This window comes from Streptomyces sp. NPDC059373, assembly GCF_042751495.1.
Taxonomy (GTDB): Bacteria; Actinomycetota; Actinomycetes; order Streptomycetales; family Streptomycetaceae; genus Actinacidiphila.
Window position 1 is genome coordinate 88,539 of record NZ_JBHYXC010000008.1, and the last position, 113,447, is coordinate 201,985.

Below are 113,447 nucleotides of genomic sequence, written 5' to 3' on the forward strand. Positions count from 1 at the left end.
GTCCTTCTCGTCGGGCGCCCAGTCCGCCAGCAGGTTCAGCAACTCACCGGTGTCCCGCTGCCCGTTGGGCAGATGCGGCCAGTCGGAGCCCCAGATGAGCCGGTCCGGCCGCGCCGCCACCAGTGCGCGCCCCAGCGGCGCGACGGAGAACAGCGGCTTGTCCTTCGCGATCCGGTAGGGGCCGGGGCGGATCGGCGTGTTCCCAGGTGATGCCCGCAGTGAGTCACAAGCTGGTGTGATAGTTTGTGAGCCGTGACCACTCACGTGAAGCGGGCGTTCAAGTACCGCTTCTATCCGACCGATGCACAGGCAGCCGAGCTGTCGCGCACGTTGGGCTGCGTGCGGAAGGTCTACAACATGGCCCTCGAAGCCCGTACCACCGCGTGGTACCAGCGGCAGGAGAGGGTCAACTACAACGCCACCTCGGCAATGCTCACCGCCTGGAAGAAGACCGGGGAACTCGCCTACCTGTCCGAGGTCTCCTCGGTCCCGTTGCAGCAATGCCTGCGGCACCTGCAAGGCGCGTTCACCAGCTTCTTCGAGGGACGGGCGAAGTACCCGCGGTTCAAGTCGCGGAAGAAGTCGCGGAAGTCGGCGGAGTACACCAGCTCGGCATTCCGCTACCGCGACGGCCAGTTGACGCTGGCCAAAATGCGCGAGCCTCTCGCCGTCGTGTGGTCTCGTCCACTCCCCGAAAACGCGGCACCGTCCACGGTGACCGTGTCCCAGGATGCGGCAGGGCGCTGGTTCGTGTCGCTGCTGTGCGACGACGCGATCGCTCCGGCCCCGGCCACCGACAGCGCGGTCGGCATCGACGCGGGCATCACCTCCCTGGTGACCCTGTCCACCGGAGAGAAGATCACCAACCCGAAGCACGAACGCCGCGACCGGGCGCGCCTGGCGAAGGCGCAGCGGGAGCTGTCCCGTAAGGAGAAGGGATCGGCCAACCGGGAGAAGGCCCGCCGGAAGGTCGCCAAGGTCCACGCGCGGATCGCTGACCGGCGCCGGGACTTCCTGCACAAGCTGACCACTCGACTCGTCCGTGAGAACCAAACGGTCGTGATCGAGGACCTGACCGTCCGCAACATGGTCAAGAACCGGAAGCTCGCCCGCGCGATCTCTGATGCGTCGTGGACCGAGATGCGGACGATGCTGGAGTACAAGGCCGCGTGGTACGGGCGCGACCTGGTGGTGATCGACCGGTGGTTCCCCAGCTCGAAGCTGTGCGGGGCGTGCGGAACGATCCGGGCGAAGCTGCCGCTGAACGTCCGTGAGTGGACGTGCGACTGCGGCGTGACCCATGACCGCGACGTGAACGCGGCGCGCAACATCAAGGCGGCCGGGCTGGCCGTCTCGGCCTGTGGAGACGGTGTAAGACCTCAACGGGAGTTCTCCCGGACGGGGCGGTCGTCGGTGAAGCAGGAAACCCAGCGGGCGACCGCTGGAATCCCCCGCCTTTAGGCGGGGGAGGAAGTCAAGTACCCCATGTGGTCGAAATAAAATAAATATGTGGTCGATCACGAAGGTGTCCTCCAGACCGGCGAGGAACGGCAGCAGGGCCCGCACGACCGTGCCCGGCGCGTAGAACTGGATGTGCCGGCCGCGTGGCCTCGCCCGGGCCGCCCCATGCTGCGGATGTACGCGATCAGGTCATCGAGCGGCCAGGAGGCGCGGGCGAAGAGGTCGAGCCGGATCGTCCGCACGCCCAACTCGTGGTAGCGGTCGAGCTCGGCGGTGAAGTCGTTCGCCCCGATGGCGATGATGTCGACGCCGTCGAGCCGGGCGATCCCGTCCGCGTTGGCGATCCCCGCGGGGGTCTCCAGCAGGATCTTCACGATCGTCGCGTCGTCCAGCGCCGGGTTGAGGACCGGTTTTTTCGAATCGCCCCTGACCAGGCAGTTCAGCCTGTTCGTGGCTCGCTGTACTTCTCGCTGGCCTCGTGGACATGCGCGGCCGCGGCCGCGGCGGCACGGTCCGGGTCCCCGGCGACGATCGCGTCGATGATCGCGTCGTGCTGCGGGGGTCGGAGGTCGGTGCGGCGGCTGATGTTGCTCAGGCTCACCAGGGCGAACCGGGCCCAGATCCGGTCCAGGGTGTCTTCCAGCAGCGGATTGCCCGACAGCTGTGCGAGCAGCAGGTGGAAGTCCAGGTTGGCGGTCCACGCCCCGGTGGTGTTGCCGGCCTCGCCGCGCTCCACCACCTGGTGGGCGGCCTCCTTCAGCTCCTCGACCTGAGAGGGCGCCAGCCGCCCCTCGCGCTGCCGGATGGCGGTGAGCCGGGCCGCCAGCGCGTCGAGGGCGCCGTGCAGCTCCATCGCGTGCAGCATCTCCTCCTGGGAGAGTGAACTGACCACGACGCCCCGGCCGGTGGCGGTGACCAGGCCGTCGCTCTGCAGGCGGCGCAGCGCCTCGCGCACGGGGGTGCGGCTCATGCCCAGTTCGTCGCAGATGGCGACCTCGGCGAGCCGGTCACCGGGCTGGTAGTGCCCGGACATCAGCCGTTCGCGCAGCCGCCGGTAGGCGAGTTCGGCGTTGTTGTGCACGCCGGGACGCTCCGCGGACTTGCTGCCGGAGGTATGCATAATCAATGTATACATTGCATTCGCGGGCTCCGCAACGAACCCGGCAACGAACCCGGCAACGGCCCCGGCAACGGTCCAGCGCTCAAGGCGAAGCGGGCTCCGGCCGCTCCGGCAGAATGCGGCCGGTGACCTCACCGAGGCCGATCCGGGAGCCGGCCGGCCCGGGGGCGGTGCCGGTCAGGGTGACCTCGTCGCCGTCCTCGAGAAAGGTACGCCAGGTCCCGTCGGGCAGTTCGAACGGCTGCGCGCCGGCCGCCGTCAGCTCGATGAGCGAACCGTACTGGTCCTCCCTCGGGCCGCTGACCGTGCCCGAGCCGTACAGGTCGCCGGTGCGGGTGGCGGCGCCGTTCGCCGACAGGTGGGCGAGCATCTGCGCGCCCGTCCAGTACATCGAGGCGTACGGGGGGTTGGAGATCCGGTGGCCGTTGAGGCGCACCTCCAGCGTCAGGTCCAGGCCCTGCTTCCCCGCGTCGGCCAGATACGGCAGCGGCTCCGGGTCGCGCGGCGGCGGCGCCACCCAGGCGTGCGCCAGCGCGTCGAGCGGCACGATCCAGGGGGACACCGACGTGGCGAAGGACTTGCCGAGGAACGGGCCCAGAGGGACGTACTCCCACGCCTGGAGGTCGCGCGCCGACCAGTCGTTCAGCAGGCACACGCCGAACACCCGCTCCGCGAAGTCCGCGACGGCCACCGACTCCCCGAGCGCCGAGCCGGTGCCCACCACGTAGGCGACCTCCGCCTCGATGTCGAGGCGCACCGAGGGACCGAAGACGGGCGCCTGCGCGTCGGCGGGCTTGCGCTGGCCCTTCGGGCGGACGACCGGAGTGCCGGAGACCACCACCGTGCCGGCCCGGCCGTGGTAACCGATCGGCAGATGCTTCCAGTTGGGGGTGAGCGGCGGCGTCCCCGGGCGGAACAGTCGGCCGAGGTTGGTCGCGTGGTGCTCGCTGGCGTAGAAGTCGACATAGTCGGCGACCTCGATCGGCAGCCGGAGGGTCACCTCGTCGAGCCGGTGCAGATGCGGCTCGGTGGCGGCCCGGTGCCGGTCCTGCGTGAGCAGTTCGGTGATCCGGGCGCGCACCTCGCGCCAACGCGCCACGCCCTGTGCCATGAAGGGGTTCAGCGAGTCGTGCGCGAAGACCGGGTCGTCGAGCGCGGCCGCCAGGTCGAGCACGAGGTCGCCCACGCGCACCCCGGCCCGTGGCGCTCCTTCGGCAGGCGAGAACACCCCGTACGGCAGGTTGTCGACGCCGAACAGGGAGTCGGCGGGCAGATCAAGCCACGTCATGGTCGGGCTCTCCTCCGGCGGGAACGGGTGCGGGAACACGTGCGGTCACGGGTGCGTGCAGCAGTCCGAGGTGGACCAGGTCCTCGACCGGCTCCTCGATACTGCACGAGCCGAACGAGGTGAAACGGGTCCGTGCGGCGGCGGCGCCGTCCGGCCCCAGGAAGGCGTAGTCGGCCACCAGCCGGTCCGGGTCCCGCTGCGCCAGCACGGCGGCGACGGCCTCGGGCTCGTCCCCGTCGAGCGCGGCGGCGGTCGCGAGCAGCACATTGAGGAACCCGTGGTGCTCGAAGCCGGTCTCCGGATCACGCCGCCGCACGGCCCGGTGCAGCCCGGCCGTGCACTTGAACGGGGTGCCCTGGCGCACGCAGGCCACGATCGCCCCGGCCAGCTCGCTCTCGTCCGGGAACGCCTCCGCGACGATCCCCCCGGTGCGCAGCTTGGCGTGGTACCGGGTACCCGCGAGCGCCCGCAGCACCTCGTCGCGGCGGGCCGACCTGGGCAGCTCGACGTACCCGCGCACCTCCGCGGGCAGGGCCACGTCGAGGGCGTCGACGAGGACCCGCGAGTCCAGGTCCTCCGGCACCACGACCTCCGCGGCCACCAGCCGCACCCGGCCGCCGCTGGCCAGGGTGGCCGCGGCCGGCCCGTACGTCGCCGGGCCGCCCGGCAGCGTCAGGCTGACGTCGAGCGTGCCGCGCGGCGCGGCGGCCGCCAGTTCCGAGGCCCGCGGCGCCGGGTGGACGAACGCCCCCACCAGCTCGGCGTACCAGGCGGCGCGATGGGCGGCGTGGGCCGGCAGGGCCTTCGGCAGCGGTGCGTCGCCCGGCGGGAAGAGCGCGGCGTCGTCCACCAGCCCCGCCCAGGCTGCCGGGGTGGCCGATGCCGGTCCCGGTCCTGCGTTCATCGTGCGCTCCCCTCGGCCCAGCTCCATGCGTACCCCGCGGCCTCGGACGCGCCCCCGGCCTCGCCGATCCGCAGCGGCCGGAAGGTGTCGACCATCACCGCCAGCTCGTCGAAGAACTCCGTCCCGATGCTGCGCTCGTACGCACCCGGCTGCGGCCCGTGTGCGTGCCCGCCCGGGTGCAGCGAGATCGAACCGGGCCCGATGCCGGAACCCTTGCGCGCCGCGTAGTCCCCGCCGCAGTAGAACATGACCTCGTCGCTGTCCACGTTGGAGTGGTAGTACGGCACGGGGATCGACAGCGGGTGATAGTCCACCTTGCGCGGGACGAAGTTGCAGATCACGAAGTTCTGCCCCTCGAAGACCTGATGTGCCGGCGGCGGCTGGTGGATCCGGCCGGTGATCGGCTCGAAGTCCGCGATGTTGAAGGTGTACGGGTACAGGCAGCCGTCCCAGCCCACCACGTCGAAGGGGTGGTGCGGACAGACGTACCGGGTGCCGCTGATCCCGTCCGGCCCACGGTGCTTGACCAGTACCTCTGCTTCTCCCCGGACGTCCTCGCCCGGCTCCGGCAGCTCCGGGCCGTGCAGGTCCCGCTCGCAGAACGGGGCGTGCTCCAGCAGCTGTCCGTACCGCGACAGATAACGGCGGGCCGGGGTGATGTGGGAGTTGGCCTCGATCACGTACGCCCGCAGCAGCTCGTCGCCGGTGGGCCGCCACTGGTGGGTGGTGGCCCGGGGCAGGATGACGTAGTCGCCCTGCCGTGCCGTGAGGGTGCCGAAGACCGTGCCGATCTCGGCGGACCCCGACTCGATGTACACGCACTCGTCGCCGACCGCGTTGCGGTACAGCGGCGACGGCTGCCCGGCGACGACGTAGGCGATCCGTACGTCCTCGTTGCCCAGCAGCAGCCGTCGCCCGGTGACCACGTCCTGCGCCTTGGCATCCGGTCCGGAGAACAGCTCGTGCGTGCGGAAGTGGCGGGGGACCAGCGGATGGTTGGGGGTCAGCGTCTGGTCGGAGAGCTGCCACGGCTCGGCGGCGGAGATGGCCGAGGGGATGAACCGGTGGTACAGCAGCGAGGAGTCGGAGGAGAAGCCCTCCTCGCCCATCAACTCCTCGTAGTACAGCCCGCCGTCGGGTGCGCGGTGCTGGGTATGGCGCTTGGGCGGGATCCGGCCCGCCTGCCGGTAGTACGCCATGGGACTCCCGATCCGTCGGATCCGTCAGAAGTTGCCGCGCTTGGCCTGCTCGCGCTCGATGGCCTCGAACAGGGCCTGGAAGTTGCCCTTGCCGAAGCCGAGCGAGCCGTGCCGCTCGATCAGCTCGAAGAAGACGGTCGGCCGGTCGCCCAGCGGTTTGGTGAAGATCTGCAGCAGATAGCCGTCCTCGTCGCGGTCGACCAGGATGCCGCGCTTCTGCAGCTCCTCCACGGGCACCCGGACCTTGCCGATGCGGGCCCGCAGCTCGGGGTCCTCGTAGTACGAGTCGGGGGTGGCCAGGAACTGCACGCCCTCCTCGACCAGCGCGTCGACGGAGGCGATGATGTCGTTCGTGGCCAGGGCGAGGTGCTGGGCGCCAGGGCCCTGGTAGAACTCCAGGAACTCGTCGATCTGCGACTTCTTCTTGCCCGGCGCCGGCTCGTTGAGCGGGAACTTCACCCGGTGGTTGCCGTTGGCGACCACCTTGCTCATCAGGGCCGAGTACTCCGTGGCGATGTCGTCCCCGACGAACTCGGCCATGTTGGTGAATCCCATGACCCGGTTGTAGAAGTCGACCCACTCGTCCATCCTGCCGAGCTCGACGTTCCCCACGACGTGGTCCAGCGCCTGGAAGACACGCCGAGGCGCGCCCGGCCGCTTGGCGTAGGAGGAGGAGCGCGTCACATAGCCGGGCAGGTACGGGCCCTCGTACTGGGAGCGGTCCACCAGCGTGTGCCGGGTGTCGCCGTACGCGGCGATGGCGGCGACGCGGACCGTGCCGTGCTCGTCGGTGATGTCGTGCGGCTCCTCCACGACGGTGGCGCCCTGCGCGCGGGCGTGGGCGATGCAACGGTCCACGTCAGGGACCTCGAGGGCGATGTCGACCACGCCGTCGCCGTGCCGCCGGTGCGCCTGGGTGAGGGGGCTCGCCGGGTCCACCGCACCCTTGAACACGAACCGGATCGCCCCGCTGCGCAGGACGTACGAGACGTGGTCGCGGTTGCCGGTCTCCGGCCCCGAGTAGGCGATGAGCTCCATGCCGAAGGCCGACTGGAAGTAGTGGGCGGTCTGGGTCGCGTTGCCGACAGCCCAGACCACCGCGTCCCACCCGGTGACGGGGAAGGGGTCCGTACCGCTGTCGTAGTCGACCAGACCGACGAGCTGCTGAAGCTGCGGGAGATCCAGTTCGGCCAGTCGCTCCTGGCTGGTGAGGGTGTCCTCGATGGTCATCGTTGCAACCTTCCCTCGTGCTGGGATACCGCTCGGAAGCATGCGGTTATGCAGATAGCTAAGGCGAGACGGGAGAGGGTGTGCAACAGTGAGTTCTTTTGCTGTGCAGCCTGCTCTGTTTGCGCAGCACCGGGCCCTGGATGCTGTACAAGATGTTTAGCCTTTTCGGGTGCGGCGCGCCGTATCAGGGACTGATACTCGGAGCAGGCCGTCAGTGGCTTTCTCTACACTTGGGAGGGTGATCTCCCGAATCGATCTGCGCGGCGATGCCTTCCCCACGGGCGGGATCGACCGCGACCTGCTGCCCCGTGCCGAACTCGACGTCGAGGCCGCGCTTGAGAAGGTGCGCCCGATCTGCGAGGACGTAAAGCATCGTGGCACGGCAGCGCTGATCGACTACGCGGCGAAGTTCGACGGAGTCGTCATCGACCGGGTCCGGGTGCCGGTGGACGCGATCAGGCGCGCCCTGGCCGAGCTGGACCCGAAGGTGCGCGCCGCCCTGGAGGAGTCCATCCGCCGCGCCCGCCTCGTGCACGGCGAGCAGCGCCGCACCGACCACACCACGCAGGTCGTGCCCGGCGGCACCGTCACCGAGCGCTGGGTCCCGGTCGAGCGCGTCGGCCTGTACGTGCCGGGCGGCCGGTCCGTCTACCCGTCGTCCGTGATCATGAACGTGGTGCCCGCGCAGGAGGCCGGCGTCGCCTCCATGGCCGTCGCCTCACCGCCGCAGAAGGAGTTCGGCGGCCTGCCGCACCCCACCATCCTCGCCGCGTGCGCCCTGCTCGGCGTCGACGAGGTGTACGCGGCCGGGGGCGCCCAGGCCATCGCGATGTTCGCCTACGGCACCGAGGACTGCCGCCCGGCGGCCCTGGTGACCGGCCCCGGCAACATCTGGGTGGCCGCCGCGAAGCGCCTGCTCAAGGGCCGGATCGGCATCGACGCCGAGGCCGGGCCGACCGAGATCGCGATCCTCGCCGACGCCACCGCCGACCCTGTGCACGTCGCCGCCGACCTGATCAGCCAGGCCGAGCACGACCCGCTGGCCGCCGCAGTCCTCGTCACCGACTCGCCCGACCTCGCCGAGGCGGTCGAGAAGGAGCTGGAGACCCAGGTCGCGGCCACCAAGCACGTCGAGGACCGGATCGTCCCGGCGCTCGCCGGCCGGCAGTCCGGCATCGTGCTGGTCGACGGCATCGACCAGGGCCTCGCGGTCGTCGACGCCTACGCCGCCGAGCACCTGGAGATCCAGACCGAGAACGCCGCCCTCGTCGCGGCCCGGGTCCGCAACGCCGGCGCGGTCTTCGTCGGCGCCTACGCCCCCGTCTCCCTCGGCGACTACGCGGCCGGGTCCAACCACGTGCTGCCCACCGGCGGCTGCGCCTGCCACTCCTCGGGGCTGTCCGTGCAGTCCTTCCTGCGCGGCATCCACGTCGTGGACTACACCCGCGAGGCGCTGGCCGAGGTCGCCGGGACCGTGGTCACCCTCGCCGACGCCGAAGACCTGCCCGCGCACGGCGCGGCCGTACGAGCACGATTCGATTGGACGGTACCGGGTTCGTGACCGGCATTGACGACCTCCCCATCCGGGACGAGCTGCGTGGCCAGTCCCCGTACGGCGCCCCCCAGCTCGACGTCCCGGTACGCCTGAACACCAACGAGAACCCGTACCCACTGCCCGAGGCCCTGGTCGAGCGCATCACCGAGCGGGTCCGCGAGGCGGCCAGGAACCTCAACCGCTACCCCGACCGGGAGGCGGTCGAGCTGCGCACCGGCCTGGCCGCGTACCTCACCCGCACCGCCGGGCACGAGGTCGGCGTGGCCAACGTCTGGGCCGCCAACGGCTCCAACGAGGTTATCCAGCAGCTGCTGCAGACCTTCGGCGGCCCCGGCCGCACCGCGATCGGCTTCGAGCCCTCGTACTCCATGCACGGGCTGATCTCACGCGGCACCGGCACGCAGTGGCTCTCCGGCCCGCGCAACGAGGACTTCACCATCGACGTCGCGGCGGCCACGGCGGCCATCGCCGAGCACCGCCCGCACGTGGTCTTCATCACCTCCCCCAACAACCCCACCGGCACGGCGGTCGACGCCGACACCGTCCTCGCCCTGTACGAGGCCGCCCAGGCCGCCCGCGCAGGGACTGCCGGGGCCCTCGTCGTCGTGGACGAGGCGTACGGCGAATTCAGCCACCGGCCGTCGCTGCTGCCGCTCATCCAGGGCCGCCCCAACATGGTGGTCAGCCGCACCATGTCCAAGGCCTTCGGCGCGGCCGGGCTCCGCCTCGGCTACCTCGCCGCCGACCCCGCGGTCGTGGACGCCGTGCAGCTCGTACGCCTGCCGTACCACCTGTCCGCCGTCACCCAGGCCACCGCCCTCGCCGCGCTGGAGCACACCGATACGCTGCTGGGGTACGTCGAACAGCTGAAGGCCGAGCGGGACCGCCTGGTCGACGAGCTGCGCGCGATCGGCTACGAGGTCACCGACTCGGACGCCAACTTCGTCCAGTTCGGCCGCTTCGAGGACAGCCACCAGACCTGGCAGGCGATCCTCGACCACGGTGTCCTGGTCCGCGACAACGGCGTACCGGGCTGGCTGCGGGTCACCGCGGGCACCCCGGCCGAGAACGACGCGTTCCTGGAAGCGGCGCGTGACCTCAAGAAGGAGAGCTGAGCACATGTCCCGCGTAGGCCGCGTGGAACGCACCACCAAGGAAACCTCGGTCCTGGTCGAGATCGATCTCGACGGCACCGGCCGGACCGACATCTCGACCGGCGTCGGTTTCTACGACCACATGCTCGACCAGCTCGGCCGCCACGGCCTCTTCGACCTCACCGTCAAGACCGAGGGCGACCTGCACATCGACTCCCACCACACCATCGAGGACTCCGCCCTCGCACTGGGCGCCGCCTTCAAGCAGGCCCTCGGTGACAAGGTGGGGATCTACCGCTTCGGCAACTGCACGGTCCCGCTGGACGAGTCCCTCGCCCAGGTCACCGTCGATCTGTCCGGCCGCCCCTACCTCGTGCACACCGAGCCCGAGAAGATGGCGCCGATGATCGGCGAGTACGACACGACGATGACCCGGCACATCCTGGAGTCCTTCGTCGCCCAGGCCCAGATCGCGCTGCACGTCCACGTCCCGTACGGGCGCAATGCCCACCACATCGTGGAGTGCCAGTTCAAGGCCCTGGCCCGGGCGCTTCGGTACGCCTCCGAGCGCGACCCGCGCGCGGCCGGCATCCTCCCCTCGACGAAGGGCGCCCTCTGATGAGCACGGCCGCAGCCGTCTACATCTTCCTCGGCATCTTCCTGGCCAGCGGGGTCTACTCCTTCTGGAAGCAGAAGCTGCCCAAGAGCGTCATCCTTCTGCTGGGCCTCAGTGCCGTCGCGTCGCTGACCGTCGGGTTCCTGAGCCTTTAGGGAGGCCGTCTTGAGCACGTCCGCCAAGAACGTCGTCGTCCTCGACTACGGCTTCGGCAACGTCCGCTCCGCCGAGCGCGCCCTCGCCCGCGCCGGGGCCGACGTCGAGATCACCGCCGACTTCGACAAGGCCATGAACGCCGACGGGCTCCTCGTCCCCGGCGTCGGCGCCTTCGCCGCCTGCATGGCCGGGCTGAAGTCCGTACGCGGTGAGTGGATCATCGGCCGCCGGCTCGCCGGGGGCCGCCCGGTCATGGGCATCTGCGTCGGCATGCAGATCCTCTTCGCCCGGGGCGTCGAGCACGGCGTCGAGACCGAGGGCTGCGACGAGTGGCCCGGCACGGTCGAGCCGCTGCGCGCCCCCGTCGTCCCGCACATGGGCTGGAACACGGTCAAGGCGCCCGAGGACACGAAGCTCTTCACCGGGCTGGACCCCGACGAGCGCTACTACTTCGTGCACTCCTACGCCGTACGGCAATGGGAGCTGGAAGTCGGCAACGCCCACATCCGCGCCCCCAAGGTCACCTGGGCCACCCACGGCGAGCCCTTCGTCGCCGCCGTGGAGAACGGCCCGCTGTGGGCCACCCAGTTCCACCCCGAGAAGTCCGGCGACGCCGGCGCGCAGCTGCTGACCAACTGGCTCGACACGCTATGACCTGCGGCGCCGACCGGTTGTCGTCTTCCGTCCCGTCCGGCGGAGGCCGACCGCGGGGCGCGCTGCCGGCCGGCCAGCACCCGATCCTCACCTAAGGCCAGGTTCCCTTTCCATGAGTACGCACCGCCTCGAACTCCTTCCCGCCGTCGACGTCCGCGACGGCCAGGCCGTCCGCCTCGTCCACGGCGAGTCCGGCTCCGAGACGTCCTACGGCGACCCGCTCGCCGCCGCCCTCGCCTGGCAGCAGTCCGGTGCGGAATGGCTGCACCTGGTCGACCTCGACGCCGCCTTCGGCACCGGCGACAACCGGGCGCAGATCGCCGAGGTCGCCCGCACCATGGACATCAAGGTCGAGCTGTCCGGCGGCATCCGCGACGACGACACGCTGGCCGCCGCCCTCGCCACCGGCTGCACCCGGGTCAACCTCGGCACCGCCGCCCTGGAGACCCCCGAATGGGTCGCCAAGGTCATCGCCGAGCACGGCGACCGCATCGCCGTAGGCCTGGACGTACGCGGCACCACCCTGCGCGGCCGGGGCTGGACCCGCGACGGCGGCGACCTGTACGAGACGCTGGCCCGCCTCGACAGCGAGGGCTGCGCCCGTTACGTCGTCACCGACATCGCCAAGGACGGCACCCTCCAGGGCCCCAACCTGGACCTGCTGAAGAACGTCTGCGCGGCCACCGACAAGCCGGTCGTCGCGTCCGGCGGCGTTTCCTCCCTTGACGACCTGCGCGCGATCGCGACTCTTGTCCCGGAAGGTGTCGAAGGCGCCATCGTGGGCAAGGCCCTTTACGCCAAGGCGTTCACCTTGGAAGAGGCGTTGGAGGCCGTATCACGATGACTGACACCCCTGCCGTGCAGCGCGTCCAGAGCGACAGCCACTGGGAAGAGACCATGGGCTTCGCCCGCGCCGTCGCGGCAGGGGACCGGGTCCTTGTCCCCGGCACCATGCCGCTGGTCGGCGGAGAGGTGAGCGGTGAGGGCAGTCCGTACGAGCAGGCCCTGCTGGCCTTCGGCAACGCGCTCGCCGCGCTGGAGAAGTTCGGTCTCGGGCCCGAAAGCGTCATCCGCACCCGCATGTACATCAGCCACGCCCGCGACGCGGAGGATGTCGGCCGCGCGCACAAGGAGCTTTTCGGCGCGGTGCGCCCGGCCGGGAGCATCGTCGTGGTCGCCGGCTTCGTCGACTCGCGCGTGCTTGTCGAAGTCGACGTGGAAGCATTCCGAGGAGCCCCTGAATGACCCTTGCGGTCCGAGTCATCCCCTGCCTCGACGTGGACAACGGCCGCGTCGTGAAGGGCGTCAACTTCCAGAACCTCCGCGATGCCGGTGACCCCGTGGAGATGGCCAAGCTGTACGACGCCGAAGGCGCCGACGAGCTGACCTTCCTGGACATCACGGCCTCCTCCGGCGACCGCGAGACCACGTACGACGTGGTGCGCCGGACGGCCGAGCAGGTCTTCATCCCGCTGACGGTGGGTGGCGGGGTGCGTTCTGCCGACGACGTCGACAAGCTGCTGCGGGCGGGGGCCGACAAGGTCGGTGTCAACACGGCTGCCATCGCCCGGCCCGAGCTCATTCGAGAAATTGCTGAGCGCTTCGGCAGTCAGGTGCTGGTGCTTTCGGTTGATGCCCGGCGGATGGCGGACGGTTCGTTCGAGGTCACCACGCATGGCGGTCGGCGTGGGACTGGTATCGACGCGGTGGAGTGGGCGCACCGGGCGGCGGAGTTGGGTGCCGGTGAGATTCTGCTCAACTCGATGGACGCCGACGGGACGAAGGACGGCTACGACGTGGAGATGATCGCGGCGGTCCGCAAGCACGTCACCGTTCCGGTGATCGCGAGCGGCGGGGCCGGCAAGCTCTCCGATTTCGCCCCGGCGGTTGCTGCGGGTGCGGACGCCGTGCTGGCCGCTTCTGTTTTCCACTTCGGTGACCTGCGCATCGGCGAGGTCAAGGGCGCCCTGCGGGGGGCCGGTCACCCGGTGAGGTGACGGTCCGGGGCCTCCGGGGCTGGGGGTCCTGGACCGACATATTTACGTGCGTGACGGGTCCGTCCGTTGCCTTGCCCGGCATGCCGCACACAAATATGCGGAGCGTCCAGAACCCCCACCCCTCCGACCCCGGCCCTCCCCGCCGTCGTTGCCTACCGGGTGGGTGGGTGGGTGGCTGCGACCCTGGTTCTCCTACCGTTCACTTCTGCTCCCCCCCCGGGTTGGGGGTAGGCCGTCCGCGTGAGGCGGATCGGGCTGGCCCAACCCGGCCACCGGCCGTTGGCCGCCCACGAGACCGCAACCAGGGACTCGTCCGAGGCGCAGGCGCAGGCGCTCAGCCCTGGCCCAGGGCCTTGGCGATGAGGTCGTGGACCAGGAACTCGGCGGGACTCCGGTTCTCCAGGAGGCGGGGGAGGTCGGCGGGGCCGAACCAGTCGTACGTGGAGTGCTTGGCCCATTCCAGGCGGGGGTTGGCGAGGTCGCCGTCGACCTCGATGACGTAGTCGGCCTCGTGGCGGAGGCCGAGGCCGTCGTCGCCGGTCCAGGTGGAGGTGCCGAGGGAGCGCATGATGCGGCGGACCCGCCAGCCGGTTTCCTCCTCGACCTCGCGGAGGAGGGCTTCGAGCAGGGTCTCGCCGGGGTCGACGTGGCCGCCCACGATGTCCCAGCAGTCCGGGAAGAGCCGGCGGTCGGGGCTGCGTTTCTGGGCGAAGGCCTTGCCGGTGGAGTTGAGGATGACCGCGCCTACGGTCCAGGTCTCGTTGGGGGAGGGGAAGCGACGGGTCCCTATGAGGACGGCCAGTTCGGGGGCCAGGGGGAGTTCGACGCTGTGCAGGGCGGGGTGGGTGAGCCAGTGCAGGCGGGCCTCGTCGGGGCGGCCGTCGTGCAGCGGGGGCCAGGTGTGGGACGGGGTGAAGTCGTCGACGACCAGGACGCCGCCGGGGCGCAGGAGCCGTTCGGGGTCGGCGGGGAGGCCGTCGCCCTTGCCCTGGCCGCCGCCGTCGAGGATCAGGAGGTCGTACGGGGCGTGGGCGGCGATTGCTGTCCAGTCGCCGCGTGTGACGGTCACGTCGTCGCGGGACGCGAAGACCTCGGCGGCCGCCGTCGCTCGTAGGGGGTCTCGTTCCACGCTCACCGCGGCCGCGCCCGGACGCATGCCCGAGGCCAGCCAGGCTAGGCCGACGCCGCAGCCGGTGCCGGTCTCGCCGATGCGGGTGGCGCCGGCGGCCAGGACCTGGAGGAGGCGGCCGTGCTCGGGGCGGCAGGAGTAGTCGAAGCCGAGCCGTTGGGCTGCTTTGACGGCGTCGGCGACGAGCGGGGGGAGGGCGCCGGAGGCGGTGGTGTGGGCGCGGGTTCCGTCGAGTGACATGGCGTCAATCCTCTCGCGCTGGTGTTGTGTTCGTCGCGGATAGCCTGAAGGGGAAGTTGCGCAAAATGTATTGCGCAATTTTTGTTGCACATTTACCGTGATGACATGGCAGACGACAAGACCCCCAGGGTCACCGACATCGACGCGCTGAAGGTGTTCACGCATCCGCTGCGCATCAAGCTCTACCGGGCCCTCACCGTCGCCCGTAAGGCCACTGCCTCGCAGCTGGGCGAGCAGGTCGACGAGGCCCCGTCGCTGGTCAGCTACCACCTTCGCAAGATGGCCGCGCACGGCTTCATCGTCGAGGCGCCCGGCGAGAGTTCGGACGGCCGGGAGCGGTGGTGGCAGGTCGCCTCGGAGCGCGGTTTCAGCTTCCGCAGCACGGACTTCGCCGACCGGCCGGAGGGGGCGGCGGTGATGAGCGCGGTCACCCGGCAGATCGTGACGTCCCGTTATGAGCGGTACATGGCACATCTGGACGAGTCGTCGGCCTGGCCCAAGGAGTGGATGGAGACGGAGTTCAGCTCCGAGTACGTGGCCGGTCTGACCGCCGCCGAACTGGGCCGACTGGGCGAGGAGATGGACGCGTTGGTCCGCCGCTGGATCGAGCACGGCCGCGCGGCCGAGGCCGCCGGCGACGGGGAGGGGCGCGAGCACGTCTCCCTGCACCTGTACGGATTCCCTTTCCGCGACTGACCTGTGAAGAAGGAGGCCGCCGACATGCAGGCGACCGGGATGACCACGACGTCCATCGCTGCCGGCAAGCCCGCCCACCGGGACGGCAACGTGCTGCGCTGGCTGGCGGCGTTCGCAGCGTCGCTCGTCGGCGACAGCGTCTATTTCCTCGCCCTGTCCTGGGCGGCCACCCGGACGGGGAGTGCCGCGCAGGCGGGGCTGGTGCTGGCGGTGAGCTCGGTGCCGAGAGCGGCGTTAATGCTCGGCGGGGGAGTGATCGCCGACCGGTTCGGGCCGCGCAGGGTGGTGATCGGCAGTGATGCGACACGGTGTGTCGTGATCCTGGCCATGGCTGGGTTGCTGGCGGTCGCGACGCCGGGGCTGTGGGCTCTGGTGGTGGTGGCGCTGGTCTTCGGTGCGGTGGACGCGCTGTTCATGCCGGCCGTGAGCGCGCTGCCGCCGCGCATCACGGGGCCGGACCAGCTGGCCCGGGTTCAGGGGATGAAGGGGCTGGCCACCCGGGTGGCCACGGTCGCCGGGGCGCCGTTGGGTGGGGTGGCGATGGCGTTCGGCGGTGCGGCGGCGGCCTTCGGGGTGGCGGGGGCGCTGTTCGCGGTGTCGTTGGTGCTGCTGGCGGCTGTACGGGTGGCCCCGTTGCCCGGCGATGACCGTGTCGGTGCCGAGAGGAAAGGAACCGCCTGGCGGGATCTGGCCGACGGGATCCGGCACATCAGGCGGAACCGGGTGCTGGCGGCGCTGGTGGTGGTCGGAGCCATCGGCGAGCTGGGCCTGGGCGGACCGCTGAACATCGGGGTGACGCTACTGGCGAGCGAGCGTGGCTGGGGCGCCGCCGGGCTCGGCTGGATTGTCTGCGGCTTCGGGGTCGGCGCGGGCGCGGCCTCGCTGCTGCTGACCGTACGGGGCAGGGTGCCGCGCGCCGGCCGCGTCCTGAGCTGCTCCATGGCCCTGGGCGCGGTCGCGGCGGCCGCCCTGGCGTACGTCCCGTCGCTGCCGGCGGCCGTCGGGGCGGGCGCGGTGATCGGGCTGTCGGCGGGGTTCTCCGGCGCGCTGGTCGGCGCCCTGCTCCAGACCACGGCGGAGGCCGCCTATCTGGGCAGGGTCGGCTCCGTACTGACCCTCTTCACGGTCGGCGTCGCACCGTTGACCTACCCGCTGATGGGTGCCGGCATCGCGGCCTGGGGCCTCGAGCCGGTGTTCACGGTCAGCGCGGCGGTGTCGGTGCTGGCCGCCGCGTACGGGATCGCCTCACCGGCGCTGCGGCGCGCGGAACTGCCGCGCTAGTGCCGGGAGGGGCACTAGATGCCGAGCTGCTTCGCCTCGTACAGCTTGGTGACCGCGTCCTTGTCGCCCTCGGTCTCGACCCGGGCGGACTCCGTACGCCCGAAGGCGAAGAGCACCAGCTCGGCCGGCTCGCCGGTGACCGTGACGACCGGGGTGCCACGGTGGAGGACGGCGGTCTGGCCGTCGGGGCGGCGCAGAACGACGCCGACCGGGGCCTTGCGGCCGAGGAGGCGGGCGCTGCGCTCCAGGCGGGACCAGAGGACGTCGGCGAACACGGGGTCGATCTCGCGGGGTGTCCAGTCGGGCTGGGCGCGGCGGACGTCCTCGGAGTGGACGAAGAACTCGACGGTGTTCGCGGCCTCGTCGATCTGCTTGAGGGCGAACGGGGACAGCCGTGGCGGGCCGCTGCGGATGAGCAGGATCAGCTCTTCGTACGGCTTGTCGGCGAACTCCTTGCGCACGCGCTCCAGCCGGGGCGCGAGCTGCGGGATCAGCTGCCCGGCGGAGGCGTCGGCGCGGCGCTCGCGGACGACGACGTGTGCGGCCAGATCGCGGGTGGTCCAGCCGTCACACAGGGTGGCGGCCTCGAGCCCGACGCTCTCCAGGAGGTCGGCGAGGAGTAGACGTTCACGCTGTGCATGAGTCGACATACCGTCAGCGTACGTCCACGCCCCGCCGACCGGGGGCCTAGGCGAGGGGTTTCGTGAGCTGCTTACCGTCGAGTGTGTTGCTGAGGGTGAGGGAGCAGGAGATGGTGTCCTTGTTCTGGACCGTGTACGTCGTGAGGGACGGGTAGATCGCGTAGTAGTAATACGTCTTCCCGTCGGCCGGGATCTTGGCGAGGCGGGCCTTGGCGTCCTTCTCGCAGAGACTGAGGACCTTCTTCTGCAGCTCGGCCTCGGTGGTGAAGCTGCCGGTCAGGGTCTCGTTGGCGATCACCTCGCCGTCGTGCGGGGAGCTGCACGAGCGGGTCGTGACGGCGGTGACGCTGCTGTTCAGGCCCGGGTGGTCGAAGCACTTGCCGGGCTTGAGCACGACGTAGGGGACCAGGCTGTCGGTGGGGTTCGAGTCGGCGGTGGCGGTGTCCGTGGCTCCGTCGGAGGCGGTGGCCGAGGCTGTCTCCGACGCGGTCGGGGTCGGGCTGCTGGAGCTCGCCGCCGTGTTGTCCTTGTTGCCGCCCAGGATCACCACGACTCCGCCGACGAGTACGGCGATGACGACCACCGCGCCGATCGCGATCGCGGCGATCTTCCCGCCGTTCCCGCCGCCACCGTTCGGCGGCGGGGGCGGGGGGTATCCGCCGGGGCCGCCCGGGCCCCCGGGGCCGTATCCGCCGCCTCCGCCGTAGCCGCCGCTTCCGTAACCGCCGCCGGCGTCTCCGTAGCCGCCTCCGCCCTGGGGCGGGTAGCCGCCCTGGTCGGGGTAGCCGTAACCGCCCCCCTGTGGCGGGGGCGGGGGTCCGTATCCCTGCGGCGGACCGTAGCCGCCGCCCTGGCCGGGCTGGGGCTGGTTGGGCGGGGGCGGCGGAGGAAAACTCATGCACGAAGCATGCCCCATACGGGTGACGTCGGCTTCACTCGGATACTAAGTCGTGACAGGGCCCGCCCTCCGCTGACGGCGGGTCAGTCGACTTGCGGGCTATGTTCTTTATGCGGCTTTTCCGGTCCGGGTGCGATCGGCGGCAGAATAGAGGCATGGACTCCCCGCTCGACCGCTCCCTCGACCCCGCCGTCGCCGCCCGCCTCAAGCGCAACCCCGACGGTCTCGTGCCCGCCATCGCCCAGCAGTACGACACCGGCGAGGTGCTCATGCTGGGGTGGATGGACGACGAGGCGCTGCGGCTCACCCTCACCACCGGCCGCTGCACCTACTGGAGCCGCAGCCGCCAGGAATACTGGGTCAAGGGCGACACCTCCGGCCACGTCCAGCACGTCAAGTCCGTCGCCCTCGACTGCGACGGTGACACCCTCCTCGTCAAGGTCGACCAAGTCGGCGCCGCCTGCCACACCGGCGACCGCACCTGCTTCGACGCGGACAGCTTGCCGCTGGGCTGAACCGGTCCCGGGTTGCGGGTCGGCCGCTCGCCGGAGGCGAAGCGGGCTGGCGCAACCCGGCCACCGGCCCGCGGCCGCTGAACAACCCCGGCCACCGCCGAACGTGGCGCGCCGCCGTCGCCGGGGGTGGGACCCCCCTCGCTTCGCTCGCCTTGCGGAACGTTCTCCCGCAACCCGGGCTGACCCGAACCGATGGCCTGCCCGGAGGGCACTAGGCTTCGGGCATGACCACGGGCACCGTCACCCCCGACCTTGATACGTTCCGGAAGCTCGCGCTGGACCGCCGGGTGATTCCGGTGAGCCGGAGGCTGCTGGCGGACGGTGATACGCCGGTGGGGCTGTACCGGAAGCTGGCGGGGGAGCGGACGGGGACGTTTCTGCTGGAGTCGGCGGAGAACGGGCGGTCGTGGTCGCGGTATTCGTTCGTGGGCGTACGGAGCGATGCGACGCTGACCGAGCGCGACGGGCAGGCGCACTGGCTGGGCACGCCGCCCGTGGGGGTGCCGGCGGAGGGGGACCCGCTGCAGGCGCTCCGCGCGACCGTGGAGACGCTGCACACGCCGCGCGACCTGCATGACGACGCGGGGCTGCCACCGTTCACGGGCGGCATGGTGGGGTACCTCGGGTACGACATCGTGCGGCGCCTGGAGCGGATCGGGGACCACGCGCAGGACGACCTGGAGCTGCCCGAGCTGACGATGCTGCTGACGTCGGACCTGGCGGTGCTGGACCACTGGGACGGCTCGGTGCTGCTGATCGCGAACGCGATCAACCACAACGACCTGGACACCGGCGTCGACGAGGCCTACGCGGACGCCGTCGCCCGCCTGGACGCGATGGCGGCCGACCTGGCCCGGCCGGCCGACTCGGCGCCGGTGGAGCTGCCGCCGTCCGCGCTGCCGGAGGAGATGACGGCGCGGTCGGGCGGAGCCACGTACCAGGCGGCGGTGGAGACGGCGAAGGAGTACATCAGGGCGGGGGACGCCTTCCAGATCGTGCCGTCGCAGCGTTTCGAGACGCCCTGCCCGGCGAGCGCGCTGGACGTCTACCGGGTGCTGCGGGCGACGAATCCGTCGCCGTACATGTATCTGTTCCGCTTCGACGGCTTCGACGTGGTCGGCTCCAGCCCGGAGGCGCTGGTCAAGGTCGAGGACGGCCGCGCGATGGTGCATCCGATCGCCGGAACGCGGCCCCGGGGGGCGACCCCGCAGGAGGACCAGGCCCTCGCGGACGAGCTGATGGCCGATCCGAAGGAGCGGGCGGAGCATCTGATGCTGGTCGACCTGGGCCGCAACGACCTGGGCCGGGTGTGCGAGCCGGGCAGCGTTGAGGTGGTCGACTTCATGTCGATCGAGCGCTACAGCCATGTGATGCACATCGTCTCGACGGTGACGGGGACGCTGGGCGCCGGGCGGACCGCCTTCGACGTGCTGACCGCCTGCTTCCCCGCCGGGACGCTGTCCGGCGCGCCCAAGCCGCGCGCGATGCAGATCATCGACGAGCTGGAGCCCACCCGGCGCGGCCTGTACGGGGGCTGCGTCGGCTATCTGGACTTCGCCGGGGACTCCGACACGGCCATCGCCATCCGCACCGCCCTGCTGCGCGGCGGCACGGCGTACGTGCAGGCCGGCGCGGGGGTCGTGGCGGACTCCGACCCGGTCGCGGAGGACACCGAGTGCCGCAACAAGGCGGCGGCGGTGCTGCGCGCGGTGGCCACGGCGAACGCGCTGCGGCGATAGGCGATAGTGGTGGGGTGACTGCCGTGACCGAGCCCAGTACCGCCGAAACCGAAGCCAAGGCCGAAGCCAAGGCCGAGGCCGAGGCCGCCGTAACGCCCGCCGCCAGGGGCGGTGGTGGCCGGGGGAGCCTGGCTGTGGGGCTGCTGCTCGGTGTCGTCGGCGCCTCGGTGCTGCTGCTCGCGGCAGGGAAGACCTGGATGCACGGCACCGCCGCCTTCGCGGGCGGCAGTGTGCGGGTCAGCGCCTCCGGGAGCGAGGTGGCGGCTCTGCCGGGCGCGCTGGCGCTGGTGGGGCTGGCCGCGCTGGTCGCGGTGTTCGCGGTGCGTGGCGCGGGCCGGGTGATCGTGGCGGGGCTGCTGGCGCTGAGCGGGGCGGGCGCGGTGGCCGCCGCACTGTCGGCCCTGGGCGACACCTCGGCGCTGGACGCGGCCGCCTCGACGGCCACCGCCGTGGCCCACAGTTCGGTGAGTACGAGCAGTACGACCGCCTGGCCGCTGGTCGCCGCCACGGGCGGGGCGCTGCTGCTGGCCGCCGGGGTCCTCGCGCTGGTACGCGGCCGTGCCTGGCCGGGGATGTCCAACCGGTACGACCGGGACGGGGCCGAGCCCCGGCCCCGTAAGCAGCGCGCGGCGATGGTCGACCCCGACCGGCCCGAGGACCTGTGGAAGGCCCTGGACCGGGGGGAGGACCCCACGGAGGCCGGTGACGCGGTCTGACCCGGTCTAGGGAACAATGGTGCCGACCTTCTGAACCCTCAGAGCCTCAGAACTCGTAGAACGACTTGGGAGCACTCATGGCGGGCAACAGCCACGGACACACCCCTGCCGCCTGGACCGGCGTGACCATCGCCTTCATCGGCTTCTGCATCGCGGGTGCTTTTGTGGTCCTGGCCAACCCGCTGGGCATGATCGCCGGCCTCGTCGTGGCCGCCCTCGGCGGCGTCGTCGGCATGGCCATGCGGGCGGCCGGCCTCGGCAAGGACACCAAGTCCTCGTCCTCCGGGCGTACGGCCGACCAGCACGGCTGAGCCGGCTCGGGAGCATGACGGATGGCGTGGCCCATGACGGGCTGCGCCATCCGCCGTTTCCGGGGGACAATCGCCCCGTGACCGACGCCCCCGCCACCCCGGCCCCGTCCCTGCGGCGCCTCGCCGCGCCCCTCGGCGTACTGGGCGGGGTCGTCGCGGCCTTCGCCTACGTAGGGACGGTCGACCCGAACACGCCCGGGCACTATCCGGTGTGCCCGCTGCTGAAGTACACCGGCATCTACTGCCCCGGCTGCGGGGGCCTGCGCAGCGCCTATGCCGTCGCGCACGGCGACTTCGGCGCGGCGCTGGGGTTCAACGCGCTGGCGGTCGCCGGCTACGTCGCCTTCGCCGTCTTCTGGGTGGTGTGGGCGTCGCGTACGGCCCGGGGGCGGCCGTTCGAGGTGCCGCTGAGACCGGCGTACGTGTGGGGTGTGGCGGCGGTAGTGATCGCTTTCACGATTGTCCGGAACCTGCCGGTGGGGGCGGCCCTGGCGCCGTAGATATGTCCACCTAGTGGGCATACGTCCGGCCGGATGCGAGTCCTCCGCGCCCCGCCGGTTACCATCGCAGTGCTGGTGGAACATCTCATTCGCTGGCTTGATCATTTCGCTCATGGAAGGGGACCGCTCGCGTGAGTGTGCTCGACGAGATCATCGACGGAGTCCGCGAAGACCTCGCCGAGCGGCAGGCACAGGTCTCCCTCGACGAGCTCAAGGAGCTCGCGGCCAAGGCCCCCGAGGCCAAGGACGGCGTCGCGGCCCTGCGTGGCGACAGCGTCAAGGTCATCTGCGAGGTGAAGCGCTCCAGCCCCTCCAAGGGTGCGCTCGCCGCGATCGCCGACCCGGCCGGACTCGCTGCGGACTACGAGGCCGGGGGTGCCGCTGTCATCAGCGTGCTCACCGAGCAGCGCAGGTTCGGCGGATCCCTGGCCGACCTCGACGCGGTCCGCGCCAAGGTCGACATCCCGGTGCTCCGCAAGGACTTCATCGTCACCGCCTACCAGCTCTGGGAGGCCCGGGCGCACGGCGCGGACCTCGCGCTGCTGATCGTCTCGGCGCTGGAGCAGGACGCGCTGGTCTCGCTGATCGAGCGGGCCGAGTCGATCGGACTCACCCCGCTGGTCGAGGTCCACGACGAGGAAGAGGTCGCCCGCGCGGTGGATGCCGGCGCGCGCATCATCGGCGTCAACGCGCGTAACCTCAAGACCCTCGAAGTCGACCGCGGGAACTTCGCGCGTGTCGCCCCCGAGATCCCCGACCACATCGTCAAGATCGCCGAGTCCGGTGTCCGCGGCCCGCACGACCTCATCGCGTACGCCAACGACGGCGCCGACGCCGTCCTGGTCGGCGAGTCGCTCGTCACCGGCCGCGACCCCAAGGCCTCCGTCGCCGACCTGGTCGCCGCGGGCGCCCACCCGGCATTGCGTCACGGCCGCGGCTGACCGACGCCCTTCCCGAAGAGCTCCGCCGCGTGCTGGATCCGCAGCTTCTCCAGCGTCTCGGCCTGTGCCCGTGCCCGGTGGAGGAGCTCGTCGAGACGGTCCCGGTCCAGGCCGAGGCCCGGGTCGGAGCCGGCCACGGTCCGGAGCGTCTGCCATCCCGCCGCCTTGCCCTCGACTCCCAGCCGCAGCATCTCCAGCTCTCCAGCAGGTCGCTGAGTGGCGAGCGGCGCAGCAGATGGCGGTTGGGCTTGAGCCGGCCGGTGTTCTCGGCGAACCATCCGGCCGCGACCTTGTAGTGCCGGATCGGCACACCCAGCTGCCTCATGATCTCCAGCAGCGCGGCCCGGTCCTCCGAGATCTCGGCCGCCAGCCCCTCCAGGCCGGGGCCCGGACCGGCCTGTGCGCTCGCCATTCGCCGGGCGAGCCTGGTGCCGGCGGTGGCTCCGGCCAGATGATCGTTGAGGTAGACGCCGAGCAGATCACGTCGCTCCACAGCTCCGCTCCCATGTCTCGTCGGACTCCTTGTCTCGTGGGACTCCTTGGACTCCTTGGACTCCTTGGACTCCTTCGGCTCGTCGCTCACGTCGGTCTCGCCGGATCAGCGCCTACCCGGCTCGGCGGCACGAAATCTCCGGGCCAACCGGTAGGATGACCGCCATGCCCCTGTCCCTCGCCGCCGGGCCCTCCAGCCCGGACGCGTACGCGCGACTGCGCCGCGGCTGCCGCCCGCGCGGTTGCCGCGCGCCGGCCAGGCGCGTGCTGGGCCGACGGGTGCGGTATGTGATCGGCTGCGAGCCGGGCCAGGTGAACGGTCGCCGATGGCGTCACGGCTCCGTGACGTCCACCCTTGTGCGCTGAGCCGCTGAAATCCTCCCGGTCCCGGAGAGGCTTCGGCGCTGTGCGCGCGGACAGGCGAGGACGTCGCGGACAAGCGATACGTACCGTTCATCCGTAAAAGGACGCGAGGAGCCAGAACCGTCATGTCCGATGACTTCTTCATTCCCGACCCCGAGGGCCTGATCCCCACCGCAGAGGGCTACTTCGGGGCGTTCGGCGGCAAGTTCATTCCGGAGGCGCTGGTCGCCGCCGTGGACGAGGTGGCAGCCGAGTACGAGAAGGCCAAGACCGACCCGGCGTTCTCAGCCGAGCTGAACGACCTGCTGGTCAACTACACGGGGCGGCCGAGCGCGCTCACCGAGGTGCCGCGGTTCGCGGAGCACGCGGGCGGGGCGCGGGTCTTCCTCAAGCGGGAGGACCTGAACCACACCGGCTCGCACAAGATCAACAATGTGCTGGGCCAGGCGCTGCTCACCAAGCGCATGGGCAAGACGCGGGTGATCGCCGAGACCGGCGCCGGGCAGCACGGCGTGGCCACGGCCACCGCCTGCGCGCTGTTCGGCCTGGAGTGCACGATCTACATGGGCGAGATCGACACCCAGCGCCAGGCCCTCAACGTGGCCCGGATGCGGATCCTCGGCGCCGAGGTCATCGCCGTGAAGTCCGGCAGCCGCACCCTCAAGGACGCGATCAACGAGGCGTTCCGCGACTGGGTCGCCAATGTCGACCGCACCCACTACCTCTTCGGCACCGTCGCAGGCCCGCACCCCTTCCCGGCGATGGTGCGGGACTTCCACCGCGTCATCGGCGTCGAGGCACGCCGCCAGATCCTGGAGCGGGTCGGCCGCCTCCCGGACGCGGTCGCCGCGTGCGTCGGCGGCGGATCGAACGCGATCGGCCTGTTCCACGCCTTCATCCCCGACGAGAAGGTCCGCCTGATCGGCCTGGAGGCGGCCGGCCACGGCGTGTCCTCCGGCGAGCACGCCGCGACCCTGACGGCCGGCGAGCCCGGCATCCTGCACGGCTCGCGTTCGTACGTCCTCCAGGACGACGAGGGCCAGATCACCGAGCCGTACTCGATCTCGGCGGGCCTGGACTACCCGGGCATCGGCCCCGAGCACGCGTACCTCAAGGACAGCGGCCGCGCCGAGTACCGCCCGGTCACCGACGACGAGGCGATGCAGGCGCTGCGGCTGCTGTCCATGACCGAGGGCATCATCCCGGCGATCGAGAGCGCGCACGCCCTCGCAGGAGCCCTCGAGGTCGGCCGCGAGCTGGGTCCTGAGGGCCTGCTGCTGGTCAACCTCTCCGGGCGCGGCGACAAGGACATGGACACGGCGGCCCGCTACTTCGGGCTGTACGACGACGCTGCGGACAAGGGGGCCGGCAAGTGACTGGCAACATCGAGCTGCTGAACAAGACCCTCTCCGACGCCAAGGCCGAGAACCGCGCCGCCCTGATCGCCTACCTGCCGGCCGGCTTCCCGACCGTCGACGGCGGCATCGCGGCCGTCAAGGCGGCCCTGGAGGGCGGCGCCGACATCGTCGAGGTCGGCCTGCCGCACAGCGACCCGGTGCTGGACGGCCCGGTCATCCAGACCGCCGACGACATCGCCCTGCGCGGCGGCGTACGGATCGCCGACGTGCTGCGTACGGTCCGCGAGGCGCACGACGCGACCGGGGCGCCGATCCTGGTCATGACGTACTGGAACCCGGTCGACCGCTACGGCGCCGAGCGCTTCGCCGCCGGGCTGGCCGAGGCGGGCGGCGCGGGCTGCATCCTGCCCGACCTGCCGGTCGAGGAGTCCGAGGTGTGGCGCAAGGCCGCCGAGCAGCACGGCTTGGCCACGGTCTTCGTGGTCGCGCCGAGCAGCAAGGACGAGCGCCTGGCCAAGATCACCGCGGCCGGGTCCGGCTTTGTCTACGCGGCGTCGCTGATGGGTGTCACCGGCACCCGTGAGAGCGTCGGCGCGCAGGCCTCCGACCTGGTCCGCCGCACCCGGGCCGCCACCGCCGACCTGCCGGTCTGCGTCGGCCTCGGCGTCTCGAACGCCGAGCAGGCCGCGGAGGTCGCCGCCTTCGCCGACGGCGTCATCGTCGGCTCGGCCTTCGTCAAGCGGATGCTGGACGCGCCGGACGAGGCCGCCGGGCTGGTGGGCGTGCGCGAGTTGGCGGCGGACCTGGCGAAGGGCGTACGCGGCCGCGGGTAGCTCACGCGTAGCTCATATGGGCGAAATACGGGCCGGGGGTACGCGGATGCGTGCCCCCGGTTCGTTGTGCACGGGCGTGAGCGAGAAGAACCGTGAAGGCAAGCGCACCGCCCGCGAGCGGCTGCAGGAACAGCGTGAGAAGGACAAGGCGCGCGAGAAGCGCAAGCGGGGGCTGATCGTCGGCGGCAGTGTCGTGGCCGTCCTGGCGATCGCCGCCGTGATCGGCGTGGTGGTCGCCAACAACAGCAACAGCGGTGGCGGCTCCGGGACGCCCGCCGCGGCCCCGGCAGGTGCCACCGGCACCAGCAAGCTCGTGATCCCCAGCGGCGCGACCGACGCGCCGTCCACCCTGACCGTCTACGAGGACTTCCGCTGCCCGGCGTGCGGCCAGTTCGAGAAGACGTACCGCGACACCGTCCACAGCCTGCAGGACTCGGGGCAGATGAAGGTCGACTACCACATCGTCCGCATCATCGACGGCAACCTGGGCGGCATCGGCTCCCTCAACGCGGGCAACGCGGCGGCGTGCGCGCAGGACCAGAACAAGTTCCTGGAATTCCACGACGTCCTGTACGCGAACCAGCCGCCGGAGACCAGCGACAAGTTCGCCCAGAAGCCCTATCTGCTACAGCTGGCCGGCAAGGTGCCCGGCCTGACCAACGCCGCCTTCACGGCCTGCGTGAACAACGGGATGTACGACGACTGGATCAAGGCGTCCAACACCGATTTCGGCAAGTCCGGCTTCAACTCCACGCCGACCGTGCTGCTGAACGGCAAGAGCATCTACGCGGACCCGAAGAACCCGCTGACCCCGGACAAGCTCAAGCAGATGGTCGCGGACGCCAACAAGGGGAAGAAGGCGGGCACGGCGACGCCCAGCATCACACCGAGCACATCGGTCCCGTCCGCCGCGTCCGCCTCTGCCTCCGCCTCCGGCTGAGGCGTTATCCAGCCGTTGCCGGGTGGGTGCCCGCGCGCCCGCCCGGCAGGGTAGCGTCGGACTTTGCCATGGAACTCGCATTCATCCCCAGTCCGTCGCGCGGAGTGCTCTATCTGGGCCCCATTCCGCTGCGCGGCTACGCGTTCTGCATCATCATCGGCGTCTTCGTCGCCGTCTGGATCGGCGGCAAGCGCTGGGCCGCCCGCGGCGGACAGAAGACCACGGTCGCGGACATCGCCGTATGGGCGGTGCCGTTCGGCCTGGTCGGCGGCCGTCTCTACCACGTGATCACGGATTACGAGCTCTACTTCGGCGCCGGGAAGGACTGGGTCAACGCCTTCAAGATCTGGGAGGGCGGCCTCGGCATCTGGGGCGCCATCACCCTGGGCGCCCTCGGCGCCTGGATCGGCTGCCGTCGCCGCGGCATCCCCCTCCCCGCGTGGGCGGACGCCCTGGCCCCCGGCATCGCCATCGCCCAGGCCATCGGCCGCTGGGGCAACTGGTTCAACCAGGAGCTCTACGGCCGGCCCACCACCCTGCCCTGGGCGCTCAAGATCGACCCCGCGCACCGGCCCGTCGACACCCCCGACATCGCCACGTACCACCCGACCTTCCTCTACGAGTCGCTGTGGTGCGTCGGCGTCGCCCTCGTGGTGATCTGGGCCGACCGGCGCTTCAAGCTCGGCCACGGGCGGGCCTTCGCGGTGTACGTCGCCACGTACACGGTCGGCCGGTTCTGGATCGAGTCGCTGCGGGTCGACGACGCCCATCACATCCTGGGCATGCGGCTCAACGACTGGACGTCGATCGTCGTCTTCCTCGGCGCCGTCGTGTACTTCGTCATCTCGGCGAAGCGGCACCCCGGCCGGGAGGAGGTCGTGGAGCCTGCCGCGGTCGCGGCCGACGCCACGCCTGACCCGGAGCCCGCCGACACCGACGCCGATCCCGACGCCGACGCCGACGCCGCTGCCGACGACGCGGAGCCCGCTGTCGCGGCGGACGACGAGGCGGAGGCGGACGACGAGGCCGAGCCGAAAGCCGAGGCCGGGGCCCCCGTCGAAGAGGCCAAGAACTCCTGACGCCCGACGCATCCCACGCCCGACGCATCCCACGGCCGCCGCACCCCCCGGTGCGGCGGCCGTTTCGTTCCGCGTTTTCGCAGGTAAGGCAGGCTTTCCTTGCTGGAAACGAAGGGAACGGCAGCGTACGGTCAGGGTGTTCGCGGGAAGGACCGAGGCCCGAGCCTCGGCCGGAGGGAGTGGGTGCGCCATGTCGTCCTTGGCAGTCGAGACGGACTCAGCCGCTGCTCCCCTGCACGTGAGCCACCACGAGCACCGGGACGTGAGCGGTGGCTGGCTGCGGCCCGCCGTGTTCGGGGCGATGGACGGCCTGGTGTCGAACCTGGCACTGATCACCGGTGTGGCCGGCGGTGAGGTGTCGCCGCACATGATCGTGATCACCGGCCTGGCCGGGCTGGCCGGCGGGGCGTTTTCGATGGCGGCGGGGGAGTACACCTCCGTGGCCTCCCAGCGGGAGCTGGTTGAGGCGGAAGTCGCTCTCGAGCGGCTGGAGTTGAGCCGTAACCCGCAGGACGAGCTGCTGGAGCTCGCGTCGCTCTACGTGTCGCGCGGCGTCGACCCGGACCTCGCGCACGAGGTGGCGCGGCAGATGTCCGTGGACCCGGAGCAGGCGCTGGAGATACACGCCCGGGAAGAGCTGGGCATCGACCCGACCGATCTGCCGTCGCCGCTGCTCGCCGCCGGTTCGTCCTTCGCGTCCTTCGCGATCGGCGCGCTGCTGCCGGTGCTGCCGTACCTCCTGGGCGCGACGGCCCTCTGGCCCGCGCTGATCGTCGCCTTCACCGGTCTGTTCGCGTGCGGCGCCGCGGTGTCGAAGGTCACCGCCCGCTCGTGGTCCTTCAGCGGGCTCCGGCAGCTGGTCTTGGGCGGAGCGGCCGCAGGGGTTACCTTCGTTCTGGGCGCTTTGTTCGGTAACGCCGTCCGCTAGCGGTTGACCAGGCCACAAGCCTCTTGTTACCCGCGCGTTTCAGCCCGGCCAACACAGGGCATCTCCCTGTGGCGCCGCGGGCAGAGCCGCCCGCGTCTCAACGGGAGCGACGCCGGCCGCATACTGCCTGCTCGTAGCGCCTTTCTGTCCACATGATGGAAGCGGACTATCCACTTTTCGGCCATCCGGCCATCATGTAACCTGCACGAAATCGCAGAGGGCCAACGTCGTCCCGGATGCGCATGACATATGCCAAATGACGACGACGGGAGAGCCGATGCGTTCCGCGTCCACGCAGCCCGAGCCCACCGGCTCCGGCTGGGCCCACATGGATGGGCGCCCCGCCCCGCAGGGGCTGTACGACCCGCGCAATGAGCACGACGCCTGTGGCGTCGGCTTCGTGGCCACCCTCACCGGCGAGGCTGACCACGCGCTGGTCGAGCAGGCGCTCACCGTACTGCGCAACCTGGAGCACCGCGGCGCCACCGGCGCCGAGCCCGATTCCGGCGACGGCGCCGGCATCCTGCTGCAGGTCCCGGACGCCTTCCTGCGCGAGGCCGCGGGATTCGAGCTTCCCGCCGCCGGCCACTACGCCGTCGGCATCGCCTTCCTCCCGGTCGAGGAAGAGGACCGTACGAAGGCCGTCGAGTCGATCGAGCGGATCGCCGCAGAAGAGAGCCTGACGGTCCTCGGCTGGCGCGAGGTGCCGGTCGCCCCCGAACTGCTGGGCGCCACCTCGCGCTCGACCATGCCCTACTTCTCCCAGCTCTTCGTCACCGACGCGAAGAGCTCGCAGAAGGCCGGCATCGATCTTGACAGGCCCGCCTTCGTGCTGCGCAAGCGCGCCGAGCGCGAGGCCGACGTGTACTTCCCGTCGCTCTCGGCTCGTACGATCGTCTACAAGGGCATGCTGACCACCGGGCAGCTGGAGCCGTTCTTCCCGGACCTGTCGGACCGCCGGATCGCGACCGCGATCGCGCTGGTCCACTCCCGGTTCTCCACCAACACCTTCCCGAGCTGGCCGCTGGCCCACCCGTACCGGTTCGTGGCGCACAACGGTGAGATCAACACCGTCAAGGGCAACCGCAACTGGATGCGGGCCCGCGAGTCCCAGCTCGCCTCGGACCTGTTCAGCTTTGCTGACCATGAGAGCAGTGGTGGGGACCTGGAGCGGGTCTTCCCGATCTGCACCCCGGGGGCCTCGGACACCGCGACCTTCGACGAGGTGCTGGAGCTGCTGCACCTCGGTGGCCGCTCGCTGCCGCACAGCGTGCTGATGATGATCCCCGAGGCGTGGGAGAACCACACCTCGATGGACCCGGCCCGCCGCTCCTTCTACCAGTACCACTCCACGCTGATGGAGCCCTGGGACGGCCCGGCCTGCGTCACCTTCACCGACGGCACCCAGGTCGGCGCGGTCCTGGACCGCAACGGTCTGCGCCCCGGCCGCTACTGGGTCACCGACGACGGCCTGGTCGTGCTCGCCTCCGAGTCCGGCGTGCTGGACATCGCCCCGGAGAAGGTGGTCCGCAAGGGCCGCCTGCAGCCCGGCCACATGTTCCTGGTGGACACCGCCGAGCACCGGATCATCGAGGACAGCGAGATCAAGGCCACGCTCGCCGCCGAGAACCCGTACAAGGAGTGGCTGGACGGCGGCCTGATCCACCTCAACGACCTGCCCGAGCGTGAGCACATCGTGCACACCCACGCCTCGGTCACCCGACGCCAGCAGACCTTCGGCTACACCGAGGAAGAGCTGCGCGTCATCCTCGCGCCGATGGCCACGACCGGCGGCGAGCCGCTGGGCTCGATGGGTACGGACTCGCCGATCGCGGCGCTGTCGGCCCGTCCCCGGCTGCTCTTCGACTACTTCACCCAGCTGTTCGCGCAGGTCACCAACCCGCCGCTGGACGCCATCCGTGAGGAGCTGGTCACCTCGCTGATCAGCGCGGTCGGCCCGTCCGGCAACCTGCTGGAGCCCTCCCCGGCATCCTGTCGCAACATCACCCTGCCCTTCCCGGTGATCGACAACGACGAGCTGGCCAAGCTCATCCACATCAACGCCGACGGCGACCTGCCGGGCCTGAAGGCCGCGACGCTGTCCGGCCTCTACCGGGTTTCCGGTGGCGGCGAGGCACTGGCCACCCGCCTGGCGGAGATCTGCGCCGAGGCCGACGCCGCCATAGAGGACGGCGCCCGCCTGATCGTGCTGTCCGACCGGCACTCCGACGCCGAGCACGCGCCGATCCCGTCGCTGCTGCTCACCTCGGCGGTCCACCACCACCTGATCCGTACGAAGCAGCGCACCCAGGTCGGCCTGCTGGTCGAGGCCGGCGACGTACGCGAGGTGCACCACGTCGCGCTGCTGATCGGCTACGGCGCCGCCGCCGTGAACCCGTACCTGGCCATGGAGTCGGTCGAGGACCTGCTGCGCGCCGGAACGTTCCTTCAGGGCATCGAGCCCGAGGTGGCGCTCAAGAACCTGATCAAGGCGCTCGGCAAGGGCGTGCTGAAGGTGATGTCCAAGATGGGCATCTCCACCGTCGCCTCCTACCGTGGCGCGCAGGTCTTCGAGGCCATCGGCCTCGAGGCCGAGTTCGTCGACACGTACTTCCATGGCACCGACACCAAGATCGGCGGCGCCGGTCTCGACGTCATCGCCCAGGAGGTCGCCGCCCGGCACGCCAAGGCCTACCCGGCCTCCGGCATCCCCGCCGCGCACCGCCGGCTGGAGATCGGCGGCGAGTACCAGTGGCGCCGCGAGGGCGAGCCGCACCTGTTCGACCCCGACACCGTCTTCCGGCTGCAGCACTCCACGCGCTCGCGTCGGTACGACATCTTCAAGCAGTACACCCAGCGCGTCGACGAGCAGGCCGAGCGCCTGATGACGCTGCGCGGCCTGTTCACGTTCAAGGACGACGAGAGGGCCCCGATCTCGATCGACGAGGTCGAGCCGGTCTCCGAGATCGTCAAGCGCTTCTCCACCGGCGCCATGTCGTACGGCTCCATCTCGCTGGAGGCGCACCAGACGCTGGCCATCGCCATGAACCAGCTCGGCGGCAAGTCCAACACCGGCGAGGGCGGCGAGGACGCCGACCGGCTGTACGACCCGGCGCGCCGCTCCGCGATCAAGCAGGTCGCCTCCGGCCGCTTCGGCGTGACCAGCGAGTACCTGGTCAACGCGGACGACATCCAGATCAAGATGGCCCAGGGCGCCAAGCCCGGCGAGGGCGGCCAGCTGCCCGGCCACAAGGTCTACCCGTGGATCGGCAAGACCCGGCACTCCACGCCGGGCGTCGGCCTGATCTCACCGCCGCCGCACCACGACATCTACTCCATCGAGGACCTGGCTCAGCTGATCCACGACCTCAAGAACGCCAACCCGGCGGCCCGCATCCACGTGAAGCTGGTCTCCGAGGTCGGCGTCGGCACGGTCGCGGCGGGCGTCTCCAAGGCCCACGCCGATGTCGTGCTGATCTCCGGCCACGACGGCGGCACCGGCGCCTCGCCGCTGACGTCGCTCAAGCACGCGGGCGGCCCCTGGGAGCTCGGCCTGGCCGAGACCCAGCAGACCCTGCTGCTCAACGGCCTGCGCGACCGCATCGTCGTCCAGACCGACGGCCAGCTCAAGACCGGCCGCGACGTCGTCATCGCCGCCCTGCTGGGCGCAGAGGAGTTCGGCTTCGCGACCGCCCCCCTCGTCGTCTCCGGCTGCGTCATGATGCGCGTCTGCCACCTGGACACCTGCCCGGTCGGCATCGCCACCCAGAACCCGGTGCTGCGGGAGCGCTTCTCCGGCAAGGCCGAGTACGTGGTGAACTTCTTCGAGTTCATCGCGCAGGAGGTCCGCGAGCTGCTCGCCGAGCTCGGCTTCCGTACGCTCGAGGAGGCCGTCGGCCACGCCGAGCTGATCGACACCAGCCAGGCGGTCGACCACTGGAAGGCGCAGGGCCTCGACCTCGCCCCGATCTTCCACGTGCCGGCGCTGCCCGAGGGCGCCGCTCTGCACCACACGGTCGACCAGGACCACGGCCTGGAGAAGGCGCTGGACAACGAGCTGATCGAGCTCGCCAAGGACGCGCTGGAGAACGGCGACCCGGTCCGCGCCCAGGTCAAGGTCCGTAACGTCAACCGCACGGTCGGCACCATGCTCGGCCACGAGGTGACCAAGAAGTACGGTGGCGCGGGCCTGCCCGAGGACACCATCGACATCACCCTCACCGGCTCGGCCGGCCAGTCGTTCGGGGCCTTCCTCCCCAAGGGAGTGACCCTGCGCCTGGAGGGCGACGCCAACGACTACGTCGGCAAGGGCCTGTCCGGCGGCCGCGTCATCGTCCGCCCGGACCGGGGCGCCGACCACCTCGCCGAGTACTCGACCATCGCGGGCAACACCATCGCGTACGGTGCGACCGGCGGCGAGCTGTTCCTGCGCGGCCGCACGGGCGAGCGCTTCTGCGTCCGCAACTCCGGTGCCACGGTCGTCTCGGAGGGCGTGGGCGACCACGGCTGCGAGTACATGACCGGCGGCCGGGCGGTCGTACTGGGCGAGACGGGCCGTAACTTCGCGGCCGGCATGTCCGGCGGCATCGCGTACGTCCTCGACCTCGACCCGGACAACGTCAACCCCGGCATGGTGAACGTCGAGGCGCTGGACGCGGACGACATCAAGTGGCTGCACGACGTGGTGCGCCGCCACCAGGAGGAGACCGGCTCGACGGTGGCCGAGAAGCTCCTGGCCGACTGGGGGAACACCCTCAACCGCTTCGGCAAGGTCATGCCGAGGGACTACAAGGCAGTGCTCGCCGCCAAGAACGCCGCCGAGCAGGCCGGACTCAGCGAGTCCGAGACCACCGCGAAGATGATGGAGGCGGCAAATGGCTGACCCGAAGGGCTTCCTCACCACGCCCCGCGAGACGGCCCCGACCCGTCCCGTCGAGGAGCGCAGGCAGGACTGGAACGAGGTCTACGTTCCCGGCGGGCTGCTGCCGATCATCACCAAGCAGGCCGGCCGCTGCATGGACTGCGGCATCCCGTTCTGCCACAACGGCTGTCCGCTGGGGAACCTGATCCCCGAGTGGAACGACTACGCCTACCGCGAGGACTGGCAGGCCGCCTCCGAGCGGCTGCACGCCACCAACAACTTCCCGGAGTTCACCGGGCGGCTGTGCCCGGCGCCCTGCGAGTCGGCGTGCGTGCTGGGCATCAACCAGCCCGCCGTCACCATCAAGAACGTCGAAGTCACCATCATCGACAAGGCCTGGGACAGCGGCGACGTCACCCCGCAGCCCCCGGACCGCCTCTCCGGCAAGACCGTCGCCGTCATCGGCTCCGGCCCGGCCGGTCTGGCCGCCGCCCAGCAGCTGACCCGGGCCGGCCACACGGTCGCGGTCTTCGAGCGCGCCGACCGCATCGGCGGCCTGCTGCGCTACGGCATCCCCGAGTTCAAGATGGAGAAGCGGCACATCAACCGCCGTATCGAGCAGATGCGCGCGGAGGGCACCAAGTTCCGTACCGGTGTCCAGATCGGCACCGACATCGACGGCGCCAAGCTGCGCCGCCGGTACGACGCCGTGGTCATCGCCGCCGGTGCGACGCAGGCACGCGACCTGCCGGCGCCGGGCCGTGAGCTCAAGGGCATCTACCAGGCCATGGAGTACCTGCCGCTGTCCAACAAGGTGCAGGAGGGCGACTTCGTCACCCCGCCGGTCACCGCCGAGGGCAAGCACGTGGTCGTCATCGGCGGCGGCGACACCGGCGCGGACTGCGTCGGCACCGCCCACCGCCAGGGCGCGGCCTCGGTCACCCAGCTGGAGATCATGCCCCGGCCGAGCGACAGCCGCCCGGCCCACCAGCCCTGGCCGACGATGCCGATGACGTACAAGGTCACCTCGGCGCACGAGGAGGGCGGCGAGCGGGTCTACGCCGTCAACACCGTGAAGTTCGAGGGCGACGAGGACGGCAACGTCAAGGAGCTGCACCTGATCGAGGTCGTCTTCGAGGACGGGAAGTTCGTCCCGCAGGCCGGCACCGAGAAGGTCATCCCGGCCGAGCTGGTCACGCTGGCCATGGGCTTCACCGGCACCGACCAGAAGAACGGGCTGATCGAGCAGCTCGGCCTGGACCTGGACGCGCGCGGCAACATCGCCCGCGACAAGGACTACACGACCAACGTCGACGGCGTCTTCGTCGCCGGTGACGCCGGCCGCGGCCAGTCGCTCGTCGTCTGGGCCATCGCCGAGGGCCGCTCCGCCGCCCGCGCCGTGGATCGCTTCCTCACCGGCACCAGCACCCTGCCGGCCCCGATCCGCCCCACGGACCGCCCGCTGACGGTCTGATCCGAAAGAAGCGTTCCCGTACAACGGCGTACGGAACGAAGGCACGGCGCCCGCCCCCACCCGACCGGGGGCGGGCGCCGTGGCGTGTCCGGGGGTCCGCCTGCGGGTTTCAACCCGTGGTTCAGCCGTGTGTCCTGCCCAGCACGAGGACCTGGATGGCCAGCACCGCCGCGCCGCGCGCCCAGTCGTTGAAGTCGGACACCTTCGTCTCCAGGACCACCGGATCGGCGAGGGGGTGGCGGTTGGCGAGGATGCTCTCCTGGACGGCCGTGGCCGCCACGTCGACCAGGCCGACGCCCTCGCCGGCGAGGAGGATCTTCTGCGGCATGGCGAAGTTGGCGATCTGCGCCACCAGGGTGCCCAGGCCCCGGGCGGCCTCGTCGACCACGCGGGCGGCGACCGGGTCGCCCGCGGCGGCCTGGGCGAGGATCTCGTCGTACGTGACCTCGCGGCCGGTGGCGGCCTGGACCTGGTAGCGGATGCCGGGGATCGAGAGCAGGGCGATGGCGCTGCCGCGCTCACCGTGCGGGCTGAGGGGGCCGTTGGGGTTGAGGATCCAGCGGCGGCCGATCCCGTGGCCGTCCTCGGCGGCGCGGACCAGGTTGCTGCCGATGACCAGGCCGTAGCCGATGCCGGCACCGATGGTGAGCACGGCGAAGCGGTCCAGGCCGCGCCCGGCGCCGAACCAGGCCTCGGCCTCGACGAGGGCGGCCACGTCGTTCTCGACGACGACCGGAAGGCCGGTGCGCTCCTCGAGGAGCTCGGCGAAGGGCACGCCCTCCCAGTTCAGGAAGGGTGACGTGACCACCAAGGCCCGGCCCCTGACATGGCCGCCCACGCCCACGCCGATGCCTGCCAGGCGAGGGAAGGCGAGGGCGAATTCCTCGGTCAGGTCGTGGACGAGGTCGGCCACTTCCTCGGGTTCGCGGGTGGTCAGCAGGCGGGTGCGGCGCAGCACGATGTCGCTCTTGAGGGTGGTCACCACGCCGTAGACGGCATCAGCGGTGATCTTGAAGCCGGCGAAGTAGCGGGAGTCCGCGACGATGTCGAGCGGCTGCGATGGCCGGCCCTGCCGGATGGCCGCCGCCTGGGCCTGGGCTTGGGCCTGGGCCTGGGCCTGGGACGTATGGGCTGCCGGGTCCTCGACCAGCAGACCGGACTCGATCAGCGGCTTCGTGAGGCGGGTGAGGCTGCCGGCCGACAGATTCAGCTTCCTGGCGATCTCGGCACGCGAGATCGGACCGTGGGTCAGCACCTCGATCGCCACGGCGCGTTCGGCGGCGCTCAGGGGTACCCAACTGGCGGCAAGCCTGCTCATCGAGCTCCTTTCCCGGCTCATCGTATCCACCCACCTTTGTTTTGGAGCGGAAGAAATGTCAAGGCCGAAGGCCGAACCAGATCGTCTGATATCGATGTCCGCGCACCCCTTGACGCTGAGATTCTTTCGGAGAGAAAGTAAATCCTGACTCCCCATGTGAAAGGGCCACCCATGACGTTCTCCCTCGGAATCGTCGGCGCCGGACAGTTCTCCGGGCAGTTCGCCAAGCTGTTCCGCAGCCACCCCGGCGTCGGCGACATCTTCGTCACCGACGTCCTCCCCGAGCGCGCCGACCGACTCGTCGCCGACGAGCGACTGACCGGGACCTTCCCGTCGTACGAGGCCATGCTCGCGTCGGACAGCGTGGACGCGGTCGCCATCTTCACCCAGCGCTGGACCCACGGCCCGCTGGTCGTCCAGGGCCTCAAGGCCGGGAAGCACGTGTACTCGGCGGTGCCGATGGCGGTGACCCAGGAGGAGATCGCGGCCATCATCGACGCCGTACGGGAGACCGGGCTGACGTACATGATGGGCGAGACCAGCCAGTACAACCCCGCGACCGTCTACGCCCGCAACCAGATCGCCGAGGGTGCCTTCGGGCGGCTGTTCTACGCCGAGGGCGACTACGTCCACGACATGGACCTCGGGTTCTACGAGGCGTACCAGTACAGCGGCGGCGAGAACTGGAAGGCCACCGCCAGCTACCCGCCGCTGCTCTACCCGACCCACGCCATCGGCGGAGTGCTCGGCGCGTGGGGGACGCACGCGGTGAGCGTGTCGGCGATCGGTGTCACCGACGACCGGGGGGACGGGGTGTTCGACAAGGAGGTCAGCCAGTTCGGCAACGACTTCTCCAACGCCACCGCCCTCTTCGAGGTCGCGGGCGGCGGCTCGTTCCGTACCAACGAGTTCCGGCGGGTGGGCTATCCGTCGCACATCCGGGAGTCGCGATTCCGGTTCTTCGGCACGGAGGGAAGCCTGGAACAGCTGGCCACGGTCAGCGTCTGGCAGGACAAGAAGGGGGTCCAGGACATCTCCGACCACCTCCAGCCCAAGCCCACCCTCCCGCCCGACGACCCGTCGCTGGCCCACATCGCCCCGGCACTGCGGGACGCCTTCACGTCCGGGTCCGCGCCGGTGCACGACCGGTCGCGGCTGCCCAGAGAGTTCGACCATATGCCGAACGGCCATGAAGGCAGCCACCACTTCCTGGTGGACGACTTCGTCACCGCCGTCAACACCCGCAGCCTGCCGTCCGTCAACGCCTGGGTCGCCGCCCGTTACACGCTGCCGGGGATCATCGCGCACGAGTCCGCGCGGCAAGGGGGCGTCCGGCTGGACATCCCGGACTTCGGGGACGCGCCCGCGTAGCCCTGGTCTGTAGGCGTCGGGGCTACTGGGTCAGGTGTCGCACTCCAGCACCGTGCGGCACAGCGTGCAGCGTGCCCTGACCCGGCCCCGCACGGGCACGCGGATGCGCTGATGGCAGGTGGGGCAGGGGAACGACACCCGCAGCGGGCCGGCCGTCCCCCGCCCCTCGAAGACGTAGCCGGCGGAGGGTTGGGCGGTGCCGGCCCGCCGGTCCTTGGCATAGCGGCGCCGGCCCGCCCAGCCGCAGCCGAGCAGGGGCGGATGGCGCAGGTCCTGCTGCGCCAGGGCCAGGCCGGCCCGGTAGGCGTCACGGGCCTGGGCGCTGGTGAACCACGGCTCGATGTCGTCCCCGAAGGCCAGCGCGCGCTTGGCCAGCACGTAGCCGAACTCCTCGGGCGTGAGATAGCCCAGCTTGGACGCGGACATCAGGACCCGCTCCCCGCGCCGGGCGGGCTCCTCGCGGTAGGAGTCCAGCAGCAGCCAGCCCGCGCCCAGATACGCCGTCGCGGTGTCGGTCAGGATCTCGTTGTCGCGCGTGCCGGGAAACTCCAGGTCCAGGCGGTGCAGGAAGACATGCATCACCTCGTGGGCGAGGGCCGCGCCCACGTCGCGGCGGTCCTCCTTGAAGCGCGCGTGCAGCTCGATGAAGTACTCCGGGCCTGCCTCCAGCTCCACGTTCCCGGCGTGCACCATGTCCCGGAAGCTCACCACCATCCGTGCCTCCGGCAGCCGGAAGTGCCGCACCATGACCTGCGCCACCCGCTGCGCGCCCAGGAACGGATCCTCGTCGGCCGGGAAGTCCACCGTCTCGGGGCGCACGCTCGCCGGGAAGCTGTTCACCATGTCCGACGACATCCGCTTGTACAGCGCGGTCAGCGCGGCCCTGATCGTCCCGAGGTGCGGAAACCCGTGCACGATCGGGTTCGCTGCCGGGCTGCCCGGGTCTGCCTGTTGGGTCACGCGCGCCTCCCCCGGCGACGGCTCCGTCGCCTCCGAGGTTACGCGTCGACCCACGCCGTTGGCAGAACCTTTCCCGGCCGCCCTCGCACTGCTCGGCCCCGGGGGGCCTCACAGGCATTACGCGTCGACCCACGCCGTTGTCGCCGTGCCCGGCGGCCCGTCGCCGGTCGCGGACCCGGCGACCGGTATCCCCAGCGCCGCCAGCCGCTCGGGCGCGGACGCATCCCCGCCGCCGGCCGGCTGGTAGACGCTGACCAGCAGCCGGCCGCCCGGCTCGACCAGGGTCAGGGTGTGGCGTACGAGATCGCTGAGGCGGGCCCGGGGTACGCAGTCGGCCAGCACGTGGACGAAGCCGAAGCGCCGCCCGTCCGCGGGCCGCCAGTCCAGCGCGTTACCGGTCTCGATCCGGGCCGCCCAGTGGGGGAGCCGCTGCCGGGCCAGGCCGACCAGGCCCGGGGCGATGTCGATGCCGTACGGCTCTATCGACCGGCCCCGCTCGGCGGCCCACGCGCGGACGGACTCCATCAGCAGGCCGTTCGCGCAGCCGACGTCCAGGAAGGTGCCGTCCCGGTCCAGGGCTTCGGCGATCATCGAACGGCGGGCCCGCCACTCCTGCGGGCCGCCACCGAAGCCGGAACCCCCTTCGGGTGTGGCGGCGCGCAGGTAGGCGGGCTCGATCAGCCGTGCGCTGTCGGCGAAGTACGAGGCGTCGTCCTGCCCGCGGTACGACCGGGCGGCGTCCAGGACGGCCCTGCGCGGGCCGTACGGCAGTAGCGCGGCGACCGCCTCCGCTTCGTCGGTGAACAGCTCCGGCTCGGCATGCGGGCGCCGGCCCCGGTACCGGTCGCCTTCCAGCCACGCGTACACGCGCTGCTCGGCGGCGTCGTAGCCGAAGGGCCGCACCCGCTGCCGGTAGTACCCGGCGGTCTCCAGCGGCACCCGCGCGGCGGTGTCCAGCCGCCAGTCCTCCCCGGGCAGCACGTCGCCGGACGGCAGCAGCAACTCGCCGCCGCCGCCGATGACGGCGGCGCAGCGCCCGTCCGGCAGGAAGGGCACGAAGGTGACGTGGCGGACGGACACCGGGTCGGGGTCGTCGCCCTCCAGACGTTCGTACAACGCTCCCCCTGTTCCCCCTCGGCTGAACAGCCGTGCAGCGCCCCGGCGGCGGCCCTAGCGTCGAGCCATGGAAACTGTACAAGTCACCACTGACATCTGGCTTCTGCCTTTTCCCGTCGGCCAGGTCTACATCGTCCGGCAGCCCGGCGGGTACGCCCTGGTGGACACCGGTCCGGCGGGCAGCGAGGCCGCGATCCTGCAGGCGATCCACGAGCTCGGCGGTGCTCCGGAGGACGTACGGGAGATCGTGCTGACCCACGCGCACGAGGATCACGCGGGCTCCGCCGCCGCCCTGGCCGCCGCGACCGGCGCCCGCGTGCTGGCGGGCGCCGCCGACGCGGACGCCGTGCGGGGGAGGGCCGCGGTCCCGCCGCCGGTCCTGGAGCCGTGGGAGCTGCCGATCTGGGAGCGGGTGTCGGCGCTCGGGCTGCCCGCCGCGCCGGCGGCCCGGGTGGACCGGGAGCTGGCCGACGGGGACCAACTGGACTGGGGCGCCAGGGTGTTCCACGTTCCGGGCCATACGCCGGGCAGCATCGCCCTGCATCTGCCCGCCGCCGGGGTGCTGTTCACGGGGGACACCATCTCCTTCGCCGAGGGCCGGCCGAGGCCCGGGGTGTTCAACAACGACCGTGAGCAGGTGCTGGCCGGGTACGCCCGCCTTGCGGCCCTCGACACCGACACGGCCTGCTTCGGGCACGGCGAACCGCTCACCGGCGGCGCCGGAGAGGCGCTGCGGGTGGCCGCCTGATGGAGAAGCGACTGCCCGGCGGCTTCGTCAGCGCCGTCACCCGCGTCGGGGCCACGGTGCGGCGGACGCCGGGGGAGCGGGCGGCGTACGTACGCGAACTGCTGGAGCACCTCGCGGCGTCGGGCTGGCAGGGCGCACCCCGCCACCTCGGCACGGACGAGCGGGGCCGCGAGGTGCTGTCGTACGTCGACGGGCAGGTGCCGTGGGGGCCGGTGCGGCCGCCTCCGGTCATCGACGACGTGGCGACGGCCGAAGTGGCGCGGCTGACCCGGCAGTTCCACGACCTGACGGCCGGGACCGCCCTCGCGGAGGGCGGCGAGGTGGTCTGCCACAACGACCTGGCACCCAGGAACACCGTCTACCGCGACTCCGGTGAGGGCCTGCGGCCGGTCGCCTTCATCGACTGGGACCTGGCGGCGCCGGGGCTGCGCGTGCACGACGTGGCGCATGTCTGCTGGCAGTTCTGCGGTACCGGATCGGCGGCGGCGGAGGTCGGCGCGCGGATGCGGGTCGTCAGCGAGGCGTACGGGCTCGGCGACGCCGACCGTCGGCGGCTCGTCGGGACCGTCCTGTGGTGGCAGGACCGCTGTTGGCGCGGCATCGACCGGCTCGCCGACGCGGGCGACCCGGCCATGCGGCGGTTGCGGGAGGGCGGCGCGGTGGCCGAGGTCCGGGCCGCGTACGACTGGACGGCGGCGCACCGCACGGAGCTCGAGAGGCAGTTGGGGAACGAGCCGCCGACGGTCACCCGGTAGCGGCGTCCGCCTGCCAGCACAGGCAGAAGGGGTGCCCGGCGGGGTCGGTGAAGACCCGGAAGCCCTTCTCCTTTCCGCCGCTGTCGTGCGCGAAGGTCGCACCCCAGGCCACGACCTGCTCGTGCTTGGCCTCGACGTCGGCGAGGGTCCCGGCGTCGAAGTCCAGGTGGAACTGCTGCGGCCGCGCCGGGTCGGGCCATTGCGGCGGGTTGTGGACGGCGACGAGCTGGAAGGCGAGCCGGGTGCCGTCGGGCGAGGTGAGCATCGGGAACTCCGGGTCGTCGGCGTACAGTTCCCAGCCGAGGATCCGCTGGTAGAAGCCGGCGAGGGCGACGGGATCGGGACAGTCCAGGACCACGCAGGAAAGGGTGGCAATCATGCTCGGGAGAGTGCCCGGCATGCGACTCAAGATGCACGGCGGGCCCCCAGAACCCTACTTTCGGTGGACACAGGTCGGGACGGACGGCTGATGCCCGCGCCCCCGTACCGCTCATAGCGTGACCGTATGAGCCGCAGCACCGCCGCGACCGCCCACCGCCGCGTCAATGCGGCCGCCGTCGTCCTCCTCGCCGTCGCGGCGGCGACGGTCTGGGTCGTCGTGCAGTCCAGGGCCCGGGAGGCCGCGGCGACCGTCCACGCCACCGCCGCGGCCAGGGCCACCGACCCGCCGCCACACACCCCGGTACGGATCGACATCCCGGCGGCCGGCGTCCACGCCGCCGTCATGGACCTCGGACTCAAGGACGACGGCACCCCGCAGGCCCCCACCGACACGCAGCGCGGCTACGCCGGCTGGTACGACCACAGCTCCGCCCCCGGGGACGGCGGCGCCGCCGTGATCGTCGGACGGGACGTCTTCCACCGGCTGGGCGCGCTGCGCGGCCACGACAGCATCGACATCACGCGCCAGGACGGCAGCCACATCCGCTTCACCGTCACCCGCGTCGACGACAAGCCCACCGCCGCCGCGCTCCTGGACCCGGGTGGCGGCGACAGTCCGTCGCTGCGGCTGATCTCCGGCACCGGCCCCCTCGTCTACGCGATACCGGAGGCCTGACCCGCGGTTCAGCCCACAGCCAACCTCCGTGCGCGGCCCGTGGGGCATGCGGCAGCATGGCCGTATGTCCGTACTGACGCGCGCCGAAGCGCAGACCCGAGCCCGGTTCCTCGACGTTCACCGCTATGTGATCGACCTCGACCTCGACCGGGGTGACGAGATCTTCGGGTCGAGTACGGTGATCCACTTCACCGCGCGCGAGGCGGGCGACACCTTCGTCGACATCCAGCCCGCCGCCCTCCACCGCGCCGTGCTCGACGGCCAGGAGCTGGACCCCGCGGCGCTGGAGGGCAACCGGCTGCCGCTCACCGGGCTCGCCGCCGGGCCGCACGAGCTGCGCGTCGAGGCCGACATGCGCTACTCCCGCACCGGCGAGGGCATGCACCGCTTCACCGATCCCGTCGACGGCGAGACGTACCTCTACACGCAGATGTCCCTGGAGGACGTCCGCAGCGTCATCGCCGCCTTCGACCAGCCGGACCTCAAAGCCGTCTTCGAGGTCGGCGTCACCGCCCCTGCCGCCTGGACGGTCCTGGGCAACGGCGTCGCACAGCGCGCCGACGAAGGCCGCTGGCAGCTCGCGCCGACCCCGCTGATCAGTACGTATCTGCTCGCGATCGCCGCCGGCCCCTGGCACTCCGTGCGCACCGAGCACGCCGGGCTGCCCTTCGGACTGCACTGCCGCCGCTCCCTGGCGCCGCACCTCGACACGGACGCCGACGAGCTGTTCGACATCACCCGCCGCTGCTTCGACCGGTACCACGAGATCTTCGAGGAGCCGTACCCCTTCGACTCCTACGACCAGGCCTTCGTGCCGGAGTTCAACTTCGGCGCCATGGAGAACCCCGGACTGGTCACCTTCCGCGACGAGTTCGTCTACCGCTCCGCCGTCACCGACACCGAGCGCCAGACCCGGGGCATGGTCATCGCCCACGAGATGGCCCACATGTGGTTCGGCGACCTCGTCACCCTCCAGTGGTGGGACGACATCTGGCTCAACGAGTCCTTCGCCGAGTACATGGGCTTCCAGGTGCTGTCCGAGGCCACCGGCTACACCGACACCTGGACCGACTTCGGCGTCGCCCGCAAGGGCTGGGGCTACGACGCCGACCAGCGGCCCACCACCCACCCCGTCGCCCCCGACGCCGAGGCCGTCCACGACACCGCCTCCGCCCTGTCCAACTTCGACGGCATCTCCTACGCCAAGGGAGCCTCCGCCCTGCGCCAGCTCGTCGCCTGGCTCGGCGAGAAGGACTTCCTGGCCGGCATCAACGACCACTTCGCCCGCCACCGCTTCGGCAACGCCACCCTCGCCGACTTCCTGGACTCCCTGGCCCGCGCCACCGACCGCGACGTCCACACCTGGGCCGAGCAGTGGCTGCGCACCACCGGCGTCGACACCCTTACCCCGCACGTCACCACCACCGACGAAGGGGCCGGCTGGCGGTTCGCCATCGACCGCACCGGCTCCCGCCCGCACCGCATCACCGTCAGCCTGTATGACCAGGCGGACACCGACCCGGCGCGGCTGCTGGCCCGCGACCGCTTCTCCACCGACGTCCCCGGCGAGCCCATCGACTTCACCGGGCCGCGCCCCGACCTCGTGCTGCTCAACGACGGCGACCTCACCTACGCCAAGGTCCGCTTCGACGAGCAGTCCTGGGCCACCGTCGCCGCCGCGCTGCGCGGCCTGCCCGACGCCCTGTCCCGGGCCGTGGTCTGGAACGCCGCCCGCGACCAGGTCCGCGACGGCGAACTGCCCCCCGCCGCCTACCTGGAGGCGGCCCGCGCCCACCTGCCGTACGAGACCGACATCGCCGTCATCGAGGGCGTACTGACCTTCTCCCGTACCCAGATCGCCGACCGCTACCTCCCCGACGAGCAGCGCCCCGCCGCCCTCGCCACCCTGGAGGCCGTCGCCCGCGAACTGCTGCCCCGCCACCCGCTGGTCGCCGCCCGCACCCTCATCGCGGTCACCACCGACGCCGCCGAACTCCGCGACTGGCTCACCGCCGAGGCCATCACCGGCGGCCCCCGCGTCGACCCCGAACTGCGCTGGCGGCTCCTGCTCCGCCTCTCCGTCCTGGGCGCCGCCACCGCCACCGACATCGACGCCGAACTCGCCCGCGACCCCAGCGCCACCGGCCAGGAGGGCGCCGCCCGCTGCCGCGCCGCCCTCCCCGACCCGGCGAGCAAGCAGGCCGCCTGGGCCACCCTCTTCGACGGCGACGACCTGTCCAACTACCTCTTCACCGCCACCGCCCAGGGCTTCTGGCAGCCCGAACACCGCGATCTCGTACGGGACTTCGTGCCCCGCTACTTCCCCGCCGCCACCGCGCTGGCCGCCCGCCGCGGCCCCGCCCTCGCCGAAGCCGCCGGCCGTTCCGCCTTCCCGCTCCCGCACGTCGACGCCGACACCCTCCGCCTGGGCGAAGCCTGCCTCGCCGACACCGACGCGGCCACCGGCCCCACCCCCGCCCTGCGCCGAAAGCTCGCCGACCAGCTCGACGACCTCGCCCGCGCCCTACGCGTCCGGGGCGGCGCCTGACCGCGGGCCGCCGAAAGCACGGAGCGGCTCCCCGATGCCCCGGGCGAGCCGTTCCCGCACCCGGGTCAGCCGGTCGATGCGCCGGTCCAGGTCGTCGAGCCGCCGCCGCCACAGGGTCTGAGCGGCCTCGCAGGGCCAGGCGGTGGGGCTGCCGTCGACCGTGCCGTCGGCGGGCAGCGGGCGCAGTTGCGGCACGATGGCCCGTACGTCGGCGATCGTCAGCCCGGCCTCCAGCAGTTCACGCACGACCCGCAGCCGTGCCACGTCCTCCGGCCCGTACTCCCGGTAGCCGGCCGACGTACGCCGGGTCTCCAGCAGCCCGCGTTCCTCGTAGTACCGCAGCGCGCGAGGCGTCAGCCCGGCGGCCGCCGCCGCTTGCCCGATCCGCATGCCACCCCCTCGCCCGGCTCGGCCCGCTCGGCCCGCCTGCCGTGCGTCACAGCTCCACCAGTACGGCACCGAGATGCCTGCCCTGCACCAGCTCGCACAGTGCCCGGGGCGCGGCTTCGATGCCCTGGAGGCGGACGTGCGGGAAGCTCAGCGTGCCGTCGCGCAGGCCGCGCCCGAACACCGTGTTCCACTCCTCCCGCGTCGCCAGGTGGTCGATGCCGGCGATGCCCCGCAGCGTGATGCCCCGCGAGATCAGATCCAGGGTGTCGAGCTCCACGGTCGTCCCCGTACCGCCTAACTGCCCGGCCAGCGCGCCGACCAGCGCGAACCGCGCCTCGCGGCGCGCCACGGCGAGCGCCGCGAGCAGCTGCTCCCCGCCGACGTTGTCGAAGAGCACGTCGATGCCGTCCGGGGCGGCCTCCCGCAGCCGCTCCTCGAAGCCGCCGGGCCCGCGGAGCACCACGGCGTCGTAGCCCAGCTCACCGACCAGCCGCTTCGCCTTCTCCGGCGAACCCGTGCTGCCGATCACCCGCCCGGCCCCCCGCAGCCGTGCGACCTGCCCGGCCATGCTGCCGACGCCGCCGGTGGCGCCGCTGACGAACACCGTGTCACCCGGCCGTACCTGGGCCGCCCGCACGACCCCCAGCCAGGCGAACCAGCCCTGCGACAGATACGCCGCCGGATCCGGCAGCACCCCCGGCACGATCGGCCGCACCCCGGCCTCGTCCACGACCGCGTACTCCCGCCAGCCCGCCCGGTGCTCCACCAGCTCACCGGTGCCGACGACCTCGCCCACCACCTGTCCGAAGAGCGCCTCGCCGACCCGGAAGGCGGGCATCGGCAGTGACCCGGGGTCCCCCATCAGGCTGCGCATCACCGCCGAGACCGCCATCAGGCGGTTGCGTACCAGGAGCTGTCCGGGTCCCGGCCGGGGAACCGGGACCTCCACGACGCTGAAGTGCTCGGGCCCCAGCGGGCCCTGCGGGCGGGCGGCGAGGCGTACTTCTCGGTGAGTGGCAGTCATGGGGACGACGCTAAACCTTGACGCATGCGTGAGGGTCAAGCGCGCCGGAGCCGGACCCCCGGCCGCCGGCACGAGATGTTCCGCTGCGGCCGGGCAATACCCCTGTCGGGTGATGGTCGTTGTGCAGACAGGACGTACAAACGTCCCGGTCAACCGCACGACTGGGAAGGACGCCACCCCATGCCACCCCACCTCGCCGGAGGCGTCGAAGGAACCGGCCGTCTGCGGCCGCTGCTCGACATCGTGCTCGACGCCCTCGAGCAGGGCGCGGCGGCCAGAGGCGGCCCCATTCCGGCCGGCGGCCCCGAGAAGGTCGCCCAGCGCGTCCGCGAGGCCTGCGGGGAGCCGGTTCCGGACACCGGGGAAGGCGCGGAGACCGCCCTGCGTACGCTGGTGCGGGCCCTGGCCGAGGGCGCGGCCGACCCGGCGGACCCCCTGTGCGCGGCCCACCTGCACGCGCCACCGCTGGCGGCGGCCGTCGCGGCGGACCTGGCGGTCAGCACCCTCAACCCGTCCATGGACTCCTGGGACCAGGCCCCGGCCGCCACCGAAATCGAAGCCGCCACAGTGGAGGCACTGGCCGCCCTCGTCTTCCCCGGCCACCCGCAGGCCGACGCCCTGGTCACCACCGGCGGCACCGAGTCCAACCAGCTCGGCCTGCTCCTCGCCCGCGAACGCCACCCGGCCGCCCCCCTCCAGGTCGTCTGCGGCGCCGGCGCCCACCACAGCATCCAGCGCGCCGCCTGGGTCCTCGGCCTGCCCGACCCCGTCGTCGTCCCCACCCCGCGCGGCACCCTCGACCCGGCCGCCGTGGCTCAGGCCCTGGCCGGCATCTACGACCCCGCGCTCGTCGTCGCCACCGCCGGCACCACCGACACCGGCGCCATCGACCCGCTGCCCGAACTCGCCCAGGCCGCCGCCGCCCACGGCGCCGAACTCCACATCGACGCCGCCTACGGCGGCCCCCTGCTCCTCAGCCACCGCGAAGCACCCAAGCTCCACGGCCTGGACCGGGCCGCCTCCGTCACCCTCGACCTGCACAAGATCGGCTGGCAACCCGTCGCCGCCGGCCTGCTCGCCGTCCCCGACACCGCCGCACTGCACCCACTCGACCACCGCGCCGACTACCTCAACGCCGCCGACGACACCGAAGCCGGCCTGCCCGACCTCCTCGGCCGCTCCCTCCGGACGACCCGCCGCCCCGACATCCTCAAGATCGCCGTCACCCTCAAGGCCCTGGGCCGCGAAGGACTCGGCGCCCTCGTCGACACCATCTGCGACCACGCCCAGCTCCTCGCCGACCTCGTCGAACGGCACCCCGGGCTCGACCTCTACGCCCGCCCCACCATCAGCACCGTCCTGTTCCGCCCCACCGGCGCCACCGACGAACACGTCGCCTCCCTGCGCCGCCACCTGATGCACCAGGGCCGCGCCGTCCTCGGCCGGGCCACCGCCGACGGCCGCCTCTGGCTCAAGGTCACCCTGCTCAACCCCCGCACCCGCACCGAAGACCTCGCAGCGCTCCTGGCGCTCACCACGGAAGGCCGTACGTCCCGATGACCACCACAGACGACCAGCCCTTCGACCTCCTGGGCATCGGTATCGGCCCCTTCAACCTCTCCCTCGCCGCCCTCGCCGACGGCATCCCCGACCTGCGCGCCGCCTTCTACGACCAGCGCCCCGCCTTCCACTGGCACCCCGGCCTGCTCATCGAGGGCACCACCCTCCAAGTCCCCTTCCTCGCCGACCTGGTGACCCTCGCCGACCCCGCCAGCCCCTGGACCTTCCTCAACTACCTCAGGACCCGCGACCGGCTCTTCCCCTTCTACTTCGCCGAGCGATTTCATATTCAACGCGCCGAATACGACGCCTACTGCCGCTGGGTCGCCGAAGCCCTCCCCACCACCCACTTCGGCCACCAGGTCGACACCGTCCGCTGGAACCCCGGCCGCGCCCTCTTCGAGGTCGACCACACCCAGCTCGACGCCCACGGCGAAGCAGAAGCCCTCGGCCGTACCTACACCCGCAACCTCGCCGTCGGCATCGGCACGGCCCCGTACGTCCCGGAACCCCTGCGGCCGCTCGCCGATGCCCCCACCGTCCCCGTCATCCACTCCGGCGACTACCTCAAGCAGCGCGAACGCCTGCTGGCCACCCCGCACATCACGGTCGTCGGCTCCGGCCAGTCCGGCGCCGAGGTCTTCCTCGACCTGCTGCGCGCCCGCCCCGCCGGCCGCGAAGGCCTCACCTGGATCGCCCGCACCCCCGCCTTCGCACCGATGGAGTACAGCAAGCTCGGCCTGGAACAGTTCACCCCCGACTACGCCCACTTCTTCCACGGCCTCGCCGAACCCGTACGCGACCAGCTCGTCCCCCAGCAATGGCAGCTCCACAAGGGCATCGACCACGACACCATCAACGCCATCCACGACGAGCTCTACCGGCGCACCCTCGACGGCGGCTGGCCCGACGCCACCCTCACCCCCGGCGTCACCGTCCGCACCGCCGGCCGGATGGGCACCAACGCCATCGAACTCCACCTCGAGCACGAACAGCAGACCACCCGCACCCGGCTCACCACCAACGCCGTCATCCTGGCCACCGGCTACCGCGAACGCCCCCTCGACCAGCTCCTCGCCCCCCTCGACCCCTACCTGCGCCGCGACTCCGCCGGCCGCCCCCGCGTCGGCCCCGACCACCGGCTGCTGCTCGACACGGCCGTGCACGGCACCGGCGCGTCCATCTACGTCCAGAACGCCGCCCGGCACACCCACGGCGTCGGCGCGCCCGACCTGGGCCTGGCCGCCTGGCGCTCCGCCGTCATCCTCAACACCCTCACCGGCCAGGACCCCTACCCCCTGCCGGCCCGCACCGCCTTCACCACGTTCGGGCTGCAGCCCGCCGCCGTCAGCGCTTACGCAAGGCCCGCAGGTATTCACGGTTCATAGCCGCGATCGACGGCAGCGGAATCCCCTTCGGGCAGGCCGTCGCGCACTCACCGGTGTTCGTACAGCCGCCGAAGCCCTCACCGTCCATGGCGGTGACCATGTTCAGCACCCGGGTCTCGCGCTCCGGGCCGCCCTGCGGAAGGACGTTGAGGTGGTTGACCTTCGCGGAGGTGAACAGCATCGCCGAGCCGTTCGGGCACGCCGCCACGCACGCCCCGCAGCCGATGCACTCGGCATGCTCGAAGGCGTAGTCCGCCGACTCCTTCGGCACGGCGGTGGCATGGGCCTCCGGGGCGCTGCCGGTCGGCACGGAGACATAACCGCCCGCCTGGATCACCCGGTCGAAGGCCGAACGGTCCACCACCAGGTCCCTCACCACAGGGAAGGCCGCCGCCCGCCACGGCTCGACGTCGATCGTGTCGCCGTCCTTGAAGGACCGCATGTGCAGCTGGCAGGCCGTCGTCCGCTCCGGGCCGTGCGCCTGCCCGTTGATGACCACACCGCACGCCCCGCAGATGCCCTCACGGCAGTCGTGGTCGAAGGCCACCGGCTCCTCGCCGCCGAGGATCAGCTCCTCGTTGAGGACGTCCAGCATCTCCAGGAAGGACATGTCCGCACTGATGTCCTGAACCCGGTAGGTGACCATGGCGCCCTTGTCCTCGGGCGAATGCTGGCGCCAGATGCGCAGGGTCAGGTTCACGCGTAACTCCGCTGGGTGGGATGTACGTACTCGAAGACAAGCTCTTCCTTGTGCAGCACCGGCGCGGCCCCGGCCCCCGTGAACTCCCAGGCGGCGGCATACGAGAAGCGCTCGTCATCGCGCAGCGCCTCACCGTCCGGGGTCTGCGACTCCTCCCGGAAGTGCCCGCCGCACGACTCGGCGCGATGCAACGCGTCCAGGCACATCAGCTCCGCCAGCTCCAGGAAGTCCGCCACCCGGTTCGCCTTCTCCAGCGACTGGTTGAACTCCTCACCCGTCCCCGGCACCTTCACCCGCCGCCAGAACTCGTCCCGCAACGCCGGGATCCGCTCCAGCGCCTTGCGCAGGCCGCTCTCCGTACGGGCCATGCCGCACTCCTCCCACAACAGCTCGCCCAGCTCCCGGTGGAACGAGTCCGGCGTACGGTCCCCGCCGACCGCGAGGAGGCGCCCCAGCCGCTCCTCGACACCGGAGACGGCATCGCGGACGGCCGGATGATCGGCGGGGACCGGGTCGTGGGGACCGCGCGCCAGATAGTCGTTGATGGTCGCCGGGAGCACGAAGTAGCCGTCGGCCAGGCCCTGCATCAACGCGCTCGCGCCGAGACGGTTCGCGCCGTGGTCGGAGAAGTTCGCCTCGCCGATCGCGAAGAGACCCGGGACGGTGGTCTGCAGGTCGTAGTCCACCCACAGCCCGCCCATCGTGTAGTGCACGGCCGGATAGATCCGCATCGGGCGGCTGTACGGGTCCTCGGCGGTGATCCGCTCGTACATCTCGAAGAGGTTCCCGTACTTCTCCTCGACCTCGGCCCGGCCCATCCGCGCGATCGCCTCCGCGAAGTCCAGATACACGCCCTGCCCGCCGGGGCCGACGCCCCGCCCCTCGTCGCAGACGTTCTTCGCGGCACGGGAGGCGATGTCGCGCGGCACGAGATTGCCGAAGGCCGGATAGATCCGCTCCAGGTAGTAGTCCCGCTCGTCCTCGGGGATGTCGGCCGGCGCGCGGGTGTCACCGGCGGCCTTCGGCACCCAGATCCGCCCGTCGTTGCGCAGCGATTCACTCATCAGGGTGAGCTTCGACTGATGCTCGCCCGAGCGCGGGATGCACGTCGGATGGATCTGCGTGAAGCAGGGATTGGCGAAGTACGCGCCCTTGCGGTGCGCCCGCCAGATCGCGGTGGCGTTCGACCCCTTGGCATTCGTCGACAGGTAGAAGACATTGCCGTAACCGCCGGACGCCAGAACCACGGCATCACCCAGATGCACCGAGATCTCACCGCTGACCAGATCACGCGCCACGATCCCGCGCGCCCGCCCGTCCACCACGATCAGATCCAGCATCTCGGTGCGGGCATGCAGCTCCACATTCCCCGCGTCGATCTGCCGCGACAACGCCTGGTACGCGCCCAGCAGCAACTGCTGGCCCGTCTGCCCGCGCGCGTAGAACGTCCGCGACACCTGCACCCCGCCGAAGGACCGCGTGTCCAGCAGCCCGCCGTACTCCCGGGCGAACGGCACACCCTGCGCCACGCACTGGTCGATGATCTGCACCGACACCTCCGCGAGGCGGTGCACATTCGACTCCCGGGCCCGGAAGTCCCCGCCCTTGACGGTGTCGTAGAACAGGCGGTGCACACTGTCGCCGTCATTGCGGTAGTTCTTCGCCGCGTTGATCCCGCCCTGCGCGGCGATCGAGTGCGCCCGGCGCGGCGAGTCCTGGAAGCAGAACTGCACCACGTGGTAGCCCTGCTCCGCCAGCGTCGCCCCCGCCGAGCCGCCCGCCAGGCCCGTACCGACGACGATCACCGTGTGCTTGCGGCGGTTCGCCGGATTGACCAGCTTCGCCTCGAAACGACGCCGGTCCCAGCGCACCGCGACCGGCCCCTCCGGAGCCTTGGTGTCGGCGATCGGCCCGCCCACGCGATAGTCGGAGAAATCCATGATCAGTCCACCAATCCGCTCATCACGGCGACAGGAACGACGATGAATCCGGCGGTCAGCACCGCCGCCAGCACATTGGCGGTGGTCTTCAGCGCACGGTCACGCCGCTTGTTCACCGCCCCCAGCGTCTGCGCCGCACTCCAGAAGCCGTGCCTGATGTGCAGGCCCAGCGCGAGCATCGCCACGATGTAGACGACATCCACCCACCACACCCGGAAGTCGGCCACCACGTTCTCGTACGGATGGCCCGCCTGACCGCGCGGATTCACCGTCAGCGTCGTCAGATCCAGGATGTGCCACACGATGAACAGCCCCAGGATCACCCCGCCCCACCGCATCGTCCGCGTCGCGTACGACGCCCGGGGCCGCTTGTGCACGTACTTCGCGGGCCGGGCGGCCAGGTCGCGGCGACCGAGCTGATAGGCGGCCACGCCGTGCAGGACGACGCAGGCCAGCAGGCCGGTGCGCTGGATCCACAGATACCAGCTCTCGTGCAGCACCGGCTCACCGATGGTGCGCAGCCACGCCGCGTACGCGTTGAAGTTCTCCGCACCGAAGAAGATCTTCAGATTGCCGAGCATGTGCACGACCAGGAACAGCAGCATGACCACGCCGGTGCCGGCCATGACCGCCTTCTTGCCCACGGTCGAATCCCACAGCCCAGTCGTCCTGGGCCCAGTCGCCAAAGCCATGACGCTGACGGTAGGACCGCCGCCCACGACAGGTCCAAGACATCTTCCGGCTCGTTTTCATAGGCTGTACCTATGCAGCTCCAGCAGCTCGTCTACTTCCTCGCCGTGGCCGAAACCCGCCACTTCACCCGCGCCGCCGAACGCGTCCACGTCGCCCAGCCATCCCTCTCCCAGCAGATCAAGGCCCTCGAACACGAACTGGGAGCAGAACTCTTCAGCCGCGCACGCGGCAACATCGCCCTCACCGACGCCGGACAAGCCCTCCTGCCCATCGCCACCCGCATCATCGCCGACACCGAAACCGCCACCCAAGAAGTCCAGGAACTCCTCCAGCTCCGCCGCGGCCGCGTCCGCCTCGGCGCCACCCCCAGCCTCTGCACCGGCCTGCTCCCCGACATCCTCCGCGACTACCACCGCCAGTACCCCGGCATCCAGCTCATCATCGAAGAAGGCGGCTCCCGCGACCTCGTACGCGAACTCGCCACCGGCAGCCTCGACCTCGCCCTCATCGTGCTGCCCCTCCAAAGCCACGACCCCGCCCTCGACGCCACCCCGCTGCTCCACGAGGACCTCGTCGCCGTCACCGCCGCCGACACCCCCGGCATGCCCACACAGCTACGCGTCGAAGACCTCCGCGACCGCCCCCTCGTCATGTTCCGCCGCGGCTACGACCTGCGCGAACTCACCACCAGCGCCTGCCGCGCCGCCGGCTTCGAACCCACCTTCGCCGTCGAAGGAGGCGAAATGGACGCCGTCCTCGGCTTCGTCGAAGCCGGCCTCGGCCTCGCCGTCGTCCCCAGCATGGTCGCCGAACGCCGCCCCACCCTCCGGACCACCTCCTTCGCACCGCCCGGCCTCACCCGCACCATCGCCCTCGCCCACCGCAAAGACGCCGAACCCCCGCGCGCCGCCCGCGAACTACGCCGCGTCCTGCTCGACTACGTACGCACCCACGCCACGACCTGACGCCATGCCAGAGTGGACCGCATGACCCACCCCACCCCCGAAGCCCCCCACGTCGGCGTACGCGGCGAAGCCACCATCGAGGTCGAACCCGAACTCGCCGCCATCGCCATCACCGTCACCGCACGCGGCACCGACCGCCGCAACACCCTCAAAGACATCACCAGCCGCAACAACCACATCCTGGAACTCATCAAGGAATACGGCGACGCCATCGACAAACTCGAAACCGGCGCCTTCGTCATCACCCCCGAACTCCGCGAACGCGGCCGCGGCGAACGCATCCGCGCCTACCACGGCAGCGTCCGCATCAGCGCCACCCTCACCGACTTCACCGCCCTCGGCGAACTCACCACCCGCCTCGCCGACCTCGACCTCACCCGCGTCGACGGCCCCTGGTGGTCCCTGCGCCACGACTCACCCGCCTACCGCACCGCCCGCCAGCAGGCCGTACGCGCCGCCGTCCAGCGCGCCCGCGAATACGCCGAAGCCCTCGGCGCCCACCTGAGCGCCCTCATCGAACTCGACGACGAAGGCGTCCAGCAATCCGCCCCCTACCCCCGCGAACGCTCCATGCGCGCCGCCTTCGCCGCCGCCCCCGCAGGCGCCGCCCAGGACACCGCCCCCGCCATCGACCTCGAACCCGAACGCCAGACCGTCTACGCCCAGGTGACCGCGCACTTCACCATGACGCCACCGGACCTCCGATAAATACGCTGATGCGCTCATCCGAGCGCCCCCATGCACACTTCACCACTTGTCAACAACCGTTAATCCAGCCGACGTTGGGCAGTTGCCTTCAACCGAATTCCTACCCGCCGGTAGGTCATAAGCTCGAAACATGCGCCGAGCGAAAATCGTCTGCACCCTGGGCCCCGCGACCGACTCCTACGACCAGATCAAGACCCTGGTCGAAGCCGGAATGGACGTCGCCCGCCTCAACATGAGCCACGGCTCCCACGGCGACCACGAGGACCGCTACCGGCACGTCCGCAAGGCCTCCGACGAAACCGGCCACAGCGTCGGCATCCTCGCCGACCTTCAAGGTCCGAAGATCCGCCTCGGCCGCTTCGCCGAAGGCCCCGTACTCCTTGAACGCGGCGACGAATTCACCATCACCACCGAAGACATCGAAGGCGACCGCCACATCAGCGGCACCACCTACAAAGGCCTCGCCGCCGACGTCAGCCGCGGCGAACGCATCCTCGTCGACGACGGCCGCGTCACCCTCGAAGTTACCGAAGTCGAAGGCCCCCGCGTCCACACCATCGTCATCGAAGGCGGCCTCGTCTCCGACAACAAAGGACTCAACCTCCCCGGCGTCGCCGTCTCCGTCCCCGCCCTCTCCGAAAAAGACATCGACGACCTCCGATGGGCACTGCGCATCGGCGCCGACATCATCGCCCTCTCCTTCGTCCGCAGCGGACGCGACGCCGAAGACGTGCACAAGATCATGCGCGAAGAAGGCCGGCGGGTCCCCGTCATCGCCAAGATCGAAAAACCGCAGGCCGTAGACAATCTCGAAGAAATCGTCAACGCCTTCGACGGCATCATGGTCGCCCGCGGCGACCTCGGCGTCGAAATGCCCCTCGAAGCCGTCCCCCTCGTCCAAAAGCGCGCCGTCAAACTCGCCAAACGCAACGCCAAACCCGCCATCGTCGCCACCCAGATGCTCGAATCCATGATCGAGTCGTCCCGCCCCACCCGGGCCGAAGCCAGCGACGTCGCCAACGCCGTCATGGACGGCGCCGACGCCGTCATGCTCTCCGGCGAGACCAGCGTCGGCAAATACCCCATCGACACCGTCAAAACCATGGCCCGCATCGTCGCCGCCGCCGAAGAAGACATGCTCGCCCCCGGCCTCCCCCCACTCACCGAACGCAACAAACCCCGCACCCAAGGCGGCGCCGTCGCCCGCGCCGCCGCCGAAATGGGCGACTTCCTCGGCGCCAAATTCCTCGTCGCCTTCACCCAATCCGGCGACACCGCCCGCCGCCTCTCCCGCTACCGCTCCCCCATCCCCGTCCTCGCCTTCACCCCCGAACCCTCCACCCGCTCCCAGCTCAACCTCACCTGGGGCGTCGAGACCTTCCTCGGCCCCACCGTCCAGACCACCGACAAAATGGTCGACCAGGTCGACGAGCAACTCCTCCGCATCGGCCGCTGCGAAAAGGGCGACATCGTCGTCATCACCGCCGGCTCCCCGCCCGGCGTCTCCGGCACCACCAACATGGTCCGCGTCCACCACATCGGTGAGGACGACTCGCCGAAGTAGCTGTCAGTACTTGGGGCCTACGTGCCGGTCCATGAGCGCGACGGACTCACGGCGGGCGACGGAAATGTTGTACGGGTCCTTGCCCCGGCGGGTCACCTTCCACTCGACGCCGACCTTGTCGAGGGTGTCCGAGTAGAGCTTCAGGATGTCCTCGGACTTGTTGGTGAAGAAGTACCGCGGGTATTCGTAGCGCTTCCGCTCGCCGCCGACCATCCGAGTCGTCCAGTTGGTGATCCGGCACCCGTCGGAGTGGACCAGCCCCTTGATGAACTCCCAGGGGTACGCGTCCACGATCGCCTGCTGCCACGGTTCGAGGGCGATCAGGCGCTCGTGTTTCTTGCCGGGGCCGTGCTGCGGGAACATGCACGGCCAGTGCATGGTGTAGGACTTGACCTCGGTACAGCCCCGCCTCCGGCGCCGGCCCGTGTTGGGCAGGGGCATCACGCTGAGCATCGCGGCCTCGGCCGCATCGATCAGGCCTGGGTAGGCGTCGTCCAGATAGATCGACAGGTGGTGTTGCTTGGTCTTGGAGATGATGTGGCCGTCGCCGAGGTAGAGGCCGAGCAGGTAGGCGTACGCTATGCGGTCGAAGTCGCGGTCACTGCATCGAGGGCAGTCGTGCACGCGCTCGAAGAGTTCGCCGCGTGCCTTCCGGTCCTCGTGCCTCCACCAACCGACCGTGCCGCGCGATACGCCGAGCTGTTCGGCCACGACACGATTGGTGATCCCGCGCCGCATAAGGGCGACGGCCTCGTGCCGAATCGAAGGATTGTGCTGTTCCATGTACAGAGCGTCACATCCGCAGCTGCACCTTACGTCCGAATAACGAACGATCACTCGAATCGGCGATCTTGCGCCAGCGAAGCCCCCGCTGGGGGACCAAAGCCGTAAAAGGTGCCGGGTGTGGGATTCGAACCCACAAGCCCTCTCGGGCAAAGGTGTTTGAGACCTCCGCGTATGCCGTTCCGCCAACCCGGCCGGTTGCGGATCACAGCGTACCGTGTAGGTGGACAAGGGCGCAGCTAGGTAGGCTCTTAGTGCAGTCCTGCCCAGGAACGAGGAGTCCCGTGAGCGCCCCCGAGCCCGCTGACGAGCAGCAGCATGTGCCCCCGACGACCACGCGTGTCGTCATCGCTGAGGACGAGGCACTGATCCGGCTCGACCTCAAAGAGATGTTGGAAGAAGAGGGCTACTCCGTGGTCGGCGAGGCCGGCGACGGTGAGACGGCCGTGAAGCTGGCGGAGGAGCACCATCCGGATTTGGTGATCCTTGATGTGAAGATGCCGATCCTGGACGGGATTTCGGCGGCGGAGCGGATCGCGAAGGAGCGGCTGGCGCCGGTGCTGATGCTGACCGCGTTCTCGCAGCGCGAGCTGGTGGAGCGGGCGCGGGATGCGGGTGCGATGGCGTATCTGGTGAAGCCGTTCAGTAAGAGCGATCTGGTGCCGGCCATTGAGATGGCGGTGTCGCGGTTCACGGAGATGCGGGCGCTGGACGCGGAGATCGCGGACCTGAGCTTGCGGCTGGAGACGCGGAAGCTGGTGGACCGGGCGAAGAGCGTGTTGCAGACGAAGTACGGGTTGTCGGAGCCGGCGGCGTTCCGGTGGATCCAGAAGACGTCGATGGACCGGCGGATGACGATGCAGGCGGTGGCGCAGGCCGTGATCGACGAGGTCCCGGAGAAGTAGCCAGCCGTAGGCGTGGCAACGCGTGGGGGCCCGCACCGAATGGTGCGGGCCCCCACGCGTTGCCGTACGGAAGGGCTCAGTCCTCGCCGAGGTAGGCCTTGCGGACGGATTCGTCGTGGAGGAGGTCGCTGCCGTTGCCGCTGAGGACGATGCGGCCGACTTCCATGACGTGGCCCTGGTCGGCCAGGGAGAGTGCGGCCTGGGCGTTCTGTTCGACGAGCAGGATGGTGGTGCCCTGGGCCTTGAGTTCGGCGATGGTGGTCATGATCTTCTGCATCATGATGGGGGAGAGGCCCATGGACGGTTCGTCGAGCATGAGGAGCTTGGGCTGGCACATGAGGGCGCGACCCATGGCCAGCATCTGCTGCTCGCCGCCGGACAGGGTGCCTGCGGCCTGCTTTCGGCGTTCCCCGAGGATGGGGAAGAGGTCGTAGGCGCGTTGGACGTCCTTGGTGATGCCGTCCTGGTCCTTGCGGAGGTATGCGCCGAGCCGCAGGTTGTCCTCGATGGTCATCCGGGGGAAGATGTGCCGGCCCTCGGGTGAGTGGGCGAGGCCCAGGGAGACGATCTTGTGGGCGGGGACCTTGGACAGTGGCTGGCCGTCGAAGGTGATCCGGCCGCCGATCGGCTTGAGGAGGCCGCTGAGGGTGCGCAGGGTTGTGGTCTTGCCGGCGCCGTTGATGCCGATGAGGGTGACGACCTGGCCGGCCTCGACGCTGAACGAGATGCCCTTGACGGCCTCGATCTTGCCGTAGGCGACGCGCAGGTCCTCGACTTCGAGTAGGGCGGTCACCGGTCGTCCTCCTTGCTGGTGGTGGTGCTGTCGGCGGCCGCGCCCGCCTCGGCTGCCTCGACCTCGGCGGCTTCCGCCTCGTCGGGTTCGCCTTCGAAGGGTGTGCCGAGGTAGGCGGCGATGACCCGTTCGTCGCGCTGGACGACCTCGGGGGTGCCTTCGATGAGTTTTTCGCCCTGGACGAGGCAGGCGACGCGGTCACAGAGGTTGAAGATGAAGCGCATGTCGTGCTCGATGACGAGTACGGCGATGCCTCTGTCGCGGATGGCGAAGACGAGGTCCTGGGTGGCCCTGGTCTCCTGGGGGTTCATACCGGCGGTGGGTTCGTCGAGGAGCAGGACGCCGGGGTCGCTGGCGAGGGCGCGGGCGATTTCGAGTTTGCGCTGTTCGCCGTATGGGAGGTTGCGGCTGAGCCAGTCGGCCTTGTCGGCGAGGCCGACGAAGTCGAGGAATTCCATGGCTTTGTCGCGGGCTTCGGCTTCGGTGCGCCGGTAGCGGGGGCCGCGGCCGAGGGCGGAGAAGAGGCCCTGGGCGGTGCGGGTGTGGCGGCCTACGAGGACGTTTTCGAGGACCGTCATGTTGTTGAAGAGGCGGATGTTCTGGAAGGTGCGGGCGATGCCTGCCTGGGTGACCTTGAAGGGTTTGGGCGGGAGGACCGTGCCCTTGTAGGTCACTGTGCCTTCGGTGGGGAGGTACAGGCCGGTGAGGCAGTTGAAGAAGGTGGTCTTGCCGGCGCCGTTGGGGCCGATCAGGCCGACGATCTCGCCGCTGTTGACGGTGAGGTCGACGTTGCGTACGGCGGTGAGTCCGCCGAAGCGCATGATGACGCCCTTGGCCTCCAGGAGGGGGGTGCCGTCGGCGGTGGCCGGCTCTTGGGCGATGAGTGGTGTGGTCATGTCGTCACGCCCCCGCCTTCGAGAGGCCGGCTGTCTCGGTGTCGAGGACCGGTTCTTCGGCTTCGTGGAACTCCAGCTGACGGCGGCGGCTGGCGATGAGGCCTTCGGGCCGGAAGCGCATCAGGAGGATGAGGGTGAGGCCGAAGGCGAGGAGCTGGTAGTCGTTGAGGAACTGCAGCTTGGCCGGGATGAGGTAGAGCATGGATGCGCCGATCAGCGGGCCGCTGACGGTGCCCATGCCGCCGAGGACGACGGCTGCGAGCAGGAACGCCGAGTTGGGTGGCACGGAGCCGGCGAACTGGTACGGGTCGGGTACCACGCTGAAGGCGACGTGTGCCTGGACGATGCCTGCCAGTCCGGCGAGGCTGGCGCCGAGGGCGAAGGCGAGGAGTTTGAGGCGGAAGCCGTTGATGCCCATCGCCAGGGCGGCGGTTTCGTCTTCCCGGATGGCGATCCAGGCGCGGCCGATCCGGGAGTTCCCGGCGCGGCTGAAGACGAGGACCACGATGGCGGTGAAGACCAGCATCAGCAGGAAGTAGTTGGAGAAGCGGCCGAGGGTGAAGCTTCCGAAGGTGTGCGAATTGCCCAGGTTGAACCCGAAGATCGAGATGTCGGGGATGTTGGGAATTCCGTTGGGGCCGCCTGTGACGTTGGGTCCGGAGGTGCCGTCGAGGTTGTTGACGACGATGCGGAAGATCTCTCCGAAGCCGAGTGTCACGATGGCCAGGTAGTCGCCGCGTAGCCGCAGGGTGGGGGCGCCGATGAGGACGCCGAAGACCAGGGATGCGGCGGCGCCGGCGAGGGCGGCCGCCCACCAGGGGAAGACCACGTGGACGGACGAGGTGGCCGCGCCGGAGACCAGGGCCGCGGTGTAGGCGCCGACGCCGAGGAAGGCGACGTAGCCGAGGTCGAGGAGGCCGGTGAGGCCGACGACGATGTTCAGGCCGAGGGCGACGGTGGCGAAGATCAGGACGTTGACGCCGATGCTGGTGTACTCGTCGCTGTTCTGGGTGAAGGGGAAGGCGGCTGCCGCGGCGAAGGCGCCGATGGAGGCGATGGCGCGGCGGCGTGAGGTGATCGCGGAGAGCCGTTCGGTGAGCCCCGAGGCGAAGATGCCCCATACGGCGAAGACGACGAGGATCAGGAAGTCGACGAAGAGTTCGCCGTAGGCGGTGTCGACGCCGTAGGTGAAGACGAACAGCCCGGCGCCGAGTGCGGCGGCGATGATGAGGATGTCGGCGTACGCGGGCAGCGGCTTGGTGGGTTTGACGTCGGGGCGGTTGCGGATGCTGCTCCACAGGGCGCCGCCGCGGCTGGTGCTGCCGCTGGTGTCGCCGTCGTACGGCAGTCCGAGGGCGCCGATGACGGGTATGAGGGCGAGCAGTCCGGCTATCCAGCCGCCTGTCACGAGGTTGGCGAAGCCGCCGAGTTCGACGGCTATGGAGCCGAGGCTGTACCAGGTGGTGACGAGGCCGCCGATGGCCATCAGCAGTGCGGCGGCGTTCGGGCCGGCGGGGGTGAGCCAGCGCAGTCCGCGGATGCCGTAGGTGGTGAGGCCGAAGAGGGCGGTGAGCAGGCCGGCGGTGAAGGTGAGCCACTGGAGGCCGGCGGGGGAGCCGTAGTAGGTGAGGTCGCCGGGGAAGTCGGCGGTCCAGGTCCAGGCGAGGAAGGCGCCGATGGCGGTGAGTATGCCGCCGCCGGTGGTGAGGGCGCGGGCGACTCCGAGGGGCATGGGGATCACGGCGGTGGGTGCCGCGGTGGTCTGCATGCCGGTCTGCGTGGTGGTCGTCATGTCATCACGCCCTGTCCGCGACGCGTTCGCCGAGCAGGCCTTGTGGCCGTAGCAGCAGGACGAGGATGAGCAGGACGAAGGCCCACACGTCCTGCCAGGCGCCGCCGCCGAACTGGTCCATGCCGGGGATGTGTTGGATGTAGGTGGAGGCGAGGGCTTCGGCGACGCCGAGGACGAGGCCGCCGAGCATGGCGCCGTAGATGTTGCCGATGCCGCCGAGGACGGCGGCGGTGAAGGCCTTGAGTCCGGCGATGAAGCCCATGCGGAAGTCGATCTGGCCGTAGCGCAGGCCGTGTGAGACGCCGGCGATGGCGGCGAAGGTCGCGCCGATGGCGAAGGCGATGACGATGATGCGGTTGGTGTCGATGCCCATGAGTTTGGCGGTGTCCGGGTCCTGCGCGGTGGCTTGCATGGCGCGGCCGGTGCGGGTGCGGGCGACGAAGGTGGCCAGGAACAGCATCGACAGCGGGGCCGCGATGAGCAGGAAGACGTCGGCGGGCTGGATGGTGACGGTGCCGAGGTGGAAGCCGTTGCCGCCGAACTGCGGGAAGAGTCGTTCCTTCTTGGCGTCCGGGTAGAACGTCCAGACCAGCTGCTGGAGGGTGAGGGACACGCCGATGGCGGTGATGAGCGGCGCGAGGCGTGGGGCGTTGCGCAGCGGCCGGTAGGCGAAGCGTTCCATGATGATCGCGATGGCGATGGCGACGATGATGCCGCCGATGAGCATCAGGGGGAGCGCGATCCACAGGCTGGTGTTGGCGGGAAGGAGGTAGACGTAGACGGTGAGGGCGCCGAAGGCCCCGGTCATGAAGATCTCGCCGTGGGCGAAGTTGATGAGCTGGATGATGCCGTAGACCATCGTGTAACCGACGGCGATCAGCCCATACATCGAGCCGAGGAGTAGGCCGTTCACCAGCTGTTGCGGCAGTTCGTGCACCGCAGGGCCTCCGTGGTGTCGCGGTTCCCGGGATCGGACGGGACCCGGGTCAGTGGGCTTCCTTGACGCGACCGCGCGGAGGCGCTGTCCGTGCAGCTCCTCCGCGCGGCCGTGGGGTGGTCTGGTGGGGGTCAGCCGCTGAAGGTGCCCGACTTGACGGACGCCCAGGCGCCGTTCTTGACCGCGTAGACGGTGAGCTGCTTGTTGGTGGCGTCACCGTACTGGTCGAAGGAGACGGGGCCGGTCACGCCGCTGAAGGAGACCTTGGACATGGCCGCTTCGACCTTGGCGCGGGGGGTGGACGGCAGCTTGCCGCCGTTGGCGCTGACGACTGCCTTGACGGCCTCGATGATGGACCAGGCGCTGTCGTACGAGTAGCCGCCGTAGGCGCCGTAGGCGTCCTTGTAGCCGGCCGCCTTGTAGTCCGAGATGAACGTCTTGGCGGAGTCGAGGGTCTCGACGGGGGCGCCGACGGAGGTGGCGAGGTCACCGTTGGAGCCGGTGCCGGCCAGCTTGACGTAGCTCGGGTCGAAGATGCCGTCACCGCCCATGAGCGGGATGTTGGTGGCGCCCTTGAGCTGCTTGCTCAGCGGGCCGGCCTCGGGGTACTGGCCGCCGTAGTAGACGATGTCGGCGCCGGAGGCCTTGATGCGGCCGGCGAGGCTGGAGTAGTCCTTCTGGCCGCTGGTGACGTGGTCCTGGCCGACGACCTTGCCGCCGAGCTTGGTGAACTCGGTCTTGAAGGTGCCGACGAGGCCGACGCCGTAGGTCAGCTTGTCGTCGACGAGGAAGACCTTCGTCTTCTTCGCGGTGCTGTAGGCGTACTCCGCCGCGAAGGGACCCTGGATGGCGTCGGTGGTCGCGGTGCGGAAGTACGACTTGAAGGGGCGGGTCTTCACGCCGCTGGCCCACTTGGTGCCCTGGGTCAGCTGGGGGTTGGTGTTCGCGGGCGAGACCTCGGTGAGGTTGGCCTCGTCGAAGACCTTCTGCATCGACAGCGCGACGCTGGAGTTCAGCGGGCCGACGACGCCGATGACGCTGCTGTCGGCGACGAGTTTGGCGGCGTTCTGCTGTCCGGGGGACGGCAGGGCCTGGTCGTCGAGGGACTCGATCTTGAACTGAACGCCCGGGACCTCGTTGTTCTTGTTGGCGTTCTTGATCGCCAGGTCGACCGAGTTCTTGATGCCCTGGCCGAGGGCGGAGAGTGCGCCGGTGAGCGGGGCGTCGACGCCGATGGTGACGGTGGTGCTGCCCTTGCTGTCGTTGGAGCTGCTGTTGCTGCGGGAGCCGCAAGCGGTGAGGGCGAGCGATCCCGATGTGAGTACTGCGGTGAGAACAAGCAAGGAACGGTGTCGCACGGTCAGTCCTTTCCCCTGGCGCGGCGTTCTCCGGTGAGACGCCGGTTCGCGCGCTGGAACCGAACTGTGCGGTGATCCAGTGGCGCAGTGACTGGGCGTGACTCTAAGCGCGAGGCGGGGGGTCCGGCAGAGGGGTAGGGCAGGATGTGACTCTCTTGTTATGACATGAGGAAAGCTTGAGGTTGGGTAAGCGGACGAAATGGGATGTAGTTCTCATATCGGTGCGTTTCGCATGGTGAGAACGCCCAGTTCCGGCCCGTGCTGGGGTGTTGCCTTTGTCGCTGTGCGACAGGAGGAGCGCAGCGCTGTGAAGAGGTCGCCGGGGTAGTTGCCGCCGATGATGTAGCTCTCCTTCTGTATTGCGCGCGTGTTACGAAGCGTTACATCGAGGAAAGCCAGCACGCCTTCGTGCGGCAACGCGCGGCAGTCGCGCACATGAAAGTGCAGGACGACCTGGGCGGTGCCGCCCGCCGCGACGGTGAAGGGCAGGGCCGGGGCGCTGACTGTGGAGGTGTTGCCGGAGGATTCCACGATCTTCTGCACGGTGACCGGCGGCCCCTCGGTCACGGTGACGGTGAACCGGAGGGTGAAGGTGTGCGTGACCGAGTCCGGCGGACGGGTGCCGGGTCCCTGGTACGTGACCTGGGTTGCCTGGGCGGGGTAGGGCGCCAGGGGCGGTGTGGCCGGTTCGGGCCGGTTCGCGCAGCCGTAGCCGATGAGGGTGCCGAGGGCGGTGGCCGCGGCGAGGGCGGCGATCGTACGGCGGCGTCGGAGCGGGAGGGCCGCCCAACGCTCGTACAGGCGGGGGGCGTCGGAGCCGATGACCTCCGAGGGAGCGGTGGTGCCCTCGCCCGGTTCGAGCGGGCCGATGCCGCTCATGACGGCCAGGGGCCGGAGGTGAAGGACGGCCCGGGGGTGCTGTAGCGCTCGGCGCAGCGGGCCGTGGCCTGGCGTCGGACGAGTTGGGCGGCGGCGGCCGAGCCGTTGCTCCGGCGTTCGGAGCGGGCGGCTGGGAGGATGTCGAGCAGGATGGCGTTCTGCCCGCTGGACAGCCCCATCTCCTGGTAGTCCAGGCCGGTCGCCTTGTCGCCCTTGAGTGCTTCACCGGCCCAGTAGGTGATCAGGGTGGTGCACAGCTCGGCGGGCGAAGTGGTGTGCGGGGCGGGGCTGCCGCTCGCGGTGGCGGCGGGCCCGGAGGGGGGAGGCGCCGTCCCGCAGCCGGCCACCGCCGGCGTGAACGCGAGCGCGCACAGGACCCCGACGCCTGCCCGGATGGATCGTGCTGCCCCCATGACGGAAAGCTAGCCCGGCCCCACCGGCACCACAACGGGGCGTGTCAGCCGGTGATGCCGTTCGGCGTCACCGGGCGCAGGGCGCAGGTGAGGCGGGCGGAGCAGACGCGGCGGCCCTGGTCGTCGGTGATGGTGATGTCGTACGTCGCCGAGGAGCGGCCCCGGTGCAGGGGGGTGGCGACGCCGGTGACGTGGCCGTCGCGTACGCCGCGGTGGTGGGTGGCGTTGAGGTCGACGCCTACGGCGATCTTGCCGGAGCCGGCGTGGAGCATGGCGCCGACCGAGCCGAGGGTTTCGGCGAGGACGGCGGAGGCGCCGCCGTGCAGGAGGCCGTACGGCTGGGTGTTGCCCTTGACCGGCATGGTGCCGACGACGCGGTCGGCGGAGGCCTCGGTGACCTGGATGCCCATGGCGCTGCCGAGGTGGCCCGCGGAGAAGAGCGCGACGATGTCGACGCCGAGGCCGGCGTACTCCTCGATGACCTCCTGGGGGAAGGGGGTCGGGGAGGAGGTCGGGGTCTGCTCGCCCATGCCGGTCGGCTCCGATCGTCTGCGTCTCGTGCGGGTACCGCTGGTTCGTTGTACTGAGCAGCTTTTATACCGGACGGTCGCTTCCGGCCTCCAGGCGGATCACGATCGACTTGGACGCCGGGGTGTTGCTGGTGTCGGCGGTGTGGTCCAGCGGGACCAGCACGTTGGTCTCGGGGTAGTACGCGGCCGCGCAGCCCCGCGTCGTCGGGTAGTGCACCACCCGGAAGCCGGCGGCGCGGCGCTCGGTGCCGTCCGACCACTCGCTGACCAGGTCGGTGTACGCGCCGTCGGCGAGGCCGAGGGTGGCGGCGTCCTCGGGGTTGAGCAGCACCACGCGGCGGCCGCCCTTGATGCCGCGGTAGCGGTCGTCGAGGCCGTAGATGGTGGTGTTGTACTGGTCGTGCGAGCGCAGCGTCTGCAGCAGCAGCCGCCCTTCCGGCACCGCCGGGTACTCCACGGCGGCCGCGGTGAAGTTGGCCTTGCCGGTCGCGGTGGGGAAGCTGCGGGAGTCGCGCGGGGCGTGCGGGAGGGTGAAGCCGCCGGGGTGGGCCACCTTCGCGTTGAAATCCTCGAAGCCGGGGACGACACGGGAGATCCGGTCCCGTACGAGACCGTAGTCGGCCTCGAAGTCGGCCCAGGGCACCCGGCTGTCGGGCCCGAGGACGGCGCGGGCCAGCCGGACGATGATGGCGGGCTCGGACAGCAGATGCGGCCCGGCGGGCGCCAGGGTGCCGCGCGAGGCGTGCACCATGCCCATGGAGTCCTCGACGGTGACGAACTGCGCGCCGGCCGCCTGGACGTCCTTCTCGGTGCGGCCCAGCGTCGGCAGGATCAGCGCCCGGGCGCCGGTGACGACATGCGAGCGGTTGAGCTTGGTCGACACATGCACGGTCAGCCGGGCGCGCCGCATGGCGGCCTCGGTGACGTCGGTGTCGGGGGAGGCGGCCACGAAGTTGCCGCCCATCGCGAAGAAGACCTTGGCGTCGCCGTCGCGCAGGGCGCGGATGGCCCGTACGACGTCGTAGCCGTGCTCGCGCGGCGGGGCGAAGCCGAACTCCTTCTCCAGGGCGTCCAGGAACGCCGGCTCGGGCCGTTCGAAGATGCCCATGGTGCGGTCGCCCTGCACATTGCTGTGGCCGCGGACGGGGCAGACGCCGGCGCCGGGGCGGCCGATGTTGCCGCGCAGGAGGAGGAAGTTGACGACCTCGCGGATGGTGGGGACGGAATGCTTGTGCTGGGTGAGGCCCATCGCCCAGCAGACGACGATGCTCTTGGACTTCAGGACCAGGGCCAGGAGCTGGTCGATCTCCGCGCGGTCCAGGCCGGTGGCGCGCTGCACCTCGTCCCAGTCGGTGGCGCGGGCGGCCGCCGCGAAGGATGCGAAGCCGTGGGTGTGCTCGTCGATGAAGTTGTGGTCCAGGACCGTGTCGGGAGCCTCCTCCTCGGCCTGGAGCAGGAGGGCGTTCAGCGCGCGGAAGAGCGCCTGGTCGCCGCCGAGCCGGATCTGCAGGAAGAGCTCCACGAGCGGGGCGCCGCCGCCGACCAGGCCCTTGGCGGTCTGCGGGTTCTTGAAGCGCTGCAGGCCGGCCTCGGGCAGCGGGTTGACCGTGACGATGGTGGCGCCGCCGGCCTTGGCCTTCTCCAGGGCGGACAGCATCCGGGGATGGTTGGTCCCGGGATTCTGGCCGGCCACGATGATCAGGTCGGAGCGGTAGAGGTCCTCCAGCAGGACGCTGCCCTTGCCGACGCCGATCGTCTCGGAAAGCGCCGACCCCGAGGACTCATGGCACATGTTCGAGCAGTCCGGCAGATTGTTGGTGCCGAACTCGCGGGCGAACAGCTGGTACAGGAAGGCAGCCTCGTTGCTGGTGCGGCCAGAGGTGTAGAAGAGCGCCTCGTCGGGGCTCGCCAGGGCGTTCAGCTCCTCGGCGATGATGTCGAAGGCCCGCTCCCAGGGCACCGGCTCGTAGTGGTCGGCGCCGTCCGGCAGGTACATGGGCTGGGTCAGCCGGCCCTGCTGGCCGAGCCAGTAGCCGCTGCGCCGGTTCAGGTCGGAGACCGGGTGCTCGGCGAAGAAGTCCGGGGTCACCCGGCGCAGCGTCGCCTCCTCGGCGACGGCCTTGGCGCCGTTCTCGCAGAACTCCGCCGCGTGGCGGTGGTCCGGCTCGGGCCACGCGCAGCCGGGGCAGTCGAAACCGTTCTTCTGGTTGACCTTGAGCAGGGTGAGTGCGGTGCGTCGCACGCCCATCTGCTGCTGCGCGATGCGCAAGCTGTGGCCGACGGCCGACAGGCCGGCGGCGGCGTGCTTCGGCGCACTCACTTCGGGTGCGTCCTGGACCGGGTCGCCTGCTGGTGCTTTGCCTGCCATACATCCGATCCTGCCACGCCGCCGAAGCGACTGCGGGTCGGCCCCCGTGCCAAGGGGCCGGGCCGGCGCTGCGGGTCCCTTGGCACGGGGGCTTCGACCGGCGGCCGAGCGGCTTTGTCAGTGCGGCGTGGGAGGATCGGTCGCGTGGCAGAGACAGCATCGAAGACGAACGCAGTGACCACCCCGGCTCAGGAGGGGGAACACCCCCGCCTGCTTCTGCTGGACGGGCATTCCCTGGCGTACCGGGCGTTCTACGCGCTGCCGGTGGAGAATTTCAACACCGCCACCGGCCAGCCGACGAACGCGATCTACGGCTTCACGTCGATGCTGGCGAACACGCTGCGTGACGAGGAGCCCACGCACCTGGCCGTCGCGTTCGACGTGTCCCGCAAGACCTGGCGGTTCGACGAGTTCCCCGAGTACAAGGCGACCCGTTCCAAGACCCCGGACGAGTTCCGCAGCCAGGTCGAGCTGATCGGCGAGCTGCTGGACTCCATGTCGGTCAAGCGCTTCGCCGTCGACGGCTTCGAGGCGGACGACGTCATCGCCACGCTGGCGACGCAGGCCGAGGCGCTGGGTTACGAGGTGCTGATCGTCACCGGCGACCGGGACGCCTTCCAGCTGGTCAGCGACCATGTCACCGTCCTCTACCCGACCAAGGGCGTCTCGGAGCTGACCCGCTTCACGCCGGCGAAGGTCGAGGAGAAGTACGGGCTCACGCCGCAGCAGTACCCGGACTTCGCGGCGCTGCGCGGCGACCCGTCGGACAACCTGCCGGGCATCCCGGGTGTCGGTGAGAAGACCGCCACCAAGTGGATCAAGGAGTTCGGGTCGTTCGCCGAGTTGGTGGAGCGGGCCGACGAGGTCAAGGGCAAGGCCGGCGAGAATCTGCGCGCCCACCTGGAGTCCGTCAAGCTCAACCGGCGGCTCACCGAGATGGTTCGCGACGTCGCGCTGCCCTGCGGCCCCGAGGAGCTGGCCCGGCAGCCGTACGACCGCCCCGCGCTCAACGTGGTCCTGGACGCGCTGGAGTTCCGGCACGCCAACTTCCGGGAGCGCCTCTACGCGGGCGACCCGGGGAACGTGGAGGAGCAGGCCGAGATCGCCGGCGGCGTCGAGGTCGACGGCCGGGTGCTGCGGGCCGGCGAGCTGCCCGGCTGGCTGGCCGAGCACGCCGCGGGTCCGCTGGGCGTGGCCACCGTCGACGCCTGGGCGCTGGGCAGCGGCAGCGTCTCGGAGATCGCGCTGGCGGCCGCCGGGGGACCGGCCGTCTGGATCGACCCGACCGAGCTGGCCGAGGCCGACGAGCAGGCCTTCGCCGCCTGGATCGCCGACCCCGCCCGCCCCAAGGTGCTGCACAACGCCAAGAACGTGATGCGGGTCTTCGCCGAGCACGGCTGGAGCGTGGACGGCGTCAGTATGGACACCGCCCTGGCCGCCTACCTGATCAAGCCGGGCCGCCGCTCCTTCGCCCTGGACGTCCTGTCCGTGGAGTACCTCGGCCGCGAACTGGCCCCGGCCGGCGGCGAGAGCGGCCAGCTGGCCTTCGGCGCTGACGAACAGGCCGAGGCCGACGCCCTGATGACCCAGGCCCGTACGGTCCTGGACCTCGGCGAGGCCTTCGGCGAGAAGCTGGTCGAGGTCGGCTCGGCCGACCTGCTGCGCGACGTGGAGCTGCCGACCTCGGCGCTGCTCGCCCGCATGGAACGGGCCGGCATCGCCGCCGACCGGGAGCACCTGGAGCGCCTGGAGCAGCAGTTCGCGGGCGCGGTCATGCAGGCGGTGAAGGAGGCGCACGGGGCGGTCGGCCACGAGTTCAACCTCGGCTCGCCCAAGCAGCTCCAGGAAGTGCTCTTCGGCGAGCTGGGCCTGCCCAAGACCAAGAAGACCAAGACCGGTTACACCACCGACGCCGACGCCCTGGCCTGGCTCGCCGCCCAGACCGAGCACGAGCTGCCGGTGATCATGCTGCGCCACCGCGAGCAGGCCAAGCTCCGTGTCACCGTCGAGGGCCTGGTCAAGACGATCGCCCCCGAGGGCCGGATCCACACCAGTTTCAGCCAGACCGTGGCCGCCACCGGCCGGCTGTCGTCCACCGACCCCAATCTGCAGAACGTGCCGGTCCGCACTGACGAGGGCCGGGCTATCCGCCGTGGCTTCGTCGTCGGCGAGGGCTACGAGTCGCTGCTCACCGCCGACTACAGCCAGATCGAACTGCGCGTCATGGCCCACCTGTCGCAGGACGAGGGCCTGATGGCCGCCTTCGCCTCCGGTGAGGACCTGCACACCACCGTCGGGTCGTACGTCTTCTCGGTGCCGCGCGAGCACGTCGACGCCGAGATGCGCCGCAAGATCAAGGCGATGTCGTACGGACTGGCCTACGGGCTCTCGGCGTTCGGACTCTCCCAGCAGCTGGGCATCGAGGCCGCCGAGGCGCGCGGCCTGATGGAGACGTACTTCGAGCGGTTCGGCGGCGTGCGCGACTATCTGCAGCGCGTGGTCGAGGAGGCCCGGATCACCGGCTACACCGAGACGCTGCTGGGCCGCCGCCGCTACCTGCCCGACCTCACCAGCGACAACCGGCAGCGCCGCGAGATGGCCGAGCGGATGGCGCTCAACGCGCCCATCCAGGGCTCGGCCGCCGACATCGTCAAGATCGCCATGTTGCGGGTCGACGAGGCGATCACCAAGGAGGGGCTGGCCTCGCGCCTGCTGCTCCAGGTGCACGACGAAATCGTCCTGGAGGTCGCCCCCGGCGAGCGTGAGGCCGTCGAGGAGCTGGTCCGGCGCGAGATGGCGGCCGCCTACCCGCTGCTGGCCCCGCTCGACGTCTCCGTGGGCGTCGGCCCCGACTGGGAGTCCGCCGCCCACTGATCGGTCTCCTGCCCGCCGCCCGTCGCGTGCACCACCACGGCGTACGCGACGGCGGCGAGCGGCAGACCCGCGCCCGCGCCGAACAGCGCCGACGGCAGCATCGCGGCGAAAGAGCTGTCGCCATGCGCGTCGTACCAGCGCCAGCACCGCGCCAGTGCGCCCGCGCCCGCCGCCGCGCCCAGCCCCGCCACGGCCAACCGCCGCGCCCGCCGGGACAACCGGGGCATCCGGCGCGGCCGCGGCGCGTCAACGGGGGCGGCGCGCACCGCCCGTACGGAGTACCCCGCCACCATCGCCAGGCCCACCGCCGAGCTGCCGTACTGGGCGAGCTCGTGCAGCGGCATGCCGTACGCCTCCTGGTCGAGGACCGGAAGCAGCCGCACCCCCCACCGCCCCGGATGAGTGAAGGCGTCCCACACCACATGCGTGGCCGCGCCCACCGCCGCCGACGCCCAGAACCACCCGGCGGTCCGCAGCGACGGCGGCTCGCCGGGGCCGTACCCCAGGACCGCCCCCGCCCGGCCCTGCCACGGCTCCGGAAGCAGCGCCGCCAGCGGCCCGCGCAGCACGTACCAGCCACCGGCCAGCCCCGCCGCCAGCAGCGGGTCGACCACCACGACGCCCAACGGGCCGTGCGTGACCCGCCCATAGCCGAAGAGACCGTGCACCACCGAGTCCGCGAAGAACGGCACGTCAGGCGCGAACGAGCCCGCCACCATCGCCGACGCGATCAGCGGCCCCCGGCCACGCACCCGGCCCGTCCGGTCCTGCCGCAGACCGGGAAGGACAGCCATGGCATGGCTCAAAGTGAACGGCATACAACCTCTTTCTACGTCTGGGGGTCTGATCAGTATGCGTGGCCCCGCACGCTGGCTGAGGGCAGGAAGTTGCCGTAGTGTCGCCTCCGTTGTGGCGCGGGAGACGTACGTCACGTCACTGGGATCGGGAGGGAATCCGGGTATGGCAGCGCGGTACGGCCGACGGATACGCAGGGGTGTCGCCGGTACGGCGGTCGCCGCCGCCGCGATGGCGGCACTGACCGCCTCGCAGGGGCCCGGGTTCGCCTTCGCGAGCCAGAGCAGCGACGCGACCAGATCGGCGGTCACACCGCCGCCCGGCCCGGCCATCGACGGTGGCTCGCCCTACTACACCGCTCTGCCGCCGCTCAACACGGCCTCGCCCAGCCCGTCGAGCACCACCGGCACCGCGCCCGGATCCGGCACCGACACCAGCGGGACCGGGCTGCCGGCCACCGTCCTGGACGCGTACCAGAAGGCGCAGTCGGCGATCGCCGCCACCAAGCCGCAGTGCAACCTGCGCTGGGAACTGCTCGCCGCGATAGGCCAGGTCGAGTCCAACCAGGCGCGCGGCGGCAACGTCGACGCCGAGGGCACGACCCTCAGCCCCATCCTCGGCCCGGTGCTCAACGGCAGCGGCTTCGCCAACGTCTCCGACACCGACAACGGCAAGTACGACGGCGACACCGTCCACGACCGCGCCGTCGGACCCATGCAGTTCATCCCCTCCACCTGGGCCACCTGGGGCGCCGACGGCAACGGCGACGGCGACAAGGACCCGAACAACATCTACGACGCCGCGCTCGCCGCCGGGGACTACCTGTGCGCCGACGGCCGCGACCTGTCCGTGAGTGCCGAACTCGACCGGGCGATCCTCGGCTACAACCACTCCCAGTCCTACCTGGACACCGTCCTGTCCTGGTACGACCACTTCCGCAAGGGCGGTGCCGTCTCGATCCCCGACAGCGGCACCGGCTCCACCGGCACGCCCGGCAGTACGCCGACCGCGAGCAGCAGCCCGACCGCCTCCAAGTCCCCCTCGGCGTCGGCCTCCTCCAGCAAGTCCGCGTCCGCGTCGGCCTCGGCGACCACGAAGCCGACCGCCACCGCCAGCGGCACGATCACGACGTCCCCGTCGGCGTCCGCGTCCGCGTCGACCTCCCCGACGGCGACCTCCTCGCCCTCGGCCTCCCCGACCGAGACGACCAGCACCTCTCCCAGCCCCACGGCGACCGGCTGCCCCACCGACACGGCCTCGCCGAGCGCGTCGGCCACCGACACCGCCTCGCCGTCCGCCACCGCCACGGCCACCGACGACCCGTGCGCCACCGCGTCCGCGAGCCCCAGCGCCTCGGACACCCCCGCCGCCTCGGAGTCGGCCTCCGGCAAGCTCAACTGACGTACGCACCACCCCTACGGCCGCGCCTCCTCAGGAGGTGCGGCCGTACGTGTTCTCATCTCACGCCCCGGTTGCTACGGTGCCCCGGCCCACCCCGGCACGACCCGCAACGGGAGGCCCGGTCATGCGCGCCCTGATCGCCTCGGCCATCGGACTGGCCGCCGCCCTCGCCCTCGTCCTCACCATCAGCGCATTCGGCACACCCAGCGGCAGCACCTCGCCCCAGCCGCTGCTGACCACCGTCCCCGCGCACCCGTAGGAGGCGAGCGTTCCCATGCGCCGCAGGTCCAGCCTGGTGCTCCTCGCCCTCGCCGTCTTCTTCGCCGCGCTCTCGCCGCTGCTGCGCTGGTACGCCTTCCCCCGGCTGGCCAAGATCCCGGCCGGCCAGTACCAGGCCGTCGTACTCGAGGCGAAGAACGCCACCCTCCTCGACTACAGCACCATGCAGCCCAAGCAGGTCCCCAAGGTCAGCATCGTGCAGACGCTGAGGGGCAATGTCGAGGAGTCGAAGAAGGTCAAGAAGTCCACCGGACGCGACGTCGTCGTCTGGGACGGCCTGGCCTATGTCGTCGGGCCCGACGGGAAGATGGTCTCCGAGATCCCGGAGCGCTACATCTTCGACGCCCACACCCAGGACCCGGTGCACGTCGCGGGCGAGAGCGTCGACGGCGACCCGGTGACCAGGAAGGGCATCGAGTTCAAGTTCCCCTTCCTGACCGAGAAGCGCGACTACTACTACTTCGACGCGCAGTCCCGGACCTCCGCCCCCATCCACTACAAGGGCACCCGGACCTTTCGCGGCCTGAAGGTCTACTACTTCGAACAGACCGTCGCCTGGACCCGGGTCCCGCTCCCCAAGAAGATGCCCGTCGCCGGCGTCACCCCCGAGACCGTCAAGGCCATGGGCATGGAGCGCTGGTACACCACCAAGCGGATGTTCTGGGTCGACCCCACCACCGGAGCCCCGGTCAACGGCGAGGAGATCCACAAGGAGGAGATGCGCTACACCGACGGCAAGCGCAAGCCCGTCACCGCCTTCGCCGGCGACGTGAAGATGCGCGAGGACTACATCGAGCACACCGTCGCCCTGGTGAAGTCCCAGCGGCAGCTCGTCCTGCTCCTGACCAGCTACCTGCCCTGGGGCTTCCTGCTGCTGGGCGCCGCCCTGCTGTCCGCGTCGCTCGTCCTGGAGGCCCGCGGCCGCAGGCCCGGCAAGGATTCCGGCGGTTCGGGCGGCCCTAACGGCGGGCGTTGGTACGACGGGTCGGCCGGGCCGCCGAAGGATCCTCCGGCCAGGGGTGCCTGGGGTAGCGGCCGCGCAGCTCAGCTCGTACGGATCGGTAGCCGTCCCGCCAGAAGGACGCCAGATCGGCCGTGACCGCCGCCGGGCGCCCGGCAGGGGAGAGCAGGTGGATCAGCAACGGCACCCGGCCGCCAGCGATGCGCGGGGTCTGCGTCCAGCCGAACAGCTCCTGCAGCTTGGCCGCCAGCACCGGCTGCTCCCCTTCGTACGAGACCCTGATCCGCGAGCCCGACGGCACCTCGACCCGCTCCGGGGCGAGTTCGTCGAACCGGGCGGCCTCGCCCGTCGCCCACGGCAGCAGTCGCGACAGGGCCTGCCCGGCGTCGATCCGCTCGAGGTCGGCCCGGCGGCGGGCTCTGCCCAGCTCGGGGCCGAGCCACGCCTCGACGCGGTCCGGGTCGAGCAGCGCAGCCTCCGACACATCCGGCCACGGCTCGCCCAACTCCCGGTGCAGGAAGGCCAGTCGCTGCCGTAGCCCCTCCGCGTCCCGGGTCCAGCGCAGCAGCGACGTGCCCTCGCCACGCAGGCCGTCGGCGAGAGCCGCCCGCAGCCGCTCCGGCGCCGGGGACCGCAGTGGCCGGGCCGTCAGCTCGATCGCGCCCAGGCTCTCCACGCTCCTCGCCACGACGTCCCCGCCGCTCCAGCCCACCTCTTCGTACGCGCTCAGCAACGGCTCCGCCGCCGCCCGTGCGGTCGGCTCGTCGATCGCCGCCGCCATCCGCACCCGCGCCGACGCCGCCCCGGCCGGCCGGTCCGCGACCGCCACGGCGAGCCACTCCACCGCGCCCAGCCGGGACCCCTCGCCGAGCTGAGCGGCCGTGCCCGACGCCATCAGGTACGCACCGCCACGCCTGCGCGCCACCCGCTCGGGGAACGCCAGGGCGGCGACGAGCCCGGCGACGGCGTCGTCACTGCCACCGGTGACGTCCGCCGCCGAGGAGGCCGCCGACGCCAGCCGCCGGGCCTCGGCGCGCCAGCGGGCGGCGTACGCGTCGCCACCGCGCCGGGCCGCCCGCCACGCGGAGGCCAGGTCGTCGCCGTACGAGCGGGGCGGCTCCTCGCTGAGCAGGGCGACGACCTCCGCGGCGCGCCGGGGCCCGACCTCGGCGGCCCCGTCGAGCAGTGCGCGGGCCAGGCGGGGGTGGACCCCGGCGCGCGACATCCGGGTACCCCGTGGCGTGGGCCGGCCGGAGGTGGGGTCGACGGCACCGATGGCCGCCAGGACCTCGCGGGCGGCGGCCAGGGCGCCGGCCGGCGGGGCGTCCAACAGGGCCAGGCCGGCGGCGTCCGGGTCACCCCAGCACGCCGCCTGCAGGGCGAACGGGGCCAGGTCGGCCACCGCGATCTCCGGGGCCGGCCAGCGCGCCCGCGTACCGTCCTCCGCCTCCGGCCAGCAGCGGAAGGCGGCACCCGGGCCCTCACGCCCGGCCCGGCCCGTCCGCTGCGTCGCCGTCGCCAGCGACGCCCTCACCGTCGTCAGCGAACCGAGCCCCCGCGCATGGTCGACGCGCGGCTCCCGCGCCAGCCCCGAGTCCACCACGATCCGCACCCCGGGCACCGTCAGGCTGGACTCCGCCACCGACGTGGACAGGATCACCCTGCGCCGGGCCGAGCCGGCCGCGTCGTGACCGGACAGCACCGCGTCCTGCACCGCCGCCGGAGCCTGCCCGTGCAGCTGGAGCACCTCCGCACCCGACGGGTCGGCCAGCAGCCCCGCCACCCGCGCGATCTCGCCGACCCCGGGAAGGAAGCACAGCACATCGCCCTGAGGTACCTCCGCGAGCGCCCGCCGCACCACCGCCGCCACATGCTCCAGCAGCGCCGGGTCGACCCGCATCCCGTGCGGCGGCCGTATCCCGCGCGGCGGCGGCACGTACGACACGTCCACCGGGTGCATCCGCCCCTGCGCGGCCACCACCGGCGCGTCGCCCAGCAGCCTCGACCACGCCTCGGCGTCCGTCGTCGCCGAGGCCGCCACCAGCCGCAGCTCGGGCCGCAGCGCCGCCCGGACATCCAGCAGGAATGCCATCGCGGTGTCCGCGTCCAGGTGCCGCTCATGGCATTCGTCGAGCAGCACGACGTCGATCCCGGCCAGCTCCTGGTCCCGCTGCAGCCGCTGCAGCAGCACGCCGGTGGTCACCACCTCGACCACCGTCCGAGCCGACACCTTCCGTTCCCCGCGCACGGTGTACCCGACCCGGCCGCCCACCTCCTCGCCGAGCAGCCACGCCATCCGCCGCGCCGCCGCTCGCGCCGCCATCCGCCGCGGCTCGGCGACGACGACCCTCCGCGTGGAACCGTCCGCGGAGCCGTCGTCCAGCAACCCCGCCAGCGCCAGTGGCACCAGCGTCGTCTTCCCCGTCCCCGGCGGCGCGGCGAGCACGGCGCACCCGTGCTCGTCCAGCGCCGCGAGCAGCGCCGGGACGGCCGTACGTACGGGCAGGTCGAGCCCTTCGGTACGGATCACCCGGCGACGCAGACGAAGATCGCCGTGCCCGGCAGCAGCCGGCCGCGCAGCGGGGACCAGCCGCCCCACTCCTGCTGGTTCCAGACCGGCCACTCCGGCTCGACCAGGTCCACCAGCCGGAAGCCCGCGCCGGCGATCTCACGGACCCGGTCGCCCAGGGTGCGGTGGTGCTCGACGTAGACCGCGCGGCCCTGCTCGTCCTGCTCGACGTACGGAGTGCGGTCGAAGTAGGAGGACGCCGCCGTCAGCCCCTCGGGCCCCGGCTCGTCCGGGAACGCCCACCGCACCGGATGGGTCACCGAGAAGACCCACCGCCCGCCGGGCCGCAGCACCCGCCGCACCTCGCGCATCACCCGCGCGGTGTCGGCGACGAAGGGCAGCGCCCCGTACGCCGAGCACGCCAGGTCGAACCCGCCGTCCGCGAACGGCAGCGCGGTCGCGTCGCCCTGCACCAGCGGGAAGTCGGCGCCGATCCGCCTGCCGTGCTGCAACTGCCGGTAGGAGAGGTCGAGGGCGACCGGCCGGGCGCCCTGCGCGGCGAGCCAGCGCGAGCACTGGGCGGCGCCGGCGCCGATCTCCAGCACCGACAGGCCCTTCAGCGCCTCCGCCGGGCCGAGCAGCCGGACATCCTCCTCGTCCAGACCCTCGGGGCCCCATACGAAGCGGTCGTCGCCGAGGAAGTCCCCGTGCTCGACCTGGTACTCGTCGGCGTTGCCGTCCCACCAGCCGCGATTGGCGCGGATGCTCTCCGTGTTGTCCGCGGTACGCCGAGTCGCCTCGGGCTCGTCGGTTTCTTCGGGTCCTTCGAGCTCTTCTTCCGGCACTTCCGCCCCAGGTGCTTGGATCATCGCGCTTGTCGTCGTACCCTCTGTGATGACCTGTGGCTGCGGGATTCTGCCGCAGCATGAAGATGTGCAGTGCCCGGTAAGGGGTGTTATGCCCCCGGTGTGCTCTTCGCGCATTGACCGTGCCCGGCTGCCCCCGTATGCTACAAGTTGCGCTGCGAGCCTGCGCACCTCAGACGGAGCAGGCTGCGCTCGAATCTGTTGGTAAACCTCTCGGCCTTGCGGCTGTCCGGAATCGGCAGAAGCGATAACGGGCTCCCGGCGTAGCAGTACCTACGACTTACTGTCCGTACCGGAGCCCCTTTCCTTATGACGAGCAGCACCGAGGCCCCTCGTACCACCCCGCAGGTGGCGGTCAACGACATCGGTAACGAGGAAGCCTTCCTCGCCGCGATCGACGAGACGATCAAGTACTTCAACGACGGCGACATCGTCGACGGCGTCATCGTGAAGGTCGACCGGGACGAGGTCCTGCTCGACATCGGTTACAAGACCGAAGGCGTCATCCCCTCCCGCGAGCTCTCCATCAAGCACGACGTCGACCCCAACGAGGTCGTCGCCGTGGGCGATGAGATCGAGGCTCTTGTTCTCCAGAAGGAGGACAAGGAAGGCCGTCTCATCCTGTCCAAGAAGCGGGCTCAGTACGAGCGCGCCTGGGGCACGATCGAGAAGATCAAGGAAGAGGACGGCATCGTCACCGGTACCGTCATCGAGGTCGTCAAGGGTGGTCTCATCCTCGACATCGGCCTGCGCGGCTTCCTCCCCGCCTCCCTCGTGGAGATGCGCCGCGTCCGCGACCTCCAGCCGTACGTCGGCAAGGAGCTCGAGGCCAAGATCATCGAGCTGGACAAGAACCGCAACAACGTGGTCCTGTCCCGCCGTGCCTGGCTGGAGCAGACCCAGAGCGAGGTCCGCCAGACCTTCCTCACCACCCTGCAGAAGGGCCAGGTGCGCTCCGGCGTCGTCTCCTCGATCGTCAACTTCGGTGCCTTCGTGGACCTGGGCGGCGTCGACGGTCTCGTCCACGTCTCCGAGCTGTCCTGGAAGCACATCGACCACCCGTCCGAGGTTGTCGAGGTCGGCCAGGAAGTCACCGTCGAGGTTCTCGACGTCGACATGGACCGCGAGCGTGTCTCCCTGTCGCTGAAGGCGACCCAGGAAGACCCGTGGCAGCAGTTCGCCCGGACCCACCAGATCGGCCAGGTCGTCCCGGGTAAGGTCACCAAGCTCGTTCCCTTCGGTGCGTTCGTGCGCGTCGACGAGGGCATCGAGGGTCTGGTCCACATCTCCGAGCTGGCCGAGCGCCACGTGGAGATCCCGGAGCAGGTCGTCCAGGTCAACGACGAGATCTTCGTCAAGGTCATCGACATCGACCTCGAGCGCCGCCGCATCAGCCTCTCGCTGAAGCAGGCCAACGAGTCCTTCGGTGCCGACCCGGCCTCGGTGGAGTTCGACCCGACGCTGTACGGCATGGCCGCGTCGTACGACGACCAGGGCAACTACATCTACCCCGAGGGCTTCGACCCCGAGACCAACGACTGGCTCGAGGGCTTCGAGACCCAGCGCGAGGCGTGGGAGGGCCAGTACGCCGAGGCGCAGCAGCGCTTCGAGCAGCACCAGGCCCAGGTCATCAAGTCCCGCGAGGCCGACGAGCAGGCCGCTGCCGAGACGGGCGCCCCGGCGCCTGCCGCGGCCGGTGGCGGCTCGTACTCCTCGGAGTCGGACGACACGTCCGGCGCGCTGGCTTCGGACGAGGCGCTCGCCGCGCTTCGCGAGAAGCTGGCCGGCGGCCAGAGCTGATCGCCAGCCGCTAGGCAGTAGCCGACGAGAGGCCCGCACCCACGAGGGTGCGGGCCTCTCGCGTATGTCCGCGCCTGCCATGCGGGTCCGGGGCGAAGCTGCGAGAAAAGTCGCCTGCGGCACCCATCGAAACGTGCGTGATACACCGGCCCCTGACGGTTCGTAACATCCCACTGCCAGAGTCCCCTGCGCCACGAGCGAAAGGGGAGTTCATTCATGTCACGGATGTCTCAGTTCAACCGTCGTGATTTCCTGCGCACGGTCGGCGCCACCTCCGGCGCCGGCGCCATGTTCGCCACCATGGGCGCGCTGGGCCTCGCGCCCACCGCCCAAGCCGCCACCCGGGACGCCAAGTACGTCGCGCCGACGCAGGGCGACTTCACGCTCACCGGGAAGGCCGCGGCCAGGATCGTCATCCTCGGCGGCGGCATCGCCGGGCTGACAGCCGCGTACGAGCTGGGCAAAGCCGGCTACGACTGTACGGTCCTGGAGGCCAAGGGCCGGGCGGGCGGCCGCAACTTCACCGTCCGGGGCGGGGACACCACCGTCGACCTCAACGGCTACCGCCAGACCGCGAGGTTCAGCGAGGGCCACTACATGAACGCCGGGCCCGCCCGCATCCCGCAGTGGATGGTCACCCTCGACTACTGCCGTGAACTCGGTGTGCCCATCGAGGTGTTCACCAACGTCAACGCGGACGCGTACATCTACAACGAGTCCGCCGGCATGACCAGGCCCATGCGCTACCGCACCGCCAAGGCCGACATGTACGGCTACATATCCGAGCTGCTCGCCAAGGCGACGAACAAGGGAGCCCTGGACAAGGAGCTGACCAGCGACGACAAGGAAGCCCTCACCGAGTTCCTCAAGGACTTCGGCGACCTGGGCGACACCCTCGACTACACCGACAGCGCGCGCCGCGGCTACTCCGTCGTCCCGGCCGCCGCCGGCACCCCCGGCGTCCGCTACGGCGACGTGCCGACCGCCTCCCAGATCTTCGCGACCGGCGTCGGCCGCTACTTCTCCTTCGAGTTCGAATACGACCAGGCCATGCTGATGTTCCAGCCGGTCGGCGGCATGGACCAGATCCCCAAGGCCCTGGTGCGGGCGATCGGCGAGCGCAAGGTCCGTACCGGCTGCGCCGTCACCAAGGTCACCGACAAGGCGGATGGCGTCACGGTCACGTACACCCACGGCGGGCGCACGCAGACCATCGACGCCGACTACTGCATCGGCGCGCTGCCGCCGAACCTCCTCGCCAAGATCCCGCACAACCTCGGCTCCGGCGTGCAGACCGCCCTGGAGGCGATCACCCCGCAGTCGGCCGGCAAGATCGGCCTGGAGTACCGGTCCCGCTGGTGGGAGCTGGACCACAACATCTACGGCGGCATCACCGAGACCGACCAGGACGTCGTCCACATCTGGCACCCGTCGTACGGCTACCACGGCGAACGCGGCGTCATGATCGGCTACTACAACTACGACGACGGCGCCGACGCGTACGCCAAGCTCACCCCCAAGGAGCGCGAGACCCGCGCGATAGCCACAGGGGTGAAGATCTACGGCGACAAGTACCGCACCGAGCTGGCCTCGTCCTTCTCCCAGCACTGGCGGCAGTTCCCCTACCAGGAGGCCGCCTGGCACGACACGCCCGGCGGCCCGGACGACGTGCGCTACACGTCCCTCAACGAGGGTTCCGGACACGTCTACTTCGCCGGTGACTGGCTCAGCTACGCCGATGCCTGGCAGCATGGCGCCTTCACATCAGCCCGTAAGGCGGTGACCGCGCTGCACAAGCGCGTTCTGGCCTGATCGATTGCCGGGAATGCGCGGGCCCCGCCGATCGTTCCAGATGTCGAGCGAGGGCCCGCGCACGATCGCGGCGGGCCTGAGAAAAGAGAGGGTGTGCGGTGCTGGATCCGCAAGGGCTGTACGAGTTCGTACCCGGAGGGGCCGAGGCTGTCGACGCGGCCTTCGGGGACGCCGGACCCGTGCTGCTGTACCACCTGGACGGCTACATCGACGCCGGTGAGACCGGCTCCCAGATCGTCGAGCAGCTGCTCGACCGCCAGGAGCACGAGATCGTCGCCCGCTTCGACGCCGACCGGCTGGTCGACTACCGCGCCCGCCGCCCCCTGATGACCTTCGAGCGCGACCACTGGTCCTCGTACGAGGACCCCGACATCACGCTCTACCTGGTGCAGGACAGCACCGGCGCGCCCTTCCTGCTGCTCGCCGGCCATGAGCCGGACGTGGAGTGGGAGCGCTTCGCCGCCGGGGTCCGCCAGATCGTCGAGCGGCTGGGCGTCCGGCTCGCCATCAACTTCCACGGCATCCCCATGGGCGTCCCCCACACCCGTCCCGTCGGCCTCACCCCGCACGGCAACCGGCTCGACCTCGTCCCCGGGCACCGCTCCTGGTTCGACGAGGCGCAGGTCCCGGGCAGCGCCGAATCGCTGATCGAGCTCCGCCTCGCCGAGTCCGGGCGCGACGTCCTCGGCGTCGCCGCGCACGTCCCGCACTACCTGGCGCGTTCGGCCTACCCCGACTCGGCCCTGGCCGTGCTGGAGGCGCTGACCGCCGCCACTGGCCTGGTGCTTCCGGAGGTCTCGCACGCGCTGCGTACCGAGGCCCACACGGTGCGGCTGGAAATCGACCGTCAGGTCGAGGAGGGCGACGCCGAACTCGTCTCCGTCGTCCGGGGCCTGGAGAACCAGTACGACGCTCTCGCCGGTTCCACGAGCCGCGAGAACCTGATCGCCGAGCCGGTGGATCTGCCCTCCGCCGATGATCTCGCGGCCGAGTTCGAGCGCTTCCTCGCCGACCGCGAGGACGACGGCGCATGACCCGAGCCGGTCTGACCGGAGGCATCGGCTCCGGCAAGAGCACGGTCTCCGCGCTGCTCTCCTCGTACGGTGCCGTCATCATCGACGCCGACCGCATCGCCAGGGAGGTCGTCGAGCCCGGCACGGCGGGCCTCGCGGCCGTCGTCGCCGAGTTCGGCCCTGAGATCCTCCTCCCCGACGGCACCTTGGACCGCCCCGCGCTCGGCTCCATCGTCTTCGCCGACCCCGACCGCCTCCGCGCCCTCAACGCCATCGTCCACCCCCTCGTCCGCGACCGCTCCGCCCACCTCGAAGCCGCCGCGGGCCCGGACGCCCTCGTCATCCAGGACGTGCCCCTCCTCGCCGAAAACGGCCTCGCCCCGCTCTACGACTCCGTCGTCGTCGTCGACGCCTCCCCCGAGACCCAGCTCGACCGCCTCGTCCGCCTCCGCGGCATGTCCGAAGACGAAGCCCGCGCCCGCATGGCCGCCCAGGCCTCCCGCCCGGACCGCCTCGCCATCGCCGACTTCGTCATCGACAACGACGGCCCCCTCGACGCGCTCGAACCCCAGGTCCGCAAGGTCTGGGAGGCCCTGCGCGGCTGAATCCAGCCGTCCGGCGTTTGAGGACAAGGGGGTCCAGGGGGCTTGCCCCCTGGTTTCGGGAAGGGGCGGGGTGGGGGAGAACCACTCTCCAGCAGACCACTGGGAATGGGGATGGCAGGGCATATGTTGGGGTAGTTCTCACCTCCGGGAAGGAGATGGCCGTGCCCGAACACTCACCCGAGACGCATGTCATCGACTACCGCGCCGCCGAGCAGCTGCTGGCTGCCCGCGACCCCCGCGGAGCGGTGAAACTGCTGGACTCGGTGATCGCGGCGCACCCGGAGAACACGGCGGCGCGGCTGTTGCGGGCCCGGGCGTTCTTCCTGGCGGCGCAGCTGCGCCCGGCGGAGCTGGAGTTCCAGGTGGTGCTGGAACGGGAGCCGGACAACGCTTTCGCGCACTTCGCCCTGGGCCGGACCCTGGAGCGGGCCGGCCGCTCGGACGAGGCGCTGCGGCACTTCCGGCTGGCGGCGGCGCTGGACCCGCAGCCGGACTACATTCAGGCGGCGCGCTTCCGGATGCCGGACTGATCGACGAGGCCCGCAAGGGCCCGTACCAGCCGGTCAACACCCGCCGCCACGTCCCGGCGGATCTCGATCATCAGCGCGGACACCTCCCGCACGGCGCCGTAGTGCCGCAGCGGTACGTACGCCCCCGAGAACGGCGAGTCGAGCCCGACCGCGCCACAGCCCGCGAAAGCCTCCCGCGCGGCGTCGAGCAGCCAGCCCGGGGTGTGGAAGGCGTCGGTGCCCAGGCAGACCGCCGGCCGGGGCCCGTCGGCGTGCAGCTCGTACGGGAGCGGGGCGGCGGGGTAGGAGTGGACGTCGATGACGACCGCCCGCCCCACCGCGTCGAGGCGGTCCTGGACGCAGTCCGTCATCGCGGCGGCGTACGGCCTGAAGTAGGCGTCGAGCAGGGCCTGTTCCGCCGCCGGGTCGTCCTCGCGCAGCCGTAGTCCGTCGGAGGTGCGGGTGTAGACCGCGCCCATGCCGACCGCGCGCATCTCCTCGCGTTCGTCGGGGAACCGCTCGGGGTCGATCACCAGCCGGGACAGTTCATTGGCGAACCGCCAGGGCGGGACGGCCGCTTGGGCGGCGGCCCGCTCGGCGATGACCGCGGTGTGGGCGTCGGTCATGTGGTCGAGCTCGGCCGTGAGCGCGTCGTCGTCCAGCAGAATGCCGGTCCGAACAGCGGGCGGAATCGCGCGTGAGCCGTGCGGAACATGGAGGATCACGGGTGAGCCGGGCGAGCCGGCCGTGATCGTGTATGGCGTGTCGTCCACTGTTATGCGTCCTCGTCCCCCGGTAGCGTGGCGCCGCCATCGTACGGGTGTCAGGAGAGGGGCCGGCATGCTCATGGGGCGGATTCGCAAGGCGTGCGTTGTCGGGGCAGGCGTGATCGCACTGGCGGTGGTGCCCTCGGCGGCGCTGGCGACGCCGGGCAGCGGGGTGAGCGCGACGATCCTGGCCCAGGGCACGTCCGCGGAAGGCCTGAAGATCAAGACGACGGGCCGGACGGATGTCGTGGTCCGTACGATCACCATTCAGCCCGGCGGCACCACCGGCTGGCACTACCACCTGGGCAAACTGATCGCCGTCGTCCAGTCCGGGACGCTGACGCGCACCATGGCCGACTGCTCCGTCGAGACCGCGACCGCCGGGCAGTCCTTCGTGGAGGCGGATGGTGCGAGCCATGTCCACGTCGGCCGCAACCTCGGCACCGTGCCGGTCGTCCTGTACGTCACGTACATCCTCCCGGAGGGCGCGCCGCTGTCGGTGGACGCCCCGGACCCGGGCTGCGGTGTCTGAACCCACGAACCGTCAGAACAGCGGCTCGGGCAGCACACCTTCCAGCGCCAGCAGCCGTCGCTTGGTCTCCAGCCCGCCCCCGAAGCCGCCGATGCCACCGCTGCTCTCGACGACCCGGTGGCAGGGCACCACGACGGGCAGCGGGTTGGCACCCATGGCGACACCGACCGCCCGCGCGGCGCCCGGCTCGTGGACGCGGTTGGCGAGGTCCTGGTACCCGACGACCGAGCCGTACGGCACACCGGTGGCGAGCTCGCGCTGCACCCGGCGGTTGAAGCCGGTGGTGAGGGACCAGTCCAGGTCGAGGGTGAACTCCCGCAGCGAGCCCGCGAAGTACGCCTCGACCTGGCGTATCGCCTCGGCGAGGTGGGCCCGGGCCGGGGCCTGCGAGGTCACGCTCAGGCGGCGGCCGAGGCGGTCGAGAGCGGCGGCCGCCGTGGCCTCGTCGGCGTGGAAGACGACCTGGACCAGACCCTGCTCCGAGGCGGCGAGCATGAGCGGCCCGATCGGTGTGTCCAGCACCGTCCAGGCCACGACGGGCGAGTCAGTCTCCAAGTACGTCATACCGGAAGCCTATGCGGGGGCACTGACAACGCGGCCCCCGTCGCGCCACCCGCCCGGGTGGTGATTCTCGACAGGTCTGTCACAGCCGGTAGTTGAGGGGCCACGGTGGGGGACGGTTGCCGGCATGACGCGAATCGACTACACCCCCGCCCTGCGCAGACTCGCCCGCGAGCAGGACCGGGTGGTCACCGTGGCGCAGCTGGCGGCGATCGGGGTCCCGCAGGCCTTCGTACGGGAGCGGGTGCGGCCCGGTGGGCGGTGGCAGCGGCCGCTGCCGCGGGTGGTGGTGCTGCACGCGGGGGTGCTGAGCGTCGCCCAGCGCTGCCGGGCGGCGCTGGGCTTCGCGGGGCATCCGGAGGCGGAGGCGCTGGTGACGGGCACCGCGGGCCTCGCGCTGCACCGGATCGAGGCGGCGCCGCTGCCGTCCGGGGTGCCGGTGGTCGACGTGCTGGTGCCGGACGGGCGCAGGATCAGGACGCACACCTGGGTGCGGGTGCACCACGCGCGCCGGCTGCCGTCCGCCGTGACCGTCGACGGGGTGCCGGTGGCGCCCCTGGTACGGGCGGCCGCCGACGGCGTACGGGAGTCGTGCGATCCGGAGTGGGCCGGGGACGTGCTGCGGGAGCTGGTGACCTTCGCCGGGGTGCGGCCGGACGTGCTGGCCGCCGAGCTGGGCGATGCGGCGCTGGCCCGCAAGCCGGCCGTCGGCAGGCTTCTCGCCGAGCTGGACACCGGGATCAGGTCGGCCGTCGGTCTGGCCCGCACGCTGGTCATACGGACCGGCCTGCGCCAGCCGCTGTGGCGGCCGCAGCTGCGGCTCGACGGCTCCTTCCTGGCCTCGCCCGACGCCTACTGGGCGCGGGACGGTGTCGCCCTGGACCTCGGCCCGGCGGCCGGTCCCGGGCGCGGCCGGCTGGAGAGGCTGGGGCTGCGGGTGGTACGGATCGCGCCGGCCGCCCTGGCCCGGCATCCGGGCGAGGTCGCGGCGGCGGTGCGGGCGGCACTGGCCGCAGGCCCGTACGGCCCGCTGGAGCGGATCACCGTGCTGCCGGGGAGCCCGGGAACGTGAGGTAGGTCACGGGAGGGTGACGGAGCGATGAACTTCAGCGGAGTAACTGAAACGTTCTTGGGCGAGCCCTAGCGTTTGCCCCTTGAAGGGCGAGATGCCACATCGAGGGCGGGGGCGCTGCGCGATGTACGGAACGATCGACGACTTCACGTATGGATGGGTCACTCCGGTGGCGGCGTATCTCATGGCCTGCTTAGGCAGCGCCCTCGGGCTGCGTTGCACCGTAAGGGCGTTGACGATGGAGCGCTCCCGGCGGGCCGGCTGGCTCGCGCTGGGGGCGACCGCCATCGGCTCGGGGATATGGACCATGCACTTCATCGCGATGATGGGCTTCACCGTCCGGGAGGCGAGGGTCAACTACGACACGTACGTCACCCTCGCCAGCCTCCTGGTGGCGGTCCTCGTCGTCGGCATCGGCGTCTTCATCGTCGGATACCGGGGCCGCACCGTCTCCGCCCTGCTCGCCGGGGGCGTCATCACGGGACTCGGCGTCGCGGCCATGCACTACCTCGGCATGGCGGGCATGCGCCTGCACGGCGACCTGCGGTACGACCCGACCACCGTGGCCGCGTCCGTCGGCATCGCCGTCCTGGCCGCCACCGCCGCGCTCTGGTGCGCGGTCTCGGTCAAGCGTGCGTACGCGGGCCTGGGCGCGAGCCTGATCATGGGCGTCGCGGTGAGCGCCATGCATTACACCGGGATGAGCGCGCTGACCGTGGAACTCCACGCGCACGGCGCGGCCGGCGCGGTGGGCGGCTCGGCGCCGGCGGCGGTGCTGGCGCCGCTGCTGATCGGCCCGGTGGTCTTCCTCTTCCTGGCCGGGGTCGTGATAGCCCTCGACCCGCCTGGTGCCGCTGAGGCCACGCAGGCCGCGGATAGCGACGAGGGGCTCAGTGAGACGTTTCGGCCGCGCTCGCGAGCGCGTTGGTGAAGTCCAGCGACGAGGTGTCACGGCCCGCGGACCACATGGACAGCCGGCCGAGGTGTTTGTCCGCCGCGAAGGCGGCCAGCTGCCTGGCGTCGGAGACCGTGAAGTTCTCGGCGGCGATGTCGTTGACGCCGATCATCGGTGTCACGGCGAGGGTCTGCCACGCGTCGGTGCCGGACAGGCCGAGGATGCTCCGCAGCTGCGTGTGGGCGGCGGTGGCTGCCTTGACGGCGTAGTCGCCCATGTCGCCGGTGTAGGCGGATCCGTAGTCCATCGCCATGATGTTGACGCTCCCGATGTCCACGCCGCCGCTCTCGGCGTTCGTCAGGAACGAGGCGGCGTCGCCGGTGAGGCCCTCCTCCGGCATGGCGGGCAGGGTGAAGGAGACCTCCAGGGGGTGGCCCTTGGCCGTCGCCGCCTTCTGGAGTTGGCGGATCGCCTTGGCCCGGCGGGAGTTGGCGGCGGTGTCCTTCAGGGCGGTGCCCTCGATGTCGAAGTCGACCCGGGTGAGGTCGTAGCGGTCGATGACCTCGGTGTAGGCGTCGGCCAGCGCGCTGACGCTGTCGCATTTCAGGGCCAGTTCGCTGCCGTCGGCACCGCCGAACGACACGGTGACGTCGCCGCCGGCCGAGCGCAGTTTCGCGATCCGGGTGGCCAGTTCGGAGTTGGCGAGGGCGTCGGTGCCGTCCCAGCGGGGGGTGCAGCCGTCGCCGGAGACGACGAAGCCGAGGGTGAAGTCGTCGACGCCGGTCTTGTCGGCGGTCGCGGCCATGTCGTAGACCGAGGAGGCCGCCACGGCGACGTACGGGGCGAAGGTGACCTGCTGCGCGGCGCCGGGCGAGCCGTTCGGCGACGTACGCGAAGTGCCGTTCCATACCAGCAGAGCGGCGCCCGCCAGTACGACGACGACGGCGATTCCGCCGATCAGCTTTTTCATACCGGAGACCCTACCAACCTACTCCGTGAGGATCCCTCAGAATAACTCGAAAATTCCTCATTAAAAACCTCATGAAAGAATTTGAGAATTTACCGTCGGATTATGCTGCTAGCATTCCGTCCATGAATTCCAAGTCGGGGCGAGCGGGTGCTCGTAGGCGGCAGAACGCCGAAGAGGGGCCGGTGTTCGTCGATGCGTCGGGCCGCCGGGCCCGGATTATCCGGCGGGCCGGAGTGATCACCGGAATCGGCTGCATCGGTTATGCGGCGGTGCTGGGCGTGGCCTTCGCGGGCGGCACTCCTTTCGCGCCGGACACCCTCATTCCCGGGACGTCCGCCAAGTCCGAGGCGAAAGCGGAAAAGGTGAAGAATTCCGCGTCGGCGACGGCGACTTCGCCGGCGTCCGCCACCAGGACCGCCCCGGCGCGCAGGTCCACGCCGGCCTCGTCGGCGACGTCGTCGGCGAGCACGGTGCAGGCGGCCGACGTCTCGGCGTCGGCCTCGGGCAGCGCCTCCGCCTCGGCCACCCCGAAGGCGAGTTCGTCCTCGGCGAAGTCCTCGGCGAGCGCGAGCACTTCGGCCTCGGCCACGCCCACGCCCTCGGCGTCCGCCTCGGCCTCGGCCACCGCCACCCCGAGCCCCTCGGCGACCTCCCGCGGCAGCGGCAGCCAGGGCGGCAGCGGCGGCTCCGGGGGCCGTGGCGGCAACAGCGGCAACGCCTGGAGCGGCTGACCCGCGATGTCGACGACGAGGAACCCCAGCAGAAGACACGGCGCACCCGGAGCGATCACCAGGGTGGCTTCGGCCGGCCGGCACGCCGTACCCAGACCGAGGGTGGTCATGGCCCTGCTGAGCCTGGGCGTGCTGGTGTGCGTCATGCTCCTTGACGGCTATCTGCACTCCGAGATCGGCAACGACGCCCGGGTGCACGAGTCCGGCAGCTCCAGCAAGGTCCCGGACAAGGTCATCAACGGCGGCCCGCTGCTGAGTTTCGACGCCAAGGGCAGGCCCACCAGCCACTCCATACCGAAGAAGACCATCGCCCTCACCTTCGACGACGGGCCCAGCGCGCAGTGGACCGCCAAGGTCCTGAAGGTGCTGCGCGACAACGACGTGCCCGCCACCTTCTTCGTCGTGGGACAGATGGCGGCCCGCTACCCCGCCCTGATCCGCGACATCGTCGCCTCCGGCAGCGAGATCGGCGTCCACACCTTCTCCCACGTGGACCTGTCGTACCAGAGCCAGGCCAGGATCGACCGCGAGCTGTCGCAGACCCAGCTCGCCCTGTCCGGCGCGGCCGGCATCACGACCTCGCTCTTCCGCGCCCCGTACTCCTCCGAGACGGACGCGATCGACAACGTCAACTGGCCCGTCTACCAGTACGTCGGCTCCAAGGGCTACATCAGCGCCTTCGTCGACACCGACAGCGAGGACTGGACGAAGCCCGGCGTCGCCAAGATCATCAGCAACGCCACCCCCAAGAACGGCAAGGGCGCCGCCGTCCTCTTCCACGACGCGGGCGGCGACCGCTCGCAGACCGTCCAGGCCCTGGGCACGTACATCAAGAAGATGAAGGCGAAGGGCTACACCTTCACCACCCTCACCGAGAGCCTCGGCGTCAAGACCACCAACCAGAAGGCCACCGGCAGTCAGCTCTGGGAGGGCCGGGCCTTCGTCTGGTCCGTCGCCCTGGCCGAATGGGTCATGCCGGGTCTGGCCTGGCTCCTGCTGGTCGTCGGCGTCGCGGTCATGGGCCGTTTCGCGATGATGGTGTTCCTCGCCCGCCGGCACCACAGGATCCGCAACAGGGGGAGCTTCTCGTGGGGGGACACGGTCACCGAACCGGTCAGCGTCATCGTGCCCGCCTACAACGAGAAGGAGTGCATCGCCAACACGGTGCGCTCGCTCGCCGCCAGCACCCACCCCATCGAGATCATCGTCGTCGACGACGGCTCGACCGACGGCACCGCCGAGATCGTCGAGGCGCTGGGCCTGCCCAACACGCGGGTCGTACGGCAGGAGAACGCGGGCAAGCCCGCCGCCCTCAACAGCGGTGTCGCACACGCCCGTTACGACCTCATCGTCATGATGGACGGCGACACCGTCTTCGAGCCCGACACCGTACGACACCTCGTCCAGCCCTTCGCCGACCCGAGCGTCGGCGCGGTGGCCGGCAACGCCAAGGTCGGCAACCGCAACACGGTCATCGGCGCCTGGCAGCACATCGAGTACGTCATGGGCTTCAGCCTCGACCGGCGCATGTACGACCTGCTCGACTGCATGCCCACCATCCCCGGCGCCGTCGGCGGCTTCCGCCGCGAGGCGCTGCTGCAGGCCGGCGGGATGAGCGAGGACACCCTCGCCGAGGACACCGACGTCACCATCGCCCTGCACCGGGCCGGCCGGCGGGTCGTCTACCAGGAGCACGCCCGCGCCTGGACCGAGGCCCCCGGCTCGCTCGGCCAGCTGTGGCGGCAGCGCTACCGCTGGAGCTACGGCACCATGCAGGCCCTGTGGAAGCACCGCCGGTCGCTGGTCGACCGCGGCCCCTCGGGGCGCTTCGGCCGGATCGGCATGCCGCTCGTCGTGATCTTCCAGATCATCACACCGGCCTTCGCGCCGCTCATCGACCTCTTCACGCTCTACGGCGTCATCTTCGTCGACCCGGTGAAGTCGCTGCTCGCCTGGGCAGCCGTCCTGGTGCTCCAACTGGTGTGCGCGGCCTACGCGTTCCGCCTCGACCGCGAGAAGTACCGCTACCTGCTGATGATGCCGCTCCAACAGATCGTCTACCGCCAGATGATGTACCTCGTCCTCATCCACTCCTGCGTCACCGCGCTCACCGGCGGCCGGCTGCGCTGGCAGAAACTCAAGCGCACCGGTGAGGTCGGCACCCCGCGGGGCACGCCGCAGGCCCCGGCAGGAGCTGCCCGGTGACCGCCACCACGGAGACCCTGCGGCCGCCGCGGTCCGGCGGGCACCGGCGGACGCGTGACGCGGCCGCCCCCGCGGGCGGTGGACGTGACCGGTACCTCGACGTGCTGCGGATGCTCGCCATGGTCCGCGTGGTCACCTATCACACCTTCGGGTGGGCCTGGCTCAGCCTGGCCTTTCCCTCGATGGGTGTGATGTTCGCCCTCGCCGGCTCGCTGATGGCCAACTCCCTGGACCGCCCGGCGCTGTCGGTGGTCCGCGGGCGGCTGCGCAGGCTGCTGCCGCCGATGTGGCTCTTCGGCCTGGTCGTCGTGCTGGCGATGATGATCCACGGCTGGGCCCCGAACGAGCACCACATCGGCCGCTGGTGGGCCCGGATGCTGCTCTGGGTCGTCCCCGTCGGCGATCCGCCGGGTTCGGCGTGGGCCGAGCAGGCCACGGACATCCTCTGGTACCTGCGGACGTACCTGTGGTTCGTCCTGCTGTCGCCGCTGCTGCTGCGGGCCTTCCGGGTCTCCCGGGTCGCGGTCCTCTGCGCGTCGCTGCTGCCCATCGTGATCATGACGACGGTATGGACCCCGCCCGACGGCGAGCTGGGCACCGTACTGCTCGACCTCGCCACCTTCGTGGCCTGCTGGCTGCTCGGCTTCGCCCACCGCGACGGCCTGATCGACCGCGTGCCGGCCGCCCTCGTCCTGCTCCTCGCCGCCGCCACGATGGGCGTCGGCGGCTGGTGGGCCTTCGCCCACCCCTCCGACGGCACCTACGACCTCAACGAGATCCCGCTCGCCCAGGCCCTGTGGTCGGTCGGCTTCGTCCTGCTGCTACTGCGCTTCCGGCCCCGCATGGACTGGATCCGGCGCTGCCGGCCGCTCGACCGTACCGTGACGATCTTCAACTCCCGGGCCGTCACGATCTACCTGTGGCACGAGATCGCCCTCATCCTCAGCGTCCCGCTGATCGACGCCATGTGGCAGGTCCGCGCCTTCGAGCTGTCCCTGCCCCTGGACAGCATGTGGTTCCAGTTCGGGGTCGCCTGGGTGCTGATCGCCGTCGCGGTCCTCCTGGTGGGCTGGGTCGAGGACGTCGCCGCGAAGAAGCCGCCCCGCCTCCTTCCCTAGGGCCGTGAGCCATCGGTCCCCGGGCCGTTGGTGCCTTCTCCGGCCCGTTGTCAGTGGGTGGCCGTACGGTGGATGGCATGCGGCCCGTATCAGACATCGAACGCAGTGTGGCGCCCTTCGAGGTCGTCAGCCCCTTCAAGCCCAGCGGTGACCAGCCCACAGCCATCGACGACCTGGAGCGGCGCATCCGCGCCGGAGAGAAGGACGTCGTCCTGCTGGGCGCGACCGGCACGGGCAAGTCGGCGACCACGGCGTGGATGATCGAGCGGCTGCAGCGGCCGACGCTGGTCATGGCCCCCAACAAGACCCTCGCCGCCCAGCTCGCCAACGAGTTCCGCGAGCTCCTGCCGAACAACGCGGTCGAGTACTTCGTCTCGTACTACGACTACTACCAGCCGGAAGCCTACGTCCCGCAGACGGACACCTACATCGAGAAGGACTCCTCCATCAACGAGGAGGTCGAGCGGCTCCGCCACTCCAGCACGAACTCCCTCCTCACCCGCCGCGATGTGATCGTCGTGGCGTCCGTCTCCTGCATCTACGGTCTCGGTACGCCGCAGGAGTACATCGACCGCATGGTGCGGCTCAAGGTCGGGGACGTGATCGACCGCGACCAGCTCCTCCGTAAGTTCGTGGAGATCCAGTACGCCCGCAATGACGTGGCCTTCAGCCGCGGCACCTTCCGGGTGCGGGGCGACACCATCGAGATCTTCCCGGTCTACGAGGAGCTCGCCGTCCGCATCGAGATGTTCGGCGACGAGATCGAGGCGCTGTCCACCCTCCACCCCCTCACCGGCGAGGTCATCACCGACGACGAGCAGATGTACGTCTTTCCGGCCACTCACTACGTGGCGGGCCCGGAGCGTATGGAGCGCGCCATCGCCGGGATCGAGAAGGAGCTCGAGGGCCAGCTCGCGGTCCTGGAGAAGCAGGGCAAGCTCCTGGAGGCCCAGCGGCTGCGCATGCGCACCACGTACGACATCGAGATGATGCGGCAGATCGGCACCTGCTCCGGTATCGAGAACTACTCGCGGCACATCGACGGCCGCGAGGCCGGCTCGGCGCCGGACACCCTCATCGACTACTTCCCGGAGGACTTCCTCCTGGTCATCGACGAGTCGCACGTCACCGTGCCCCAGATCGGCGCGATGTACGAGGGCGACGCCTCCCGCAAGCGCACCCTGGTCGACCACGGCTTCCGGCTGCCGTCCGCGCTAGACAACCGGCCGCTGAAGTGGGAGGAGTTCCTGGGGCGGGTCGGCCAGACCGTCTACCTGTCGGCCACCCCGGGCCCGTACGAGCTGTCGCGCGGTGACGGCGTCGTCGAGCAGATCATCCGCCCGACCGGCCTGATCGACCCCGAGGTCATCGTCAAGCCCACCGAGGGCCAGATCGACGACCTGGTGCACGAGATCCGCGTGCGGGCCGAGAAGAACGAGCGGGTCCTGGTCACCACCCTCACCAAGAAGATGGCCGAGGACCTCACCGACTACATGCTCGAACTGGGCGTCCAGGTGCGGTATCTGCACAGCGACATCGACACCCTGCGCCGGGTCGAGCTGCTGCGGGAGCTGCGGGCCGGCGAGTACGACGTGCTGGTCGGCATCAACCTGCTCCGCGAGGGACTCGACCTGCCCGAGGTGTCACTGGTGGCGATCCTGGACGCCGACAAGGAGGGCTTCCTGCGCTCCGGCACCTCGCTGATCCAGACCATCGGCCGCGCCGCGCGAAACGTGTCGGGCCAGGTGCACATGTACGCCGACAAGATCACCCCCTCGATGGCCAAGGCCATCGACGAGACCAACCGGCGGCGTGAGAAGCAGGTCGCGTACAACACCGAGCGGGGCATCGACCCGCAGCCGCTGCGGAAGAAGATCGCCGGGATCCTGGACTCCTTCGCGCGCGAGGACGCCGACACCGAGGAGCTGCTGGGCAGCGGCCGGCAGCGTTCGCGCGGCAAGGCGCCGGTGCCCGGTCTGTCCGGCAAGGCGGGCGGCAAGCGCGGCGCCAGGACCCTGCCGGCCGAGGAACTGGCCGACCTCATCGGAGAGCTGACCGACCAGATGCACGCCGCGGCGTCCGAGCTGCAGTTCGAGGTGGCCGCGAGGCTGCGGGACGAGCTGGGCGACCTGAAGAAGGAGCTGCGCCAGATGAGGGAGGCAGGGATGGCGTGAGGGCCCGGTGTTGACCACATGATGCCCTGAACCACGGGGCCGTCTTTTCGCGTCTACCCATAGGGTGCGGGACAGGACAACCGCGCAGTGCAGACGGTGAGAGGGGACAGGGCGTGACGGTCAACATGGCCAAGGGCCAGCAGATCAGCCTGCAGAAGTCCGACGGGGGGACGCTGACGGCGGTGCGGATGGGCCTGGGCTGGCAGGCCGCGCCGCGCCGCGGGCTGTTCGGGTCGCGCACCCGGGAGGTCGACCTCGACGCGTCGGCCGTGCTCTTCGCCGACAAGCAGCCGGTCGACGTGGTCTTCTTCCGCCACCTGACCAGCGACGACGGCTCGGTCAAGCACACCGGCGACAACCTGGTCGGCGGCGCCGGCCAGGGCGGCGACGACGAGTCGATCCTGGTCGACCTGGCACGGGTGCCCGTGCACGTCGACCAGATCGTCTTCACGGTCAACTCCTTCACCGGGCAGACCTTCGCGGAGGTGCAGAACGCGTTCTGCCGCCTGGTCGACGAGACCAACGGCCAGGAGCTGGCCCGCTACACCCTCACCGGCGGCGGCGCGTACACCGCGCAGATCATGGCGAAGGTGCAACGCGCGGGCGCCGGCTGGTCGATGACCGCGATCGGCACCCCGACCAACGGCCGCACCTTCCAGGACCTGATGCCCGCCATCCTGCCGTCGCTCTAGGGGCAGCCATGACCGCCGAGCTGGTCCGGGGACAGAACGCTCCGCTGCCGCAGACCCGGCTGGAGATCACGGTGTCGGCCGACGGCCCCCTGCTGGCCGGCAGCACGGCAGGGGAGTCGGGGGAGGAGCTGCGGCTCTCCCCGCTGCCCGCCGCCGCCCACCGCTTCCCCGTGGAGCTGGACGCGGTGCCCAAGGCCGTCGGGTCCGTGAGCGTGGTCCTTGCGCTGCCCCCGGGCGCCCGCTTCGGAGGGCAGCCGGCCCCGTACGTGGCCATCGCGGACGGCGGCACCGAGCTGGCGAGCTTCACCATCACCGGGCTCGGCGAGGAGTCCGCTCTGGTCGCCCTCGAGCTCTACCGCAGGCAGGGCGCCTGGAAGGTCCGCGCCGTCGGCCAGGGCTACGCGGGCGGCCTGCCCGAGCTGCTGCGGGACCTGGGGCTGAAGCAGCCCAAGCCGGCGCCGGCGGCAGACCCGGCACCGGAGCCGGTCGCCCCGGTGGACTACCGGCACCCGAGCCGTCGCCAACAAGCCGCCGCCACGCCGGACATGCCGCCGCAGCCCGTCGCCGGCGACGCCACCGGCTGGACCATGGAGGAGCGGCTCTACAACCAGGTCCGGGGCATGTTCGAGGACCTGGCCCGCACCATCGCCGCCTACCGCAGCGCCGCCGACTTCGCCGAGGTCCGGCTCGAGCAGGAACTGGACCGCGCCCTGTCCGACCCCCGCACCCGCGTCGGGCCCGCCGCCGACGCCGCCCGCGACCAGGCCATGGCCCGGCAGGCCGACCTGGTCGACCAGGCCCGCGCCGTCCTCGACCGCGACCTCGCGCAGCTCGCCGCCGAGGCCGAGGTGGTCGAGCCCGCCCTGCCGCCCGCCTACGCCGGCTGGGACAGCCCCGTCTGGCACGGCTACGCGGTGCCCGCCGAGCCGCCGATGGCGGTCCGCGTGGGCGACCTCCACCTGCCGGAGGACCCGACGCTGCGCATCCCCATGCTCGTACGGCTGCCGCTGGAGCGCGGCCTGTGGGTCGACAGTGCCCAGGACCGCCCCCGCGCCCTGGAGGTCGCCATGGCGCTCGCCGCCCGCCTCCTGGCCGCGCACCCCGTCGGCGCCTACGCCCTCCAGGTCATCGACCCCTCCGGCTCGGCCTCGACCGCCCTCGCCCCGCTCGCCGACTCCGGCGCCCTGCGCGAGCCGCCCGCCACGGGCGCCGCCGGGGTGACCGCGCTGCTCGCCCGCATGACCGAGCGCGTCGACCTGGTCCAGATGGCGCTGCGGGCCGGCGCCCCCGACTCGCTCCCGCCCGACCTGGACCGGGCCGAGCAGCTGATCATCGTCAACGACTTCCCGTACGGCTTCGACGACCGCGCCGTCAACCAGCTGCGCTACCTCGCCGACGAGGGCCCCTCCGTCGGTGTCCACCTGCTCCTGGTCGCCGACCGCGAGGACGCCCGCGAGTTCGGCCCGGTCCTCGACCCGCTCTGGCGCGCCCTGCTGCGCCTCACCCCGCTGCCCGAGGACCACCTCTCCGATCCCTGGGTCGGCCACTCCTGGACCTACGAGCCACTGCTCCCGCCGGCCGGCAGCCAGGTGGTGCCGCTGGTGCTGCGGCAGCTCGCGACCGCCCGGCAGGCATTTGGCAGCTGACGGCCAGCAGATGGCAGCCTGACCTGCGGACTTGACCTTTACTTTGCTGTTCCTTGGTGATTCCTGTACCGTTCTTTACTCGTAGAGAACGCGGAGGAATGCGTGGACGTCTCCTTGACCCTCTGGGCCGTGACCATCGCTGGTCTGTGTGCCCTCATCGCCATCGACTTCCTCATCGGACGCAAGCCGCACGACGTCTCCGTCAAGGAAGCGGGCATCTGGACCGTCGTCTGGATCGCCCTGGCCGGCCTCTTCGGCCTCAGCCTGCTGCTGTACGGGGGCGGGCAGCCGGCCGGTGAGTTCTTCGCCGGTTTCATCACCGAGAAGTCGCTGAGCGTCGACAACCTCTTCGTCTTCGTGCTGATCATGGGCAAGTTCGCCGTCCCGTCCCGGTACCAGCAGCGGGTCCTGCTCGTCGGCGTACTCATAGCGCTCCTGCTGCGCGCGGTCTTCATCGCCGCCGGCGCCGCGATCATCTCGAGCTTCGCCTGGGTCTTCTACATCTTCGGCGCCTTCCTGATCTACACCGCCTGGAAGCTGATCAAGGAAGCCCGGGCCGACGAGGAGGACGAGGAGTACGAGGAGAACAAGCTCCTCAAGGCCGCCGAACGCCGCCTCGGGGTCGCCGACCGCTACCACGGGACCAAGCTCTTCATCCGGGAGAACGGCAAGCGGATCATGACGCCGATGCTGGTCGTGATGCTCGCCATCGGCACGACCGACGTGCTGTTCGCCCTGGACTCCATCCCCGCGATCTTCGGCCTCACCCAGGACCCGTACATCGTCTTCACCGCCAACGCCTTCGCCCTGATGGGCCTGCGCCAGCTGTACTTCCTCATCGGCGGGCTGCTGAAGAAGCTGGTCCACCTCTCCTACGGGCTGTCCGTCATCCTCGGCTTCATCGGCGTGAAGCTGGTGCTCCACGCCCTGCACGAGTCGGGCGTCCACGTCCCGGAGATCGGTATCCCCTTCTCGCTGGGCGTCATCGTGCTCGTCCTGGCCGTCACGACGGTGACCAGCCTGCGGGCATCGAAGAAGAAGGCCCTCGTGGAGGTCTGAGCCGCTCCACCGGTTGCCAGGACGCCCCCGCAGGTGTGACCTGATGACAGGGCACGGCCCAGCGAGAGGAGCCCGGTCATGACCACACAGACCGCACCCACACCGGCCACCGCACCCACCAGGCACCGTCGGAGCAACCGCTCGTCCTGGGGGACCCCCGTCGCCCTCGGCGTGGTCTTCGGTGGCTACGCGGCCTGGATCTCCAACAACAACGGCGGCTCCACCACCCGGACCACGCTCATCGCGGTGGTGGGCATGGTCGCCCTCGCCCTCGTCTGCTACCTCGCCGGCCGCGTCGGCCCCGCCCTCGCCCGCGAACTCCGCGCGGCGCTCTACGGGGCTGTCTTCGGCTGCGCCATGGGCTACCTGCTCAGCCTCAGCGGCTACTCCCTGCTCAAGGCGTCACTGGTCGGCCTCGCCTTGGGCGCATCCCTGACCGCCGTCAGCTTCTACTGGTTCTACGAGCACGAGGCGTAGGGCCTCACCAGCCGCGCTCCACCCACTCCCGCAGGTGCGGGCGCTCCGCGCCGAGCGTCGTGTCGTTGCCGTGCCCGGGGTAGACCCAGGTCTCGTCCGGGAGAACGTCGAAGAGCTTGGCCTTGACGTCGCGGAAGAGCGAGGCGAAGCGCTCCGCGTCGCCCTGGGTGTTGCCCACGCCGCCCGGGAAGAGGCAGTCGCCGGTGAAGACGTGCGGGTGGCCGTGCGGGTCGTCGTAGACCAGGACGATGGAGCCCGGGGTGTGTCCGACGATGTGCCGGGCGGTGAGCTCGACGCGGCCGACCCGGATGACGTCGCCGTCGTCCACGAGTACGTCGGTGGGGACGGGGATGCCGTCGGCGTCGTAGCGTCCGGCGTACGTACGGGCGCCGGTGGCGTCGACCACGGCCTGGAGGGCCTGCCAGTGATCGCCGTGCTGGTGGGTGGTGACGACCGAGGTGAGGCCGTCGGCGCCGATCACCTCGAGCAGGGTCTCCGGCTCGTTTGCCGCGTCGACGAGCAGCTGCTCGTCGGTCTCCCGGCAGCGCAGCACGTACGCGTTGTTGTTCATGGGGCCGACCGCGGCCTTGGTGATGATGAGGTCCTTGAGTTCGTGCACGTCGGGCGTGCCGCCCACCTCGACCTCTCCCGTGTATGCCATGGCGGTCAGCCTAGTGGCGGCAGTACGGGCAGGGGCAGTTCGGGCAGGCTGGTGAGCCCTTCGCCCTTGCTGCGGCCGGTGACCCAGGCGAGCAGGGCGGTGCGGGGGCCGCTGACGGTGAGGTCGGGCTCGTTGGCGGCGCCGATGGTCCACTTCTCGCCGCTGTCGGTGTCGTGGATGCGTACGGCGGCGATCCCCTCGTGGCCGGAGAGGCCGTCGATGACGCCGGCCAGCTCGCGGACCGCGAAGTCCTCGGGGAGGTCGGCGCAGGTGTAGCCGATACCGAGGTCCACGTGATGCAGCTGGACCTCGATCAGCCGGCGGTAGGGGATCTCGGCGGCGGCGATGACCCTTCCGGAGCGCATCGCGACCTGGGCGCCCCAGGCCTGCGGCGGGGTCTCCTCGATCGCGTACGCGAGCCGGTCGGCGGAGATCCGCAGCTCGTCGAGGTGCTCGGACAACGGCCGTGCCGCGCTGTCCTCGATCTCCTTGTCGCGTGCCTCCGTGGTGGCGTACTGCGGGGTCTCCTCGCCGGTGCGGGCCCAGGTGAGCAGATTCACCAGGGAGTCCGCGTTGCGGGCGACGTGGGCGAGGACATGGCCGCGGGTCCAGCCCGGCAGCAGCGAGGGCTCGGCGACGGCGGTGGGGGTCAGCGCCGAGGCCGCGTCGATCAGCCGTGCGGTGGCCTCTCGTACGGCGGCCGCATCGCGCTCGGGGTCGGGTCGTTGGACAGACACGGGGGCCTCCCAGGTCGGACGTGATCGACGCCTCGTACACGACGCTATCGCGCCGCACTCGATCGGGTGAAGACGGCGGACACCGCCCGCAAATCGAATGTACGTGCTATAGCCTTGGTGTGACTCAGCCGGAAGCAGAAACCGGAAGAAACCGCAATGGCACCCCGTTACGCTGTCTGGGGGTGCTCCCCTGTCCTGTCCTATGAAAGGTGCGCACTGGCGTGGCCGATCGACTCACCGTCCGTGGCGCTCGCGAGCACAACCTGAAGAACGTCTCGCTCGACCTCCCACGGGACTCCCTCATCGTCTTCACCGGGCTGTCCGGGTCGGGCAAGTCGTCCCTCGCGTTCGACACGATCTTCGCCGAGGGGCAGCGCCGGTACGTGGAGTCGCTCTCCTCGTACGCCCGGCAGTTCCTCGGGCAGATGGACAAGCCCGACGTCGACTTCATCGAGGGTCTGTCGCCGGCCGTCTCGATCGACCAGAAGTCGACCTCGCGCAACCCGCGCTCGACCGTCGGCACCATCACCGAGGTCTACGACTACCTCCGCCTGCTCTTCGCCCGTATCGGCAAGCCGCACTGCCCCGAGTGCGGCCGCCCGATCACCCGGCAGTCGCCGCAGGCGATCGTGGACCGGGTGCTGGAGCTGGAGGAGGGCAGCCGCTTCCAGGTGCTGTCCCCGCTGGTGCGTGAGCGCAAGGGGGAGTTCGTCGACCTCTTCGCCGACCTGCAGACCAAGGGCTACAGCCGGGCCCGGGTGGACGGGGCCACGGTCCAGCTGACCGACCCGCCCAAGCTGAAGAAGCAGGAGAAGCACACCATCGAGGTGGTCATCGACCGCCTCACGGTGAAGGACAGCGCCAAGCGGCGTCTCACCGACTCCGTCGAGACCGCGCTGGGCCTGTCCGGCGGCATGGTCATCCTGGACTTCGTCGACCTGCCCGAGGACGACCCGCAGCGCGAGCGGATGTTCTCCGAGCACCTCTACTGCCCGTACGACGATCTGTCCTTCGAGGAACTGGAGCCGCGCTCCTTCTCCTTCAACTCGCCCTTCGGCGCCTGCCCGGAGTGCACCGGCATCGGCACCCGCATGGAGGTCGACCCGGAGCTGATCATCCCCGACGAGGACAAGTCCCTCGACGAGGGCGCCATCGCCCCCTGGTCACTGGGCCACACCCGGGACTACTTCCAGCGCCTCGTCGGCGCCCTCGCCGACGAGCTGGGCTTCCGCACCGACATCCCCTGGGCCGGGCTGCCGCAGCGCGCCAAGAAGGCCCTGCTCCAGGGCCACCGGACCCAGATCCAGGTGCGTTACAAGAACCGGTACGGACGCGAGCGCTCGTACACCACGTCCTTCGAGGGTGCGGTGCCCTTCGTCAAGCGGCGGCACTCGGAGTCGGAGTCCGACGCCAGCCGTGAGCGCTTCGAGGGCTATATGCGCGAGGTGCCGTGCCCGGCGTGTCAGGGCACCCGGCTCAAGCCGATCGTGCTCGCGGTCACTGTGCAGGAGAAGTCGATCGCCGATGTCGCGGCGATGTCGATCAGCGACTGCGCGGAGTTCCTGCGCGGCATGAAGCTCAGTGACCGCGAGAAGACCATCGCCGAGCGGGTCCTCAAGGAGGTCAATGAGCGGCTGAAGTTCCTGGTCGACGTCGGCCTGGACTACCTCTCGCTCAACCGCGCCTCCGGCACCCTCTCCGGCGGCGAGGCGCAGCGCATCCGGCTCGCCACGCAGATCGGCTCCGGGCTGGTGGGCGTGCTCTACGTGCTCGACGAGCCGTCGATCGGCCTGCACCAGCGGGACAACCACCGGCTCATCGAGACCCTCGTCCGGCTCCGCGACCTCGGCAACACGCTGATCGTCGTCGAGCACGACGAGGACACCATCAAGGTCGCCGACTGGGTCGTCGACATCGGCCCCGGCGCAGGCGAGCACGGCGGCAAGGTCGTGCACAGCGGCTCCCTGAAGGACCTGCTCCGCAACAAGGAGTCGCTGACCGGTCAGTATCTGTCCGGCAAGCGCCAGATCCCGACCCCGGACATCCGGCGGCCCATCGACCGCGCGCGCCGGCTGACCGTCCACGGCGCCCGTGAGCACAATCTGCAGGACATCGACGTGTCCTTCCCGCTGGGCGTCTTCACCGCCGTCACCGGTGTCTCCGGCTCCGGCAAGTCCACGCTGGTCAACGACATCCTCTACACCCACCTGGCCCGCGAGCTGAACGGCGCCCGCAGCGTCCCCGGCCGCCACACCCGGGTGGACGGCGACGACCTGGTCGACAAGGTCGTCCACGTCGACCAGTCGCCCATCGGCCGTACGCCGCGCTCCAACCCGGCGACGTACACCGGCGTCTTCGACCACGTACGCAGGCTCTTCGCGGAGACCATGGAGGCGAAGGTCCGCGGCTACCTGCCGGGGCGTTTCTCCTTCAACGTCAAGGGCGGCCGCTGCGAGAACTGCTCGGGCGACGGCACGATCAAGATCGAGATGAACTTCCTGCCGGATGTGTACGTGCCGTGCGAGGTCTGCCACGGCGCCCGCTACAACCGGGAGACCCTGGAGGTCCACTACAAGGGCAAGTCCATCGCCGAGGTCCTGGACATGCCGATCGAGGAGGGTCTGGAGTTCTTCGAGGCCGTCCCGACCATCGCTCGCCACCTGCGGACGCTGAACGAGGTGGGGCTGGGATACGTCCGGCTGGGCCAGTCGGCGCCGACGCTGTCGGGTGGTGAGGCGCAGCGCGTGAAGCTGGCGTCCGAGCTGCAGAAGCGATCCACCGGGCGCACCGTCTACGTCCTGGACGAGCCGACCACCGGTCTGCACTTCGAGGACATCAGCAAGCTGATCAAGGTGCTGTCCGGGCTGGTCGACAAGGGCAACACGGTGATCGTCATCGAGCACAACCTCGACGTCGTCAAGACCGCCGACTGGGTGGTCGACATGGGTCCCGAGGGCGGCAGCGGCGGCGGCCTCGTGGTCGCCGAGGGCACTCCCGAGCAGATCGCGGGGGTGGGCGCCAGCCACACCGGCAAGTTCCTGCGAGACATCCTGGGCGCGGACCGCGTCTCGGACGCCCCGCCGCTGCCTGCCGCGCGCAAGAAGCCGGCCCCGCGCAAGCGGGCGGCGGCGGCCTCCAAGGCCTGAGATCCGGCTCAGAGGAGATTCAGAGACTCGGCACGTAAGGTTCAGCTTTCAAGATCTTCGGATCTTGAGACATCCCCCTACGTGCCGAGTTCTGGAGCACTTCATGACCGAACTTCCCCCCTGCCGCCGTACCGTCCTGCGCGGAGCCGCCCTCGCCGGCGTGGCAGGCGTAGGCCTGACCGCCTGCGGCGGCAGCTCGGACGCCGCGACCAGCACCGGCAGCACCGCCAGCAGCAGTGCTGCCACCACCACCTCCACCGAGCTCGGCGCGACCTCCGAGGTCCCCGTCGGCGGCGCCAAGCTCTACAAGGACGCCAAGGTCGTCGTCTCGCAGCCCACCAAGGGCACCTACAAGGCCTTCAGCGCCGTCTGCACCCACCAGGGCTGCGTCTGCGACGCGGTCAGCGGCACGACCGTCTCCTGCCCGTGCCACGGCAGCAAGTTCAACGCCGAGACCGGCGCCGTCGAGAACGGCCCCGCCACCACCGCGCTGCCCGCCGCCCAGGTCACCGTCAAGGACGGCAAGCTGGTCGTCGGATAGCCCTGCGGACGGCACAGGATTGTCATCCCCAGTCAGTAGGGTGGGAGCATGGCCGATCCATCCAGCTACCGCCCCAAGCCGGGTCAGATTCCGGACAGCCCCGGCGTCTACAGGTTCCGGGACGAGTACGGCCGGGTGATCTACGTCGGGAAGGCGAAGAGCCTGCGCTCCCGCCTTTCCTCATACTTCCAGGACCTCGCGAATCTCCATCAGCGCACCCGCACCATGGTCACCACCGCCTCCTCCGTCGAGTGGACGGTGGTCGGCACCGAGGTCGAGGCGCTCCAGCTGGAGTACTCCTGGATCAAGGAGTTCGACCCGCGCTTCAACGTCAAGTACCGCGACGACAAGAGCTATCCGTCGCTCGCGGTCACCCTGGGCGAGGAGTTCCCGCGCGTCCAGGTGATGCGCGGCCCCAAGCGCAAGGGCGTGCGCTACTTCGGTCCGTACGCCCATGCGTGGGCCATCCGCGAGACCGTCGACCTGCTGCTGCGCGTCTTCCCCGTACGGACCTGCTCCGCCGGGGTGTTCAAGCGCTCGGCGCAGATCGGCCGGCCCTGCCTGCTCGGCTACATCGGCAAGTGCTCCGCGCCCTGCGTCGGCCGGGTCACCCCCGAGGAGCACCGCGAACTGGCCGACGAGTTCTGCGACTTCATGGCCGGCCGCACCGGCACGTATCTGCGCCGCCTGGAACAGCAGATGAAGGACGCGGCCGCCGAGATGGAGTACGAGAAGGCGGCCCGGCTCCGCGACGACATCGAGGCGCTCAAGCGCGCGATGGAGAAGCAGGCCGTCGTCCTCGCCGACGCCACCGACGCCGACCTGATCGCCGTCGCCGAGGACGAACTCGAAGCCGCCGTCCAGATCTTCCACGTCCGCGGCGGCCGGGTGCGCGGCCAGCGCGGCTGGGTCACCGACAAGGTCGAGGAGGTCGGCACCGCCGGACTGGTCGAGCACGCCCTCCAGCAGCTGTACGGCGAGGAGAAGGGCGACGCCGTGCCGCGCGAGGTGCTGGTCCCGGCCCTGCCGGAGCCGTACGAGCCGGTGCAGGAATGGCTCAGCGACCGGCGCGGATCGCAGGTCAGCCTGCGGATACCGCAGCGCGGCGACAAGAAGGACCTGATGGCCACCGTGCAGCGCAACGCCCAGCAGGCGCTCGCGCTGCACAAGACCAAGCGCGCCTCCGACCTCACCACCCGCTCCCGCGCCCTGGAGGAGATCGCCGAGGCCCTGGACCTGGACACGGCGCCGCTGCGCATCGAGTGCTTCGACATCTCCCACCTCCAGGGCGATGACGTGGTCGCGTCGATGGTGGTCTTCGAGGACGGGCTCGCCCGCAAGAGCGAGTACCGTCGCTTCCAGATCAAGGGCTTCGCAGGTCAGGATGACGTCCGGTCCATGCACGAGGTCGTCTCCCGGCGTTTCCGCCGCTATGTGCAGGAGATGCAGAAGACCGGGGAGTGGGTGGACGGTGACGGCGAGGACGTCACGGCCCCTGTCAGCGGCCCCATCGACCCCGACACCGGCAAGCCCCGCAAGTTCGCCTACCCGCCGCAGCTCGTCGTGGTCGACGGCGGGCAGCCGCAGGTCGCCGCCGCCAAGCGGGCCCTGGACGAGCTGGGCATCGAGGACGTCGCGGTCTGCGGCCTCGCCAAGCGCCTGGAGGAGGTCTGGCTGCCCGGCGACGACGACCCGGTCATCCTGCCCCGCACCAGCGAAGGCCTCTACCTGCTCCAGCGGGTACGCGACGAGGCACACCGCTTCGCCATCGCCTACCAGCGCAGCAAGCGCTCCAAGTCGATGAAGACCGGCGCCCTGGACTCGGTACCCGGCCTGGGGGAGACCCGCAGGCAGGCCCTGCTCAAGCACTTCGGCTCGCTCAAGCGGCTGCGTACGGCGACCGTCGACCAGCTCTGCGAGGTGCCGGGCGTCGGGCGGCGTACCGCGGAGACGGTGCTCGCGGCGCTGGCCGGGGCGGCACCCGCCGGCCCTGCGGTGAACACCGCCACAGGAGAGATCATTGAAGATGAGGGGACGGCCGGAACGGCGGCCGCCCCGCCGGAACGGGGGAAAGGCACATGAACGAGAACGACGGAGGCGGAGAACAGGTGACAACCGGTGGAGCGAGCGAGGCGGCGGAAGCCATCCCCGAGCTCGTGATCATTTCTGGGATGTCCGGCGCCGGCCGCAGCCACGCGGCCAAATGCCTGGAGGACCTCGGCTGGTTCGTGGTGGACAACCTGCCACCCGCCCTCATCCCCACCATGGTCGACCTCGGCGCCCGCTCCCAGGGCAACGTCGCCCGCATCGCGGTCGTCGTGGACGTCCGCGGCCGGCGCTTCTTCGACAACCTCCGCGAATCGCTCGCCGACCTCGACGCCAAGGGCGTCAAGCGCCGTGTGCTGTTCCTGGAGGCCTCCGACGACACGCTGGTACGCCGCTTCGAGTCCGTACGCCGCCCGCACCCGCTGCAGGGCGACGGCCGGATCGTCGACGGCATCGAGAAGGAACGCGAGCTGCTCAGCGAGCTGCGCGGCGACGCCGACCTGGTCATCGACACCTCCGCCCTCAACGTCCACGAGCTGCGCGCCAAGATGGACGCCCAGTTCGCCGGCGAGGAGGAGCCCGAGCTGCGCGCCACGGTCATGTCCTTCGGCTTCAAGTACGGCCTGCCGGTCGACGCCGACCTGGTCGCGGACTGCCGCTTCCTGCCCAACCCGCACTGGGTGCCCGAGCTGCGCCCGTTCACCGGCCTCAACGACGAGGTCGCGACGTACGTCTTCAACCAGCCCGGCGCCAAGGAGTTCCTGGACCGCTACGCCGAGCTGCTGCACATCATCAACGCCGGCTACCGGCGCGAGGGCAAGCGTTACGTCACCATCGCGGTCGGCTGCACCGGCGGCAAGCACCGCAGTGTGGCCATGTCCGAGCGGCTGGCCGCCCGGCTGTCCGCCGACGGCGTGGAGACCGTGATCGTCCACCGCGACATGGGGCGCGAGTGATCAAGACGGCACGGTTCCTGCGCCGTTCCGCACGTCGCTCGGGGTCAGGGGCGACACCCAAGGTGGTGGCGCTGGGCGGCGGCCATGGACTGGCCGCCTCGCTCTCCGCGCTCCGCCGTATCTCCCAGGATCTGACCGCCGTCGTCACCGTCGCCGACGACGGCGGGTCCAGTGGCCGGCTCCGGGAGGAGTTGGGCGTCCTGCCGCCGGGCGACCTCCGGAAAGCGCTTGCCGCGCTGTGCGGGGACGACGAGTGGGGCCAGACCTGGGCCAGCGTCATCCAGCACCGGTTCACCAGCGAGGGTGATCTCCACGGCCATGCGGTGGGCAATCTGCTGATCGTCGCGCTGTGGGAACAGCTCGGCGATCCGGTCGCCGCCCTGGAGTGGGTCGGGCGGCTGCTCGGCGCCCACGGACGGGTGCTGCCGATGTCCTCGGTGCCACTGGAGCTGACCGCTTCGGTACGCGGCCACGACCCCGGGAAGCCGGACGACATCACCATGATCCGGGGCCAGGCCAATGTCGCCCTCACCCCCGGTGACGTGCAGGAAGTCCAGCTCGTACCGGCCGATCCGCCGGCTGTGCCGGAGGCCGTGCAGGCCGTGCTCGACGCCGACTGGGTGGTGCTGGGGCCGGGGTCGTGGTTCTCGTCCGTCATGCCGCATCTGCTGGTGCCGGACCTGGTCTGCGCGCTGATGGAGACCCGGGCCCGCAAGGTGCTCGCGCTGAACCTCGCGCCGCAGCCCGGCGAGACCGAGGGATTTTCTCCGCAGCGTCACGTGGAGGTTTTGGCCCGACACGCCCCTAAACTCACCATCGACGTGGTGCTGGCCGACGAGGCCGCCGTGCCCGACCGCGACAGCCTCGCCGAGGCCGTCCAGCGGTTGTCCGGCACGGTGGAGCTGGCCCGGGTCGCCGCCCCCGACGGGCCGCGACACGACCCGGAACTCCTGGCTGCCGCGTACGACCGGATTTTTCGTATGCATGGAAGGATCGGCCCATGGCGATGACGGCAGCGGTGAAGGACGAGATTTCCCGGCTTCCCGTCACCCGGACCTGCTGCCGCAAGGCGGAGGTTTCGGCGATCCTGCGTTTCGCGGGCGGACTGCATCTGGTGTCCGGCCGCATCGTGATCGAGGCGGAACTCGACACGGGGATCGCGGCGCGGCGGCTCCGCAAGGACATCCTGGAGATCTTCGGGCACGCCTCCGACCTGGTGGTCATGGCCCCCGGCGGCCTTCGGCGCGGCAGCCGTTACGTTGTCCGGGTCGTCGCCGGCGGCGATCAGCTCGCCCGCCAGACGGGGCTTGTCGACGGTCGCGGGCGCCCGATCCGGGGCCTTCCGCCGCAGGTCGTCTCCGGCGCCACGTGCGACGCCGAGGCGGCATGGCGCGGTGCGTTTCTCGCCCACGGCTCGCTCACGGAGCCCGGCCGGTCCTCCTCCCTGGAGGTCACCTGCCCCGGGCCGGAGGCCGCCCTGGCGCTCGTGGGCGCCGCCCGCCGGCTCCAGATCGCGGCCAAGGCGCGCGAGGTCCGTAACGTCGACCGGGTCGTGGTCCGGGACGGCGACGCGATCGGCGCGCTCCTCACCCGGCTCGGCGCGCACGAGTCGGTGCTCGCCTGGGAGGAGCGCCGCATGCGCCGGGAGGTCCGCGCGACGGCGAACCGCCTCGCCAACTTCGACGACGCGAACCTGCGCCGCTCCGCCCGGGCCGCGGTCGCCGCCGGCGCGCGGGTCCAGCGGGCGCTGGAGATCCTCGGCGACGAGGTGCCCGAGCACCTGGCCGCCGCCGGCCGGCTCCGTATGGACCACAAGCAGGCCTCGCTGGAGGAGCTCGGCTCTCTGGCCGAGCCCCCACTGACCAAGGACGCCGTCGCCGGCCGCATTCGCCGCCTCCTCGCCATGGCCGACAAGCGCGCCCAGGACCTCGGCATCCCCAGCACGGAGTCCAACCTGACCGACGACATGGCGGACAACCTGGTCGGCTGAGCGCAGCCGCAGCTCCCTCCGTCGGCGCCCGGTCGGGGCGCCGGCGGCCCGCTGTTCCGTAAAATCGCGGTATTGACATGACCATGTAGACCCAGAAGCCTGGCGACTGACCGTGCACGGAAGGTGCACGCCATCGCAAGGGGGGCTCATGGGACGCAGGACAAGATCGATACTCGTCGCCGGCGCGCTGTTACTGGGAGGGGTCATCGCGGCGCCGCTCAACCAGGCAGGGGCCGCGACCGCGTCCGACTCCGGCGCGGACGCCATCAAGGTCTTCGACGCCGACGTCACCCGCGAGCAGATACCGCTGCTCCTGGCGGCCGGTCAGGACGGCGACGAGCTGGCCAACCAGCCGCCCGCGAAGGGCACCGCGCGCGTCGAGCTCTACCTCACCGACGCCCAGGCGCGTGACCTGGAGAAGAAGGGCGTGGACCTCGCCGAGCACACCGTCTCCGCGAAGGCCGAGGCCCGCATCCAGGCCGCCGGCGACGGCGTCTTCCGTCCGTACAGCGGCGCGGGCGGCATCGAGGAGGAGATCGTCAAGACCGGGCAGGCCCACCCGGATCTCACCAAGGTCGTCTCCATCGGCAAGACGCTGACCGGCCAGGACATCCTCGCCGTCAAGCTCACCAAGGGCGCCAGGAAGACCAAGGACGGCGCGAAGCCGTCGGTCCTGTACCTGTCCAACCAGCACGCCCGCGAGTGGATCACGCCCGAGATGACCCGGCGGCTGCTCCACTACTACCTGGACAACTACGGCAAGGACCAGCGGATCACGAAGATCGTGGACTCCACCGAGCTGTGGTTCGTGATCTCCGCCAACCCCGACGGCTACGACTGGACCCACAACCCCGACGGCGACCGGCTCTGGCGCAAGAACCTCCGCGACGTCAACGGCGACGGCGTCATCACCAGCGGCGACGGCGTCGACCTCAACCGCAACTTCGCCTATAAGTGGGGCTACGACGACGAGGGCTCGTCGCCCAGCCCCGCGAGCGAGACCTACCGCGGCGCGAGCCCCGGATCCGAGCCCGAGACCAAGGCGCTCGACCGCTTCGAGAAGCGCATCGGCTTCGACTACGGCGTCAACTACCACTCGGCGGCCGAGCTGTTGCTGTACGGCGTGGGCTGGCAGGTCGCCACACCGACCCCGGACGACGTGCTCTACAAGGCGCTCGCCGGCACCCCCGGCAACTCCGCGATCCCGGGCTATTACCCGCAGGTCTCCTCGGAGCTCTACACCACCAACGGCGAGGCCGACGGCCATGCCGCCAACGTCAACGGGATGATGATGTTCACCCCGGAGATGAGCACCTGCCAGACGGCTTCGAACATCGACCCCTCCGACGCGTGGAACCCGGAGGACTGCGAGTCCGTCTTCAACTACCCCGACGACGAGACCCTGATCCAGGACGAGTTCGCCAAGAACATCCCCTTCGCCCTCGCCGTCGCCGAAACCGCCGCCCACCCCGACCAGCCCGTCTCCGTGACCGGCACCGAGGCCCCCGACTTCACCCCGGCCGCCTTCACCACCTCCTACGCGCGCGGCGCCGACCAGGAAGTCTCGGTGACCGTACGCAAGTCCGTCACCGGCAAGACGCTCAACTACAGCGTCGACGGCGGCCGCACCCACACCGCCCGCCTCAAGGCCTGGAAGGGCGGCGAGACCTACGGCGGCCAGGACAACCTCCGCTTCGACGAATACCGGGCCGACGTCGAGGGCGCCCGCACCGGCGCCACGGTCAAGGTGTGGTTCACCGGCCGTACGAAGAGCGGCAAACCCACCTCCAGCGACCCCTTCACCTACACCGTGGCCGCCCGCGCCAAGGCGAACACCCTGGTGATCGCCGAAGAGGGCGCCGGGGCCGTACACGCCCAGGAATACGTCGACGCCCTCAAGGCCAACGGCCGCAGCGCCGTCGTCTGGGACGTCGCCGCCCAGGGTGCCCCGTCCCCGCTCGGCGTACTCAGCCACTTCCGGACCGTCGTCCACTACACCGGCGCCAAGGTGCCGGGCGGCGACACCCAGCTCGCGATCCGCGACTTCCTCAACGAGGGCGGCAAGCTGATCGAGGCCGGGGAGCGGGCGGGCGGCTCCGCCGTCGTCGGCCGCGCCTCGACCAACGACTTCAGCCAGTACTACCTCGGCGCGTACTCCCGTACGTCGACGTCCGGCGCCACCGGCCTCACCGGCAGCGGAGCGCTCGCCGGCCTCACCGCCCCGCTCGGCGCCGCCTCGGACAACCCGCTGGACGCCGCCGGCGCCTACACCGTCACCTCCGACACCCTCCCCGCCGCGGACTACCCGCAGTTCGAGAGCGCCCAGGCGGGCAGCTACGCCGGCGTGGTCAATCCGTACACGCCGTACGAAGGCCAGTGGATGGCCGCCGCAACGCACACGGACAACGACTGGAAGCGCCTGTCCCGCACCGTCGACCTCACCGCGGTGAGCGCGGCGGACCACCCCGAACTGCGGCTCGCGCTCAGCTGGGACACCGAGCCCGGTTACGACCACGCGGTGCTCGAAGCGCACACCGCCGGCGCCGACGACTGGACCACCCTGCCCGAGGCCGGCGGCGCCACCAGCACCGCCGTACCCACGGAGTGCGAGGCGGGCTTCTTCATCGGCGAGCACCCCTTCCTGACCCACTACCTGACGCCGGGGGCCGACGGCTGCACGGCCACCGGCACCACCGGGGCCTGGAACAGCTTCACCGGCTCCTCCGAGGGCTGGCAGCAGGCCGCGTTCGACCTGAGCGCCTACGCGGGCACCAAGGTCGAGCTGTCGCTCAGCTACATCACCGACCCCGGCAGCGGCGGCCACGGCGTCTTTGCGGACGACGCGCGGCTCGCGGTGGGCGGAACCGAGCAGCAGGCCGAAGGCTTCGAAACCTCCCTCGGTGACTGGACGGTGCCCGGCCCGCCGGCCGGAAGCCCGGCCACCGACGGCGACTGGGGCCGCGCGGGCGCGCTGTTCACGACCTACGCGGCGGTCACGACGCACGACACCGTGCTGCTCGGATTCGGACTGGAACACGTCCCCGGCAGCTCGGACCGCGCCGCGTTGATCGCCAAGGCACTGGCGGCACTGCGCACCTGAGGTGCACCTCAGGCGCACCTGAGGCGCATCTGAAGGCGGCCCGAGGCCCGCCCGAGGTGCCCCTGAGAAGCTGCCTGTCCCCCTACCGCCCAGTAGGGGGACAGGCCACCGTTTCACCGGCCCGCCTGATGTCACCCGGGGCTCCCGGGCGAGGTAGGGTCGTCCTTGGTCGGGGACATCCCATACGTCGCAGCCGGAATGGAATCCGGCGAATCAGCGAGGAGATCGGTTCGTGACGATCCGCGTAGGCATCAACGGCTTTGGTCGCATCGGTCGCAACTTCTTCCGTGCCGCCCTGGAGCAGGGTGCGGACATTGAGATCGTGGCTGTCAACGACCTGGGTGACACGGCGACCACCGCGCACCTGCTCAAGTACGACACCATCCTGGGCCGCCTCAAGGCCGAGGTGAGCCACACCGCCGACACCATCACCGTGGACGGCCACACCATCAAGGTGCTGTCGGAGCGCAACCCGTCCGACATCCCGTGGGGTGAGCTGGGCGTCGACATCGTCATCGAGTCGACCGGCATCTTCACCAGTGGCGAGGCCGCCGGCAAGCACATCACGGGTGGTGCCAAGAAGGTCATCATCTCCGCGCCCGCCAAGGGCGAGGACATCACGATCGTGATGGGCGTCAACAACGACAAGTACGACGCCGCCAGCCACCACATCATCTCCAACGCCTCGTGCACCACCAACTGTGTGGCGCCGATGGCGAAGGTGCTGCTGGAGAACTTCGGCATCGTCAAGGGCCTGATGACCACGGTCCACGCCTACACCAACGACCAGCGCATCCTGGACTTCCCGCACAGCGACCTGCGCCGTGCGCGTGCCGCCGCCGAGAACATCATCCCGACCACCACCGGTGCCGCGAAGGCCACCGCGCTGGTGATCCCGGAGCTGGCGGGCAAGCTCGACGGCATCGCGATGCGCGTCCCGGTCCCGACCGGCTCGGTCACCGACCTGGTCGTCGAGCTGGAGCGCGAGGTCACCAAGGACGAGGTCAACGCCGCGTTCCAGAAGGCGGCTGAGGGCCAGCTCAAGGGTCTGCTGGAGTACACCGAGGACCCGATCGTGTCCTCGGACATCGTCAACCAGCCGGCGTCCTGCACCTTCGACTCCCTCCTGACCATGGTCCAGGGGAAGAGCGTCAAGGTCATCGGCTGGTACGACAACGAGTGGGGTTACTCCAACCGCCTCGTCGACCTGACCACCTTCATCGGCGGCCAGCTCTAAGCAACGCGCAGCACGATGCGATGAGGACAGGGTCCGGACGACACCAGAGTCGTCCGGGCCCTGTCCCATGACCTAGGAGCCATGGATGAAGACGATCGAAGACCTCCTCGACGAAGGCGTCGCGGGCAAGCGGGTGTTCGTCCGCGCCGACCTCAACGTCCCTCTTTCCGGTGACACGATCACCGACGACGGCCGCATCCGCGCCGCCGTGCCGACCATCGCCAAGCTCGCCACCGCCGGCGCCAAGGTGATCGTCGCCTCGCACCTGGGCCGCCCCAAGGGTGCGCCCGACCCCCAGTTCTCGCTCGCGCCGGTCGCCAAGCGGCTGGGCGAACTGCTCGACAAGGACGTCGTGTTCGCCACCGACACCGTCGGTGAGAGCGCCCAGGCCGCCGTGTCCGCGCTGGCCGAGGGCGAGGTCGTACTCCTGGAGAACCTGCGCTTCAACGCGGGCGAGACCGCCAAGGACGACGCCGAGCGCGGCGCCTTCGCCGACCAGCTGGCCGCGCTCGCGGACGCGTACGTCGGTGACGGCTTCGGCGCGGTGCACCGCAAGCACGCCTCGGTGTACGACCTGCCGGCACGTCTCCCGCACGCCGCGGGCGGGCTGATCGCCACCGAGGTCGGGGTGCTGAAGAAGCTCACCGAGGACGTGGCGCGTCCGTACGTGGTGGTGCTCGGCGGCTCGAAGGTCTCCGACAAGCTCGGGGTGATCGACCACCTGCTGGGCAAGGCCGACCGGATCCTGATCGGCGGCGGCATGATGTTCACCTTCCTCAAAGCCCAGGGCCACGAGGTCGGCGGCAGTCTGCTGCAGGAGGACCAGATCCCGGCGGTCAAGGAGTACCTCCAGCGCGCCAAGGCCCAGGGCGTGGAGTTCGTGCTCCCGGTCGACGTCGTGGCCACCGACGGCTTCCCCGACCTGAAGAACCCGGTCGCGACCCACCCGGTGACGGTTTCCGCCGAGGCGATCCCCGGTGACCTGATGGGCCTGGACATCGGTCCGGAGTCCCGCAAGCTGTTCGCCTCGAAGCTCGCCGAC

102 protein-coding genes, 1 tRNA gene and 2 pseudogenes (2 of these 105 cut by a window edge) are annotated in these 113,447 nt (G+C 70.7%); 64 read left to right on the forward strand and 41 right to left on the reverse strand.

Annotation, left to right across the window (positions count from 1 at the left end; genetic code table 11):
• Positions 1-264 carry the 5' portion of an amidohydrolase family protein gene (locus tag ACFXJ5_RS15115; RefSeq protein ID WP_384630814.1) on the reverse strand. Its footprint begins 48 nt before the window's first position, so the window shows 264 of its 312 coding nt (coding positions 1-264); the start codon lies at positions 262-264; its stop codon lies beyond the left edge, outside the window.
• On the opposite strand from ACFXJ5_RS15115, the gene ACFXJ5_RS15120 reads away from it, so the two are divergent.
• Positions 253-1,461 carry an RNA-guided endonuclease InsQ/TnpB family protein gene (locus ACFXJ5_RS15120; RefSeq protein ID WP_384630815.1) on the forward strand — a complete coding sequence of 403 codons (1,209 nt, stop codon included), beginning with the start codon at positions 253-255 and terminating at the stop codon, positions 1,459-1,461. The genes ACFXJ5_RS15115 and ACFXJ5_RS15120 overlap by 12 nt on opposite strands.
• A gap of 56 nt (positions 1,462-1,517) precedes the next feature.
• Here the strand turns inward: ACFXJ5_RS15120 and ACFXJ5_RS15125 are convergent, their stop codons facing one another.
• From ACFXJ5_RS15125 to hppD, 6 genes are all read right to left on the reverse strand, one after another.
• Complete coding sequence (locus tag ACFXJ5_RS15125; protein WP_384630816.1) at positions 1,518-1,835, reverse strand: aldolase/citrate lyase family protein; 318 nt, start codon at positions 1,833-1,835, stop codon at positions 1,518-1,520.
• Between the two features lie 65 nt (positions 1,836-1,900).
• Positions 1,901-2,581 (reverse strand): GntR family transcriptional regulator, encoded by a 681-nt coding sequence (locus tag ACFXJ5_RS15130; RefSeq protein WP_384630817.1) that lies wholly within the window; start codon positions 2,579-2,581, stop codon positions 1,901-1,903.
• Between the two features lie 82 nt (positions 2,582-2,663).
• Positions 2,664-3,869 carry a fumarylacetoacetase gene (gene fahA / locus ACFXJ5_RS15135; RefSeq protein ID WP_384630818.1) on the reverse strand — a complete coding sequence of 402 codons (1,206 nt, stop codon included), beginning with the start codon at positions 3,867-3,869 and terminating at the stop codon, positions 2,664-2,666.
• The gene (locus tag ACFXJ5_RS15140) at positions 3,856-4,773 is read right to left on the reverse strand and encodes a hypothetical protein (RefSeq protein WP_384630819.1); all 918 of its coding nucleotides are present in this window, start codon (positions 4,771-4,773) and stop codon (positions 3,856-3,858) included. The genes fahA and ACFXJ5_RS15140 overlap by 14 nt, the downstream gene beginning before the upstream one ends.
• Positions 4,770-5,972 (reverse strand): homogentisate 1,2-dioxygenase, encoded by a 1,203-nt coding sequence (locus ACFXJ5_RS15145; RefSeq protein WP_384630820.1) that lies wholly within the window; start codon positions 5,970-5,972, stop codon positions 4,770-4,772. The genes ACFXJ5_RS15140 and ACFXJ5_RS15145 overlap by 4 nt, the downstream gene beginning before the upstream one ends.
• Before the next feature lie 24 nt (positions 5,973-5,996).
• Complete coding sequence (hppD, locus tag ACFXJ5_RS15150; protein WP_384630821.1) at positions 5,997-7,202, reverse strand: 4-hydroxyphenylpyruvate dioxygenase; 1,206 nt, start codon at positions 7,200-7,202, stop codon at positions 5,997-5,999.
• A 238-nt stretch (positions 7,203-7,440) separates the two neighbouring features.
• On the opposite strand from hppD, the gene hisD reads away from it, so the two are divergent.
• The 8 genes from hisD to hisF all read left to right on the forward strand — a co-directional run bounded on the left by hisD (position 7,441) and on the right by hisF (position 13,274).
• On the forward strand, positions 7,441-8,763 hold the full coding sequence (gene hisD / locus ACFXJ5_RS15155) for a histidinol dehydrogenase (protein WP_384630822.1): 1,323 nt from the start codon (positions 7,441-7,443) through the stop codon (positions 8,761-8,763).
• Complete coding sequence (locus ACFXJ5_RS15160; RefSeq protein ID WP_384630823.1) at positions 8,760-9,872, forward strand: histidinol-phosphate transaminase; 1,113 nt, start codon at positions 8,760-8,762, stop codon at positions 9,870-9,872. Before hisD ends, ACFXJ5_RS15160 begins: the two co-directional genes overlap by 4 nt.
• 4 nt (positions 9,873-9,876) lie before the next feature.
• The gene (gene hisB, locus ACFXJ5_RS15165; protein ID WP_384630824.1) at positions 9,877-10,470 is read left to right on the forward strand and encodes an imidazoleglycerol-phosphate dehydratase HisB; all 594 of its coding nucleotides are present in this window, start codon (positions 9,877-9,879) and stop codon (positions 10,468-10,470) included.
• Entirely contained in the window at positions 10,470-10,622 is a 153-nt protein-coding gene (locus tag ACFXJ5_RS15170) for a hypothetical protein (RefSeq protein ID WP_384630825.1), read from the forward strand. The genes hisB and ACFXJ5_RS15170 overlap by 1 nt, the downstream gene beginning before the upstream one ends.
• Positions 10,623-10,632: 10 nt before the next feature.
• Complete coding sequence (gene hisH / locus ACFXJ5_RS15175; RefSeq protein WP_384630826.1) at positions 10,633-11,277, forward strand: imidazole glycerol phosphate synthase subunit HisH; 645 nt, start codon at positions 10,633-10,635, stop codon at positions 11,275-11,277.
• Positions 11,278-11,389: 112 nt separating this feature from the next.
• Positions 11,390-12,121, forward strand: coding sequence for a bifunctional 1-(5-phosphoribosyl)-5-((5-phosphoribosylamino)methylideneamino)imidazole-4-carboxamide isomerase/phosphoribosylanthranilate isomerase PriA (priA, locus tag ACFXJ5_RS15180; protein WP_384630827.1), 732 nt, complete (start codon positions 11,390-11,392; stop codon positions 12,119-12,121).
• Positions 12,118-12,522 carry a Rid family hydrolase gene (locus ACFXJ5_RS15185; RefSeq protein WP_384630828.1) on the forward strand — a complete coding sequence of 135 codons (405 nt, stop codon included), beginning with the start codon at positions 12,118-12,120 and terminating at the stop codon, positions 12,520-12,522. The genes priA and ACFXJ5_RS15185 overlap by 4 nt, the downstream gene beginning before the upstream one ends.
• Positions 12,519-13,274, forward strand: coding sequence for an imidazole glycerol phosphate synthase subunit HisF (gene hisF / locus ACFXJ5_RS15190; RefSeq protein ID WP_384630829.1), 756 nt, complete (start codon positions 12,519-12,521; stop codon positions 13,272-13,274). The genes ACFXJ5_RS15185 and hisF overlap by 4 nt, the downstream gene beginning before the upstream one ends.
• Positions 13,275-13,608: 334 nt before the next feature.
• Here hisF and ACFXJ5_RS15195 read toward each other — a convergent pair whose 3' ends face one another.
• On the reverse strand, positions 13,609-14,076 hold the full coding sequence (locus ACFXJ5_RS15195) for an NUDIX hydrolase (RefSeq protein ID WP_384630918.1): 468 nt from the start codon (positions 14,074-14,076) through the stop codon (positions 13,609-13,611).
• Positions 14,053-14,643: pseudogene (locus tag ACFXJ5_RS15200) on the reverse strand (O-methyltransferase); the annotation flags it as partial. The pseudogene ACFXJ5_RS15200 and the gene ACFXJ5_RS15195, both read right to left, overlap by 24 nt.
• Before the next feature lie 105 nt (positions 14,644-14,748).
• Between ACFXJ5_RS15200 and ACFXJ5_RS15205 the strand changes: the two are divergent.
• Together ACFXJ5_RS15205 and ACFXJ5_RS15210 are read left to right on the forward strand one after the other, a co-directional pair.
• Entirely contained in the window at positions 14,749-15,339 is a 591-nt protein-coding gene (locus ACFXJ5_RS15205) for a winged helix-turn-helix domain-containing protein (protein ID WP_384630830.1), read from the forward strand.
• Positions 15,340-15,363: 24 nt separating this feature from the next.
• Positions 15,364-16,620, forward strand: coding sequence for an MFS transporter (locus tag ACFXJ5_RS15210; protein WP_384630831.1), 1,257 nt, complete (start codon positions 15,364-15,366; stop codon positions 16,618-16,620).
• A 14-nt stretch (positions 16,621-16,634) separates the two neighbouring features.
• On the opposite strand, the gene ACFXJ5_RS15215 is transcribed toward ACFXJ5_RS15210, so the two are convergent.
• Both ACFXJ5_RS15215 and ACFXJ5_RS15220 read right to left on the reverse strand, forming a co-directional pair.
• Complete coding sequence (locus ACFXJ5_RS15215) at positions 16,635-17,270, reverse strand: TIGR03085 family metal-binding protein (RefSeq protein ID WP_384630832.1); 636 nt, start codon at positions 17,268-17,270, stop codon at positions 16,635-16,637.
• A gap of 37 nt (positions 17,271-17,307) precedes the next feature.
• Positions 17,308-18,159 (reverse strand): hypothetical protein, encoded by an 852-nt coding sequence (locus ACFXJ5_RS15220; protein ID WP_384630833.1) that lies wholly within the window; start codon positions 18,157-18,159, stop codon positions 17,308-17,310.
• A 155-nt stretch (positions 18,160-18,314) separates the two neighbouring features.
• Between ACFXJ5_RS15220 and hisI the strand changes: the two genes are divergently transcribed.
• The 6 genes from hisI (at position 18,315) to trpC (ending at position 22,881) form a co-directional block, all read left to right on the forward strand.
• Positions 18,315-18,674 carry a phosphoribosyl-AMP cyclohydrolase gene (hisI, locus tag ACFXJ5_RS15225; RefSeq protein WP_384630834.1) on the forward strand — a complete coding sequence of 120 codons (360 nt, stop codon included), beginning with the start codon at positions 18,315-18,317 and terminating at the stop codon, positions 18,672-18,674.
• Between the two features lie 224 nt (positions 18,675-18,898).
• A complete protein-coding gene (locus ACFXJ5_RS15230) occupies positions 18,899-20,413 on the forward strand; it encodes an anthranilate synthase component I (RefSeq protein WP_384630835.1) in 1,515 nt (504 codons plus the stop codon).
• Positions 20,414-20,436: 23 nt separating this feature from the next.
• Positions 20,437-21,129: a TIGR02234 family membrane protein gene (locus ACFXJ5_RS15235; RefSeq protein WP_384630836.1), complete on the forward strand. Its 693-nt coding sequence runs from the start codon at positions 20,437-20,439 to the stop codon at positions 21,127-21,129.
• Between the two features lie 77 nt (positions 21,130-21,206).
• Positions 21,207-21,440 (forward strand): HGxxPAAW family protein, encoded by a 234-nt coding sequence (locus tag ACFXJ5_RS15240; RefSeq protein ID WP_384630837.1) that lies wholly within the window; start codon positions 21,207-21,209, stop codon positions 21,438-21,440.
• Between the two features lie 14 nt (positions 21,441-21,454).
• Positions 21,455-21,940 carry a DUF2752 domain-containing protein gene (locus tag ACFXJ5_RS15245; protein WP_384630838.1) on the forward strand — a complete coding sequence of 162 codons (486 nt, stop codon included), beginning with the start codon at positions 21,455-21,457 and terminating at the stop codon, positions 21,938-21,940.
• Positions 21,941-22,071: 131 nt separating this feature from the next.
• Complete coding sequence (trpC, locus tag ACFXJ5_RS15250) at positions 22,072-22,881, forward strand: indole-3-glycerol phosphate synthase TrpC (protein ID WP_384630839.1); 810 nt, start codon at positions 22,072-22,074, stop codon at positions 22,879-22,881.
• Here the strand turns inward: trpC and ACFXJ5_RS15255 are convergent.
• On the reverse strand, positions 22,866-23,072 hold the full coding sequence (locus ACFXJ5_RS15255; RefSeq protein WP_384630840.1) for a hypothetical protein: 207 nt from the start codon (positions 23,070-23,072) through the stop codon (positions 22,866-22,868). The genes trpC and ACFXJ5_RS15255 overlap by 16 nt on opposite strands.
• A 457-nt stretch (positions 23,073-23,529) precedes the next feature.
• Here ACFXJ5_RS15255 and trpM point away from each other — a divergent pair, with 457 nt between their 5' ends.
• From trpM to ACFXJ5_RS15295, 8 genes are all read left to right on the forward strand, one after another.
• A complete protein-coding gene (gene trpM, locus ACFXJ5_RS15260; protein ID WP_384630841.1) occupies positions 23,530-23,739 on the forward strand; it encodes a tryptophan biosynthesis modulator TrpM in 210 nt (69 codons plus the stop codon).
• Between the two features lie 122 nt (positions 23,740-23,861).
• Positions 23,862-25,112 carry a tryptophan synthase subunit beta gene (gene trpB / locus ACFXJ5_RS15265; protein WP_384630842.1) on the forward strand — a complete coding sequence of 417 codons (1,251 nt, stop codon included), beginning with the start codon at positions 23,862-23,864 and terminating at the stop codon, positions 25,110-25,112.
• The gene (trpA, locus tag ACFXJ5_RS15270) at positions 25,109-25,927 is read left to right on the forward strand and encodes a tryptophan synthase subunit alpha (protein ID WP_384630843.1); all 819 of its coding nucleotides are present in this window, start codon (positions 25,109-25,111) and stop codon (positions 25,925-25,927) included. The genes trpB and trpA overlap by 4 nt, the downstream gene beginning before the upstream one ends.
• Before the next feature lie 76 nt (positions 25,928-26,003).
• On the forward strand, positions 26,004-26,867 hold the full coding sequence (locus tag ACFXJ5_RS15275; protein ID WP_384630844.1) for a thioredoxin domain-containing protein: 864 nt from the start codon (positions 26,004-26,006) through the stop codon (positions 26,865-26,867).
• 68 nt (positions 26,868-26,935) lie between these two features.
• On the forward strand, positions 26,936-27,946 hold the full coding sequence (lgt, locus tag ACFXJ5_RS15280; protein ID WP_384630845.1) for a prolipoprotein diacylglyceryl transferase: 1,011 nt from the start codon (positions 26,936-26,938) through the stop codon (positions 27,944-27,946).
• Between the two features lie 190 nt (positions 27,947-28,136).
• The gene (locus tag ACFXJ5_RS15285; protein ID WP_384630846.1) at positions 28,137-28,874 is read left to right on the forward strand and encodes a VIT1/CCC1 transporter family protein; all 738 of its coding nucleotides are present in this window, start codon (positions 28,137-28,139) and stop codon (positions 28,872-28,874) included.
• Between the two features lie 277 nt (positions 28,875-29,151).
• Positions 29,152-33,756 carry a glutamate synthase large subunit gene (gene gltB, locus ACFXJ5_RS15290; protein WP_384630919.1) on the forward strand — a complete coding sequence of 1,535 codons (4,605 nt, stop codon included), beginning with the start codon at positions 29,152-29,154 and terminating at the stop codon, positions 33,754-33,756.
• Complete coding sequence (locus ACFXJ5_RS15295) at positions 33,749-35,209, forward strand: glutamate synthase subunit beta (protein WP_384630847.1); 1,461 nt, start codon at positions 33,749-33,751, stop codon at positions 35,207-35,209. Before gltB ends, ACFXJ5_RS15295 begins: the two co-directional genes overlap by 8 nt.
• Before the next feature lie 121 nt (positions 35,210-35,330).
• Here the strand turns inward: ACFXJ5_RS15295 and ACFXJ5_RS15300 are convergent, their stop codons facing one another.
• Positions 35,331-36,527: an ROK family protein gene (locus ACFXJ5_RS15300; protein ID WP_384630848.1), complete on the reverse strand. Its 1,197-nt coding sequence runs from the start codon at positions 36,525-36,527 to the stop codon at positions 35,331-35,333.
• 171 nt (positions 36,528-36,698) lie between these two features.
• On the opposite strand from ACFXJ5_RS15300, the gene ACFXJ5_RS15305 reads away from it, so the two are divergent.
• A complete protein-coding gene (locus ACFXJ5_RS15305; RefSeq protein ID WP_384630849.1) occupies positions 36,699-37,898 on the forward strand; it encodes a Gfo/Idh/MocA family protein in 1,200 nt (399 codons plus the stop codon).
• A gap of 30 nt (positions 37,899-37,928) precedes the next feature.
• On the opposite strand, the gene ACFXJ5_RS15310 is transcribed toward ACFXJ5_RS15305, so the two are convergent.
• Positions 37,929-38,858 (reverse strand): hypothetical protein, encoded by a 930-nt coding sequence (locus ACFXJ5_RS15310; protein WP_384630850.1) that lies wholly within the window; start codon positions 38,856-38,858, stop codon positions 37,929-37,931.
• A 117-nt stretch (positions 38,859-38,975) separates the two neighbouring features.
• The gene (locus ACFXJ5_RS15315) at positions 38,976-39,974 is read right to left on the reverse strand and encodes a class I SAM-dependent methyltransferase (RefSeq protein WP_384630851.1); all 999 of its coding nucleotides are present in this window, start codon (positions 39,972-39,974) and stop codon (positions 38,976-38,978) included.
• 67 nt (positions 39,975-40,041) lie between these two features.
• Between ACFXJ5_RS15315 and ACFXJ5_RS15320 the strand changes: the two genes are divergently transcribed.
• Together ACFXJ5_RS15320 and ACFXJ5_RS15325 are read left to right on the forward strand one after the other, a co-directional pair.
• A complete protein-coding gene (locus tag ACFXJ5_RS15320) occupies positions 40,042-40,722 on the forward strand; it encodes an MBL fold metallo-hydrolase (RefSeq protein WP_384630852.1) in 681 nt (226 codons plus the stop codon).
• On the forward strand, positions 40,722-41,477 hold the full coding sequence (locus tag ACFXJ5_RS15325) for a phosphotransferase family protein (protein WP_384630853.1): 756 nt from the start codon (positions 40,722-40,724) through the stop codon (positions 41,475-41,477). The genes ACFXJ5_RS15320 and ACFXJ5_RS15325 overlap by 1 nt, the downstream gene beginning before the upstream one ends.
• On the opposite strand, the gene ACFXJ5_RS15330 is transcribed toward ACFXJ5_RS15325, so the two are convergent.
• Positions 41,467-41,856: a VOC family protein gene (locus ACFXJ5_RS15330; protein WP_384630854.1), complete on the reverse strand. Its 390-nt coding sequence runs from the start codon at positions 41,854-41,856 to the stop codon at positions 41,467-41,469. The two genes, ACFXJ5_RS15325 and ACFXJ5_RS15330, sit on opposite strands and share 11 nt — an antisense overlap.
• Positions 41,857-41,982: 126 nt before the next feature.
• Here ACFXJ5_RS15330 and ACFXJ5_RS15335 point away from each other — a divergent pair, with 126 nt between their 5' ends.
• Both ACFXJ5_RS15335 and pepN read left to right on the forward strand, forming a co-directional pair.
• Positions 41,983-42,534: a sortase domain-containing protein gene (locus ACFXJ5_RS15335; RefSeq protein ID WP_384630855.1), complete on the forward strand. Its 552-nt coding sequence runs from the start codon at positions 41,983-41,985 to the stop codon at positions 42,532-42,534.
• A 64-nt stretch (positions 42,535-42,598) separates the two neighbouring features.
• Complete coding sequence (gene pepN, locus ACFXJ5_RS15340; protein WP_384630856.1) at positions 42,599-45,082, forward strand: aminopeptidase N; 2,484 nt, start codon at positions 42,599-42,601, stop codon at positions 45,080-45,082.
• On the opposite strand, the gene ACFXJ5_RS15345 is transcribed toward pepN, so the two are convergent.
• A complete protein-coding gene (locus ACFXJ5_RS15345) occupies positions 45,059-45,472 on the reverse strand; it encodes a MerR family transcriptional regulator (RefSeq protein ID WP_384630857.1) in 414 nt (137 codons plus the stop codon). The genes pepN and ACFXJ5_RS15345 overlap by 24 nt on opposite strands.
• A 46-nt stretch (positions 45,473-45,518) precedes the next feature.
• Entirely contained in the window at positions 45,519-46,496 is a 978-nt protein-coding gene (locus tag ACFXJ5_RS15350) for an MDR family NADP-dependent oxidoreductase (protein ID WP_384630858.1), read from the reverse strand.
• Between the two features lie 180 nt (positions 46,497-46,676).
• On the opposite strand from ACFXJ5_RS15350, the gene ACFXJ5_RS15355 reads away from it, so the two are divergent.
• A complete protein-coding gene (locus ACFXJ5_RS15355) occupies positions 46,677-48,056 on the forward strand; it encodes a pyridoxal phosphate-dependent decarboxylase family protein (RefSeq protein WP_384630859.1) in 1,380 nt (459 codons plus the stop codon).
• Positions 48,053-49,444, forward strand: coding sequence for a lysine N(6)-hydroxylase/L-ornithine N(5)-oxygenase family protein (locus ACFXJ5_RS15360; protein ID WP_384630860.1), 1,392 nt, complete (start codon positions 48,053-48,055; stop codon positions 49,442-49,444). The genes ACFXJ5_RS15355 and ACFXJ5_RS15360 overlap by 4 nt, the downstream gene beginning before the upstream one ends.
• Here the strand turns inward: ACFXJ5_RS15360 and ACFXJ5_RS15365 are convergent.
• Genes ACFXJ5_RS15365 through ACFXJ5_RS15375 form a run of 3 tightly spaced genes read right to left on the reverse strand, consistent with a single transcriptional unit; the run spans position 49,404 to position 52,776 of the window.
• Complete coding sequence (locus ACFXJ5_RS15365) at positions 49,404-50,144, reverse strand: succinate dehydrogenase/fumarate reductase iron-sulfur subunit (RefSeq protein WP_384630861.1); 741 nt, start codon at positions 50,142-50,144, stop codon at positions 49,404-49,406. The two genes, ACFXJ5_RS15360 and ACFXJ5_RS15365, sit on opposite strands and share 41 nt — an antisense overlap.
• Positions 50,141-52,084 (reverse strand): fumarate reductase/succinate dehydrogenase flavoprotein subunit, encoded by a 1,944-nt coding sequence (locus ACFXJ5_RS15370; RefSeq protein ID WP_384630862.1) that lies wholly within the window; start codon positions 52,082-52,084, stop codon positions 50,141-50,143. Before ACFXJ5_RS15370 ends, ACFXJ5_RS15365 begins: the two co-directional genes overlap by 4 nt.
• Positions 52,085-52,086: 2 nt before the next feature.
• The gene (locus tag ACFXJ5_RS15375; RefSeq protein ID WP_384630863.1) at positions 52,087-52,776 is read right to left on the reverse strand and encodes a succinate dehydrogenase cytochrome b subunit; all 690 of its coding nucleotides are present in this window, start codon (positions 52,774-52,776) and stop codon (positions 52,087-52,089) included.
• Between the two features lie 72 nt (positions 52,777-52,848).
• Between ACFXJ5_RS15375 and ACFXJ5_RS15380 the strand changes: the two genes are divergently transcribed.
• The 3 genes from ACFXJ5_RS15380 (at position 52,849) to pyk (ending at position 56,014) form a co-directional block, all read left to right on the forward strand.
• Positions 52,849-53,742, forward strand: coding sequence for a LysR family transcriptional regulator (locus tag ACFXJ5_RS15380; RefSeq protein WP_384630864.1), 894 nt, complete (start codon positions 52,849-52,851; stop codon positions 53,740-53,742).
• Between the two features lie 21 nt (positions 53,743-53,763).
• Complete coding sequence (locus ACFXJ5_RS15385) at positions 53,764-54,450, forward strand: SIMPL domain-containing protein (protein WP_384630865.1); 687 nt, start codon at positions 53,764-53,766, stop codon at positions 54,448-54,450.
• A gap of 130 nt (positions 54,451-54,580) precedes the next feature.
• Positions 54,581-56,014 carry a pyruvate kinase gene (gene pyk, locus ACFXJ5_RS15390; protein WP_384630866.1) on the forward strand — a complete coding sequence of 478 codons (1,434 nt, stop codon included), beginning with the start codon at positions 54,581-54,583 and terminating at the stop codon, positions 56,012-56,014.
• A 3-nt stretch (positions 56,015-56,017) separates the two neighbouring features.
• Here the strand turns inward: pyk and ACFXJ5_RS15395 are convergent, their stop codons facing one another.
• Complete coding sequence (locus ACFXJ5_RS15395) at positions 56,018-56,797, reverse strand: helix-turn-helix domain-containing protein (RefSeq protein WP_384630867.1); 780 nt, start codon at positions 56,795-56,797, stop codon at positions 56,018-56,020.
• 112 nt (positions 56,798-56,909) lie between these two features.
• Positions 56,910-56,992 (reverse strand) — tRNA-Leu (locus ACFXJ5_RS15400).
• A gap of 89 nt (positions 56,993-57,081) precedes the next feature.
• Here ACFXJ5_RS15400 and ACFXJ5_RS15405 point away from each other — a divergent pair.
• Positions 57,082-57,702 carry an ANTAR domain-containing response regulator gene (locus ACFXJ5_RS15405; protein WP_384630868.1) on the forward strand — a complete coding sequence of 207 codons (621 nt, stop codon included), beginning with the start codon at positions 57,082-57,084 and terminating at the stop codon, positions 57,700-57,702.
• Positions 57,703-57,778: 76 nt separating this feature from the next.
• On the opposite strand, the gene ACFXJ5_RS15410 is transcribed toward ACFXJ5_RS15405, so the two are convergent.
• From ACFXJ5_RS15410 to ACFXJ5_RS15450, 9 genes are all read right to left on the reverse strand, one after another.
• Positions 57,779-58,495, reverse strand: coding sequence for an ABC transporter ATP-binding protein (locus tag ACFXJ5_RS15410; protein WP_384630869.1), 717 nt, complete (start codon positions 58,493-58,495; stop codon positions 57,779-57,781).
• On the reverse strand, positions 58,492-59,391 hold the full coding sequence (locus tag ACFXJ5_RS15415; protein WP_384630870.1) for an ABC transporter ATP-binding protein: 900 nt from the start codon (positions 59,389-59,391) through the stop codon (positions 58,492-58,494). Before ACFXJ5_RS15415 ends, ACFXJ5_RS15410 begins: the two co-directional genes overlap by 4 nt.
• A 4-nt stretch (positions 59,392-59,395) precedes the next feature.
• Positions 59,396-61,183 (reverse strand): branched-chain amino acid ABC transporter permease, encoded by a 1,788-nt coding sequence (locus ACFXJ5_RS15420; RefSeq protein WP_384630871.1) that lies wholly within the window; start codon positions 61,181-61,183, stop codon positions 59,396-59,398.
• Positions 61,184-61,187: 4 nt separating this feature from the next.
• Positions 61,188-62,120: a branched-chain amino acid ABC transporter permease gene (locus ACFXJ5_RS15425; RefSeq protein ID WP_384630872.1), complete on the reverse strand. Its 933-nt coding sequence runs from the start codon at positions 62,118-62,120 to the stop codon at positions 61,188-61,190.
• A gap of 131 nt (positions 62,121-62,251) precedes the next feature.
• Positions 62,252-63,478 (reverse strand): branched-chain amino acid ABC transporter substrate-binding protein, encoded by a 1,227-nt coding sequence (locus tag ACFXJ5_RS15430; RefSeq protein WP_384630873.1) that lies wholly within the window; start codon positions 63,476-63,478, stop codon positions 62,252-62,254.
• Positions 63,479-63,691: 213 nt separating this feature from the next.
• On the reverse strand, positions 63,692-64,357 hold the full coding sequence (locus ACFXJ5_RS15435; RefSeq protein WP_384630874.1) for a hypothetical protein: 666 nt from the start codon (positions 64,355-64,357) through the stop codon (positions 63,692-63,694).
• On the reverse strand, positions 64,354-64,770 hold the full coding sequence (locus ACFXJ5_RS15440; RefSeq protein ID WP_384630875.1) for a hypothetical protein: 417 nt from the start codon (positions 64,768-64,770) through the stop codon (positions 64,354-64,356). Before ACFXJ5_RS15440 ends, ACFXJ5_RS15435 begins: the two co-directional genes overlap by 4 nt.
• A gap of 44 nt (positions 64,771-64,814) precedes the next feature.
• On the reverse strand, positions 64,815-65,300 hold the full coding sequence (locus ACFXJ5_RS15445; RefSeq protein WP_384630876.1) for a PaaI family thioesterase: 486 nt from the start codon (positions 65,298-65,300) through the stop codon (positions 64,815-64,817).
• A gap of 64 nt (positions 65,301-65,364) precedes the next feature.
• A complete protein-coding gene (locus ACFXJ5_RS15450; RefSeq protein ID WP_384630877.1) occupies positions 65,365-67,668 on the reverse strand; it encodes an FdhF/YdeP family oxidoreductase in 2,304 nt (767 codons plus the stop codon).
• A 144-nt stretch (positions 67,669-67,812) separates the two neighbouring features.
• Here ACFXJ5_RS15450 and polA point away from each other — a divergent pair, with 144 nt between their 5' ends.
• Complete coding sequence (gene polA, locus ACFXJ5_RS15455; RefSeq protein ID WP_384630878.1) at positions 67,813-70,542, forward strand: DNA polymerase I; 2,730 nt, start codon at positions 67,813-67,815, stop codon at positions 70,540-70,542.
• Here polA and ACFXJ5_RS15460 read toward each other — a convergent pair.
• Complete coding sequence (locus ACFXJ5_RS15460) at positions 70,473-71,336, reverse strand: DUF4184 family protein (protein ID WP_384630879.1); 864 nt, start codon at positions 71,334-71,336, stop codon at positions 70,473-70,475. The two genes, polA and ACFXJ5_RS15460, sit on opposite strands and share 70 nt — an antisense overlap.
• A gap of 166 nt (positions 71,337-71,502) precedes the next feature.
• Here ACFXJ5_RS15460 and ACFXJ5_RS15465 point away from each other — a divergent pair, with 166 nt between their 5' ends.
• The 3 genes and pseudogenes from ACFXJ5_RS15465 to ACFXJ5_RS15475 form a co-directional block, all read left to right on the forward strand.
• Positions 71,503-72,738: a lytic murein transglycosylase gene (locus ACFXJ5_RS15465; RefSeq protein ID WP_384630880.1), complete on the forward strand. Its 1,236-nt coding sequence runs from the start codon at positions 71,503-71,505 to the stop codon at positions 72,736-72,738.
• Between the two features lie 124 nt (positions 72,739-72,862).
• A complete protein-coding gene (locus tag ACFXJ5_RS15470; RefSeq protein WP_384630881.1) occupies positions 72,863-72,997 on the forward strand; it encodes an SPW_0924 family protein in 135 nt (44 codons plus the stop codon).
• 15 nt (positions 72,998-73,012) lie between these two features.
• Positions 73,013-73,948: pseudogene (locus ACFXJ5_RS15475) on the forward strand (DUF3068 domain-containing protein); the annotation flags it as partial.
• 28 nt (positions 73,949-73,976) lie between these two features.
• Here ACFXJ5_RS15475 and hrpB read toward each other — a convergent pair.
• Entirely contained in the window at positions 73,977-76,508 is a 2,532-nt protein-coding gene (gene hrpB, locus ACFXJ5_RS15480; protein ID WP_384630882.1) for an ATP-dependent helicase HrpB, read from the reverse strand.
• Positions 76,505-77,356 (reverse strand): class I SAM-dependent methyltransferase, encoded by an 852-nt coding sequence (locus ACFXJ5_RS15485; protein WP_384630883.1) that lies wholly within the window; start codon positions 77,354-77,356, stop codon positions 76,505-76,507. The genes hrpB and ACFXJ5_RS15485 overlap by 4 nt, the downstream gene beginning before the upstream one ends.
• 306 nt (positions 77,357-77,662) lie before the next feature.
• Here ACFXJ5_RS15485 and rpsA point away from each other — a divergent pair, with 306 nt between their 5' ends.
• From rpsA to ACFXJ5_RS15510, 5 genes are all read left to right on the forward strand, one after another.
• A complete protein-coding gene (gene rpsA, locus ACFXJ5_RS15490; protein WP_384630884.1) occupies positions 77,663-79,153 on the forward strand; it encodes a 30S ribosomal protein S1 in 1,491 nt (496 codons plus the stop codon).
• 288 nt (positions 79,154-79,441) lie between these two features.
• Complete coding sequence (locus tag ACFXJ5_RS15495) at positions 79,442-80,965, forward strand: flavin monoamine oxidase family protein (RefSeq protein ID WP_384630920.1); 1,524 nt, start codon at positions 79,442-79,444, stop codon at positions 80,963-80,965.
• Between the two features lie 98 nt (positions 80,966-81,063).
• Positions 81,064-81,999 carry a PAC2 family protein gene (locus tag ACFXJ5_RS15500; protein ID WP_384630885.1) on the forward strand — a complete coding sequence of 312 codons (936 nt, stop codon included), beginning with the start codon at positions 81,064-81,066 and terminating at the stop codon, positions 81,997-81,999.
• Positions 81,996-82,583: a dephospho-CoA kinase gene (coaE, locus tag ACFXJ5_RS15505; RefSeq protein WP_384630886.1), complete on the forward strand. Its 588-nt coding sequence runs from the start codon at positions 81,996-81,998 to the stop codon at positions 82,581-82,583. Before ACFXJ5_RS15500 ends, coaE begins: the two co-directional genes overlap by 4 nt.
• A gap of 161 nt (positions 82,584-82,744) precedes the next feature.
• Entirely contained in the window at positions 82,745-83,113 is a 369-nt protein-coding gene (locus ACFXJ5_RS15510; RefSeq protein ID WP_384630887.1) for a tetratricopeptide repeat protein, read from the forward strand.
• On the opposite strand, the gene ACFXJ5_RS15515 is transcribed toward ACFXJ5_RS15510, so the two are convergent.
• On the reverse strand, positions 83,083-83,871 hold the full coding sequence (locus ACFXJ5_RS15515; RefSeq protein ID WP_384630921.1) for an N-formylglutamate amidohydrolase: 789 nt from the start codon (positions 83,869-83,871) through the stop codon (positions 83,083-83,085). The genes ACFXJ5_RS15510 and ACFXJ5_RS15515 overlap by 31 nt on opposite strands.
• 61 nt (positions 83,872-83,932) lie before the next feature.
• Between ACFXJ5_RS15515 and ACFXJ5_RS15520 the strand changes: the two genes are divergently transcribed.
• Positions 83,933-84,391: a cupin domain-containing protein gene (locus ACFXJ5_RS15520; RefSeq protein ID WP_384630888.1), complete on the forward strand. Its 459-nt coding sequence runs from the start codon at positions 83,933-83,935 to the stop codon at positions 84,389-84,391.
• Between the two features lie 12 nt (positions 84,392-84,403).
• Here the strand turns inward: ACFXJ5_RS15520 and ACFXJ5_RS15525 are convergent, their stop codons facing one another.
• Positions 84,404-84,955, reverse strand: coding sequence for a methylated-DNA--[protein]-cysteine S-methyltransferase (locus tag ACFXJ5_RS15525; RefSeq protein ID WP_384630889.1), 552 nt, complete (start codon positions 84,953-84,955; stop codon positions 84,404-84,406).
• 124 nt (positions 84,956-85,079) lie between these two features.
• Between ACFXJ5_RS15525 and ACFXJ5_RS15530 the strand changes: the two genes are divergently transcribed.
• Both ACFXJ5_RS15530 and ACFXJ5_RS15535 read left to right on the forward strand, forming a co-directional pair.
• Positions 85,080-86,024 carry a hypothetical protein gene (locus tag ACFXJ5_RS15530; protein WP_384630890.1) on the forward strand — a complete coding sequence of 315 codons (945 nt, stop codon included), beginning with the start codon at positions 85,080-85,082 and terminating at the stop codon, positions 86,022-86,024.
• 124 nt (positions 86,025-86,148) lie between these two features.
• Complete coding sequence (locus tag ACFXJ5_RS15535; protein ID WP_384630891.1) at positions 86,149-86,955, forward strand: MHYT domain-containing protein; 807 nt, start codon at positions 86,149-86,151, stop codon at positions 86,953-86,955.
• Here ACFXJ5_RS15535 and ACFXJ5_RS15540 read toward each other — a convergent pair.
• Complete coding sequence (locus ACFXJ5_RS15540; protein ID WP_384630892.1) at positions 86,915-87,889, reverse strand: chitinase; 975 nt, start codon at positions 87,887-87,889, stop codon at positions 86,915-86,917. The genes ACFXJ5_RS15535 and ACFXJ5_RS15540 overlap by 41 nt on opposite strands.
• Positions 87,890-88,148: 259 nt before the next feature.
• Positions 88,149-88,730, reverse strand: a complete 582-nt coding sequence (locus ACFXJ5_RS15545) for a hypothetical protein (RefSeq protein ID WP_384630922.1) — start codon at positions 88,728-88,730, stop codon at positions 88,149-88,151.
• On the opposite strand from ACFXJ5_RS15545, the gene ACFXJ5_RS15550 reads away from it, so the two are divergent.
• The 7 genes from ACFXJ5_RS15550 to ACFXJ5_RS15580 all read left to right on the forward strand — a co-directional run bounded on the left by ACFXJ5_RS15550 (position 88,627) and on the right by ACFXJ5_RS15580 (position 97,991).
• Positions 88,627-90,825 (forward strand): bifunctional polysaccharide deacetylase/glycosyltransferase family 2 protein, encoded by a 2,199-nt coding sequence (locus tag ACFXJ5_RS15550; protein ID WP_384630893.1) that lies wholly within the window; start codon positions 88,627-88,629, stop codon positions 90,823-90,825. The two genes, ACFXJ5_RS15545 and ACFXJ5_RS15550, sit on opposite strands and share 104 nt — an antisense overlap.
• Positions 90,822-91,943, forward strand: a complete 1,122-nt coding sequence (locus tag ACFXJ5_RS15555; protein ID WP_384630894.1) for an acyltransferase — start codon at positions 90,822-90,824, stop codon at positions 91,941-91,943. The genes ACFXJ5_RS15550 and ACFXJ5_RS15555 overlap by 4 nt, the downstream gene beginning before the upstream one ends.
• Positions 91,944-92,020: 77 nt before the next feature.
• The gene (uvrB, locus tag ACFXJ5_RS15560) at positions 92,021-94,117 is read left to right on the forward strand and encodes an excinuclease ABC subunit UvrB (protein WP_384630895.1); all 2,097 of its coding nucleotides are present in this window, start codon (positions 92,021-92,023) and stop codon (positions 94,115-94,117) included.
• Between the two features lie 113 nt (positions 94,118-94,230).
• Positions 94,231-94,809 (forward strand): TerD family protein, encoded by a 579-nt coding sequence (locus ACFXJ5_RS15565; RefSeq protein ID WP_384630896.1) that lies wholly within the window; start codon positions 94,231-94,233, stop codon positions 94,807-94,809.
• 8 nt (positions 94,810-94,817) lie between these two features.
• Positions 94,818-96,455, forward strand: a complete 1,638-nt coding sequence (locus ACFXJ5_RS15570; RefSeq protein ID WP_384630897.1) for a TerD family protein — start codon at positions 94,818-94,820, stop codon at positions 96,453-96,455.
• A gap of 102 nt (positions 96,456-96,557) precedes the next feature.
• Positions 96,558-97,514, forward strand: coding sequence for a TerC family protein (locus ACFXJ5_RS15575; RefSeq protein WP_384630898.1), 957 nt, complete (start codon positions 96,558-96,560; stop codon positions 97,512-97,514).
• A 78-nt stretch (positions 97,515-97,592) separates the two neighbouring features.
• Positions 97,593-97,991: a hypothetical protein gene (locus ACFXJ5_RS15580; protein WP_384630899.1), complete on the forward strand. Its 399-nt coding sequence runs from the start codon at positions 97,593-97,595 to the stop codon at positions 97,989-97,991.
• A 4-nt stretch (positions 97,992-97,995) separates the two neighbouring features.
• On the opposite strand, the gene ACFXJ5_RS15585 is transcribed toward ACFXJ5_RS15580, so the two are convergent.
• Together ACFXJ5_RS15585 and ACFXJ5_RS15590 are read right to left on the reverse strand one after the other, a co-directional pair.
• The gene (locus tag ACFXJ5_RS15585) at positions 97,996-98,652 is read right to left on the reverse strand and encodes an MBL fold metallo-hydrolase (protein ID WP_384630900.1); all 657 of its coding nucleotides are present in this window, start codon (positions 98,650-98,652) and stop codon (positions 97,996-97,998) included.
• Positions 98,653-98,657: 5 nt separating this feature from the next.
• On the reverse strand, positions 98,658-99,389 hold the full coding sequence (locus ACFXJ5_RS15590) for a maleylpyruvate isomerase family mycothiol-dependent enzyme (RefSeq protein WP_384630901.1): 732 nt from the start codon (positions 99,387-99,389) through the stop codon (positions 98,658-98,660).
• 209 nt (positions 99,390-99,598) lie between these two features.
• Between ACFXJ5_RS15590 and uvrA the strand changes: the two genes are divergently transcribed.
• The 9 genes from uvrA to ACFXJ5_RS15635 form a co-directional block, all read left to right on the forward strand.
• Positions 99,599-102,535, forward strand: coding sequence for an excinuclease ABC subunit UvrA (gene uvrA, locus ACFXJ5_RS15595; protein ID WP_384630902.1), 2,937 nt, complete (start codon positions 99,599-99,601; stop codon positions 102,533-102,535).
• Positions 102,536-102,638: 103 nt separating this feature from the next.
• Positions 102,639-103,076 (forward strand): Rieske (2Fe-2S) protein, encoded by a 438-nt coding sequence (locus ACFXJ5_RS15600; protein WP_384630903.1) that lies wholly within the window; start codon positions 102,639-102,641, stop codon positions 103,074-103,076.
• Positions 103,077-103,124: 48 nt separating this feature from the next.
• The gene (gene uvrC, locus ACFXJ5_RS15605; RefSeq protein ID WP_384630904.1) at positions 103,125-105,158 is read left to right on the forward strand and encodes an excinuclease ABC subunit UvrC; all 2,034 of its coding nucleotides are present in this window, start codon (positions 103,125-103,127) and stop codon (positions 105,156-105,158) included.
• Entirely contained in the window at positions 105,155-106,078 is a 924-nt protein-coding gene (gene rapZ / locus ACFXJ5_RS15610; protein WP_384630905.1) for an RNase adapter RapZ, read from the forward strand. The genes uvrC and rapZ overlap by 4 nt, the downstream gene beginning before the upstream one ends.
• Entirely contained in the window at positions 106,075-107,088 is a 1,014-nt protein-coding gene (locus ACFXJ5_RS15615) for a uridine diphosphate-N-acetylglucosamine-binding protein YvcK (RefSeq protein ID WP_384630906.1), read from the forward strand. The genes rapZ and ACFXJ5_RS15615 overlap by 4 nt, the downstream gene beginning before the upstream one ends.
• A complete protein-coding gene (whiA, locus tag ACFXJ5_RS15620; protein ID WP_384630907.1) occupies positions 107,079-108,068 on the forward strand; it encodes a DNA-binding protein WhiA in 990 nt (329 codons plus the stop codon). The genes ACFXJ5_RS15615 and whiA overlap by 10 nt, the downstream gene beginning before the upstream one ends.
• 148 nt (positions 108,069-108,216) lie before the next feature.
• Entirely contained in the window at positions 108,217-111,168 is a 2,952-nt protein-coding gene (locus tag ACFXJ5_RS15625; RefSeq protein ID WP_384630908.1) for a M14 family zinc carboxypeptidase, read from the forward strand.
• Positions 111,169-111,400: 232 nt separating this feature from the next.
• A complete protein-coding gene (gap, locus tag ACFXJ5_RS15630; RefSeq protein ID WP_384630909.1) occupies positions 111,401-112,405 on the forward strand; it encodes a type I glyceraldehyde-3-phosphate dehydrogenase in 1,005 nt (334 codons plus the stop codon).
• A gap of 85 nt (positions 112,406-112,490) precedes the next feature.
• Positions 112,491-113,447, forward strand: the 5' portion of a protein-coding gene (locus ACFXJ5_RS15635) for a phosphoglycerate kinase (protein WP_384630910.1). The gene runs 255 nt beyond the window's last position; 957 of the gene's 1,212 nt are visible here — the first part of the coding sequence; it begins with the start codon at positions 112,491-112,493; the stop codon falls past the right edge of the window.

What these genes read in the sequence shown, in the direction of transcription:
- ACFXJ5_RS15130 (WP_384630817.1), bottom strand. Translation starts at nt 2,581, where the DNA reads ATGCATACCTCCGGCAGCAAGTCCGCGGAGCGTCCCGGCGTGCACAAC.
- fahA (WP_384630818.1), bottom strand. Translation starts at nt 3,869, where the DNA reads ATGACGTGGCTTGATCTGCCCGCCGACTCCCTGTTCGGCGTCGACAAC.
- ACFXJ5_RS15140 (WP_384630819.1), bottom strand. Translation starts at nt 4,773, where the DNA reads ATGAACGCAGGACCGGGACCGGCATCGGCCACCCCGGCAGCCTGGGCG.
- ACFXJ5_RS15145 (WP_384630820.1), bottom strand. Translation starts at nt 5,972, where the DNA reads ATGGCGTACTACCGGCAGGCGGGCCGGATCCCGCCCAAGCGCCATACC.
- hppD (WP_384630821.1), bottom strand. Translation starts at nt 7,202, where the DNA reads ATGACCATCGAGGACACCCTCACCAGCCAGGAGCGACTGGCCGAACTG.
- hisB (WP_384630824.1), top strand. Translation starts at nt 9,877, where the DNA reads ATGTCCCGCGTAGGCCGCGTGGAACGCACCACCAAGGAAACCTCGGTC.
- ACFXJ5_RS15170 (WP_384630825.1), top strand. Translation starts at nt 10,470, where the DNA reads ATGAGCACGGCCGCAGCCGTCTACATCTTCCTCGGCATCTTCCTGGCC.
- priA (WP_384630827.1), top strand. Translation starts at nt 11,390, where the DNA reads ATGAGTACGCACCGCCTCGAACTCCTTCCCGCCGTCGACGTCCGCGAC.
- ACFXJ5_RS15185 (WP_384630828.1), top strand. Translation starts at nt 12,118, where the DNA reads ATGACTGACACCCCTGCCGTGCAGCGCGTCCAGAGCGACAGCCACTGG.
- hisF (WP_384630829.1), top strand. Translation starts at nt 12,519, where the DNA reads ATGACCCTTGCGGTCCGAGTCATCCCCTGCCTCGACGTGGACAACGGC.
- ACFXJ5_RS15205 (WP_384630830.1), top strand. Translation starts at nt 14,749, where the DNA reads ATGGCAGACGACAAGACCCCCAGGGTCACCGACATCGACGCGCTGAAG.
- ACFXJ5_RS15210 (WP_384630831.1), top strand. Translation starts at nt 15,364, where the DNA reads ATGCAGGCGACCGGGATGACCACGACGTCCATCGCTGCCGGCAAGCCC.
- ACFXJ5_RS15215 (WP_384630832.1), bottom strand. Translation starts at nt 17,270, where the DNA reads ATGTCGACTCATGCACAGCGTGAACGTCTACTCCTCGCCGACCTCCTG.
- ACFXJ5_RS15220 (WP_384630833.1), bottom strand. Translation starts at nt 18,159, where the DNA reads ATGAGTTTTCCTCCGCCGCCCCCGCCCAACCAGCCCCAGCCCGGCCAG.
- hisI (WP_384630834.1), top strand. Translation starts at nt 18,315, where the DNA reads ATGGACTCCCCGCTCGACCGCTCCCTCGACCCCGCCGTCGCCGCCCGC.
- ACFXJ5_RS15230 (WP_384630835.1), top strand. Translation starts at nt 18,899, where the DNA reads ATGACCACGGGCACCGTCACCCCCGACCTTGATACGTTCCGGAAGCTC.
- ACFXJ5_RS15240 (WP_384630837.1), top strand. Translation starts at nt 21,207, where the DNA reads ATGGCGGGCAACAGCCACGGACACACCCCTGCCGCCTGGACCGGCGTG.
- ACFXJ5_RS15245 (WP_384630838.1), top strand. Translation starts at nt 21,455, where the DNA reads ATGACGGATGGCGTGGCCCATGACGGGCTGCGCCATCCGCCGTTTCCG.
- ACFXJ5_RS15255 (WP_384630840.1), bottom strand. Translation starts at nt 23,072, where the DNA reads ATGCTGCGGCTGGGAGTCGAGGGCAAGGCGGCGGGATGGCAGACGCTC.
- trpM (WP_384630841.1), top strand. Translation starts at nt 23,530, where the DNA reads ATGACCGCCATGCCCCTGTCCCTCGCCGCCGGGCCCTCCAGCCCGGAC.
- trpB (WP_384630842.1), top strand. Translation starts at nt 23,862, where the DNA reads ATGTCCGATGACTTCTTCATTCCCGACCCCGAGGGCCTGATCCCCACC.
- lgt (WP_384630845.1), top strand. Translation starts at nt 26,936, where the DNA reads ATGGAACTCGCATTCATCCCCAGTCCGTCGCGCGGAGTGCTCTATCTG.
- ACFXJ5_RS15285 (WP_384630846.1), top strand. Translation starts at nt 28,137, where the DNA reads ATGTCGTCCTTGGCAGTCGAGACGGACTCAGCCGCTGCTCCCCTGCAC.
- gltB (WP_384630919.1), top strand. Translation starts at nt 29,152, where the DNA reads ATGCGTTCCGCGTCCACGCAGCCCGAGCCCACCGGCTCCGGCTGGGCC.
- ACFXJ5_RS15295 (WP_384630847.1), top strand. Translation starts at nt 33,749, where the DNA reads ATGGCTGACCCGAAGGGCTTCCTCACCACGCCCCGCGAGACGGCCCCG.
- ACFXJ5_RS15300 (WP_384630848.1), bottom strand. Translation starts at nt 36,527, where the DNA reads ATGAGCAGGCTTGCCGCCAGTTGGGTACCCCTGAGCGCCGCCGAACGC.
- ACFXJ5_RS15305 (WP_384630849.1), top strand. Translation starts at nt 36,699, where the DNA reads ATGACGTTCTCCCTCGGAATCGTCGGCGCCGGACAGTTCTCCGGGCAG.
- ACFXJ5_RS15320 (WP_384630852.1), top strand. Translation starts at nt 40,042, where the DNA reads ATGGAAACTGTACAAGTCACCACTGACATCTGGCTTCTGCCTTTTCCC.
- ACFXJ5_RS15325 (WP_384630853.1), top strand. Translation starts at nt 40,722, where the DNA reads ATGGAGAAGCGACTGCCCGGCGGCTTCGTCAGCGCCGTCACCCGCGTC.
- ACFXJ5_RS15330 (WP_384630854.1), bottom strand. Translation starts at nt 41,856, where the DNA reads ATGATTGCCACCCTTTCCTGCGTGGTCCTGGACTGTCCCGATCCCGTC.
- ACFXJ5_RS15335 (WP_384630855.1), top strand. Translation starts at nt 41,983, where the DNA reads ATGAGCCGCAGCACCGCCGCGACCGCCCACCGCCGCGTCAATGCGGCC.
- pepN (WP_384630856.1), top strand. Translation starts at nt 42,599, where the DNA reads ATGTCCGTACTGACGCGCGCCGAAGCGCAGACCCGAGCCCGGTTCCTC.
- ACFXJ5_RS15345 (WP_384630857.1), bottom strand. Translation starts at nt 45,472, where the DNA reads ATGCGGATCGGGCAAGCGGCGGCGGCCGCCGGGCTGACGCCTCGCGCG.
- ACFXJ5_RS15350 (WP_384630858.1), bottom strand. Translation starts at nt 46,496, where the DNA reads ATGACTGCCACTCACCGAGAAGTACGCCTCGCCGCCCGCCCGCAGGGC.
- ACFXJ5_RS15355 (WP_384630859.1), top strand. Translation starts at nt 46,677, where the DNA reads ATGCCACCCCACCTCGCCGGAGGCGTCGAAGGAACCGGCCGTCTGCGG.
- ACFXJ5_RS15360 (WP_384630860.1), top strand. Translation starts at nt 48,053, where the DNA reads ATGACCACCACAGACGACCAGCCCTTCGACCTCCTGGGCATCGGTATC.
- ACFXJ5_RS15370 (WP_384630862.1), bottom strand. Translation starts at nt 52,084, where the DNA reads ATGGATTTCTCCGACTATCGCGTGGGCGGGCCGATCGCCGACACCAAG.
- ACFXJ5_RS15375 (WP_384630863.1), bottom strand. Translation starts at nt 52,776, where the DNA reads ATGGCTTTGGCGACTGGGCCCAGGACGACTGGGCTGTGGGATTCGACC.
- ACFXJ5_RS15380 (WP_384630864.1), top strand. Translation starts at nt 52,849, where the DNA reads ATGCAGCTCCAGCAGCTCGTCTACTTCCTCGCCGTGGCCGAAACCCGC.
- ACFXJ5_RS15385 (WP_384630865.1), top strand. Translation starts at nt 53,764, where the DNA reads ATGACCCACCCCACCCCCGAAGCCCCCCACGTCGGCGTACGCGGCGAA.
- pyk (WP_384630866.1), top strand. Translation starts at nt 54,581, where the DNA reads ATGCGCCGAGCGAAAATCGTCTGCACCCTGGGCCCCGCGACCGACTCC.
- ACFXJ5_RS15395 (WP_384630867.1), bottom strand. Translation starts at nt 56,797, where the DNA reads ATGGAACAGCACAATCCTTCGATTCGGCACGAGGCCGTCGCCCTTATG.
- ACFXJ5_RS15415 (WP_384630870.1), bottom strand. Translation starts at nt 59,391, where the DNA reads ATGACCACACCACTCATCGCCCAAGAGCCGGCCACCGCCGACGGCACC.
- ACFXJ5_RS15420 (WP_384630871.1), bottom strand. Translation starts at nt 61,183, where the DNA reads ATGACGACCACCACGCAGACCGGCATGCAGACCACCGCGGCACCCACC.
- ACFXJ5_RS15435 (WP_384630874.1), bottom strand. Translation starts at nt 64,357, where the DNA reads ATGAGCGGCATCGGCCCGCTCGAACCGGGCGAGGGCACCACCGCTCCC.
- ACFXJ5_RS15440 (WP_384630875.1), bottom strand. Translation starts at nt 64,770, where the DNA reads ATGGGGGCAGCACGATCCATCCGGGCAGGCGTCGGGGTCCTGTGCGCG.
- ACFXJ5_RS15445 (WP_384630876.1), bottom strand. Translation starts at nt 65,300, where the DNA reads ATGGGCGAGCAGACCCCGACCTCCTCCCCGACCCCCTTCCCCCAGGAG.
- ACFXJ5_RS15450 (WP_384630877.1), bottom strand. Translation starts at nt 67,668, where the DNA reads ATGGCAGGCAAAGCACCAGCAGGCGACCCGGTCCAGGACGCACCCGAA.
- ACFXJ5_RS15460 (WP_384630879.1), bottom strand. Translation starts at nt 71,336, where the DNA reads ATGGCTGTCCTTCCCGGTCTGCGGCAGGACCGGACGGGCCGGGTGCGT.
- ACFXJ5_RS15465 (WP_384630880.1), top strand. Translation starts at nt 71,503, where the DNA reads ATGGCAGCGCGGTACGGCCGACGGATACGCAGGGGTGTCGCCGGTACG.
- ACFXJ5_RS15470 (WP_384630881.1), top strand. Translation starts at nt 72,863, where the DNA reads ATGCGCGCCCTGATCGCCTCGGCCATCGGACTGGCCGCCGCCCTCGCC.
- ACFXJ5_RS15485 (WP_384630883.1), bottom strand. Translation starts at nt 77,356, where the DNA reads ATGATCCAAGCACCTGGGGCGGAAGTGCCGGAAGAAGAGCTCGAAGGA.
- rpsA (WP_384630884.1), top strand. Translation starts at nt 77,663, where the DNA reads ATGACGAGCAGCACCGAGGCCCCTCGTACCACCCCGCAGGTGGCGGTC.
- ACFXJ5_RS15495 (WP_384630920.1), top strand. Translation starts at nt 79,442, where the DNA reads ATGTTCGCCACCATGGGCGCGCTGGGCCTCGCGCCCACCGCCCAAGCC.
- coaE (WP_384630886.1), top strand. Translation starts at nt 81,996, where the DNA reads ATGACCCGAGCCGGTCTGACCGGAGGCATCGGCTCCGGCAAGAGCACG.
- ACFXJ5_RS15520 (WP_384630888.1), top strand. Translation starts at nt 83,933, where the DNA reads ATGCTCATGGGGCGGATTCGCAAGGCGTGCGTTGTCGGGGCAGGCGTG.
- ACFXJ5_RS15525 (WP_384630889.1), bottom strand. Translation starts at nt 84,955, where the DNA reads ATGACGTACTTGGAGACTGACTCGCCCGTCGTGGCCTGGACGGTGCTG.
- ACFXJ5_RS15530 (WP_384630890.1), top strand. Translation starts at nt 85,080, where the DNA reads ATGACGCGAATCGACTACACCCCCGCCCTGCGCAGACTCGCCCGCGAG.
- ACFXJ5_RS15535 (WP_384630891.1), top strand. Translation starts at nt 86,149, where the DNA reads ATGTACGGAACGATCGACGACTTCACGTATGGATGGGTCACTCCGGTG.
- ACFXJ5_RS15540 (WP_384630892.1), bottom strand. Translation starts at nt 87,889, where the DNA reads ATGAAAAAGCTGATCGGCGGAATCGCCGTCGTCGTCGTACTGGCGGGC.
- ACFXJ5_RS15550 (WP_384630893.1), top strand. Translation starts at nt 88,627, where the DNA reads ATGTCGACGACGAGGAACCCCAGCAGAAGACACGGCGCACCCGGAGCG.
- ACFXJ5_RS15545 (WP_384630922.1), bottom strand. Translation starts at nt 88,730, where the DNA reads ATGACCACCCTCGGTCTGGGTACGGCGTGCCGGCCGGCCGAAGCCACC.
- uvrB (WP_384630895.1), top strand. Translation starts at nt 92,021, where the DNA reads ATGCGGCCCGTATCAGACATCGAACGCAGTGTGGCGCCCTTCGAGGTC.
- ACFXJ5_RS15570 (WP_384630897.1), top strand. Translation starts at nt 94,818, where the DNA reads ATGACCGCCGAGCTGGTCCGGGGACAGAACGCTCCGCTGCCGCAGACC.
- ACFXJ5_RS15580 (WP_384630899.1), top strand. Translation starts at nt 97,593, where the DNA reads ATGACCACACAGACCGCACCCACACCGGCCACCGCACCCACCAGGCAC.
- ACFXJ5_RS15585 (WP_384630900.1), bottom strand. Translation starts at nt 98,652, where the DNA reads ATGGCATACACGGGAGAGGTCGAGGTGGGCGGCACGCCCGACGTGCAC.
- ACFXJ5_RS15600 (WP_384630903.1), top strand. Translation starts at nt 102,639, where the DNA reads ATGACCGAACTTCCCCCCTGCCGCCGTACCGTCCTGCGCGGAGCCGCC.
- uvrC (WP_384630904.1), top strand. Translation starts at nt 103,125, where the DNA reads ATGGCCGATCCATCCAGCTACCGCCCCAAGCCGGGTCAGATTCCGGAC.
- rapZ (WP_384630905.1), top strand. Translation starts at nt 105,155, where the DNA reads ATGAACGAGAACGACGGAGGCGGAGAACAGGTGACAACCGGTGGAGCG.
- whiA (WP_384630907.1), top strand. Translation starts at nt 107,079, where the DNA reads ATGGCGATGACGGCAGCGGTGAAGGACGAGATTTCCCGGCTTCCCGTC.
- ACFXJ5_RS15625 (WP_384630908.1), top strand. Translation starts at nt 108,217, where the DNA reads ATGGGACGCAGGACAAGATCGATACTCGTCGCCGGCGCGCTGTTACTG.